Origin of the sequence: Hyphococcus luteus (assembly GCF_002943565.1) — a bacterium.
GTDB classification, from domain to species: Bacteria; Pseudomonadota; Alphaproteobacteria; order Caulobacterales; family Parvularculaceae; genus Hyphococcus; species Hyphococcus luteus.
This window is the reverse complement of sequence record NZ_PJCH01000017.1, coordinates 337,847-451,736: the sequence shown is the minus strand read 5'-3', so window position 1 is coordinate 451,736 and position 113,890 is coordinate 337,847. Positions and strand designations below refer to the sequence as shown.

At 61.5% G+C, this 113,890-nt stretch carries 108 protein-coding genes (2 of these 108 cut by a window edge); 59 read left to right on the top strand and 49 right to left on the bottom strand.

Features of this window, described 5'->3' with window-relative positions:
* A protein-coding gene (locus tag CW354_RS22625; protein WP_133162421.1) for a fatty acid desaturase family protein crosses the window boundary here: on the bottom strand, positions 1-508 show its 5' portion. Its footprint begins 407 nt before the window's first position; only the first 508 of its 915 coding nucleotides appear in the window; its start codon is at positions 506-508; its stop codon lies off the left edge, out of view.
* A gap of 95 nt (positions 509-603) precedes the next feature.
* Between CW354_RS22625 and CW354_RS22620 the strand changes: the two genes are divergently transcribed.
* From CW354_RS22620 to CW354_RS22585, 8 genes are all read left to right on the top strand, one after another.
* Complete coding sequence (locus CW354_RS22620) at positions 604-1,365, top strand: alpha/beta fold hydrolase (RefSeq protein WP_104832362.1); 762 nt, start codon at positions 604-606, stop codon at positions 1,363-1,365.
* Positions 1,362-1,853, top strand: a complete 492-nt coding sequence (locus CW354_RS22615; protein ID WP_104832361.1) for a hypothetical protein — start codon at positions 1,362-1,364, stop codon at positions 1,851-1,853. Before CW354_RS22620 ends, CW354_RS22615 begins: the two co-directional genes overlap by 4 nt.
* Positions 1,854-1,892: 39 nt before the next feature.
* Entirely contained in the window at positions 1,893-3,398 is a 1,506-nt protein-coding gene (gene gatB, locus CW354_RS22610; protein ID WP_104832360.1) for an Asp-tRNA(Asn)/Glu-tRNA(Gln) amidotransferase subunit GatB, read from the top strand.
* 126 nt (positions 3,399-3,524) lie between these two features.
* Positions 3,525-4,940 (top strand): M20/M25/M40 family metallo-hydrolase, encoded by a 1,416-nt coding sequence (locus CW354_RS22605; protein ID WP_104832359.1) that lies wholly within the window; start codon positions 3,525-3,527, stop codon positions 4,938-4,940.
* Between the two features lie 135 nt (positions 4,941-5,075).
* On the top strand, positions 5,076-6,119 hold the full coding sequence (cysK, locus tag CW354_RS22600; RefSeq protein WP_104832358.1) for a cysteine synthase A: 1,044 nt from the start codon (positions 5,076-5,078) through the stop codon (positions 6,117-6,119).
* Positions 6,120-6,285: 166 nt separating this feature from the next.
* Complete coding sequence (locus CW354_RS22595; protein WP_133162420.1) at positions 6,286-6,699, top strand: DUF6491 family protein; 414 nt, start codon at positions 6,286-6,288, stop codon at positions 6,697-6,699.
* Positions 6,700-6,715: 16 nt separating this feature from the next.
* Positions 6,716-7,141 (top strand): hypothetical protein, encoded by a 426-nt coding sequence (locus CW354_RS22590; protein ID WP_133162419.1) that lies wholly within the window; start codon positions 6,716-6,718, stop codon positions 7,139-7,141.
* Between the two features lie 221 nt (positions 7,142-7,362).
* The gene (locus CW354_RS22585) at positions 7,363-7,647 is read left to right on the top strand and encodes a hypothetical protein (protein ID WP_207764959.1); all 285 of its coding nucleotides are present in this window, start codon (positions 7,363-7,365) and stop codon (positions 7,645-7,647) included.
* 14 nt (positions 7,648-7,661) lie between these two features.
* On the opposite strand, the gene CW354_RS23245 is transcribed toward CW354_RS22585, so the two are convergent.
* A complete protein-coding gene (locus CW354_RS23245) occupies positions 7,662-7,964 on the bottom strand; it encodes a hypothetical protein (RefSeq protein ID WP_133162418.1) in 303 nt (100 codons plus the stop codon).
* A 387-nt stretch (positions 7,965-8,351) separates the two neighbouring features.
* On the opposite strand from CW354_RS23245, the gene rpmF reads away from it, so the two are divergent.
* The 6 genes from rpmF to pdhA all read left to right on the top strand — a co-directional run bounded on the left by rpmF (position 8,352) and on the right by pdhA (position 13,013).
* Entirely contained in the window at positions 8,352-8,534 is a 183-nt protein-coding gene (rpmF, locus tag CW354_RS22575) for a 50S ribosomal protein L32 (protein WP_104832421.1), read from the top strand.
* 118 nt (positions 8,535-8,652) lie between these two features.
* Positions 8,653-9,492, top strand: coding sequence for a hypothetical protein (locus CW354_RS22570; RefSeq protein WP_104832354.1), 840 nt, complete (start codon positions 8,653-8,655; stop codon positions 9,490-9,492).
* 90 nt (positions 9,493-9,582) lie between these two features.
* Entirely contained in the window at positions 9,583-10,860 is a 1,278-nt protein-coding gene (eno, locus tag CW354_RS22565; protein WP_104832353.1) for a phosphopyruvate hydratase, read from the top strand.
* Positions 10,861-10,867: 7 nt separating this feature from the next.
* Positions 10,868-11,341, top strand: coding sequence for a GNAT family N-acetyltransferase (locus CW354_RS22560; protein ID WP_104832352.1), 474 nt, complete (start codon positions 10,868-10,870; stop codon positions 11,339-11,341).
* A gap of 250 nt (positions 11,342-11,591) precedes the next feature.
* Positions 11,592-11,924 carry an FtsB family cell division protein gene (locus CW354_RS22555; RefSeq protein WP_133162417.1) on the top strand — a complete coding sequence of 111 codons (333 nt, stop codon included), beginning with the start codon at positions 11,592-11,594 and terminating at the stop codon, positions 11,922-11,924.
* A gap of 96 nt (positions 11,925-12,020) precedes the next feature.
* Positions 12,021-13,013 carry a pyruvate dehydrogenase (acetyl-transferring) E1 component subunit alpha gene (gene pdhA / locus CW354_RS22550; protein ID WP_104832350.1) on the top strand — a complete coding sequence of 331 codons (993 nt, stop codon included), beginning with the start codon at positions 12,021-12,023 and terminating at the stop codon, positions 13,011-13,013.
* Here pdhA and solA read toward each other — a convergent pair.
* Together solA and CW354_RS22540 are read right to left on the bottom strand one after the other, a co-directional pair.
* The gene (solA, locus tag CW354_RS22545) at positions 13,004-14,143 is read right to left on the bottom strand and encodes an N-methyl-L-tryptophan oxidase (RefSeq protein ID WP_104832349.1); all 1,140 of its coding nucleotides are present in this window, start codon (positions 14,141-14,143) and stop codon (positions 13,004-13,006) included. The genes pdhA and solA overlap by 10 nt on opposite strands.
* The gene (locus tag CW354_RS22540; protein WP_165793908.1) at positions 14,140-14,631 is read right to left on the bottom strand and encodes a GNAT family N-acetyltransferase; all 492 of its coding nucleotides are present in this window, start codon (positions 14,629-14,631) and stop codon (positions 14,140-14,142) included. Before CW354_RS22540 ends, solA begins: the two co-directional genes overlap by 4 nt.
* An 89-nt stretch (positions 14,632-14,720) precedes the next feature.
* Between CW354_RS22540 and CW354_RS22535 the strand changes: the two genes are divergently transcribed.
* Positions 14,721-15,839: a glycosyltransferase family 4 protein gene (locus CW354_RS22535; protein ID WP_104832347.1), complete on the top strand. Its 1,119-nt coding sequence runs from the start codon at positions 14,721-14,723 to the stop codon at positions 15,837-15,839.
* A complete protein-coding gene (locus CW354_RS22530) occupies positions 15,832-16,908 on the top strand; it encodes a GNAT family N-acetyltransferase (protein ID WP_165793907.1) in 1,077 nt (358 codons plus the stop codon). Before CW354_RS22535 ends, CW354_RS22530 begins: the two co-directional genes overlap by 8 nt.
* Here the strand turns inward: CW354_RS22530 and asnB are convergent.
* From asnB to acs, 3 genes are all read right to left on the bottom strand, one after another.
* Positions 16,905-18,782: an asparagine synthase (glutamine-hydrolyzing) gene (asnB, locus tag CW354_RS22525; protein ID WP_104832345.1), complete on the bottom strand. Its 1,878-nt coding sequence runs from the start codon at positions 18,780-18,782 to the stop codon at positions 16,905-16,907. The two genes, CW354_RS22530 and asnB, sit on opposite strands and share 4 nt — an antisense overlap.
* 5 nt (positions 18,783-18,787) lie before the next feature.
* Positions 18,788-20,308: an exosortase A gene (xrtA, locus tag CW354_RS22520; RefSeq protein WP_104832344.1), complete on the bottom strand. Its 1,521-nt coding sequence runs from the start codon at positions 20,306-20,308 to the stop codon at positions 18,788-18,790.
* Positions 20,309-20,539: 231 nt separating this feature from the next.
* A complete protein-coding gene (acs, locus tag CW354_RS22515) occupies positions 20,540-22,483 on the bottom strand; it encodes an acetate--CoA ligase (RefSeq protein WP_104832343.1) in 1,944 nt (647 codons plus the stop codon).
* Positions 22,484-22,692: 209 nt separating this feature from the next.
* Between acs and CW354_RS22510 the strand changes: the two genes are divergently transcribed.
* Together CW354_RS22510 and CW354_RS22505 are read left to right on the top strand one after the other, a co-directional pair.
* The gene (locus CW354_RS22510; protein WP_104832342.1) at positions 22,693-25,530 is read left to right on the top strand and encodes a TonB-dependent receptor; all 2,838 of its coding nucleotides are present in this window, start codon (positions 22,693-22,695) and stop codon (positions 25,528-25,530) included.
* Positions 25,531-25,637: 107 nt separating this feature from the next.
* Positions 25,638-26,690 (top strand): phytase, encoded by a 1,053-nt coding sequence (locus CW354_RS22505; protein WP_104832341.1) that lies wholly within the window; start codon positions 25,638-25,640, stop codon positions 26,688-26,690.
* Here the strand turns inward: CW354_RS22505 and CW354_RS22500 are convergent.
* Positions 26,687-28,105, bottom strand: coding sequence for a D-alanyl-D-alanine carboxypeptidase family protein (locus CW354_RS22500; protein ID WP_165793906.1), 1,419 nt, complete (start codon positions 28,103-28,105; stop codon positions 26,687-26,689). The two genes, CW354_RS22505 and CW354_RS22500, sit on opposite strands and share 4 nt — an antisense overlap.
* Positions 28,106-28,494: 389 nt before the next feature.
* Between CW354_RS22500 and CW354_RS22495 the strand changes: the two genes are divergently transcribed.
* From CW354_RS22495 to clpA, 3 genes are all read left to right on the top strand, one after another.
* Positions 28,495-28,938, top strand: coding sequence for a phasin family protein (locus tag CW354_RS22495; protein ID WP_165793905.1), 444 nt, complete (start codon positions 28,495-28,497; stop codon positions 28,936-28,938).
* 208 nt (positions 28,939-29,146) lie between these two features.
* A complete protein-coding gene (clpS, locus tag CW354_RS22490) occupies positions 29,147-29,488 on the top strand; it encodes an ATP-dependent Clp protease adapter ClpS (protein ID WP_104832338.1) in 342 nt (113 codons plus the stop codon).
* 5 nt (positions 29,489-29,493) lie between these two features.
* On the top strand, positions 29,494-31,824 hold the full coding sequence (gene clpA / locus CW354_RS22485; RefSeq protein WP_104832337.1) for an ATP-dependent Clp protease ATP-binding subunit ClpA: 2,331 nt from the start codon (positions 29,494-29,496) through the stop codon (positions 31,822-31,824).
* An 80-nt stretch (positions 31,825-31,904) separates the two neighbouring features.
* Here clpA and CW354_RS22480 read toward each other — a convergent pair whose 3' ends face one another.
* The 9 genes from CW354_RS22480 to CW354_RS23605 form a co-directional block, all read right to left on the bottom strand.
* Positions 31,905-32,534: a Flp family type IVb pilin gene (locus CW354_RS22480; protein ID WP_104832336.1), complete on the bottom strand. Its 630-nt coding sequence runs from the start codon at positions 32,532-32,534 to the stop codon at positions 31,905-31,907.
* A 185-nt stretch (positions 32,535-32,719) separates the two neighbouring features.
* Positions 32,720-33,511: an aldose epimerase family protein gene (locus CW354_RS22475; RefSeq protein WP_104832335.1), complete on the bottom strand. Its 792-nt coding sequence runs from the start codon at positions 33,509-33,511 to the stop codon at positions 32,720-32,722.
* Positions 33,512-33,520: 9 nt separating this feature from the next.
* The gene (locus tag CW354_RS22470) at positions 33,521-34,777 is read right to left on the bottom strand and encodes an SMP-30/gluconolactonase/LRE family protein (protein ID WP_104832334.1); all 1,257 of its coding nucleotides are present in this window, start codon (positions 34,775-34,777) and stop codon (positions 33,521-33,523) included.
* Between the two features lie 335 nt (positions 34,778-35,112).
* Positions 35,113-35,550 (bottom strand): HIT family protein, encoded by a 438-nt coding sequence (locus tag CW354_RS22465; RefSeq protein WP_104832333.1) that lies wholly within the window; start codon positions 35,548-35,550, stop codon positions 35,113-35,115.
* Between the two features lie 14 nt (positions 35,551-35,564).
* A complete protein-coding gene (locus CW354_RS22460; RefSeq protein ID WP_104832332.1) occupies positions 35,565-36,716 on the bottom strand; it encodes a GNAT family N-acetyltransferase in 1,152 nt (383 codons plus the stop codon).
* Positions 36,716-37,177, bottom strand: a complete 462-nt coding sequence (locus CW354_RS22455; RefSeq protein WP_104832331.1) for a RidA family protein — start codon at positions 37,175-37,177, stop codon at positions 36,716-36,718. Before CW354_RS22455 ends, CW354_RS22460 begins: the two co-directional genes overlap by 1 nt.
* Before the next feature lie 66 nt (positions 37,178-37,243).
* On the bottom strand, positions 37,244-38,401 hold the full coding sequence (locus CW354_RS22450; protein WP_104832330.1) for an OmpA family protein: 1,158 nt from the start codon (positions 38,399-38,401) through the stop codon (positions 37,244-37,246).
* 31 nt (positions 38,402-38,432) lie between these two features.
* Positions 38,433-39,467, bottom strand: coding sequence for an L-threonine 3-dehydrogenase (gene tdh, locus CW354_RS22445; RefSeq protein WP_104832329.1), 1,035 nt, complete (start codon positions 39,465-39,467; stop codon positions 38,433-38,435).
* Positions 39,468-39,646: 179 nt separating this feature from the next.
* Positions 39,647-39,805: a hypothetical protein gene (locus tag CW354_RS23605; RefSeq protein WP_165793879.1), complete on the bottom strand. Its 159-nt coding sequence runs from the start codon at positions 39,803-39,805 to the stop codon at positions 39,647-39,649.
* A gap of 477 nt (positions 39,806-40,282) precedes the next feature.
* On the opposite strand from CW354_RS23605, the gene CW354_RS22440 reads away from it, so the two are divergent.
* A complete protein-coding gene (locus CW354_RS22440) occupies positions 40,283-40,591 on the top strand; it encodes a UrcA family protein (protein ID WP_165793904.1) in 309 nt (102 codons plus the stop codon).
* Between the two features lie 83 nt (positions 40,592-40,674).
* Here CW354_RS22440 and CW354_RS22435 read toward each other — a convergent pair whose 3' ends face one another.
* The 3 genes from CW354_RS22435 to ligM form a co-directional block, all read right to left on the bottom strand.
* Positions 40,675-41,040: a DUF4168 domain-containing protein gene (locus CW354_RS22435; RefSeq protein ID WP_104832327.1), complete on the bottom strand. Its 366-nt coding sequence runs from the start codon at positions 41,038-41,040 to the stop codon at positions 40,675-40,677.
* A gap of 239 nt (positions 41,041-41,279) precedes the next feature.
* On the bottom strand, positions 41,280-42,482 hold the full coding sequence (locus CW354_RS22430) for a glycine C-acetyltransferase (RefSeq protein WP_104832326.1): 1,203 nt from the start codon (positions 42,480-42,482) through the stop codon (positions 41,280-41,282).
* A 173-nt stretch (positions 42,483-42,655) separates the two neighbouring features.
* On the bottom strand, positions 42,656-44,050 hold the full coding sequence (ligM, locus tag CW354_RS22425; RefSeq protein WP_104832325.1) for a vanillate/3-O-methylgallate O-demethylase: 1,395 nt from the start codon (positions 44,048-44,050) through the stop codon (positions 42,656-42,658).
* Positions 44,051-44,534: 484 nt separating this feature from the next.
* On the opposite strand from ligM, the gene CW354_RS22420 reads away from it, so the two are divergent.
* Positions 44,535-46,100, top strand: coding sequence for a class I adenylate-forming enzyme family protein (locus CW354_RS22420; protein ID WP_104832324.1), 1,566 nt, complete (start codon positions 44,535-44,537; stop codon positions 46,098-46,100).
* A 158-nt stretch (positions 46,101-46,258) separates the two neighbouring features.
* On the opposite strand, the gene CW354_RS22415 is transcribed toward CW354_RS22420, so the two are convergent.
* Together CW354_RS22415 and CW354_RS22410 are read right to left on the bottom strand one after the other, a co-directional pair.
* A complete protein-coding gene (locus CW354_RS22415) occupies positions 46,259-47,272 on the bottom strand; it encodes a zinc-dependent alcohol dehydrogenase family protein (RefSeq protein WP_104832323.1) in 1,014 nt (337 codons plus the stop codon).
* Between the two features lie 143 nt (positions 47,273-47,415).
* On the bottom strand, positions 47,416-48,357 hold the full coding sequence (locus CW354_RS22410; protein ID WP_104832322.1) for a LysR family transcriptional regulator: 942 nt from the start codon (positions 48,355-48,357) through the stop codon (positions 47,416-47,418).
* A gap of 185 nt (positions 48,358-48,542) precedes the next feature.
* On the opposite strand from CW354_RS22410, the gene CW354_RS22405 reads away from it, so the two are divergent.
* The 12 genes from CW354_RS22405 (at position 48,543) to CW354_RS22350 (ending at position 61,659) form a co-directional block, all read left to right on the top strand.
* Entirely contained in the window at positions 48,543-50,357 is a 1,815-nt protein-coding gene (locus CW354_RS22405; RefSeq protein WP_104832321.1) for a PEP-utilizing enzyme, read from the top strand.
* A gap of 10 nt (positions 50,358-50,367) precedes the next feature.
* Positions 50,368-51,414: a PEP/pyruvate-binding domain-containing protein gene (locus tag CW354_RS22400; protein ID WP_104832320.1), complete on the top strand. Its 1,047-nt coding sequence runs from the start codon at positions 50,368-50,370 to the stop codon at positions 51,412-51,414.
* Positions 51,415-51,423: 9 nt separating this feature from the next.
* Positions 51,424-51,882 (top strand): acetyl-CoA carboxylase biotin carboxyl carrier protein, encoded by a 459-nt coding sequence (locus CW354_RS22395; RefSeq protein WP_104832319.1) that lies wholly within the window; start codon positions 51,424-51,426, stop codon positions 51,880-51,882.
* 143 nt (positions 51,883-52,025) lie between these two features.
* Complete coding sequence (locus CW354_RS22390; RefSeq protein ID WP_104832318.1) at positions 52,026-53,387, top strand: acetyl-CoA carboxylase biotin carboxylase subunit; 1,362 nt, start codon at positions 52,026-52,028, stop codon at positions 53,385-53,387.
* Positions 53,380-54,861: a biotin carboxyl carrier protein gene (locus CW354_RS22385; protein WP_104832317.1), complete on the top strand. Its 1,482-nt coding sequence runs from the start codon at positions 53,380-53,382 to the stop codon at positions 54,859-54,861. Before CW354_RS22390 ends, CW354_RS22385 begins: the two co-directional genes overlap by 8 nt.
* Positions 54,851-55,696, top strand: a complete 846-nt coding sequence (locus CW354_RS22380) for an HAD-IIA family hydrolase (protein ID WP_207764958.1) — start codon at positions 54,851-54,853, stop codon at positions 55,694-55,696. The genes CW354_RS22385 and CW354_RS22380 overlap by 11 nt, the downstream gene beginning before the upstream one ends.
* A 210-nt stretch (positions 55,697-55,906) precedes the next feature.
* Positions 55,907-56,776: an amidohydrolase family protein gene (locus CW354_RS22375; RefSeq protein WP_207764957.1), complete on the top strand. Its 870-nt coding sequence runs from the start codon at positions 55,907-55,909 to the stop codon at positions 56,774-56,776.
* On the top strand, positions 56,773-57,564 hold the full coding sequence (locus CW354_RS22370; RefSeq protein ID WP_104832316.1) for an SDR family NAD(P)-dependent oxidoreductase: 792 nt from the start codon (positions 56,773-56,775) through the stop codon (positions 57,562-57,564). Before CW354_RS22375 ends, CW354_RS22370 begins: the two co-directional genes overlap by 4 nt.
* Positions 57,565-58,186: 622 nt before the next feature.
* A complete protein-coding gene (gene guaA, locus CW354_RS22365) occupies positions 58,187-59,764 on the top strand; it encodes a glutamine-hydrolyzing GMP synthase (protein WP_207764956.1) in 1,578 nt (525 codons plus the stop codon).
* Between the two features lie 5 nt (positions 59,765-59,769).
* On the top strand, positions 59,770-60,372 hold the full coding sequence (locus tag CW354_RS22360; protein ID WP_104832315.1) for an O-methyltransferase: 603 nt from the start codon (positions 59,770-59,772) through the stop codon (positions 60,370-60,372).
* A gap of 80 nt (positions 60,373-60,452) precedes the next feature.
* Positions 60,453-61,055, top strand: coding sequence for a YceI family protein (locus CW354_RS22355; protein ID WP_104832314.1), 603 nt, complete (start codon positions 60,453-60,455; stop codon positions 61,053-61,055).
* A gap of 37 nt (positions 61,056-61,092) precedes the next feature.
* On the top strand, positions 61,093-61,659 hold the full coding sequence (locus CW354_RS22350; protein ID WP_104832313.1) for a 2'-5' RNA ligase family protein: 567 nt from the start codon (positions 61,093-61,095) through the stop codon (positions 61,657-61,659).
* Positions 61,660-61,697: 38 nt separating this feature from the next.
* Here the strand turns inward: CW354_RS22350 and CW354_RS22345 are convergent, their stop codons facing one another.
* The 6 genes from CW354_RS22345 to alr all read right to left on the bottom strand — a co-directional run bounded on the left by CW354_RS22345 (position 61,698) and on the right by alr (position 66,658).
* Entirely contained in the window at positions 61,698-62,267 is a 570-nt protein-coding gene (locus CW354_RS22345) for a nuclear transport factor 2 family protein (protein WP_104832312.1), read from the bottom strand.
* A 150-nt stretch (positions 62,268-62,417) separates the two neighbouring features.
* A complete protein-coding gene (locus tag CW354_RS22340; protein ID WP_104832311.1) occupies positions 62,418-63,029 on the bottom strand; it encodes a hypothetical protein in 612 nt (203 codons plus the stop codon).
* Positions 63,030-63,110: 81 nt separating this feature from the next.
* Positions 63,111-63,944, bottom strand: coding sequence for an FkbM family methyltransferase (locus tag CW354_RS22335; RefSeq protein ID WP_104832310.1), 834 nt, complete (start codon positions 63,942-63,944; stop codon positions 63,111-63,113).
* 9 nt (positions 63,945-63,953) lie between these two features.
* Complete coding sequence (locus tag CW354_RS22330) at positions 63,954-64,733, bottom strand: ABC transporter ATP-binding protein (RefSeq protein WP_104832309.1); 780 nt, start codon at positions 64,731-64,733, stop codon at positions 63,954-63,956.
* Positions 64,734-64,739: 6 nt separating this feature from the next.
* Positions 64,740-65,513, bottom strand: coding sequence for an MlaE family ABC transporter permease (locus CW354_RS22325; RefSeq protein ID WP_104832308.1), 774 nt, complete (start codon positions 65,511-65,513; stop codon positions 64,740-64,742).
* A gap of 26 nt (positions 65,514-65,539) precedes the next feature.
* Entirely contained in the window at positions 65,540-66,658 is a 1,119-nt protein-coding gene (alr, locus tag CW354_RS22320) for an alanine racemase (RefSeq protein ID WP_104832417.1), read from the bottom strand.
* Positions 66,659-66,937: 279 nt separating this feature from the next.
* Here alr and CW354_RS22315 point away from each other — a divergent pair, with 279 nt between their 5' ends.
* The 3 genes from CW354_RS22315 (at position 66,938) to CW354_RS22305 (ending at position 69,293) form a co-directional block, all read left to right on the top strand.
* A complete protein-coding gene (locus CW354_RS22315; protein WP_104832307.1) occupies positions 66,938-67,234 on the top strand; it encodes a hypothetical protein in 297 nt (98 codons plus the stop codon).
* Between the two features lie 24 nt (positions 67,235-67,258).
* Positions 67,259-68,725, top strand: a complete 1,467-nt coding sequence (locus tag CW354_RS22310; protein WP_104832306.1) for a cytochrome c peroxidase — start codon at positions 67,259-67,261, stop codon at positions 68,723-68,725.
* Between the two features lie 142 nt (positions 68,726-68,867).
* Positions 68,868-69,293: a RidA family protein gene (locus CW354_RS22305; protein ID WP_104832305.1), complete on the top strand. Its 426-nt coding sequence runs from the start codon at positions 68,868-68,870 to the stop codon at positions 69,291-69,293.
* Here the strand turns inward: CW354_RS22305 and CW354_RS22300 are convergent.
* From CW354_RS22300 to CW354_RS22280, 5 genes are all read right to left on the bottom strand, one after another.
* Positions 69,290-70,780 (bottom strand): replicative DNA helicase, encoded by a 1,491-nt coding sequence (locus tag CW354_RS22300; protein ID WP_104832304.1) that lies wholly within the window; start codon positions 70,778-70,780, stop codon positions 69,290-69,292. The genes CW354_RS22305 and CW354_RS22300 overlap by 4 nt on opposite strands.
* A gap of 102 nt (positions 70,781-70,882) precedes the next feature.
* The gene (gene rplI / locus CW354_RS22295; RefSeq protein ID WP_104832303.1) at positions 70,883-71,521 is read right to left on the bottom strand and encodes a 50S ribosomal protein L9; all 639 of its coding nucleotides are present in this window, start codon (positions 71,519-71,521) and stop codon (positions 70,883-70,885) included.
* 5 nt (positions 71,522-71,526) lie between these two features.
* Positions 71,527-71,754 (bottom strand): 30S ribosomal protein S18, encoded by a 228-nt coding sequence (gene rpsR / locus CW354_RS22290; protein ID WP_104832302.1) that lies wholly within the window; start codon positions 71,752-71,754, stop codon positions 71,527-71,529.
* Positions 71,755-71,769: 15 nt separating this feature from the next.
* Entirely contained in the window at positions 71,770-72,138 is a 369-nt protein-coding gene (gene rpsF / locus CW354_RS22285; RefSeq protein ID WP_104832301.1) for a 30S ribosomal protein S6, read from the bottom strand.
* A 193-nt stretch (positions 72,139-72,331) separates the two neighbouring features.
* A complete protein-coding gene (locus CW354_RS22280; RefSeq protein ID WP_104832300.1) occupies positions 72,332-73,357 on the bottom strand; it encodes a glycosyltransferase family 4 protein in 1,026 nt (341 codons plus the stop codon).
* Between the two features lie 199 nt (positions 73,358-73,556).
* On the opposite strand from CW354_RS22280, the gene fabD reads away from it, so the two are divergent.
* From fabD to gmk, 7 genes are all read left to right on the top strand, one after another.
* A complete protein-coding gene (gene fabD, locus CW354_RS22275) occupies positions 73,557-74,492 on the top strand; it encodes an ACP S-malonyltransferase (RefSeq protein WP_104832299.1) in 936 nt (311 codons plus the stop codon).
* A gap of 41 nt (positions 74,493-74,533) precedes the next feature.
* On the top strand, positions 74,534-75,271 hold the full coding sequence (fabG, locus tag CW354_RS22270; RefSeq protein WP_104832298.1) for a 3-oxoacyl-[acyl-carrier-protein] reductase: 738 nt from the start codon (positions 74,534-74,536) through the stop codon (positions 75,269-75,271).
* A gap of 202 nt (positions 75,272-75,473) precedes the next feature.
* On the top strand, positions 75,474-75,710 hold the full coding sequence (locus CW354_RS22265) for an acyl carrier protein (protein WP_104832297.1): 237 nt from the start codon (positions 75,474-75,476) through the stop codon (positions 75,708-75,710).
* A 144-nt stretch (positions 75,711-75,854) separates the two neighbouring features.
* Positions 75,855-77,141 carry a beta-ketoacyl-ACP synthase II gene (gene fabF, locus CW354_RS22260; protein ID WP_104832296.1) on the top strand — a complete coding sequence of 429 codons (1,287 nt, stop codon included), beginning with the start codon at positions 75,855-75,857 and terminating at the stop codon, positions 77,139-77,141.
* Positions 77,142-77,250: 109 nt separating this feature from the next.
* Positions 77,251-78,237 (top strand): endolytic transglycosylase MltG, encoded by a 987-nt coding sequence (mltG, locus tag CW354_RS22255; RefSeq protein ID WP_243396510.1) that lies wholly within the window; start codon positions 77,251-77,253, stop codon positions 78,235-78,237.
* Complete coding sequence (locus CW354_RS22250) at positions 78,234-79,121, top strand: YicC/YloC family endoribonuclease (RefSeq protein WP_207764954.1); 888 nt, start codon at positions 78,234-78,236, stop codon at positions 79,119-79,121. Before mltG ends, CW354_RS22250 begins: the two co-directional genes overlap by 4 nt.
* A gap of 8 nt (positions 79,122-79,129) precedes the next feature.
* Entirely contained in the window at positions 79,130-79,774 is a 645-nt protein-coding gene (gene gmk, locus CW354_RS22245) for a guanylate kinase (protein ID WP_104832294.1), read from the top strand.
* A gap of 35 nt (positions 79,775-79,809) precedes the next feature.
* On the opposite strand, the gene CW354_RS22240 is transcribed toward gmk, so the two are convergent.
* The gene (locus tag CW354_RS22240) at positions 79,810-81,198 is read right to left on the bottom strand and encodes a sodium-dependent transporter (protein WP_104832293.1); all 1,389 of its coding nucleotides are present in this window, start codon (positions 81,196-81,198) and stop codon (positions 79,810-79,812) included.
* Positions 81,195-81,734 (bottom strand): GNAT family N-acetyltransferase, encoded by a 540-nt coding sequence (locus CW354_RS22235; RefSeq protein WP_104832292.1) that lies wholly within the window; start codon positions 81,732-81,734, stop codon positions 81,195-81,197. Before CW354_RS22235 ends, CW354_RS22240 begins: the two co-directional genes overlap by 4 nt.
* Positions 81,735-81,842: 108 nt before the next feature.
* Here CW354_RS22235 and CW354_RS22230 point away from each other — a divergent pair, with 108 nt between their 5' ends.
* Complete coding sequence (locus CW354_RS22230; RefSeq protein WP_165793903.1) at positions 81,843-82,697, top strand: LysR family transcriptional regulator; 855 nt, start codon at positions 81,843-81,845, stop codon at positions 82,695-82,697.
* A 29-nt stretch (positions 82,698-82,726) separates the two neighbouring features.
* Here CW354_RS22230 and CW354_RS22225 read toward each other — a convergent pair whose 3' ends face one another.
* Positions 82,727-84,460, bottom strand: a complete 1,734-nt coding sequence (locus CW354_RS22225) for a bifunctional helix-turn-helix transcriptional regulator/alpha/beta hydrolase (protein WP_104832290.1) — start codon at positions 84,458-84,460, stop codon at positions 82,727-82,729.
* A 161-nt stretch (positions 84,461-84,621) separates the two neighbouring features.
* On the opposite strand from CW354_RS22225, the gene CW354_RS22220 reads away from it, so the two are divergent.
* Positions 84,622-85,317: a VPLPA-CTERM sorting domain-containing protein gene (locus CW354_RS22220; protein WP_165793902.1), complete on the top strand. Its 696-nt coding sequence runs from the start codon at positions 84,622-84,624 to the stop codon at positions 85,315-85,317.
* Positions 85,318-85,405: 88 nt separating this feature from the next.
* Here CW354_RS22220 and greA read toward each other — a convergent pair whose 3' ends face one another.
* Together greA and carB are read right to left on the bottom strand one after the other, a co-directional pair.
* Positions 85,406-85,879, bottom strand: a complete 474-nt coding sequence (gene greA / locus CW354_RS22215) for a transcription elongation factor GreA (RefSeq protein ID WP_104832288.1) — start codon at positions 85,877-85,879, stop codon at positions 85,406-85,408.
* 235 nt (positions 85,880-86,114) lie between these two features.
* Positions 86,115-89,441, bottom strand: coding sequence for a carbamoyl-phosphate synthase large subunit (carB, locus tag CW354_RS22210; protein WP_104832287.1), 3,327 nt, complete (start codon positions 89,439-89,441; stop codon positions 86,115-86,117).
* 408 nt (positions 89,442-89,849) lie between these two features.
* Between carB and CW354_RS22205 the strand changes: the two genes are divergently transcribed.
* The 3 genes from CW354_RS22205 (at position 89,850) to CW354_RS22195 (ending at position 91,767) form a co-directional block, all read left to right on the top strand.
* Complete coding sequence (locus CW354_RS22205) at positions 89,850-90,182, top strand: ArsR/SmtB family transcription factor (protein WP_104832286.1); 333 nt, start codon at positions 89,850-89,852, stop codon at positions 90,180-90,182.
* Positions 90,179-90,601 carry an SRPBCC family protein gene (locus tag CW354_RS22200; protein ID WP_104832285.1) on the top strand — a complete coding sequence of 141 codons (423 nt, stop codon included), beginning with the start codon at positions 90,179-90,181 and terminating at the stop codon, positions 90,599-90,601. The genes CW354_RS22205 and CW354_RS22200 overlap by 4 nt, the downstream gene beginning before the upstream one ends.
* A gap of 164 nt (positions 90,602-90,765) precedes the next feature.
* On the top strand, positions 90,766-91,767 hold the full coding sequence (locus CW354_RS22195; RefSeq protein WP_104832284.1) for a Vgb family protein: 1,002 nt from the start codon (positions 90,766-90,768) through the stop codon (positions 91,765-91,767).
* A gap of 9 nt (positions 91,768-91,776) precedes the next feature.
* Here CW354_RS22195 and CW354_RS22190 read toward each other — a convergent pair whose 3' ends face one another.
* The 5 genes from CW354_RS22190 to carA all read right to left on the bottom strand — a co-directional run bounded on the left by CW354_RS22190 (position 91,777) and on the right by carA (position 95,169).
* Complete coding sequence (locus CW354_RS22190) at positions 91,777-92,508, bottom strand: MBL fold metallo-hydrolase (RefSeq protein ID WP_104832283.1); 732 nt, start codon at positions 92,506-92,508, stop codon at positions 91,777-91,779.
* Between the two features lie 199 nt (positions 92,509-92,707).
* Positions 92,708-93,127 carry a PaaI family thioesterase gene (locus CW354_RS22185; RefSeq protein WP_104832282.1) on the bottom strand — a complete coding sequence of 140 codons (420 nt, stop codon included), beginning with the start codon at positions 93,125-93,127 and terminating at the stop codon, positions 92,708-92,710.
* A gap of 74 nt (positions 93,128-93,201) precedes the next feature.
* Complete coding sequence (locus CW354_RS22180; RefSeq protein ID WP_104832281.1) at positions 93,202-93,444, bottom strand: hypothetical protein; 243 nt, start codon at positions 93,442-93,444, stop codon at positions 93,202-93,204.
* Between the two features lie 9 nt (positions 93,445-93,453).
* Complete coding sequence (locus tag CW354_RS22175) at positions 93,454-93,936, bottom strand: hemerythrin domain-containing protein (protein WP_104832280.1); 483 nt, start codon at positions 93,934-93,936, stop codon at positions 93,454-93,456.
* A gap of 57 nt (positions 93,937-93,993) precedes the next feature.
* Positions 93,994-95,169, bottom strand: coding sequence for a glutamine-hydrolyzing carbamoyl-phosphate synthase small subunit (carA, locus tag CW354_RS22170; RefSeq protein WP_104832279.1), 1,176 nt, complete (start codon positions 95,167-95,169; stop codon positions 93,994-93,996).
* Positions 95,170-95,409: 240 nt separating this feature from the next.
* On the opposite strand from carA, the gene CW354_RS22165 reads away from it, so the two are divergent.
* Both CW354_RS22165 and CW354_RS22160 read left to right on the top strand, forming a co-directional pair.
* Positions 95,410-95,868, top strand: coding sequence for a GatB/YqeY domain-containing protein (locus tag CW354_RS22165; protein WP_104832278.1), 459 nt, complete (start codon positions 95,410-95,412; stop codon positions 95,866-95,868).
* A gap of 268 nt (positions 95,869-96,136) precedes the next feature.
* Entirely contained in the window at positions 96,137-97,363 is a 1,227-nt protein-coding gene (locus tag CW354_RS22160; protein WP_207764953.1) for an FAD-dependent oxidoreductase, read from the top strand.
* 25 nt (positions 97,364-97,388) lie between these two features.
* Here CW354_RS22160 and typA read toward each other — a convergent pair whose 3' ends face one another.
* Positions 97,389-99,230: a translational GTPase TypA gene (gene typA / locus CW354_RS22155; RefSeq protein ID WP_104832277.1), complete on the bottom strand. Its 1,842-nt coding sequence runs from the start codon at positions 99,228-99,230 to the stop codon at positions 97,389-97,391.
* Positions 99,231-99,424: 194 nt separating this feature from the next.
* On the opposite strand from typA, the gene dnaG reads away from it, so the two are divergent.
* Together dnaG and rpoD are read left to right on the top strand one after the other, a co-directional pair.
* On the top strand, positions 99,425-101,413 hold the full coding sequence (dnaG, locus tag CW354_RS22150; RefSeq protein ID WP_165793901.1) for a DNA primase: 1,989 nt from the start codon (positions 99,425-99,427) through the stop codon (positions 101,411-101,413).
* Between the two features lie 12 nt (positions 101,414-101,425).
* A complete protein-coding gene (gene rpoD, locus CW354_RS22145; protein WP_104832275.1) occupies positions 101,426-103,417 on the top strand; it encodes an RNA polymerase sigma factor RpoD in 1,992 nt (663 codons plus the stop codon).
* A 98-nt stretch (positions 103,418-103,515) separates the two neighbouring features.
* Here the strand turns inward: rpoD and CW354_RS22140 are convergent, their stop codons facing one another.
* Positions 103,516-104,229: a hypothetical protein gene (locus CW354_RS22140; protein ID WP_133162416.1), complete on the bottom strand. Its 714-nt coding sequence runs from the start codon at positions 104,227-104,229 to the stop codon at positions 103,516-103,518.
* A 516-nt stretch (positions 104,230-104,745) separates the two neighbouring features.
* Here CW354_RS22140 and CW354_RS22135 point away from each other — a divergent pair.
* Together CW354_RS22135 and CW354_RS22125 are read left to right on the top strand one after the other, a co-directional pair.
* Positions 104,746-105,489: a VPLPA-CTERM sorting domain-containing protein gene (locus tag CW354_RS22135; protein ID WP_104832273.1), complete on the top strand. Its 744-nt coding sequence runs from the start codon at positions 104,746-104,748 to the stop codon at positions 105,487-105,489.
* 255 nt (positions 105,490-105,744) lie between these two features.
* A complete protein-coding gene (locus CW354_RS22125; RefSeq protein ID WP_104832272.1) occupies positions 105,745-106,554 on the top strand; it encodes a nuclear transport factor 2 family protein in 810 nt (269 codons plus the stop codon).
* A gap of 271 nt (positions 106,555-106,825) precedes the next feature.
* Here CW354_RS22125 and katG read toward each other — a convergent pair whose 3' ends face one another.
* Positions 106,826-109,018, bottom strand: a complete 2,193-nt coding sequence (gene katG / locus CW354_RS22115) for a catalase/peroxidase HPI (RefSeq protein ID WP_207764970.1) — start codon at positions 109,016-109,018, stop codon at positions 106,826-106,828.
* 352 nt (positions 109,019-109,370) lie between these two features.
* Between katG and CW354_RS22110 the strand changes: the two genes are divergently transcribed.
* Positions 109,371-109,670, top strand: a complete 300-nt coding sequence (locus CW354_RS22110) for an aspartate decarboxylase (RefSeq protein ID WP_104832270.1) — start codon at positions 109,371-109,373, stop codon at positions 109,668-109,670.
* A 16-nt stretch (positions 109,671-109,686) separates the two neighbouring features.
* Here CW354_RS22110 and CW354_RS22105 read toward each other — a convergent pair whose 3' ends face one another.
* From CW354_RS22105 to CW354_RS22095, 3 genes are all read right to left on the bottom strand, one after another.
* A complete protein-coding gene (locus tag CW354_RS22105) occupies positions 109,687-110,148 on the bottom strand; it encodes a Cif family virulence factor (protein WP_104832269.1) in 462 nt (153 codons plus the stop codon).
* A gap of 76 nt (positions 110,149-110,224) precedes the next feature.
* Positions 110,225-111,352: an alpha/beta fold hydrolase gene (locus CW354_RS22100; RefSeq protein WP_104832268.1), complete on the bottom strand. Its 1,128-nt coding sequence runs from the start codon at positions 111,350-111,352 to the stop codon at positions 110,225-110,227.
* A gap of 20 nt (positions 111,353-111,372) precedes the next feature.
* Positions 111,373-112,221, bottom strand: a complete 849-nt coding sequence (locus CW354_RS22095; protein ID WP_165793900.1) for a MerR family transcriptional regulator — start codon at positions 112,219-112,221, stop codon at positions 111,373-111,375.
* A 182-nt stretch (positions 112,222-112,403) separates the two neighbouring features.
* On the opposite strand from CW354_RS22095, the gene CW354_RS22090 reads away from it, so the two are divergent.
* Positions 112,404-112,700 (top strand): hypothetical protein, encoded by a 297-nt coding sequence (locus CW354_RS22090; RefSeq protein ID WP_104832266.1) that lies wholly within the window; start codon positions 112,404-112,406, stop codon positions 112,698-112,700.
* A gap of 6 nt (positions 112,701-112,706) precedes the next feature.
* Positions 112,707-113,890, top strand: partial view of a hypothetical protein gene (locus CW354_RS22085; RefSeq protein WP_104832265.1) — the 5' portion only. It continues 196 nt past the right edge of the window; only the first 1,184 of its 1,380 coding nucleotides appear in the window; the start codon lies at positions 112,707-112,709; the stop codon falls past the right edge of the window.

Here is a 113,890-nt window from a genome sequence, read left to right as displayed (position 1 = left end):
CGCGGATCAGAAATTTCCGCTTGTCCTGAACCAGCGGATAAATCTTGAAGACGAAATAGTTGGTGTAAAAGTAAAAGCCGAGCGCTCTCAGGATCGCCATCGGAAGGTTCGGCGCGTCGGAGACCCACGCGTCGGTGTCGCGCTCGGGATCGTTGGTGTGCGCGTGGTGAAGCCGGTGAACATGGCGATGCACGGTGTAGGAATGCAGCGTGAAGGAAAAGCCGGCGACGCCGAAAACATCGTTCAGCCAGCGCAGTTTGCGGTGACGGCCGTTGATATTGTGGTGGGCGCATTCATGGGCGGCGGTGTAGCCCTGCGCCATCCAGAAGGCGTTCCAGATCATCGCGCCCCAGAGCGGAACGACGCCCATGGCGCCGAGCGCGATGCCGAGAACGGTCATGGAGATGACGAGCAGCGAAAAGACGAGCGTCGGCCACTGGAACCCCTTGGTTTCAGTAGCGGCGAGGATTTTCATATCCCTCAGGGATTGAACCTCTTCAACGGACACGCAATCTCTCCTGTTCCGGCTCTTTCCGGACACTTATCAGTGTAGCATAATTTTAGATCGAAACAATTTGAGCGAGATCAAGGGGCTCACGCGTCATGTTCGGCGATTTTAAAGAGATCAGCTATGTCGCGCCTTTGCCCGAGCCGCTGGAAAACGACGCGTTTCACCGGGCGGGAGAGGGCGAGTGGCGGGTCATCGTCTTTCCGGGCACGCCCTGCAACAAGCTTCTCTTCACCCGGTTTTTGCTGACAGCGCCGCCGGGGCTCGACATGGTCGTTCTGTCGCGGCCCGGCTTCGGACGGCGCCAGCCCCAAGTCTATACCGATTTCGACGACCAGGTGGCGGCGGCGCGGCCCTTCCTGCCGAAATCATGCGGGGGCGGCGATTTCGGCGACAAGAAGATCGTGACGCTCGGCGTCTCCTATGGCGGCGAGCTGGCGCTCAAAACCGCGCTCGATTTCCCTGAGGCGGTGAAGGGCGTCGTCACCGTGGCGGCGCTCATCGAGGAGCCCCATGACTACGCCCTGCAGATCGAAAAGCTCGGCGATGTGGAGGGGATCGAGCAATATGTCCCGAACCGCTGGCTGAAAGTCCGCAAGGAAGTTGCCGGGCGGCGCACGCAGATCGGCCCGCTGCTTGACCGGCTCTCCGGCATTACCGCGCCGGTGGAGGTCGTGCACGGGGATTTCGACGCCGTCGTGCCGAAGTCCAATGCCAGAAAGCTCATGGACGCGCTGCCGGACGGCAAGGGCGAGATGGAGATCGTCCCCGCCGGCACCCATTATCTGGAGCTGCAATATCCCCGCCGCCTCCATAAGGCGATCGAGCGGGTGATCGAGCGGTCGGAGGCGCGGTGAGCGGAGATATCGAGCAGATTGCTGAGATCGTGCGGCTGACGGCGCGTCTTTCGCTGGTGGTTTTCTGCATCGCGTTCGTCGCAGAAACGCAATCGAAAGAACGCGCGCTGAAACGCTTTTTATACGCCGTTTTCTATGCCGCACATGGGGTCCATCTCTGCGTCGTGGCCTTTTATTTTTATGCTCTGGGCGAGCCGCCGGAAATGACGCCCGTTACAGCGCTGTTATGGCTTGGCGTCGCGGCATGGGTCTGCGTCGCTGTGGCCGTCTATATGCCGGGCGAAAAAGGGCCGACCCTCATGCCGCCCTTAATCGTCTGGTATCTGTGGTTTCTCTTCGCCGCAACGGAAGCCTCCCGGCTGCTCGATCCGGCGCGGGCCGAGACTGCCAACTGGTTGCTTCTGGGCCTCGCGCTGGCCGCAGGAACGATCCGGGCGCGCCGGGACTTGGAGCCGGGGGCTTGGCGCCCGGGGAGCGATGTAAGATAGAGACGGGCGAGACGAGTTCGAAATAAGGGAAGTATCAGGATGGGCGCGGAGCCGACAAAACTGCTGCAAGGGACGACGGGCGACTGGGAGGTCGTGGTGGGCCTTGAGGTCCATGCGCAGGTGAGCTCGAAATCGAAACTGTTCTCGGGCGCCTCGGCCGAATATGGCGCGGGGCCGAACGAGAATGTCTCGCTTGTCGACGCCGCCATGCCGGGCATGCTCCCGGTCATCAACAAATACTGCGTCGAACAGGCGATCCGCACCGGGCTCGGCCTCAACGCCAAGATCAACACCTGGTCGCGTTTTGACCGGAAGAACTATTTCTATCCCGACCTGCCGCAGGGCTATCAGATCTCGCAATATAAAGACCCGATTGTCGGGGAGGGCGAGGTCGAGGTCGAGGTCGAGCCCGGCGAGACCATCACGGTCGGCATCGAGCGGCTGCATCTCGAGCAGGACGCCGGCAAGTCGATCCACGATCTTGCGCCGAAGGAATCCTACGTCGATTTGAACCGGTCCGGCGTGGCGCTGATGGAGATCGTCTCGAAGCCCCACATGCGCACGGCGGAGGAGGGCGCTGCCTATTTCACCAAGCTGCGCTCCATCGTGCGCTATCTGGGAACGTGTGACGGGAATATGGAGGAAGGCTCCATGCGCGCCGACGTCAACGTCTCCGTTTGCCGCGCGGGCAGTTACGAGAAGTTCAAAGAGACCGGCGATTTCAGCCATCTCGGCACGCGCACGGAAACCAAGAATGTCAACTCGATCCGCTATGTGAAACAGGTGATCGATTATGAAGCGCGCCGCCAGATCGAAGTGCTCGAAGGCGGCGGCGAGATCGATCAGGAAACGCGCCTCTTCGACGTGAAGTCGGGGACGACCCGCACCATGCGTTCGAAAGAAGACGCGCATGATTATCGCTATTTTCCGGACCCGGATCTTCTGCCGCTGGAATTCGATCAGGCCTGGGTCGACGAGATCAAGGCGGGCCTGCCCGAACTTCCCGACGCCAAAAAGCACCGCTTCATCAACGAATACGGGCTTTCCGCTTACGACGCCTCCGTTCTCGCCGCCGACAAGGCGAGCGCCGCTTACTTCGAGGAAGTAGCGAAATGCGGCGACGGCAAGCTCGCCTCCAACTGGGTGACGGGCGAGCTTTTCGGCGCGCTCAACAAGGCGGACAAAGACATCGAGACGAGCCCTGTCTCCGCCGCACAGCTCGGCGAGCTCATCTCCCTCATCAAGGACGGCACCATCTCCGGCAAGATCGCCAAGGACGTGTTCGCGCTGATGTTCGAGGGCGAGGAAACCGGTTCGCCCGCCGACATCGTCGAAAAGCGCGGCCTCAAACAGGTGACCGACACCGGCGCCATCGAAAAGATCGTCGACGAGATCATCGCCGCCAATCCGGAGCAGGCCGAAAAGGTCAAGGAAAAGCCCAAGACCATGGGCTGGTTCGTCGGCCAGGTGATGAAGGCCTCGCAGGGCAAGGCCAATCCGCAAGCCGTGAACGAGATTTTGAAGAAAAAGCTCGGCGTCGAGTGAGGCTTCAAACCGTTGTGCGGGTGCGAAGAACCCTGCGCCGATCTTGCCTGTCGCGCTTTGGGCGAATTCCGATAAGCTAGCTCCCTAGAGCGGCCCTGGCCGCTGCATTTTCAAGAGGGGCTATCCATGATCTTTCGTACTCTTATTGCGGCGTCCGCCATGTGCGCCGTCGCCGCGCCGGCTTTCGCGCGCGACCTCACCGCCGACGAGCAGCAAGCGCGCGACATCTATGAAAAGGTGATCTCCTTCCGCACCGCCAGGGGGCAGGAACAGGTGCCGGCCATGGTCGAGTATCTTGCAGGCGAGTTGAAAGACGCCGGTTTCGCCGACAGCGACATTGAGGTCACGGATTACGACAGCGACGGCGAACACACCCAAGGGCTCATGGTTTATTACCGCGCCGATGGCGAGCCGGCGAAGAAGCCAATCGTTTTGCTCGGTCACATGGATGTGGTCGATGCGCTGGCTAAGGACTGGGAGCGCCCGCCCTTCACGCTGATCGAGGAAGACGGATACTTTTTCGGCCGCGGCACGATGGACAACAAATACGGCGTTACAAATCTGACCCAGACCTTTATTCGGCTCAAAGAAGAAGGCTGGACGCCGAACCGCGATCTCGTGCTCGTCTTTTCCGGCGACGAAGAGACCGGCATGATCTCGACCCGGGCGCAGGCGGAGTATGTGGCCGAAAATATCGATCCGGCGTTTGTTTTAAACAGCGACGCCGGCGGCGGCGTTCTGGCGCCGGACGGCTCGCCCATCTTTTACGGCGTGCAGGGCGCGGAAAAAACATTCGCGACCTTCGAACTGACGATCACCAATCCAGGCGGGCATTCCTCCCGTCCGCGCGCCGACAACGCCATCTACGAGCTCGCGCACGCGCTTGAAAAAATCGAGGCGTATGAATTTCCGGTGCGCTACTCCGATTTGACCCGCGCCTATTTCAAGGCGGCGGGCGCCGTGACGCCGGGCGAGCTCGGCGACGCGATGATCGCCTTCGCCGACAACCCGAAAAACAAGAAGGCCGTCAAAACATTGCGCGCCGATCCGGAAACCGTCGGGACGACCGGCACGACCTGCATCGCCACCATGCTGCGCGCCGGTCATGCGGAAAATGCGCTGCCGCAATCGGCGACGGCGACCGTCAATTGCCGGATATTCCCCGGCGTCGGCGCCAAGGCGACGGAAGAAACCCTGAAAGACGTCGTCGATAACGACGCGGTTCAGTTCGAACTGATCACCGACGTCACGGAAAGCCCTGAATCGAAATTGCGCCCGGACGTGCTGGCGGCCATTGAAGCCTCGCTCGCGGCGCGCGGCGTCGACGCGCCGGTGATCCCTTACATGGAATCCGGCGGCACTGACGGCATGCATTACAGAACAAAAGGCTATGACACCGTCGCCATCTCCGGCGCCTGGTCGAAGCCCAGCGACATGTACGCCCACGGGCTGAATGAACGGCTCGCCGTCGACGCATTCTATGGCGGGCTCGATCACTGGAGCGTCATTTTGAAAGAGCTGGCTGGCGGGACAGGCGAGTAACTTGGGCTGCGGCCGCGTCGCCTAAGAGAAATAGTCGAAACCGCTTTAGAAATGCTGCTTGCTCCAGACGGTCCCGCGCATTGAAGGCAGGGCTGTGAAGGCGTAAAACCGCGGCCGAACTCTGGAGAGAACGCCATGAAATACGACAGCATACTGGGCACGGTCGGCGATACGCCCGTCATCCGCATCAACCGTCTTGCGCCGGAAGGGGTGAACCTTTTCGTTAAATGCGAATATTTCAATCCCTTGAGCTCGGTGAAAGACCGCCTGGCGCTTGGCGTCATCGAAGCGGCGGAAAAGTCCGGGGATTTGAAACCGGGCCAGACCGTCGTCGAAGCGACGAGCGGCAACACCGGCATCGGCCTCGCCATGGTCTGCGCCGCAAAGGGCTATCCGCTGGTCGTCACCATGGCGGAAAGTTTCTCCGTGGAGCGGCGCAAGCTGATGCGCTTTCTCGGCGCGAAAGTGATCCTGACCCCGGCGGCGCAAAAAGGCACCGGCATGGTGGAAAAGGCGAAAGAGCTCGCCGACAAGAACGGCTGGTTCTTGACGCGCCAGTTCGAGAACGAAGCCAATCCCGACATGCATGAGCGCACGACGGGCCGCGAAATCGTGGATGCGTTCAAGGGCGAAAAGCTCGATTATTGGGTGACCGGCTTCGGCACTGGCGGCACGCTGACGGGCGTCTCCCGGGTTCTCAAAAAAGAAAGCCCCGACACCAAGATCGTCGTGTGCGAACCGCCGGATGCGGCGATGCTGGCGAGCGGCGCCCCGCAGGAGCGCAATGCCGACGGCAGCCCGAAAACCTCGCACCCCGCCTGGACGCCGCATCCGATCCAGGGCTGGTCGCCGGATTTCATTCCGAGAATCACCTCCGAAGCGGTGGAGGCCGGCGTCATTGATCAGATCGTGAAGACGCCGCCGGCCGAAGGCATGAAATGGTCACAGGCGCTCGCCCAGCGCGAAGGGATTTTCACCGGCATTTCCGGCGGGTCGACCTTCTGCGGCGCTATGGAAGTGGCGAAATCGGCGCCCAAGGGAACGACCATTCTCGCCATGCTGCCCGACACCGGCGAGCGTTATCTCTCAACGCCGCTGTTTGCAGATGTCGCTGCGGATATGGACGCCGAAGAGGTCGAAATTTCACGCTCGACGCCGGGCTATCAGCTTTCCGACTAGAGCCCGATCCGGAAGCGCTGGCAAAGCCCGTCGAGGGCGGAAGAGTCGTCCTCGCGCGAAATTGATTTCGATCATTTCGCGTGTTCCGGAAATATGGCTTATATACGCCCTGACGCAAGGCGCGCCCCCGCGTCAGCGTCCCCGGGCTGGGCGCACGGAGGAAGTTATGAAAAAGAATTTGCTGTTGGCGGGCATGATTGCGCTTGCCGGCGCCGGCTGTGCGACAGCCGCGTCAAAACCGGAGCTATCTGAGAAAGCGGCGGAGCGCCTTTCGGCGTTCAAGCAGACCGGCGAGATGCGGTCTTGCCTCAGTCTCACCCAGATCCGCTCGATCGACGCCATCGACGATTATCATTTCCTGATTGAGACCAGGAACGGCGACCATTATCTCAACTCGCTTTCAAACCGCTGTTCGGGCGCAAGTCGGACCGGCAACTACATCCAGTATAAAACGTCGATTAATCAGCTCTGCAGCGGTCAGATCGTCACGGTCGTCGACAACATGACCGACATGACGACGGGCTCCTGCGGCCTCAATGAATTTGAAAAGCTGGAAGACGCCCCAGCGGAAGAAAACTAGCGTGGGCGCCCGGCATATGAAACCGACACGCCCGGTCTCGCGCGCAGCGCGTGGCGGCGCCGTTTGTGCGGCCGCTTTGATCGCCGCGGGCGTTTTTGCAAGTGCGTTCGCGCGGCCGAACAAGGACGAAGACATTCTGTCGAAATATGAAAAGACAGGCGAGACGGTGTCCTGCCTGTCCCTGCGCAGCGTGCGCGACACCGACGTGATCGACGATTACGCCATGCTGGTTGAGGCGGGCGGCGAGGTCTATCTCAATGAGCTCAACGGCAGATGCATCGGCCTTGCACGCGAGGAGCGGTATGTCCATGACGCCGTCATCGGCAGGATGTGCCGCGGCGACATCATCCGGGTCATGGATAGTTTCGGCAATCCTCTGGGTTCTTGCAGCCTCGGAGATTTTGAAAAGCTGAATGAAATTTCCGAGACCGACCAGCCGTAAGGCGCAAAGCTTCATCGCAAGAAACAAAAGCGCCGGGCGAAAGTCCGGCGCTTTTGTTTGTATACAGATTTTCTGAAATCTTAACGCAATCTTTCCAGGACGTAAACAAATCGCTAATTCGTTATTAACGGGATTTTAGCCTCAGCTCTTTCATCCTTCTCATGGTTAATCCGTTCGCACGGGAAGCGGGCGGGCGTGCAAATAATGAAGGGGCGTCAACAATGACAATCGCCATGGGTGTGGAAGCGCTCGAAGCGGCCGAGCCGTTCTTGAGTGACTCAGAAATGTACCGTCTCGGCCTTGCGGCTTCGACGGGCGGAGAGGAAGGCGCGTTCGATCTGATCAATGCGCATAAATGGTTCAATCTCGCGGCCATGCAGGGCAATCTCGAAGCGCGCGCCTATCGCGCCGAGCTCGCCAACGAAATGACGCCGGAAGAGATCGCCGAAGCGCAAAGGCTGGCGCGCGAATATCTCGCGACGCATCGCGCCCGTCCAAACGCTTAAAGACCTGCGGAAGGTTAGATGTCGTCCCGGGACTGCGATGCAGGTCCGGATCCGGCGCCCAGCGTTTCGGCTGCGATCCGCCGGAAAGTCTGTTTTTGCGTTTCGTCGAGATTATCGAAACGCGGGCGTTTGGCCCCTCTGAGCGCTTGCCGCTCGGCCTCGCTCATTTCCCGCCATTGCCGTTTGCGCGCCGCCCGGAACCGGGCGCGCCCGGCCGCATCCAGCGTCAGATAGCGCCGCGCGGTTTGCGCCTCGATGCGCTGCGCCTGGGAAAGCCTGAGGCTCGTTTCGTAAAAATCGGCCGCCATCAAATCCACGAAAAGGCCGCCGCTTTGGGGCGCCGTCGCGCGGACGTCATGGCGGGGCCGGTCCTCAGCCTGCGCGTTACATGCACAGGCGCACGCCAGGGCGAAGGCCGACGAGAACAGGAAAAGAGCGCGCAATGAAAAATCCCCCCAAGGATGACAGAGCCGATATGGGCCCAGCATAAGGCGTTCCGCTTTCCAGCGCCTTGAGGGAAACTCGCAAATCGCAGGATTCTGGTTAATCTGGGGAAAAAAACCGGCCCCGGGCGCAAGATGGCCTTGCCAAGCCGGGCGTCCTGGCTTAGACGACCGGGCTTCCCATTCCAGCGTTTGCGCCGGGCGGGCCCCGAGGCTCCGCCGATCCGGCGCGCGACAGCGATTGACGATTTAGAGGTTTCCATGGCCGTCCCGAAGAGAAAAGTCACCTCCGCCAAGCGGGGCATGCGCCGCAGCCACGACAAGCTCGGCCAGGCGAGCTATATCGAGGATCAGGACTCCGGCGAATTGCGCCGTCCGCACCATATCGATCTGAAAACCGGCAAATATCGCGGCCGTCAGGTGCTCGAGCCTAAAGAAGACTAATTGCCGGCTTTATTCGCCTCCTATTTGCGCGCCGCCCGGTTTGGGCGGCGTTTGCATTTGCGCAGGCCGGCTTTATGCTGACTCCCGGGTGCGGGGCCCAGATAAGGGACTCTCGGGGATGAAGCTTTACAAAGCTGCTTTCGGGCTGGCGTTGTTCGTGCTCGCCGGCTGCACGACTTATCCGTATCAATCCGCCTTCGACGCCTGCGACGAGCAGGCCGGCGCCTGTTACCGCTATTGCGAGGACTTCGCCGCCGACGCGGTGCACTACAGCGCCTGCCATGCGGATTGCGACAGCGAGGCGAACCAGTGTTTCGCGAACGCCTATGACAGCTATTCCTCCTATAGTTCGAGTTATTCCAGCAGCTATTATTACGCCCCGTCCTGGCCATGGTACGGGCGCTACGGCGCCTGGGGGCCTTCCAGCGGCTATTACTTCGACTTCACCTATTGGGGCGGCTATCGCGATTATGACCGCCGCCACAAGCGCCGCCATGATTATGACCGCGACCGCCGCCGGCGCGATTACAATCGCCGTCATCGCGATCGTGACCGCTATGACCGGGACCATGACCGCGACCGCCGTCACGACCGCGACAGGGATCGCCGCGACTATCGCGGCAAAGACCGGAAGCCGCCGCGCGCTGCGCCGAACGATCCGACGCCCCGCCTGACCCCGCGCCAGCGCCGCTACCAGGACACTCGTCCGCAACAGCGAAGCCAATCCCGGCCCCAATCCCGGCCGACGCGTCGCGCGGCGCCCCGGCGGGCGACGCCGCCGGCCTCGAGCCCGCCGCCCAAAAGCGCGCCCAAATCGGCGCCGCCGTCCTCGGCGCAGCCGTCTTCCTCTCCGCCGCCTCGCCGCGCGGCCCCGCGCCAGCGGCAGCGCCAAAGCGGCGCCGAACCGCGTCAGCGCCCGCCCAGCCGGCGGCCGGACCGGCGCTATGACGAGCAATAGCGCCGGATAGGGGCGCTTGAGGGCGCCAGCCCGTTGCACTCATTCCCTGTCGGGCTATAGAGGCTCCGGAAACAAACCGGAGCCTTTTTCATGACCGCCATCGCCGATATTTTCGCCCGCGAGATCCTCGACAGCCGGGGCAATCCCACCGTCGAAGTGGATGTCACGCTCGAAGACGGCTCCTTGGGGCGGGCCGCCGTGCCGTCCGGCGCCTCCACCGGCGCCCATGAAGCCCATGAGCTGCGCGACGGCGGCGAGCGCTATGGCGGCAAGGGCGTGTTGCAGGCTGTGGACGCGGTGAACGGCGAGATCTTCGATGCGCTCTCGGGCTTCGAGGCGGAAGAACAGACCCTGATCGACGAGACCCTGATCGGGCTCGACGGGACGGAGAACAAATCCCGCCTCGGCGCCAACGCAATTCTCGGCGTCTCGCTCGCCGTCGCCAAGGCCGCCGCCGAAGCTTCGGCGCTGCCGCTTTACCGCTATGTGGGCGGCGTCTCTGCGCGCGTCCTGCCGGCGCCGATGATGAACATCATCAATGGCGGTGAACATGCTGACAATCCTATCGACATTCAGGAATTCATGATCATGCCGCTTGGCGCCGAGAATTTCTCCGAGGCGCTGCGCATGGGCGCGGAAGTCTTTCACGCGCTGAAGAAAGGTTTGAAAGACGCCGGGCACAACACCAATGTCGGCGACGAGGGCGGTTTCGCGCCGAATTTGAAATCCACCGACGAGGCGCTCGGCTTCATCATGAGCGCCGTTGAAAAAGCCGGCTACCGTCCGGCCGAGGACGTTTTCATCGCTCTCGATGCGGCGTCCACGGAGTTTTACAAGAACGGCAAATACGAGCTCGAAGGCGAGGGCAAGTCGCTCGACAGCGAGGGCATGGCGAAATATCTCGCCGATCTCGTCTCGCGCTATCCGATTGTCTCCATCGAGGACGGCATGGCCGAAGACGACTGGGACGGCTGGAAGGCGCTCACCGATCTGACGGGCGAGAAATGCCAGCTCGTGGGCGACGATCTTTTCGTGACCAATGAGAAACGCCTGCGCACCGGGATAGCAAAAGGCTGCGCCAATTCGATCCTCGTCAAGGTCAACCAGATCGGCACGCTCACCGAAACGCTGGCGGCCGTCGATACGGCCCATCGCGCGCGCTACACAGCGGTGATGTCGCACCGCTCCGGCGAGACAGAGGACGCGACCATCGCCGATCTCGCCGTCGCGACCAATTGCGGCCAGATCAAGACCGGCTCGCTGGCGCGTTCCGACCGGCTGGCGAAATACAACCAGCTTCTCAGGATCGAGCAGGAGCTTGACGACACCGCGGTTTACGCCGGCGCCGCCATGCTGCGCGCGTCGTGAGGGGCCGATGAACGCGCCTGTCATCCGTCCGGCGACCAATGCGGACTGCGGTAAAGTCCGCGCCCTGATCTTCGCCGTGCTCGACGAATACGGGCTCGAGCCGGCGCCGAAAACGACCGACAGCGACCTCGACGATCTCGAAGGCTTTTACGCCGGCGGGATGTTCGACGTCATCGAGACGCCGGAAGGCGACATCATCGGCACAGTGGGGCTTTGGCCGCTGGATGGCGAGGGGAGCGAGGGCGCGGTCGAGCTGCGCAAGATGTATTTAAAGCCCGGCGCCCGAGGGAAGGGGATGGGCAAGCTCCTCCTCACTCACGCCATTGCGCGCGCCCGCGCGCTCGGCTTCACGCGCATCGAGCTTCAGACCAACAATGTGCTGGAAGAGGCGCTGGGGCTTTACGGGAAATTCGGCTTTGCCCCGTCCGCGCGGAACGAGGTCGAGCGCCGCTGCGATCAGGCCCTGGCGCTCGATCTTTAGGGCGTTTTGAAGCCCAGGCGGATCGCCAAGCCTTCATCCTGAGGAGCGGAAATCCTTCATGTCCTTCGAGACGCGCCGCATGAGCGGCGCTCCTCAGGATGAAGGATTTTTGCGTCTCGAAGGATGAAGTCGTGAATCGACGGCGAATGAAAAAGCTCTATTCAGCGCGGAAGCGGAAAAGCGAATCGGCTTAACGAATCGTTAACCAAGTTTGATTCTTTTAAAACGCAACAAAAAAGAACGAGCTTCCATGTTGCGTATCCGTTTTCTTCTCGACATTGCGTTTCCGGCGCTCGTGATGTGTCTGACGGGCATTCTCGTCTGGGGCGCGACGGCGAGCGACACCGGCTACCGGGCCCTGAGCCAGCTTCAGGACGAAGCGGAGGTGAAAACCGCGGAGCTCGACGCCTTGCGCGCGCGCCGCCTGGAGCTTGAACAGCGGGCCGATCTCCTGAACCCGAAATCCCTCGACCCCGACATCCTCGACGAGCGCATCCGGGCGGTTCTCGGCTATAGCCGGGAGGGCGACGTGGTGATCCCCCGGCGCGAGCTCGACAGGCTCCTAAGCGAGGAAAAACGCTAGGGTTTTCGCCTTTTCAAGGTCTCTATTGCCCGCAGCCTGCTTGTTCGGGCGGGCCGTCCCGCGTATGACATGGGCCGCATTCGGGAGATCAAATCGATGGCTGACGACGCGAGCGCCAAAACCAACCTTTCCGCCACGACGGAAGAGCTGCTCAAATATTATCGCGACATGCTGCTCATTCGCCGCTTCGAGGAGCGCGCGGGCCAGCTTTACGGCATGGGCCATATCGGCGGCTTCTGCCACCTCTATATCGGCCAGGAGGCCGTGGTGGTCGGCATGGAGGCGGTGAAGAAAGACGGCGACCAGACCATCACCGGCTATCGCGATCACGGCCATATGCTCGCCTGCGGCATGGACCCGAAAGGCGTCATGGCCGAGCTCACGGGCCGCGAAGGCGGCTATTCCAAGGGCAAGGGCGGCTCCATGCACATGTTCTCCAAGGAAAAGGAGTTCTATGGCGGGCACGGCATTGTCGGCGCCTCGGTGCCGCTTGGCGTCGGCCTCGGTTTCGCCAATCGCTACCGCGAGAATGACTCGGTCAGCCTGACCTATTTCGGCGACGGCGCCTCGAACCAGGGGCAGATTTTCGAAGCCATGAATATGGCGCAGCTGTGGAAGCTGCCGGTGGTCTTCATCATCGAGAACAACCAGTACGCCATGGGCACCAGCGTCAAGCGCTCTCATTCCGACACCCATCTTTACCGCCGCGGCGCGGCCTTCGGCATTCCGGGCATGGAAGTCGACGGCATGGATGTCGTCGCGGTGCGCGAGGCGGGCCGCCAGGCGGTGGAGCATGCGCGCAAGGGCGAGGGGCCTTACGTCCTTGAAATGAAGACCTATCGCTATCGCGGCCATTCCATGTCGGACCCGGCGAAATACCGGACCCGCGAGGAAGTCGACCACATTCGCGAAACTTCGGACCCGATCAAGCGCTGCGAACAGCGGCTTTCCGAAAACGGCTTCTCCGACGAAGATCAGTTGAAAGGGATCGACAAGGAGATCAAGGCGATCGTCAAAGGCGCGGCGGATTTCGCCCTCGAAAGCCCCGAGCCCGCCGCCGATCAGCTCTTTACGGATATTTACGCCTGATCGAAGCGGGCGAGCTTCAGGAAATCGAATTCGCGCATGGTCTCGCCTTTTAGGGCGAGGTCGGCGAGGGCTTCGCCGATGAGTGGCGCGAATTTAAATCCGTGTCCGGAATGGCCCATGGCGAGAACCACATGCTCGCTTTCCGGATGGCGGTCGATGATGAAATGCCCGTCCGGGCTCATGGCGTAAAGACAGCTTTGTTCTTTAATGATCGTTGAAGACACGCCCGGGATGCGGCGTTTCAGGAACGCCTCCATGTCGCGGCGCGCTTCGGCGGCGGCGTCCGGCGCCTGGTCGAGCGGATCGGCGACTGGCGCGCCGCCAGTATGTTCGCCGATCTTCACCCCGTCCGCATCGACCGCCGGAAAACCGTAGCGAAAACGTCCGTCCGCCTCTTCTATGGCGTAGGGGAGAAAGCCGTTGGCGAGGGTGAAGCGGTCTTCGCCAGGCGACGTCCAGAAGAGGCTTTTGCGCAGCGGCTGAAGAAACTTGCGCCCCAGTTTTACGAACTCGCCAGCGAAAGCCCCCGGGGCGAGCACAAGCCGATCGAAGCAATGCCTTTCGCCTCCGGCCTCGAGTTCAATTTGCCCGCCCTTCGCCGTCCAGCCGGAGACGGGGGAATTTTCGTGCAGTTCAGCGTCATGGGCGCTCGCGGCCTTGAGATAGGCGGCGCGGGCGCGGTCGGCGTAAACGAAACCCGCATCGGGTTCGATCATCGCCTCCATATCGTCGTCGAGCGCGAACCAGAAAAACCGTTTCCTGGCTTCAGCGCGCGACAGGCGATGCAGATGAAGCCCGTGCTGTTCGGCGGCGAGGCTCGTGCCGGCGATGAGCCCGGAGTCGGCCCGGCCCGCCATGAAGACGCCTGTCATCTCGAACAGGGTTTCGTGGGCTTCTTCTTCCAATTCACGCCACAACATGGCGGCGCGTTTTAACAGCGGCACATAGTCGGGATGTTCGAAATAGGCGGTGCGGAAAAGCCGTGTGGCGCCGTGAGAAGAGCCGCGGTCATGGCCGAAGGGAAATTGTTCGAACAGCGTGACGCGCGCGCCGCGCCGCGCCAGCGCATAGGCCGCCGCCGCGCCCATGATCCCGGCGCCGACGACGGCGCAATGCGGGCCCCCGCTCACGGGAGCGGCTTTCGCATGTGAATCAGCTTTTGCGCATGGGGGTTCCAGAGTTCGGTTTCTTCCTCGCTGACCACGTCGAAACCGAGGCGCAAATAGAGGTCCATGGACGCGGGCAGTCCGGTCGTCGTTTCCAGCGTGATCTCGCTCCAGCCCTCGCTGGCGGCGTAGTCGATCGCCGCGTTGACGAGCTTCTTGCCAAGGCCTGTTCCGCGCGCTTCCGGGGACACCAGCACCCAGCGCAGTTGGCCCTTGCCGCCGCGGTCGACCATGGCCGTGCAGCCGACCAGCCGGCCGTCCCGCTCGGCCAGCCAGACGCGGCCCTTCGCGCCGTTGTCGATGACGAAATCCGCCACGGTGCGCGCCACAAAGGCTTCGAAGGCGAGGCCGAAATGGCCTTCCTCACGGCCATAACCCTCGCCGTGAAGCGTAATGATGCGGCCGAGATCGCCGGGTTTCAAATCGGTTCTGATGATGATGTCGCTGGTCATGGCCATGTTCCTCGCAACGCCATTATCAGGGCTGAAGCGCCCGCGACAACCCTTTGCGCGGACACGCGAAACCTGTCACATCAACCGGCATGCAGGACGCAGCCTCAAGCGGCGGGCCGTCAGGGGAAACGGTTCTGCTGCATGTCTTTCCGAGCTTTTCCTTCGGCGGCCAGCAGGCCCGGCTTGCCGCGCTCGCCCGCGGTCTTGGGACGGGCTATCGGCATGTGATTGTCGCCCTTGACGGCGATCATGCCGCGCGGGCGCTGTTCGACGAAAGCGTGAAGGCCAAGTTCAGAACGCTGATCCTGAAAAAATCATCGGGCCTCAGCCTTTCGAATATCTGGCGTTTGCGGGGTCTCCTCCGCGAGGAAGATCCGGATATTCTGTGCACCTATAATTGGGGATCCATGGAGACCGTTGTCGCCAACAAACTCGGCCCGCGTGTTCCCCATGTGCATTTCGAAGACGGCTTCGGCCCCGACGAAACCATCGACCGGCAGCGTCCCCGCCGGGTGCGCGCCCGGCGCCGGCTGTTGAAAAAGACGCCCGTGGTCGTCCCCTCGCGCGCGCTTGAAAAAACGGCGGCGGAACAATGGGGGCTCAAATCCGTGCGGCGCATCGGGAACGGCGTCGATTTCGACAGGCTGCAGGGCGGCAAGCGCGGCCATAATGACGCGCTTGTGGTGGGCTCGCTCGCCGCGCTTCGCCCGGAGAAGAATTACCGCCGGCTGATCGCCGTGTTTCGCGCCGCGGACTATGAAGGGCGCGCGCGGCTCGAGATTTTCGGCGCCGGGCCGGAGCTTGACGCCCTCAGGCAGGCGGCGAAGGACGACCCGCGGATTTCCCTGCCGGGCCCTACGGCGGACGCGGCGGACGCCTATGCCCGATTCGATGTCTTCGCCTTGTCCTCGGATACGGAGCAGGCCCCGTTGAGCCTGATGGAGGCGATGGCGGCGGGGCTTCCCGTTGTCGCGACGGGCGTGGGGGACATCGCTGAGATGGTGGCGGAAGAGAATCTCCCCTACATTACGCCTGTCGGCGACGATGAAGCCTACGCCCACGCTCTCGCGCAGATGCTGCAAAATCCGTCGGCGCGGGCCGCCATCGGCGCCGCCAACAAGCGCAAGGCGAGGGAGGCGTTTTCGCAGGACCGCATGATCGCCGCCTGTCGCGCGCTATTCGAGGATGTGCAAGGCCGCCATGGATGAAGCCCCTGATGTAAAAGCCGTGGTCGCGCCGCTTGAGGACCACGACGCTTTCCTCGCCGAATGGACGCAGCTTTATGCGAGTTGCCCCGACGCCGGTTTTTTCCAGTCGCCGGAATGGATGACCGCCTGGCTTGCCGGCGCGCCGGAGGGCGCGGAGCTTTACCGGGTCGAAGTCTCCGAAAACGGCGCCCCAAAGCTGATGGGCGCTTTCGCTGCGCCGAAGCGCAAGACCATGGGACTGGGGCTTCGTGAAGTCTGGTTCCAGGAATTCGGCGACCCGGCCCGCGATGCGATCTACCCGGAATATCTCGACTTCCTCGCGCCGCGTCCCTCCGGCGGTCTCAGGACCAAAGCCGCGGGCGCGATCATGAATTATTTTACCGATGCCGACGGGTTTGTTTTCCGCAATGCGCGCATGCGCATGACATCGACGGTCCTGTCGGCGGCGGCGGGGCGCGGCTTTTCCGCCCGCGTCCTGCGCGAACAGCCGGTTTACGTCTGCGAGCTCGGGAGCACGGATTTCATCGCCGGGCTCAGCAAATCCCTGCAGACGAAAATCCGCCGGTCCATCGCGCTTTATGAAGAGCGCGGCGGGATCAAGACACGGCTTGCGCAAACGGCGGAGGAAAAGAAGGCCGCCTTTGAAAAGCTGAAAGAGCTGCACCAGCAGCGCTGGCGGGCAAGGGGGCGGGAAGGCGTTTTCGCCAATCCGCATCTGAAAAGTTTTCACGAGCGGCTCCGGGCTCATGCGCCGGAAAACCTGCATCTTTTTGAAGTGAGCGCAGGGGGTGAGACTTTCGCCGTTCTCTATAATTTCGTGCACGGCAAGCGCGTCATGAATTATCAAAGCGGCTTTAACATAGAAGACGACAACCGCGTTTCGCCCGGCTTTGTCGCCCATGCGCTCGCGGCGCAGTTTTATCAGGACAAGGGCTTCGAGGCTTACGACCTCCTCGCCGGCGAAGAGGAATACAAGGCGCGGCTCGGCGATCCGGAAACCATCCTGACCTCTTTCGTGGTCGAGCGCCCGACCTGGCGCAACCGGCTGCGCGCGCGCGTCAAAGGTTAGCGCGCCTTGCGCAAAAACGCGTCGAACATGATGATGCTCCAGATTTCCTGGGCGCAGTCGGCGCCGCCGCTTTTATGCGATGCGATCATCGCCTCGACCGCTTTTTCATCGAACAAGCCGCTTTCGCGCCACGCCCGCGAGGCGTTGAGCCGCATGGCCGGATTGCCCTGCTTGCGGCGCATCCAGTCTTTCAGCGGCGGTGCAAAGCCCTGTTTCTTGCGGGCGACGTAATCGGGCCCAAGCCGCGGCGTGAAGGCCGCTTTCAGGATGCGTTTTCCGTCCATGCCCGTGAGCTTGTAGTCCGCGGGAAGCGCGCCGGCCCATTCCACGAGCCTGTGATCGAGCAGGGGCGGCCGCGTTTCGAGCCCGTGCGCCATCGATGTGCGGTCGGCCTTGACGAGCATCCGTCCCGGCAGCCAGGTCATAAGATCGGCATATTGCGCGCGGGCGAGCGGCTCTTCGGTTCCTGCATCCGCCATGGCGGCGCTCATGACCGATTCCGGTTCATAGCCGGCGAGGGCGCGTTTGAAATCGGGATTGAAAATCACGTCGATGCGCGAGGGCAGGTTGATCGCGGCGGCGGCGGCGTAGCCTTCAGCGCTCGAACGCGCCATCGCCTGAAAGGTGGTCTTGGCGCGCAGATAACGCGGCGCCCAGTCGAGTTTCGGATAGGCCGCGCCGAGCGGTCCGAAAACGCCGGCGCGCAAGGGCGCGGGCGCAAGGTCGCGCATTTTTTCCTCGGCGAGAAAGAACGGATAGCGCCTGTAGCCGGCGAAGACTTCATCGCCGCCGTCCCCGGTGAGCGCGACGGTGACGTGGCGGCGCGCGGCTTGCGCCACGAGATAAGACGGCAATGCCGAAGCGTCGGCGAAGGGCTCGCCCATGGCGGCCGCGACTTTGTCGATTAGCGCCGCCGTCTCGCAATCGGCGAGCTCTTCATAATGGACGGCGCCGAATTTCTCCGCGATTTCGCGCGCGGCTTCGCGTTCGTCATGGCCTGCTTCGTCAAAGCCGATGGTGCAGGCGACGGGCCGGGCGCCGGTTTCGGCCATGGAAGAAACGATGCTGGCGGAATCGACGCCGCCGGACAGAAACGCCCCGAGCGGCGCATCGGACAGCATTTGCAACTTCACCGCGTCGTCGATCTTGGCGCGCAGCATGTCCGCGGCTTCTTCGAAAGGGGCCGCCGCGGCGTCGGCGAAGACGGGGCGCCAATAACGCTCTATGCGGGGCGTCTGGCCGCGCTCGGCGATCAGCTTGTGCGCGGGCGCCAGCTTGTAGATGCTGCGATAGATGGTCTTCGGATCGGGGACATAACCGTAATAAAAATAATCGGCGACGGCGCGCGGATCGAGCGCTGCGTCCACAAGCCCCGATGCGAGAAGGGCGCCGATTTCCGAGGCGAAAAGGAGAAATCCGTCGCGGGTTTCCGCATAATAAAGCGGGCGCTCGCCGAGCCGGTCGCGGGCGAGCGTCAGGCGCTTCTTTTCGGGCTCGTAAAAACCGAAAGCGAACATGCCGTGCAGCTCGTGAAGAAAATCCGCGCCTTTCAGTGCGAGGCCTTCGGCGAGAAGCTCCGTGTCCGACCGGGTTTTGAAAGAGACGCCGGCAAGCGTTTTGGCGAGCGCCTGATAATTATAAATCTCGCCATTGTAAGTGAGGACGGCGCCGCCGGTCTGGGCGTGAAAGGGCTGCGCGCCGCCTTCGCGATCAATAATGGCGAGCCGGCGATGGCCGAAGCCGGCGCCCGGCGCGACGAAACAGCCTTCGCCGTCGGGCCCGCGATGGGTGAGCGCGTCCGTCATGCGCTTTAATGCATCGCGGTCGATGTCGCGTTCGCCGTTCAGATCGAAAATGCCCGCAATGCCGCACATGGTGTCTAGCGCACGCCGCCGTTTTGAAAGCTGCTGTGGCGCGCGCGCCAGGCGGAGAAGCGCTCCACATCGCCGGTGAAGGCGCGGATGCGGTTCAGGGCCTTGGAAGGCTCGCCCGCATAGTCCGAGGCGATGACGATGACGCCGCCCGGCGGATTCGCGCCTTTGAGCTTGTCTTTCATCTGGGCGGCTTTGAAGGCCAGCGGATCGGTGTAAACCTCGTCGCCGCGCCAATAGGCCGTCAGGGTCAAAAGACGGCGGCGCTGGGGGCCTGCGAAAATTTCCAGCGGAACCGCGCGCGACTCCCCGAAGAGATAAACGACGTCTTCTTCGCCCGCGATGCGCCGCCAGTCGCCGCCGGCGGCGCTGTTTTGCGTATTGACGATTTCGCGCGCGCGCCGGTCATGGGTGAAGCCGGCGAGGCCCACATAAACGCGTTCGCCGTTCCTTTCATAGGTGTAGACGCGCATGCGGTCGGCGTCGATGGCGGGCGTCCAGTTTTGCGGGCCGGAAAGAATGCGCCAGCCCGGCGCATTGAAAACCGAGACTTCGGCAGCGCCGGTGGGCGGCGTCACATCGACAACGACTTTTGCATAAAAGGCGGCGAGGAGCACCGGAACGAAGGCGAGGACGGCGAGCGTTCCCCGCCAGGGACGGCGCGCCATGACCGGCGCATGCTCGGGAAAAACGTCCCGTGGTTTTTTCATCTTCGCGCCGATCCAGAACAGGACGAAAAACACCGCGCCGTAAAACACAAGACCGATGACCCAATGGTCCGGCCCAACGGCCAGCGCCATGCCGGAAAGGTCCGCGATGAGGATCACCACAAAGACGCGCAGGAAATTTGCGGCGAGCGCGATCAGCGTCGCAATGAAGAGAAAGACAAGACGCGCGCGCAAGGACGGCAAAACCTGACAGGCATAGATATACGCGATCATCAGCGCCGCGAGGAGGAAATTCAAACCGGCGCAAGCCTCGGCGATTTGGAAAAGCCCCGCCGGGGTTTTGATGAGAACGCCGTCAATTATCGTCGATGAAAGGCCGACGAGATTGAGCAAGGTCACGACCGAGCCGGCCGTCGCCTGTTGCAGAAACGGGATCAGGATTTCCCCGAAAGGAACCATGAAATAAAGAAAGAGAAGCGGCAGCGCCCACAGCCGGAAAGCGGCGGCGCCGAAAAAGACGCCAGCGCCGGCGATCAACAGGCTGACAAAGGCGAATTGCTCCACAAGAGCGACGCCCGCCGCATGACCGGCAAGCCAGACAAGCGCGGCGGCGATGACGCCGAGGAGAAAAGACGGACCGGTCGCCGGATCGATGCGCGGGCGCGACAGGATCATCAATAGCGCCAGCGGCGCGACCGCGACGCCGTGATGATAGGTCGAGGAGGAAAGCCAGGTTTTCGCCATGGAAAGCGCCGCCGGATGCAGCGCCAGGCCGGCTACAATCGCGAACAGGCCGTAGGCCGCGACCGGAAGGCTCCAGTCGCTGCGGCGCGCATGCGAAAAGTCTGCGGCGATAGCCATCGGTCTCCCGGCGCTCAGCTTCGCCCAGAGACTAAAGAGACGGCGTTTCCGGTTTGTTAAGAATAACCGCCTTGCAAGGCTAAGTTTATGACAAAGTCCTCATCCTGAGGAGCCCGATTTCCTCGTTCTTCGCGACATCGGGTCTGTAACGCACGCGATACAGACCCAACCCTTGGAATGAGGGAATCGGGCGTCGCGAAGGATGATTGCATCGCGCGCCGTTAGGTTTGTTTAACGGTTTTTGCGGCCTTCGATCAGCGCATCGACGACCCCCGGATCGGCCAGCGTCGAGGTGTCGCCAAGGGCGCCGAACTCGTTTTCCGCGATCTTTCTTAAGATGCGGCGCATGATCTTGCCGGAGCGGGTTTTCGGCAGGCCCGGCGTGAAATGGATATGGTCCGGTTTCGCAATCGGCCCGATCTCCTGGCGCACGGTTTCGACGATTTCCTTTTCCAGCGCCTCGGAGGGCTCGTCCGTCGCATGCAGCGTCACATAAGCGTAAATGCCCTGGCCCTTGACGTCGTGAGGAAAGCCGACGACGGCGGATTCCACGACGAGGGGATGCTCGTCGATGGCGGCCTCGACTTCCGCCGTGCCCATGCGGTGGCCGGAGACGTTGATGACGTCGTCGACGCGGCCGGTGATCCAGTAATAGCCGTCGGCGTCGCGGCGGACGCCGTCGCCGGTGAAATACATGCCGGGATAGGTTTTGAAATAGGTGTCGATGAAACGCTGATGGTCGCCATAGACCGTGCGCATCTGGCCGGGCCATGAATCGGTTATGACGAGATTGCCTTCGCAGGCGCCCTCGAGGAAATTGCCGTTGGCGTCGACGATGGCCGGGAACACGCCGGGCAGCGGCTGCGTCGCCGAGCCGGGTTTCAAATCCGTCGCGCCGGGCAGGGGCGAGATCAAAATGCCGCCGGTTTCCGTCTGCCACCAGGTGTCGACGATCGGATGTTTGCTGTCGCCGACGACTTCGTAATACCACATCCAGGCTTCCGGATTGATCGGCTCGCCCACCGACCCTAGAAGACGCAAGGAAGACCGGTCCGCCTTTTTCACCCAGTCGTCGCCTTCGCGCATCAGGGCGCGGAGCGCCGTCGGCGCGGTGTAGAAGATGTTCACCTTGTGCTTTTCGATCACCCGCCAGAAGCGCGAGGCGTCCGGATAGGTGGGCACGCCTTCGAAGATCAGCGTCGTCGCGCCGTTCGCCAGCGGTCCATAGACGATATAGGAATGGCCCGTGACCCAGCCCACATCCGCGGTGCACCAGTAAATTTCACCGGGCTTGTAATCGAACACCATCTCATAGGTGTAGGCGGCGTAAGCGAGATAACCGCCGGTGGTGTGCAGGACGCCTTTCGGTTTTCCGGTGGAGCCAGACGTATACAGAATAAAAAGCGTGTCCTCGGCGTTCACCGCTTCGGCGGGGCATTCGGGCGAGACGTCGTCGCGGGCTTCGGCGTACCAGTAGAGGTCGCGCCCCGCCTTCATCGGGATGTCCGCCCTGGTGCGTTCGACCACGAGAACGGCGCGCACGTCGGGCGCCTTTTCAAGCGCCTTGTCCACATTGGCTTTCAGGGGCACGGTCTTGCCGCCGCGCACGCCTTCATCGGCGGTGATGACGGCGCTCGCGCCGCAGTCCTCAATGCGGCTCGCCAGCGCGTCCGGGGAGAAGCCGCCGAAGACGACGGAATGAACCGCGCCGATGCGCGCGCAGGCGAGCATGGCGTAAGCGGCCTCGGGGATCATCGGCATGTAGATGACGACGCGGTCGCCTTTCTTCACGCCGCGCGCCTTCAGGACATTCGCCATGCGGCATGTTTCTTCGAAGGCTTCCGCATAGGTGATTTTCTTGTCGACGCCCGGATCGTCGCTCTCCCAGATGATCGCGACGTCGTTCGCCTTTTCCGGCAGGTGACGGTCGAGACAGTTGACGCAGGCGTTGAGCTCCCCGTCATAGAACCAGCGAATGTGCAGATCGCTCGCATCGAAGGAGACGTCCTTCACCTTGGTGAACGGCTTCGACCAGTCGAGGCGCGCTGCGACGCCGGCCCAGAACGTTTCCGGGTCCTTTTCCGCCTCGGCGCGCATGGCGGCGGCCTTGTCTTTATCGACAAGCGCGTCTTTGGCGATGGCTTCATTCACTTTGATGATGGCGTCGTGCGACATTCGTTTCTTCTCCCGAAAAATTGCGGCGGAGATTAGTTGAAGCGGGCTTTGTGCGCAAATGGTGCGCTTTGTCTCAGCTAATCCGCCCCCATGTGTAAATCTAACATGGGGGCGAACGCCAGTTTTACATTTTCGTTACCAAGCCGTCACGGTCTCGTTACAAAAAACGGGCATGGCCCGGCCTCGTAAGTATTTTGGTGGGGCTATTCATGAACCGTTCTCTTCACTCCGCTTCGGCGGCGTCCGTCATCGCTGTGGCTGCTTTGGCGCCGCTGCCCGCGCTGGCAGGCGTGATCGAAGGCCGCGTCAGCGACCAGACCGAAAGCGTCTCGCTTGAAGGCGCCACTGTACGCCTCGCCGAAACCGGCGCGACGACATCGACAAACCGCGCCGGCGAATATCGCTTCGCGAATGTCCCGGCCGGTCAATACACGCTGATCTTCAGCTATGTCGGCGCGGAAAGCACGACGGTCAGCCTCTCGGTGCCGAGCGAAGACGCAACCGTTCGCCAGAATATCAGCCTTGGCGGCGACGTGGCGGTCATCGACAACGTCCTCGTGATCGGCCAGCGCGGCGCCCTTAATTCCGCGCTCAGCCAGCAAAAGTCCTCCGACAAAGTGATCACCGTCCTGTCGTCCGACGCGGTCGGCCAATTGCCCGACGAAAACGTCGCGGAAGCGGCGCGCCGGGCCGTCGGCGTCAACATCCAGAACGACCAGGGCGAAGGCCGCTATGTCTCGATCCGCGGCGCCAATCCGAACTTCGTGACGACGACCGTCAACGGCGTGCGCCTGCCGTCGCCGGATTCCGACCAGCGCCAAGTGCCGCTCGACGTCATCGACTCGGACATCCTCTCCAGCATCACCATCACCAAATCGCTGACCCCGGATGTGGACGGCGATTCCATTGGCGGCAATGTCGAAATCACGACCCTGTCCGGCCTCGACCAGAAAGACCTGCTCTTCAAGCTGAAAGCCGCCGGCATCTACACCAACCAGGTCGATGAGTTCGGCCAGCGTTATTCCGGCGCTTTCGCCGACAATTTCCTTGACGGCCGTCTCGGCGTCGCCGGCACGCTCGCCTATCAAAAGCGAAAATTCGGCTCCGAAAACAAGGAGAATGACGGCGAATGGATCCTCGATGAGGCCGTCATTTACCCGGAAGAACTCGAGCTTCGCGATTATCAGGTGACGCGCAAGCGGTTTTCCGCGGCGCTCAATCTCGATTTCCAGGCGAACGACAATCTCCTGCTTTATGCGCACGGTCTCTATTCCGACTTTTCCGACCAGGAATATCGCAGCCGCGTCGAAAACAAATTCGGCGACCCCAGCTTCAGCGATACGAGCAGCGGTTCCGTGGCTGTGGTCGACGCCGGCGACGACGATCCTTACGAAGTCGATCGCGACGTGAAAGACCGCTACGAAGATCAGCTGATTTACTCTTTCATAGGCGGTTTCGAATTCGCCAAGGACGCCGTCTCCTTCGATGCTTCGGCCGCCTATTCCTACGCGGAAGAGAGCGAGCCTGACCGTATTGACGCCGACTTCCGCGCAGAGTTCGAAGGAGGCCTATTCGGCGTCGATGTTTCAGACACGATCCTGCCGACGCTGGTTTTCCCCGATGCGGCAGCGGAGGCGGCCTATTACGACCCGGACAATTACGAATTCGACGGGGTAGAGCACACCAATGGCATCGCCAAAGACAAGGAATACGCTTTCCAAACCAATCTTCGCGTCGATGTCGATATGTTCGGCGCGCCCGGCTATGTCAAAACCGGCGCCAAATTCCGCCTGCGCGAAAAATCCTACGATCTCGACCTCGCCATTTATGAAGCCGACGATCTTGTTCTGACCGATTTCGCGACAGAGGTCGATTACGAACTCGACCGCATCAATCCGGTCGCCGATCCGGCCGCGTTCCGCGACTTTTTCTTCTCCAACATGGATAGCTTCGAGCTTGACGCCGTCGATACGGCGCTCGAATCCACGGGCGCCAATTATCTCGCCAACGAGGACGTCTATGCCGGCTATGTCATGGGGCAGCGCCAGTTCGGCGGCGCCAGCGTCGTCGCCGGCGTGCGCATGGAGCATACCGAATACGACGCATCCGGCTTTAACGCGTATGAGCCGGGCGCCGCGGTTCCCGCCGCCGCCGAACTCATCGCCGAAGACGACGGCGATGAAGTCTACAGACAGGCCGTGGACGTCAGCCGGTCCTATACGGACTGGCTGCCGAGCATCAATGTCCGTTACGACGTGACCGACGAAGTCGTCTTCCGTCTCGGTTATTACAAAACGATCGTTCGCCCGAATCTCGAAGCGGCTGCGCCGCGCACGCTGGTAGACGACGACGCTGAAGGCGAGGCGGGCAACCCGCTGCTCGACCGCCAGAAGGCGCACAATTTCGACGCGTCGCTCGAATGGTATCCGGGCAACAAGTCGATCCTGTCGGCCGGCGTCTTCTACAAGGATATTTCGGACCTCATCACGTCGACGATCAACGAAGACGTCACGGTCAGCGGCATTTTCTTTGAAGAAGTCGAAACCTATGTGAACGTGCCCGACGCGTCGCTGTTCGGGGTCGAGCTGAACTATCAGCAGCCGCTGGACTTCCTCCCCGGTTTGCTCGACGGCTTCATCGTCGGCGCCAACTACACCTATATCGACAGTGAGGCGACGCTCATTGACGGGCGCGAGATCACCATTCCCGGCCAGTCCAAGCATGTCGCCACCGGCATTCTCGGCTATGAAAAAGGCCCGATCGATTTGCGTTTCGCGGCGACCTATCGCGACGAATATCTCGACGAACTTTCCTATCAGGAAGACGAAAACGGCGTTGATATCGACCGGATTGTCGACGATCACCTGCAGATCGACGTGTCGGCGAAATACCGCCTGACCGATCAGTTCCGCCTGTTTGCGGAATTCAAGAACGTCAATGACGAGCCGTTTGTCGCTTTCGTTCGCAGCCCCGCCTACGGCAAGCTGAATTCTCAGTATGAGCAATATGGCTGGTCGGCGAAGTTCGGCGTGGCGTTTAAATATTAAAGAGTTCCTCTGCGTTTCGCGAAAGTAGGCGAAAGAGGATGTTTGTTGTGTAGCGGCGGCGGACGCGTAGATTGTCCGCCGCTGTTTTATTTGAAAAGAGGGTTTTCATGAGACTGAAATTTTCCGCCGCCGCGCTTTTGCCGCTCGCCGCCGGCTGCATTTCCGCGGGGCCTTCGGCGCCCTCTGTCCATGCGGCGGGCGAAACCGCGCCGGTGAACTCTGCGGGCGACGCGGCGGACGACCCGGCGGTCTGGGTGAATGTGGGAGACACAGCAGAGAGCCTCATTCTCGGCACCGATAAACGGGCGGGGCTTTACGTTTACGATCTTAAAGGCGCGGTGGTTCAGTTCCTGCCTGCGGGCAAGCTCAACAATGTGGACCTGCGCCAGAATGTGAGCCTTGACGGCTGGACCGGCGACATCGCCGCCGCCTCGAACCGCACCGACAATACGGTTACCCTCTTCACCATCGAAGAAGACGGCGCGGTCGCCGAAAGCGGGGCCTTTCCGTCATTGCTGGATGAACCCTACGGGCTTTGCCTGGGCGCGCAGGGCGGGGATGTCTTCGCCTTTGTCGCTTACAAGACCGGCGATCTCATCGCTTACCGGCTGGCGGGCCCGGGCGGAGGCGCCGAGGCCGCGCGGATGAAACTTGAAAGTCAGCTTGAAGGCTGCGTCTTCGACGATGAAGCGGGCGTCCTCTATATCGGCGAGGAAGAGACAGGCGTCTGGAAAGCGGCTTTCGACGGCGGCGGGTTTTCCGCGCTCTCGTTCATCGACGAAGTCGGCGGGGCAAGCGGCGTCGCTGCGGATGTGGAAGGGCTTGCGCTTTACAAGACGGGGCCGGGGACCGGCTATCTCATTGCCTCTTCGCAGGGCAACAACTCATACGCCGTTTACACGCGCGAAGGCGACAACGCTTTCGTGACGCGCTTCGCCGTCACGCCGGGCGAAACAATTGACGGGTCGGAAGAGACCGACGGCGTCGAGGCGGTGTCCGCTGATCTTGGTCCGGATTTTCCTGAAGGCGTCTTCATCGCCCAGGACGGATTCAACGATCCCAAAGGATCGGCGCAGAATTTCAAGATTGTCGACTGGCGCGAGATCGGCACGCTGATCGAAACGGCGGAATCCGGATTGGAGGCTGGCGCGGCGAATTAGCGCCCATTGGCGTTGGCCGTCGCGGCGCCTTTTTTCGCGGTCTCCGTTGCGCCGTCCCCGTCGGAGATGATGAAACAGGAGACCTTCTTGTCTTTCAGGGTCTCGCAGCCGGCGGCGGCTTCGATTTCCGAAAGCCGGATGATGCGCGCGCGATAAAGGGTTTTGCCTTCGTCCATAGGCGTCGGCATGACCATGCGTTCGCGATCGCTCATGCCCGCCTTGGCGACGGCGTCTTCAAGCTCGTGCTGCGCCATCTCCTTGGTGGAATAGGCGCCGATCTGAATGCTCCAGTTGTAATCGGCGAAGCTGTCCGTATCGCCCTGGCCGATGAGCTCGCCATGGGCGTCGACCGAGGCGAGGCGGGTGCGCTCGAATTCGTTGAAATCGTCCGGATCGGCCTGCGCGATCAGAGCGCCGATGCTGTCGGTCGGATCGCCTGCTTTTTTGTTCTCGCCGAGAGTGGCGGCGGCGGTCATGATCTCGGCGCGCATGGCGTCATTGCCGGCGACCGTCGGCGCGGCGTGTTCTGCGGCGCGCGCGGCGACGAGCGTCGGCTTCAGGCGCGGGCTCGGCTTTTTGCGGTAGAGCGCGGCGACAAGGGTCGGTTTCTTGTCGATCTCGGCGAAGGCCTCATTGAGGATCTTGCGCATATGCGCGTCGCGGGTGCGCGAGGAGCGCCCGCCAAGAACGACGCCGATCAGCCGGTTGCCGTCGCGGTCCGCCGTGGTGACGAGATTAAAGCCGGAGCGGCGCGTATAGCCGGTTTTGAGCCCGTCCGCGCCGTCAAAGGTTTTCACCAGCGCATTATGCGTGCGGTAGGTCCGGTCGTTCCAGGAGAAGCTCTCGACCGCGAAATAATGAAAATATTGTGGGAAATCCTGGATGATGCGCCGTCCGAGAACCGCCATGTCCCGCGCCGTCGTAACCTGCTTCGAATTCGGGAGACCCGAGGCGTTGCGGAACGTCGTGCGCCACATGCTGAGTTCGCGCGCTTTGTCCGTCATCTTCCTGGCGAAGCGCCATTCCGAGCCGGAAATTTCTTCGGCGACCGCCGCGGCCACGTCATTGGCGGATTTGACGACCAGCGCCTTGATCGCGGTGTCCACATCGATGGTCGAGCCGGCGGATATGCCAAGCTTCGACGGCGGCTGGCCGGCGGCGTGGGCCGAGACGTGAATCTTCGAATCCAGCGTCATGCGTCCGGCTTCCAGCTCCTCAAAGAGGAGATAGAGCGTCATCATCTTGGTTAACGAAGCGGGATAACGCCGGCCGGTGGAATAGCGGTCGAAAAACACATCGCCCGTATCGGCGTGCATTACATAAGCGGCGTATTTGGAATTTGCGGACGCCTGTGGCGCAAAAAGGAACGCTGCGAGCACCGCAAGCGTTAGAACTGTTACGCTACGAAACGCCATGACCATTTAACGAGCCTCGCCCATTCCCAAGCCGTTTTCAATATTCGGAAGACGCGCCCCCGCAAAAAATCGGCGTTCAGATCGCCCTCTCGCCCCTTGCAAGGCCAGTCGCCTTCCGCCGCCGGAAGACGCCTGTCCGACAGGAGCAAACGCCGTGCCGCTCGCCGGTTTTCATGTCTCGCGGCGGCACAAAGGATCGGCGATCGCGGTAAACGGACCGTTAACGAAAGTTTTACTGTTATAGCCGAAATAAAAATTGTGCGCTGCAGCAAAATTTCCCTTGACGAAGGGCGCAACCGTCCATATGTTGCACTGCACAAAAGGCGCTCTTGTGTATAGAGCACCATTTATTTCAATAGCTTAGCGATAAGAATCGCAGGGAGATGAAGATGGCCGCAGCCAAGAAAACCGCCACTGGCGCTGAAGCCTTCGACATGACGGCCTTCAGCCCGGACACCTTCAAGGAAGGGTATGAAAAATTCGCCGAAGGCATGACGTCCTTCGCGGATTTCCAGAAAGAATCGCTGAATGCCCTGATGGCCTCGGCCGGCGCGTTCGCCAAAGGCTTTGAGAAGCTGACGAGCGAAAGCACGGCCTTTTCCAAGGCCGCGTTTGAAGACACGGTCTCGAACGCCAAAGCCGCCACCTCGGCGAAAACGCTGCAGGAAGCCCTCGAGCTCAACAGCGATTTCATGAAGACGTCGGTTGAGAAAAATCTCGGCCAAATCAACAAGGTGGCCGATATTTGCGCGTCGACGGCGAAAGATGCGACGGAGCCCCTGACGGCGCGTTACACCGAGCTTGTCGAAAAAATTCAGTCTTACCGTCCGTAAGACCTGAAACACCCGTTTTTAGTGCCTGTTGCGTGAATGGGCCCGGTGCGTATCGCCGGGCCCATTCGATTCGTGCGCTGTGGGAACATTAAGTTTACCGGCCCGCAGAAAATTTGCGTCTTTTCAACCCGGGCCGACTACTTATCTACTAATCGAGGCGGTGTTTTGCGGTTGCAAAGCGCCAGCGCAATGCAGAAACTGAAGGACTATGGCTGAAGACAACGATCAGGATCAGGAAGGCGGAACCGGCCCGGGGCAGGGCGTCGGCGTCGTTTCGAAGACTGCGCCGAAGACCAAACGGCCTTCGCTCTACAAGGTGCTTCTCCTGAATGACGACTACACGCCGCAGGAATTCGTCGTGTGGCTGCTTCAGGCCGTGTTCAAGAAAGACCCGGAAGAGGCGGTGCGGATCATGCTGCACGTCCATCAGTCCGGGGTGGGCGTTTGCGGCGTCTATACATATGAAATTGCGGAGACCAAGGTGGCGCAGGTGATGGAGCTGTCGCGGCGCAACCAGCATCCGCTGCAATGCACGATGGAACGGGAGTAGGCTCCATGGCGTCCTTCAGTAGAACTTTAGACGAAGCCCTGCACAGCGCGATTGCGCTGGCGACGGAGCGCGATCACGAACTGGCGACGCTCGAACACCTTCTTCTGGCGCTTACCGACGACCGCGATGCGGCGGCCGTCTTGCGCGCCTGCAATGTGGATATCGAACTCCTTCGCCGCCAGCTTTACGAATTCATCGAAAACGATCTCGCCAATCTGAAGCTGGAAAACGGCGAACAGGCGAAACCGACGCCGAGCTTCCAGCGGGTGATCCAGCGCGCGGTCATCCATGTTCAGTCTTCGGGCCGCGAGGAAGTGACCGGCGCCAATGTGCTCGTCGCGCTCTTCGCCGAGCGCGAATCCCACGCCGCGCATTTCCTGCAGGCGCAGGACATGAGCCGTTTCGATGCGGTGAATTACATTTCCCACGGCATCGCCAAGCGGCCCGGCGAAAGCCAGCCGCGCTCGCCCCGCGGTGCCAATGAAGAAGCCGAAGCCGCGCAGGGCGGCAAGCAGGAAAGCGCGCTTGAGGCCTATTGCGTCGATTTGAACGCCAAGGCCCGCTCCGGCAAGATCGATCCCCTGATCGGCCGCGAGCCGGAAGTCGAGCGCTCGATCCAGGTCCTGTGCCGCCGGCGCAAGAACAATCCGCTCCTGGTCGGCGATCCCGGCGTCGGCAAGACCGCCATCGCCGAAGGCCTTGCGCGCAAGATCGTCGACGAAGAAGTGCCTGAGGTTCTGGCGAACTCCACCATCTATGCGCTCGACATGGGCGCGCTCCTCGCCGGCACGCGCTATCGCGGCGATTTCGAAGAGCGCATCAAGGCGGTGCTGAAAGAACTCGAAGACCATGAGGACGCGATCCTCTTCATCGACGAGATCCACACGGTTATCGGCGCCGGGGCGACGTCCGGCGGCGCCATGGATGCGTCGAATCTTTTAAAGCCCGCGCTGCAATCCGGCGCGCTGCGCTGCATGGGTTCGACCACCTACAAGGAATACCGTCAGCATTTCGAAAAGGACCGGGCGCTCGCCCGCCGCTTCCAGAAGATCGACGTTGTCGAGCCGTCGAAAGACGACACGGTGAAGATTCTCATGGGGCTGAAGCCTTATTTCGAGGAGCATCACAAGCTGAAATACACCGACGATGCGATCATCGCGGCGGCGGAGCTGTCGTCGAAATACATGACCGACCGCAAGCTGCCCGATAAGGCCATCGACGTCATCGACGAGGCGGGCGCGCGGCAGATGCTGTTCCCCGCCGACAAGCGCGTGGAAACCATCGACGAAGCCCAGATCGAGGAAGTGATCGCCAAGATGGCGCGCATCCCGCCGAAATCCGTTTCCAAGTCGGATACCGAACGGCTCGCCAAGCTGGGCGAAGATCTGCGCCGGGTCGTCTTCGGTCAGGACAAGGCGATCGATCAGCTCGCCGCGGCGATCAAGCTGAGCCGTGCGGGGCTGCGCGAACCCAACAAGCCTATCGGTTCATATCTCTTCGCCGGGCCCACGGGCGTCGGCAAAACCGAAGTCGCCAAGCAGCTCGGCATGGTCATGGGCGTCGAGCTCGTGCGCTTCGACATGTCCGAATATATGGAGCGGCACACGGTCTCGCGCCTCATCGGCGCGCCGCCGGGCTATGTCGGCTTCGATCAGGGCGGTCTTCTGACCGACGCCATCGACCAGCATCCCCATTGCGTCCTCCTGCTCGACGAAATCGAGAAGGCGCATCCGGAGATCTTCAACATTCTCCTCCAGGTGATGGACAACGGCCAGCTTACCGACGCCAACGGCCGCAAGGTCGATTTCCGCAATGTGATCGTCATCATGACCACCAATGCGGGCGCCCAGGATGCGGCGAAAAACGTCATCGGTTTCCAGGGCGGCAAAAAGATCGATGAGACCGAAGAAGCGATCAAGCGGATGTTCACGCCGGAATTCCGCAACCGCCTCGACGCGGTCATCGAGTTCGCCGGCCTGTCGCCGGCGATCATCAACCGCATCGTCGAGAAGTTCGTCCTGCAGCTTGAAGCCCAGCTTGCCGATCGCGGCGTCACCTTCGAGCTGACGGAGGCGGCGACCAAATGGCTCGCCGAACGCGGCTTCGACGACGAGATGGGCGCCCGCCCGCTCGCCCGCGTCATTCAGGAGCATGTGAAGAAGCCCATCGCCGACGAAATTCTCTTCGGCGCGCTGAAAGACGGCGGCGTCGTGCGCGTCATGGTGGATGAGAACGACGAGTCGAAACTCGCGTTCGAATATCTTCCCGACGAGCAGGGCGGAGACAAACCGGGCGACGGCGGCGGCGACGCCAATGTGCCGGCTTTGATGGAATAGCGTTTAAAACAGCAGGCAAAAAAACGCCGGGCTCAGGCCCGGCGTTTTTGCATCAGGAGTTTGCAGCTGCCTGCGCGAGGCTATTGGCAGGCGGGGAAATTGCTGAAGACCGGGATGCTGCAATAATTCGGCTTTGGCTGATTGTTGTTATTGCCGTTGTTTCCATTATTGCCGTTATTCCCGTTGTTTCCGTTATTCCCGTTATTGCCCGGACCGCCGCCATTGCCGCCGCCGTGATTGCCGTTATTGCCGCCGCCATGATTGCCGTTGTTGCCATGGCCGCCGCCATTGTTTCCGTTATTGCCGTTGTTGCCGCCGGGGCCGCCATTGCCCGAGCCGCCGCCGGAACCGCCATTGCCGGAACCGCCGCCGCCCGAACCGCCATTATTGGCCGGCGGGGTTGCGCCGCCGCCGCCCGAAGATCCGCCACCTGAAGATCCGCCGCCAGCCGCGCCGCCCCCCGAGGATCCGCCGCCGCCCGAACCGCCGCCGCCCCCGGTCGCGCCGCCAAGCGGGTCGCCGCCGCCGGCCGGGCCGTTTGGCGGTTCGTCATTGAGCGACGCCTCGACATTATCGAATTTCCGCTTCGTGGTTTCGCCCGTCACTTCAAGCGCGGCGTAAATCGCAACGGCGATCAGGGTGGCGATGAGGCTGTACTCGATAGCCACCGAGCCGGATTTATCTTTATAAAGACGATTAAAAATACGCATGGGTCCTGCTTGGCCGTCAAAGCGGCCTCTTTCACATAGTTCAAATTTTACACATGACTGTATACAGACTGTTAATTTACGCGCACAGTTTGCGCATGGCGGTCTCCATGAAAAGCAGTCTTTCAGATTGTGCGGCGATTAAACAGAAAGTCTTTTCAAACGGAAAAACGGTCAACCGAAATTAACTATGAGTCTTGCTCTTGAGAGGTAATTTCAATTTTCAAAAAAAGTTTCAATTTTTCGTCTGGAGCCAGAACTTTTTCGCCGAAACCGCCGGGCGAATGGGTCACCGGTTCGGCGCAGAAAAAGTCCGCGCTTTCCGGCGAATATAGATGCAGAAAGCGGGCGTTGCTATTTATGGCGAGCCGCATGCCGTTATTGATGATCTCGGCCGCGCCGCCCCAGTTTTCATGCGTGTCGTCCATGCCTGTGCCGGCGAAACGCACGCGCTCGCCGCCGAAGTCAATCTGGGCGTCGCCGCCGCGCGGGAAAAACGGATGCAGCCCAAGCCCGGCGGGCATCGGGCCGGCGCCCGTATTCGTCACGGAGAGGGCGATTTCAAAACGTGCCGGCGCGAGCGTAAATTCCTGAACCGCGCGGAAGGGGAACGGAAAGCCGAGCGGTTTCGGCGCATAATCGAAAGCGCAGACAAGCCGGTCCTGGGTTTGCGCCGTCACCTCCCAGGGGCTCGTCCAGCCATGGCCGTGCAGCGCATGGTCCGGATCGCAGGCGGGCAAGGTCGGCGCCAGGTCGTAATGGCGTCCGGCGAAATCAAGGCCGCCGGCGAGGCGGGAAAACCAGGGAACGCAAGGATAACAGGCGGCGTCGCGCGGGTCGGCGACGGCGCCGGGCGAGGGCGCGCGGCGTAAAAGGTGCCGGCCGTCAAGGCTGAGCGACAAGACCGCGCCGCCCAGCGCCGGCGCCAGCGCTGCTTTCATCTTTCCCGATGCAATTTCAGTCACCGCGCGTTCCGACATCGCCGCCGCCTAGTTTCCGTCAAGCGGCGCCGTCATGATCCGCAAGGGCTGGCGCGCCGGCTTGTCTTTTACGCCGCCGTCTTGATTGTAAGAAGGCCAGTTGGACGTGGCGATGTAATGGAAGTTGTCGCCAACGACCGCGCCATGGGTGGGTTCGTTCCAGTCCGCGAGATTTTGTTGAAGCACCGTGAAGGAGACGGCGGACGCGCCGGCTTCATCGAGTCCGATCCTGACAATGCGCTGGGGCGTCGTTCCGTTTTGAACGCCGATCAGCACTCCTTCATGATAATAAAGCCCGTCGACGCCGCCGAGATGAGCGTCGGCGGCGTTTTCGATCTGCGTTGCTTCTCCTGTTTCGAGATCGACGACGAAAAGCCCCGCAAGATAGTCCGCGACGAAAAGGCGGCCGTGCTCTTCGTCGAGCGCGAGCCCCTGCAGGTTCACGAAGCGCGGGTCCTGCATGAAGATTTCCGGGGCGTTGTCTCCCGGCGCCAGACGGTAAATCCGCGGCGTTTTTGAATCGCTTGCATAGGCGGTTCCGTCTTTGGCGACTTCAAGGTCGCCCAGCATGGCGGCGTCTTCGCCGACGCGCGCTTCGCGGACAATCCTGCCGGTTTTCCCGTCGAAGATCATGATTGCTGCAAAAGGCTTGTCCGGCGCGGCGTGTTCGTAAGGCGGCGGGTTGTTGACGGCGGCCCAGAGGTGACGCGCCCGGACCTCAAGGTCGAAGACGCCTCCCGGCGCCGCGGCGACCGGCGAGAGTCTTTCCGCTTTTTCGCCGGCCTTCACGATTTCGCCGGTGCGCACGCCGCCCACATAGAGCGTCTGCTTGCGGCCATAGGCGATCGCCTCGGGCAGGAGGCCGGTTTCGGCGAAGGTCCGAACGGGCCCGCCGCCGCCTTTCGGTTTTGCGTTTTCCTCCATGCGCGCGGTGATCGCCTCGAAACCGGAAAGCGCCGCCAGCTTGTCAAACGCCGGATGGCCGGAAAGATCGAGCGCGAGCCCGCGATCCGCCGCTTTTTCGGCGAGGCCCAGGGCCTCTTCCTCGCGGCCCGCCAGCAGGCGCGCCAGAATGCGGTTGCGATAGACATAAAGCGACCAGGGCCGCATCGCCTGGGCCGCATTGAGCGCTTCATTGAGCGCCGGCCAGTTCTCGTCTTCATAGGCCTTCCCGGCGGCTGCCATGTTGTCGCGATATGACTGCGGCGCCGCATGGGCGGCGCTCACGGCGCAGAGGGCGAGAATGGCGAGGATCGTCTTTTTCATGAAGCGCTCCCTTTCCTCGAGCTAAGCGGCGCCGGCGAGACGAGGCAAGAGCGGTGCGGGAAGATAAACCGAGGCTTCCCGCAAAAAGACCGCTGCGAGGGAAGGGGATCGCAACGGCCTTTCTGAATGGCGCGCCCTGGCGGCAAGGGATGGTCAGGCGCGCCCGTGCGGGTCGCTCAAAAGCTGGAGCTGGCGGAGGGGGGGCCGCCATAACGCTCCAGTGCAACAAGGGAGTTACGTTGCAGGATCGTTGATAGCGGGCTGCGTCCCGGCCCGCAAAACACGACTGCGAGAGCGCGTGATGAGATAAAGTTACAGCGACAAAACGCGCATCTTCACCCAAGCGCCTTGCGGATTTTATCCGCAATCGGCTCGAGCTCTTCCGCATTCGCCGGCTTGCCGCTGGCGTGGGCGGCCACGACCACGCCCTCATAAACGGGCAGCACATGAAAATGCAGATGGAAAATGGTCTGACCGGCGCGCGCGCCGCTGAACTGCATGACGCGTATCCCGTCGGGCTCCAGCGCTTTTTCAACCGCGCGCGCGAGGGTTTGCGTTGCGCCGATCAGCTCGTTAAGCGCCTCCGGCTCGACATCGAGGATGTTCACGGCTTTGCTTTTCTTGTGAATGACGAGGCAGTGGCCCTTGCTCTGCGGAAAGACATCCATGAAAGCGAGAACATTGTCCGTCTCCATGAGTTTCACGCAGGGCATTTCACCGCGGATGATTTTCGCGAAGATGTTGTCCGGGTCGTAGGGTTGTTGAAGCGACATGAGCTGGTTCCGTTTTAGGTTTTCCTGAAAGGCGTGACGTCTTTTAAGGCCTCGATTTCCATGCCGGTCTGTTCGCGCTCCGCTTCGAGATAGCGGGCGATGGCCTCTCGAAAACTTTCATTGGATATCCAGTGCGCCGACCATGTCGCCACCGGCTCGTAGCCGCGCGCGATCTTGTGCTGGCCCTGCGCGCCGGCTTCGACGCGGGAGAGGCCGCGCTCGATGGCGAACTCGACCGCCTGATGATAGCACAGCTCGAAATGCAGGAACGGCACGTCTTCAAGACAGCCCCAATAGCGTCCGTAAAGCGCGTCGCCGCCGATGAAATTGAGCGCCCCGGCGATCGGCTCGCCGTCGCGTTCGGCGACGATGAGCAGCAGGCTGTCGGCCATGGTTTCGGCGATGATCCGAAAGAAGGTCCGCGTGAGATAGGGATAGCCCCATTTGCGCGCGCCGGTGTCCTGATAAAAGAGCCAGAAGGCGTCCCAATAACGCTCCGTGATGTCCGCGCCCACAAGCCGCCTGATGACAAGGCCGTCGCCGGCTTCGCGCCGCTCTTTCTTCACTGCCTTGCGCTTGCGCGAGGCGAGGGCGGCCAGAAAATCGTCGAAAGTCTCATAGCCGCGATTGAACCAGTGATATTGCTCGCCCATGCGCGCCATGAATCCGGCTTTGACGAGCGCGGCTTTGTCGTCTTCGGTGATGAAATTCACATGCGCCGACGATGCGCCGAGCTGTTCCGTCACCTGGCGCAAGGCGACAGCGAGGGTCTGTTTCGCATTGTCGTTTGGCGCTAAAAGGCGCGGGCCCGGCACGGGCGTGAAGGGGGCGGCGCTGAGGAGTTTGGGATAGTAGCGTCCGCCGGCGCGTTCCAGCGCATCCGCCCAGTGATGGTCGAATACATATTCGCCCTGGCTGTGGCCTTTCACATAAAGCGGCGCGGCGCCGGTGACGGCCCCCGCCTCTTCAACGATGAGATGCAGGGGCGCCCAGCCGGTTTCCGGCGCAACGGATTTCGACTGTTCGAGCGCCGACAGAAATTCGTGGCTGACAAAGGGGTTGTAACGGGACGGGTCGGGATTGGCGAGACGGTTCCATTGTGCAGGATCGATCTCCTTGATGGAGCCGATTGTTCGCGCCAGCGCAGCATCCGATCCGTCGGGCATCAGTCGATCTCGAAAACCCCGTCCACCTCGACCGCGGCGTTCAGGGGCAGGGCGGGCGCGCCGACCGCCGCGCGGGCGTGACGGCCCTTGTCGGCGAAGACCGCCACCATGAGGTCGGAACACCCGTTCACGACTTTCGGCTGGTCGGTGAAATCGGGCGTTGAATTGACGAATCCGCCGAGCTTCACGACCCGCGTCACCCGGTCGAGATCGCCGCCGCAGGCCGCGCGCAATTGCGCGATCAGATTGACGCCGCAGGCATGGGCCGCCTCGACGCCTTTTTCGAGGTCGAGATCCGCGCCGAGTTTGCCGGTGATGAGGCCGCCGGGGCCGATCGACACCTGCCCCGATATGAAAACGAGATTTCCCGAGATCACGTAGGGCACGTAGTTCGCCACCGGGGCGACGGGCTCGGGAAGAACAAGGCCGAGTTCGGCAAGGCGGTCGTCAATGCGAGACATGAAGGCTCCTGATGTTCGCTGCAGTTTGATTCGTTTTTGCAGCTTTGCCAACCGCGTGGCCAGTGTTTATTGGGCGGAAATTATTTCAAATTCAATGCGCCGGTTGCGTTCGCGTCCGGCCTCGGTTGCGTTGTTTGCAATCGGTTCCGATTCGCCGGCGCCGTCGGCGGTGACGGTCTCGGCCGGCGCCCCGGCGGAAATCAGGAAGTCGCGCACGACGCGGGCGCGCTCAAGGCTGAGCCGAAGATTGTCCCGGGCCTGGCCGAGGGAATCCGTATGGCCGGTGATTTCAAGGCGCGTATTCGGACAATCGGCGAGGAGGGCGGCCAGGGCGCGCAGGCTGTCTTCGGCGCCGGCGTCAAGGTCTGAATCGGCCGAAGGGAAACGGATGCGCAATGCCGATGCGGCGTTCTGCAACTCTTCCAGGCAGGTTTCACGCGCCGGCGTCATTTGTTCCGTGTCGGCGGCGCCCGCGGCGTTTTCGTCCGGCGCCGGAAGGTTTGGCGCCGGCGGCGGCGCGGCCTCATCAACGGCGATGTCGCTTTCGCCGGCAAGTCCGTCCGGCATGGCGGTCATCAGCATGCGCGCGGCGCCGGCGCGCACCTCGTCTTCGGCCTTGCCCATGACCGCAAAGCGCGCGCCTTCCGCCGAGACGGCCCCGCGCTGGAGGTAATAAAGCGCGCGCAGCGATGTTTCCGCGGCGATGCGCCAGCTTTCGGGCGCGACGGGCGCGCCGCCGGCGATGTCAATCACGCCGGAAATATCCGTGTCCGGAAAAAGATCGCCTGCGAGCCGATAAACGGCGTCCCGCGTTTCCTGATCCGGCGCATAACCGGAAAAGGCGAGGACGCCGTTTTCATATTCCGCGATGAAGATGAACGGATCGGCGACCGGCGGCGCCGCAATCACTTTCAAGGCGCCGGCGTCGACCGTGGTGACGCCGCCCGCGACAAGGCCTCCGCCGCCTTCTGCGGCGGCGACGCGCGCGATCAGCGCATCCCGGGCCGCTTCGCTTGGCGCGGTTCCCGAAAGGATCGCTTTTTGTCCGTCCATGGTGACCGACGCCCATGCGCCCGCGTCGGCGCCGAGCGCCTTCACGGCGCTTTCCTCAAGTTTGCGCTGCGCCGAGGCCGCCGAGCCTGGCGCGCCGTCGATGAAAAACGCGGCAAGGCCGATCAGCGCAAGCACAGCGAGCCCGGCGAGGAGTTTCAGGAAAGCGTTCATGCGGCGGTCTTGGGGCTATCCTTATGGCCTGTCACCATTCCAGAATCACTTTGCCTGACTGGCCGGAGCGCATGATGTCAAAGCCCGCCTGATAATCTTCGATGGGAAAGCGATGGGTGATGACCGGCGTCAGATCGAGCCCCGCCTGCAGCATCGCGCCCATCTTGTACCAGGTCTCGAACATGCGCCGGCCGTAAATGCCCTTGATGTCGAGCCCTTTGAAGATGACTTTCTCCCAGTCGATCCCGGCGCCGTTGGGCATGATGCCGAGCATGGCGACCTTGCCGCCGTGATTCATCGTGTCGAGCATGGATTCGAAGGCCGAGGGAACGCCCGACATCTCAAGGCCGATGTCGAAGCCTTCCGTCATCCCCAGATCCTTCATGACGTCTTTCAGGGATTCGTTCGTTACGTTCACCGCCCGCGTCGCGCCCATCTTTTTCGCGAGGTCGAGGCGGTAATCGTTGACGTCGGTGATGACGACGTGACGGGCGCCGGAAAATTTGGCGATGGCGACCGCCATCACGCCGATGGGCCCGGCGCCGGTGATCAACACGTCTTCGCCGACGAGGTCGAAGGCGAGGGCGGTGTGGGTCGCATTGCCGTAAGGATCGAAGATCGCGCCCATATCATCGGAGACGGCGTCGGGCAGGCGATAGACGTTGAACGCCGGCACGGCGACATATTCCGCGAAAGAGCCCGGACGGTTGACGCCGACGCCGACGGTGTTGCGGCACAGATGCCGCTTGCCCGCGCGGCAATTGCGGCAATAGCCGCAGGTGACATGGCCTTCCGCCGAGACGCGGTCGCCGATTTTGAAGGTTGCATGTTCGGGATGAACTTCCGAGCCGATCTCCACGACTTCGCCGGAAAATTCGTGGCCCACCGTCATCGGCACCGGAATGGTGCGCTGCGCCCAGGCGTCCCAGTTGTAGATGTGCACGTCCGTGCCGCAGATCGCCGAGCGCTTCACCCTGATGAGCACGTCGTTAGGGCCGATCTCGGGGCGCGAGGCGTCGACCATCCAAATGCCCTCTTCGGGCTTGGCTTTCATCAGGGCTTTCATAGCGTTTCCTGCAAGGCGGTTCTCATGGCTTGGAACGGGGCTTGAAGCGCCCTTTTCAGGCGCCCGAGATAGCCTTCTACCAAGCCGGACGAGCGCCGTCACCATAGGCGGGCGCTTCATAAAGGTTCAGATGTCATTATCCGAACCGCCTGAAAGACTGCAGGAAAAAAGTCCGCGGCTCAGTCCGTTTTGTTCCCGTTCTCTTTATCGTCATGGCCGGGATCGCGGACCGGAGAGGGCGGATCGCTCGCGGGGAAGGATTCGTCCAGCGCCTCGTCGAGCTCTTCCTGCTCTTCTTTTGTCGGCTTCTGGTTTTCAGTCTTTGGGGAGGCGGGCATCATCGGACTCCTTGGGGTTAAAGCACAGGACTAACGCCTCGCCGGGCTGGATTGTTCCGGCGGAGGATTCGCGAAAAACTGCAGGTTTTAGGGAGATAGCGCGTCGCAAAAGTCCGGCGAAGCATCCGAAAGGCGATTTGGCCCGCTTGTCGCAAAAATTTTTCAAGGGCGCTCTTGCAGGCGCAAGATCGGCGCGGATTTTGTGCGCCGCCGTTGCTATGAAATTTTTCACTAAGACGGCGCTTAATAAGGGCTAAAGCTTCCAAATCATGAGCGCGTGCGGAGTTGAACTTCGCAAGCTTTTACGCGCCGCAACAAACCGGGTGTTGAAGCGGCTGTTTCTTAACGCGCGTAACGAAAACTTGATGCGAAAATTGGTGTTGCGGTTTTCCGTTTTAGACGACATGCACAGCAACAGGCGCACGTAAAAAGATGCGCCGTTTAGGGTGGGCGTCCAGGAACAAGGAAGTCTTATTCATGATCAAAAAACTTATCATTACGGCCGCCGGCGCTGCGGCGCTCAGCATTGGTTTCAGCACGGCGAGCTTCGCCGGCGACGCGCAGCTGCGTTATGCGTCAGTGGAATTGACGACGCAAAGCGGGGCGATGGATGTTTATCATCGCATTCAAAAAGTCGCTGCTGAGACATGCGACGCCCGGCTCAATCACGACAGCGTCATAAAATACAGCGCCGTGCGCGAAAGCTGCGTTGCGAATGCCGTTGACGAACTCGTCGCCAGAGTGAATGACGAGCGGATCGACAGCATTCATGCGGGCAATGTCTAAGGCGTTACGCCGCAATCAAGCTTCGTTACGTAAAACGCCCCGGATTTAAATCCGGGGCGTTTGTTTTTTAGTTTTTGTACGGCTTACGCCGCTTCTTGCAGGCGTTCGGCAAGCTGCTTGTCAACCTGCGCCCGCTGAGCGATCTGGTTATAGCGCTGAACGCTTAAGCCTTCTTTTTCGATGGCGGCGATCATTTGCGTCTGCGCTTTCTTTTGCATCTGTTGAGCCTCTTGCTGAGACTCGGCGGACTGCACTTTCGGGCTCCATTCCTCGACAATGGCGCCGATCTTCTTTTCGGCTTTCACGAATTTTTTGACTTCCTTGTCGCTGACCGGCGCTATTTGCTGTTGTTGAGCGGCGGCGTCCTGCGCCATCGCAGCCGGTCCTGCGCTTGCGGCGGCGGCCGCGGCGGCGGCGGCGAGGAGCTTGGTCATCTTGAAACAGTTCATCGTAGCTTTTCCTTTAGTCGCTTACAGGTGCGCGCCTAACATAAGGCGCCGCCGCCTTCATAGTTTCTAAAAGTCGGACAGATTTCGAAATTGTCATCTCTATAGCGCGCGCAGGATTACAATTTAAAAATTTTACCGCTTGAGAAACGCGCGTCTGTGGACATGGAAAGCAAAAGAAGCGAGGGTCCCAATGCGTGGTCCGTCCGGTTAAATAATATCTTAACCCGACGTTTTCGTCTCTATATGACGCCTACGGACTTTCCGACCTTGATGAACGCTTCGACCGCCTCGTCCACCTGTTCGTCCGTATGCCCTGCGCACATTTGCGTTCGAATGCGCGCCTTTTCGCGCGGCACGACCGGGAAAGAAAAGGCGGTGACGTAAACCCCTTCCTCCATCAGCGCGTCGGCCATCTGGCCCGCCTTCTTGGCGTCATAGATCATGATCGGAATGATCGGGTGTTCGCCCGGCAGGAGGTCGAAGCCGGCTTTCGTCATCTGCTCGCGGAAGCGGCGCGCATTGCGGAAGAGCTGTTCGCGCAAATGCCCGCCATGGCGCACCAGCTCCAGCGTTTTCAGGGTGGCGCCGAGGAGCGCCGGCGTCAGCGCATTGGAGAAAAGATAGGGCCGCGCGCGGTTGCGCAACAGATGCACGACGTCTTTCGACGCGCAGATATAACCGCCCATGCCCCCGCCCAGCGCCTTGCCGAGCGTGCCGGTGAGGATGTCGACCCGCGCCGCGACGCCGCAATGGGCGGGCGCGCCTTCGCCATGAGGCCCCATGAAGCCGGTGGCGTGGCAGTCGTCGACCATGACGAGCGCGCCATATTCATCGGCGATGGCGCAGATCTCGTCCAGCTTGGCGATATAGCCGTCCATGGAGAAAACGCCGTCGGTGACGATCAGCTTGGTGCGCGCGCCGTCGAGATCGGCCTGTTCGAGCTGTTTTCTGAGATCGTCCATGTCGGAATTGGCGAAGCGGTAACGCTTGGCCTTGCACAGTCGCACCCCGTCGATAATCGAGGCGTGGTTCAGCGCGTCGGAGATGATCGCATCGTCGGCTTCCAGCAGCGGCTCGAAGACCCCGCCATTGGCGTCGAAACAGGCGGCGAAGAGGATCGAGTCCTCATAGCCGAGATAATCGGCGATCTCCTTTTCCACCCGGCGATGCAGGTCCGTCGTCCCGCAGATGAAGCGGACCGAGGCCATGCCGAAGCCGTATTCGTCCATGGTCGCCTTGGCGGCGGCGACGATCTCCGGATTATCGGCGAGGCCGAGATAGTTGTTGGCGCAGAAATTGAGGACCTTTTTGCGCTGGCCCTTGTGGTCGACGTCGATCACCGGCCCTTGCGGCGAGGTGATCTGGCGCTCGATCTTTTCGAGCCCGGCTTCGCGGATATCGCCGAGGGTCGCGGCGACGCGGTCGTAAAAATCCTGGCGCATGGGCAGGCCTCTTTTTCAGCGAGGGCCATGGTTTGGCGCCGCGGCCCGATTGGGTCAATGGCGGGGTCAATGCCGCGCGCCGCCGCGCGCCGCCGCGGGACGGCGGGCGGCGGACATGTAAAGAAAAAGGGCCGGCGAAGCGCCGGCCCTTCTCAGATTAGGATGGGAAAGCCTTATTTCCCGGTGCGCCAGCCGGACGCATATTCCTTCCGGGCGACTTCCGAATAGGGAACCGGGCTCACAATGGCGCGGACTTCCATCTGCTGGTGCTTTTCGACCGTGGTCTTTTCGGTGCCGCCGTCGGGCTCGCCCCAGACCACCGTGACCTCGTTGCCGACCTCGACATCATTGTCGACCGTGGCGAGCGAGAGCGCCTTGCGCTCATTGTAGGAGATGCCGGTGAACATGGAGAAGCCGGCGTTCTTGCCGTTCGCGAGCACCGAGTCGTAGTTCGACGAGGCGTAGTTGGCGAGCGGCTGCTCGAAATATTTGTAAGGCGTGCCTTCGCCGACGACCGAGCCCATGATCTTACGCACGTCGTCGTCGTTCCAGGCGAGCGTCACCTTGCGGCGGGTCTGTTCGCCTTCCATTTTCTTCAGGGCGTCGGCGCCGATGAAGTCATGGTCGAATTTGACGAAGGGCCCATAGCCGATGTCGTAAGGCGAGACATAATAGTCTTCGATATTGTCGGAGACGTAAGAACCGCCGATGGAGCCCATGGCCTCATAAGAGTTGGCCGGGAGCCATTCGCGGTATTTTTTCATCTCTTCGCCGGTGTAGACAGCGGGAAGCGGCGAGGGGATCCAGCCCGACTCAAGTGTGTTGGTCGCATAGGCGCGGCAGCCCACCGGCACGATGCCGAATTCGGCGCCCTCTTCGAGGATTTTCGCGCGAATGTCGAGATATTCCTCGTAAGGGCCCCAGATTTCGAGACCCGGCGCGCCGGCCATGCCGTGGCGCAGGGCGCGGACTTTTTTGCCGCCGATATTAATGTAGCCCATATGGAAGAACTTGATGTCTTCGAACGGGCCGCCATTGAGCTTTTCAATGATCTTCTGGGCGTTTGGGCCCTGGATCTGGAAGCGGTAGAATTTGCGGGTGACGGCGCGGCCCATGGGCATGGAGGGCGAGCGGTCGTCATAGGTGACTTCGACATCGTAGCCGCCGGTTTCCGCCTGGAACTGCAGCCAGTTGGCGGAAGGCGCGCGGCCGACGAATACCAGGTGGTTTTCTTCGAGGTTGAAGAGAATGCCGTCGCCGATCACATAGCCGTCATGGCTGACCGGCACATATTGTTTGGCGCGGTTGACGGGGAAGTTCTTGAAAGTGTTGATCGCGGTGTCGGAGCAGACCTTGATCGCGTCCGGGCCTTTCAGGAACAGATCGACCATGTGGTGGGTCTGGTCGAACAGGACGGCGGTCTCGCGCCAGGCGCGCTGTTCGTCCCGCCAGTTGTGAAATTCGGTCGGCACGACCGGATAGACATAAGCGCCGATTTTCGAATTGCGGAGCATGTCCACCGTATTGCCGGCGGCTTTGAGCTTTTCTTCCAGGTTCTTGGCTGTCATTGCGGCGGAATCCTCCTCGATCTCGGGTTTTCAAGAATTAAAGGGACGTCCGCGAGTTGAGGGCGCCCAATATTGTTTATGTTGCTTACAATTTTTGAAGGCGCGGGTCTACTATCGGCGCTTGCAAACACTGACCGAAAATAGCTCGAAAACCCTGCCCCAGCGCAGAAAAAATGGCGGAAAAAGGAAGTTGCGGCGCCGCCTTCCAAAACGGCTTTACGGCGATGAAGGCGCCGGCGATTTTGCTGCACCTGCGTAAAGGCGAGTGAAAGCCGGCGACGCGCGATGAGCGAAGCCTTGCAAATCAGGCCTTTGCGACGGGCGCGCGCCGGAAAGTGTGATTTCGCTTTTAAAGGATTTCGATGCCGCGAACGGCGCCAACATCATCGCCCGCTTCCAAGCAGCGCATTGTCAAGCAGACCGGCGTTCTGCTTAAAGCGGAAAGCTTTAGCGTAAGGCCCGACGGGCGAGGCAGGACGAACTCATGCGAACGATCGATTATTTCGACAAGATGGCGAAGACTTATCCGGACCGGGACGTCCTGGTCGCCGGCGAGACGCGTTATACCTATCGCGAGATGGAGGCGCTGACCCACAAGGTTGCCGGCGCCTTGCGCGCGGCCGGCATGGAAAACCAGGAGCCGATCGCCGTCATGTCGCCCAATGACGGATCGGTGCTGACCGCGATGCTGGGCTGCTGGCGGGCCGGAGCGGTCTGGATCCCGGTCAATACGCGCAACGCCCTCGACGCCAATATCGCTTATCTCAACTATGTCCGCGTCGCGATGATCTTCTATCATTCGAGCTACGCCAAGGAGGCGGCCGAGATTAAAAGCCAGGTCCCGACGGTGCGCCATATGGTCTGTCTCGACAAGCCGGAGGGCGGCCATGCCTCCCTCGACGACTTCATGGCGACGGCGCCCTCGGATCACTTTCCCGATCTCGGCGATCCTATCGGCAATCCGGAAGAACTGACGGCGCTGATCGCCACCGGCGGCACGACGGGCCCGGCCAAGGGCGTGCGGGTCATGAACCGCAGCTGGGGCGCGATGCTGGAGACCATCTGCAACATCATGCCGGTCGAAGGGAAGCCGGTTTCCCTTGCGACCGCGCCGCTGACTCATGCGGCGGGGCCGGTGACCATGGCGGCGCTCGCCATGGGCGCGACGGTGGTGGTGCTGCCGACTTTCGACGCCGAAGCGGTGATGAAGGCGATCGAGGAACACAAAGTCACCCACATGTTCCTGCCGCCGACGGCGCTCTATTCCATGCTCGGCCATCCGAAAGTGAAGGACTACGATTATTCGAGCCTCAAATATTTTCTTCTCGCCGGCTCGCCCGTGGCCGGAGAGAAGCTGAAACAGGCGGTGGAGGTCTTCGGTCCTTGCATGTGCCAGAGCTACGGCCAGACGGAGTTTCACCTGGTGGCCACCTGGCTCTCGCCTGAGGTCGTCGCGGCGGCGGCGAAGGGCGATCATCCGGAACGCCTCACGAGCTGCGGACAGGCGACTTATTCCGTGCGCGTCGAATTGATGGACGATGACGGCAATCTTCTGCCCGTGGGCGAGGTCGGCGAGATCGTCGGGCGCGGCGGCATTGTCGGCGGCGGCTATTTCGAACTGCCCGAGGCGAGCGCCGAGGCGACGGCCCATGGCTGGCATCACACCGGCGATGTGGGCAAGCGCGACGAGCACGGCTTTTTCTACATTGTCGACCGCAAGAAGGACATGATCGTCTCCGGCGGCTTCAACGTCTTCTCCGCGGAAGTCGAGGATGCGGTGATGGAGCTCGCGGAAGTCGCCGAATGCGCGGTCATCGGCGTGCCCCACGAGAAATGGGGCGAGCAGGTGACGGCCATGGTGGTGAAGCGCGCCGGCGCCGAGATCGACGCCGATGCGATCATCGCGCACGCCAAGGCCCGTATCGGTTCCGTGAAGGCGCCAAAGGACGTGCATTTCATCGACGCCATTCCGCGCACCCCTGTGGGCAAGATGGACAAGAAAAAACTGCGCGAACCGTTCTGGGGCGGCGCGGGAAGAAGCGTGAATTAGATGTTCAAGGCCTGCAACTTGCGACTCGCCGCGGCCCGAGGCTAAACTTGACCGTGGCGTCCCTCTTTGTGGGAAAGTCGGCGAGAAACATGCTGAAAGATGGACCCCACGCTTAAAGCGTGGGGAGTCGGCGAAACTATCAGAGCGCAAAGCGCGCCTTAAATCTTGATCACCACTTTCCCGAAGGCGCCCGTCTGCTGATGGCGGAAGGCTTCGGCGGCGTCTTCATAGGGGAAAACCTTGTCGATGGCGGGCTTCATGCCGTTGACGTCGATGGCGGCGGCGAGATCTTCAGCCATCGCCTTGTTGCCGACGAAGATGCCGCGAATGCTCGCGCCTTTCAGCATCAGCGGATGCGGCGTCGTATCGCCTTCGCGGGTCAGGACGCCGATGAGCGCGATCTCGCCATTGAAATTCACCGCCTGCATGGATTGAGCGAGCGTGCCGGCGCCGCCGACTTCGACCACCACATCGGCGCCGCCGCGATTGCTCGCCGCCGCAACCGCCGGGCCCCATTCCGGCGTCGATTTGTAATTGACGCCCGCCGCCGCGCCGAGCTTTTTGGCGCGCTCGAGTTTTTCGTCCGACGACGAGGTGACGACCACATGCGCGCCCGCGGCGTGGGCGATGCCGAGCCCGATCATGGAGACGCCGCCGGTGCCGAGGACGCAGACGCAATCGCCCGCCTTGATGGGGCGGCGCCCGCACATCAGCGCGTTCCAGGCGGTGACGCCCGCGCAAGGCAGGGTCGCGGCTTCTTCGTAAGAGAGGGTTTCGGGAATTTTGGTGACGCCCGCTTCGGGAAGGCAGACATATTCGGCGAGCATGCCGTCGCAGCCGGCGGCGCCGAGCGCCGGTCCCGCTGTCGGGTTCGGCGGACCGTCATGCCAGTTCTGGAAGAAAAGCCCCGCAACGCGGTCGCCGACTTTAAACTCCGTCACCTCGTCGCCGACCGCTGCGACTTCGCCCGCGCCGTCGGAGAGGGGAACCGTGTCTTCGGTGAGGACGCCGCCGAAATAATTGCCGGTGACCACCGCCTGGTCGCGGAAGTTCAGGGAACAGGCGTGAACGCGGATCAGCACCTCATGGGGTTTTACCTGCGGCGTGTCGCATTCGATGCTGACGAGGCTGTCGAGCGAGGTCGAGCCCGCTTTCAAAACATATTTTTTCATGGGAGGCCGTCCGTTCTGTGTTGCCCTAACAATTCGCTGTTGCGCCCATCATAACGTCATGGCGCGGTGAAATCGATCAAAGCGCTGTGATTTCGCCCAGAGCCGGTTCCTAATTCCCTGCGGCTCAATTCGGCGGAAGAGGCTCAGGCGGTTTTGCGTGCGGTTTTCTTGTGGGTTCGTTTGCCCGCGTTTTGGCCGAGCCCTTTCGCCTCCTCGCGCAGCCAGTCGATGAGGAGGTCGCGGGAGGCGGAGGGCCGGCTTTCGTCCCAGCATAAAAACACCGGCGCCACGGCGTCTTTCAGATCGAGCGGGACCGTGACGACGTCGGGCCAGTCCGGCGCGCCCTCCATGTCGAGCGCGATAGTGACGCCGAAGCCGGCGCGCACGAAACCCAGCACCGTGTACCATTCGTCCGCCTCCTGCACGATATTCGGCGTAAAACCGGCGCGAATGCAAAGCGCGTTGATCTGGTGATGCAGGCCAGGCGCGATGGCGTGATCGAACAGGACGAAAGGCTCGTTCGCCAGGTGCGCCAGCGAAAGTTTTTTGCGCGCCGCCAGCGGGTGATCCTTTGAGAGAAAGGCGACAAAACGCTGATGCCCAATGATTTCGCTGCGGATCGGGCGGCTGGAATCGATTTCCCGCGTAATCGAAATATCGATCTGTCCCGACCGCAGCGCTTCGGATTGCTCGGTAGAGTGCATGTCGCGCAGGGTGATGCCGATTTCCGGATAGCGGTTGCGGAATTTCCTGATCGAGCCCGGAATATCGGAAAGAATGATGCTCGAACTGATCGCGGTGACGACGGCGCCGACCTCGCCGCGTTCGACGCGCCTGGCCTGTTCCGCCGCCGCCTCGAAATCGTTGAAGGCGCGCCTTGCGGCGTCCATGACGATCTTGCCCGCCGGCGTCACGGCGACGCGCGGGCGGCGCACAAAGAGATCGACGCCCACGGAGCGCTCGATCTGGGCAAGCCGCGTCGAGAGTTGCGGCTGGCGCATGCCGAGCGCGTCGGCGGCGCGGCCGAAATGCAGTTCATTCGCCAGAACGGTGAGAAGTTGGAAATCCCGGGTGCTGAGGCTCATATGAAAAACCGAATGACGTGATCCGAATATTCCGCTTTTCGAGAAGATAAGGAAGGGTTAAAGTGCTGTCCATTGCGCGCCTCCCCGCCATTTTCCGGCGGCGCGAGCGCCGGACAAGGCGATATCAGCCAAGGCGATAAAAAAAGCCCGCAAAAGAGGCGTCGCCCGGAGGAAACGAGGATATTATGCTAGACAAGCCCGCCGGCTTTCCTAAACCGAGCTCCCTGAAGGTCGCCGAAGGCACCGAAGGCGCCCAGGCCGCTTATCCCTATTACATGCAGTTTTCACCGGAAGACGACGAGCGCTTCTGGTTTTACAACTCCATGCACTTCCCCGAGCCCATGCACACCTTCGACATGGTGACGGCGGAGGCGGCTTATTGCGCGCTCGGCTCGTCCAATACGCGCGTCCATTGCCTGCCGACGACGCTCGGCATCGATTACCGCGTCATCAACGGCCGGGTTTATATCGGCGGCAACGCGGTGACCGACCCCGATGAAATCGAACGGCGCACCAAGGAATTCGAACAGCGCGCGTTTTACTATTACGAACACTGGGAGCGTCTTTACGACCAGTGGAAAGACAAGATGAAAAAGCTCATTGCCGACGCGCAAGAGCTTCCCAAGCCAACGCTTCCCGAATTCGAGCCCCTTGAAAACGTTCACGCCGGCAAGGGCGTCGCCTCCAACCACGAGCTTTTGAAAACCTATCAAAAGACGCTCGAGGGCTATTTCCGCATGTGGCACCACCATTTCGAGTTTCTCCTGCTCGGATACGGCGCCTATATGGTGTTCTTCGATTTCTGCAAGAAAGCCTTTCCGGAAATCACCGACCAGACCATCGCGCGCATGGTGGCGGGCTTCGAGGCCGAAATCTTCAAGCCCGACGAGGAAGTTAAACGCCTTGCGCGAAAAGCCGTGGAGCTTGGGGTCGAAGGCAAATTCGCCGACGGCGTTTCCGCCGACGACCTGATCGCCTCGCTCGAGCAGATGGGCGCGCCGGGCAAGGAGTGGCTCGATCAGCTCGAAAAGTCCCGTAACCCGTGGTTCAACGTCAATGTGGGCGACGGCTTCTATCACTATCACCGTTCCTGGAACGACGATCTCTCGCTGCCGTTCTCGGCGCTTCCCGGTTACATCGCGAAGATCAAGGCGGGCGAGAATATCGAACGCCCCATGGATCAGCTGAAAGAAGAGCGCCAGGAGTTGATCGACGGCTATCGCGATCTTCTTGGGACGGATGAAGAGCGCGCGGCCTACGATCAGATGATCGAGCTCGCCTGCCGCGTCTTCCCTTATGTGGAAGGCCATAAATTCTATTGCGAGCACTGGTACACCAATCTCTTCTTCAACAAGATCCGCGAATATGGCGCGCTTTTCGTCGAAAACGGGTTGATGGACGACGCCGAAGACGTTTTTCATCTTTCGCGCTATGAGGTGGAGCAGGCGATCATCGACGTGATGACGAGCTGGTCCAACGGTTCGCCGACGCGCGGCGGCGCGCGTTTCAAGGCGATGATCGCAGAACGCAAAGCGGCCATCGAGAAGTGGGCGGAGCTCGATACGCCGCCGGCGCTCGGTCCCGTGCCCGACATTATCGACGATCCGGCGATCGTCATGCTCTGGGGCATCACGCGCGAAAATCTCGACATCTGGATGAAGGGCCCCGCCGACGCCGACTCGAACGAGATCCGCGGCTTCGCGGCGTCGTCAGGCGTTGTCGAGGGCACGGCCCGGGTCATCAAGTCGGTCAAGGAAATCGACCGGCTGAAGGAAGGCGACATCCTCGTCTGTCAGGTGACGAACCCGACCTGGGCGCCGGTCTTCCAGAAAATCGCCGCCGCTGTTTCCGACATCGGCGGCTCCATGAGCCACGCGGCCATCGTCGCGCGCGAATATGGGCTTCCCGCCGTGGTCGGCACGGGACAGGCCACGTCCCGCATCGAAGACGGCCAGCGCGTGCGCGTCGACGGCGCGCGCGGCGTCGTGACGCTGCTGTAGGGTTTAAGTCATGACCAATGAAAACATCTCCTGGTTCTCCGATATCGGACTCGAAGACCGTCCGACCGTCGGCGGCAAGGGCGGCAGCCTCGGCGAGTTGACCAAGGCGGGCATTGCCGTGCCGCCGGGCTTCGTCGTCCGGACGGAAGGCTTCGAACGTTTCATTCAAAAGCTCGACAAGGAAGAACCCCTGCGCGCGCCGGTGGAAGCGCTCGATCCGGACGATTACGACACTGTCGGCAAGGTGACGGCGGCGATCCGCGAGCGCATCGAGAAAGAACCGCTTCCCGCCGAAGTCGAGACCGAGATCAAGGCCGCCTACGCCGAACTCTGCGAAGGCGACGCGAAAGCGCCGGTGGCGGTGCGCTCTTCGGCGACCACGGAAGACGCCGAAGACGCGTCTTTCGCGGGGCTTCAGGACACTTATCTCTGGGTGCTCGGCGCGGAGGAAACCTTGCAGATGGTGCGCCGCTGCTGGGCGAGCCTCTATTCAGTCGAGTCGGTCTGCTATCGCCGCCGCCAGGACTTTCCCGAAAGCGGCGTCGCCATGGGCGTCGTTGTTCAGCGCATGGTCGATGCACGGACGGCGGGCGTCATGTTTACGCGCAGCCCTTTGACCGGCGACCGCTCGGTGATCACCATCGAAGGCGCCTGGGGGCTCGGCTCCGCTGTCGTCTCCGGCGAAGTGACGCCGGATCGCTGGGTTGTCGGCAAGCTGACCGGCGAGATCACGACGCGCGAGATTTCCAAAAAACATATCCGCCAGTCGCCGAAAGCCGACGGCGGCATCGAGGATGTGGCGCTTCCCGAAGAAGAACAGACGGCGGCGTCCTTAAGCGATGACGAGCTGCAAAAGCTGCGCGACATCGCGCGCAAGACCGAAAAACATTACGGGCGCCCGCAGGACATCGAATGGGCCGTCGACAGGGACGGGAGCATTTTCCTGCTCCAGAGCCGGCCGGAAACGGTCTGGTCCGCGAAAGATGACGCCCCCGTTGCAAAGCCCGAAACCGATCCGAAAAAGCACGTCATGAGCATTTTCGGCGGCCGGCGTTGAGTTTGAAAAATGGTTGATGATCTTCCCCTAACCCCCGAAGATGTCGAGGAAATCACCTCGATTCTTTCGAAGTCGTCTTATGACGTCCTCGACATTGAAACCGCGCGCTTCCGGCTTCGCGTCAAACGCGCAGGAGAAGGCTTCACCCAGGAATGGACGCCGATCGGCGGCGAGACCAAGGAAGTCGCCTCGGCGGTGGAGCCGGAAGTCGCGGCGGAGCAAGACGGGCTCCTCGTCATCAAGCCGCCTTTGCCGGGCACCTTCTACCGCGCGCCGCAGCCGGGGGCGCCGCCCTTTGTCGAGGTGGGCGACAAGGTGACCGCCGACACGGTGGTGGCGATCATCGAAACCATGAAGCTGATGAATCCGGTTCATGCGGGCGTCGAAGGCGAGATCGTGGAAATCATTCCCGAAAACGCCGAGCCTATCGAAGCGACGACAGTGCTCATGAAAGTGAAGCCGGCGTGAAGCTGCGAGGATTAAATTCAGACCGCTTCGTCCTTCGAGACGAAAATGTCCTTCATCCTGAGGAGCAAGCCGAAGGCTTGCGTCTCGAAGGACGAAGGACATTTTCTCCTCAGGATGAAGCGGCGGGAGTGCGCTGAAAAGCTATGCGCAACAACATCAACACGCTGTTCATCGCCAATCGCGGCGAAATTGCGCTCAGGATTATTCGCACGGCGAAGAAGCTCGGCCTTAAAACCGCGCTTGGCGTCTCCGATGCGGATGCGGGCTCGCGCGCGGCCGCTGAAGCCGATCATGTGGCGCGGCTCGGGCCCGCGCCGTCCTCGCAATCCTATCTCAATATCGAGAAAGTCGTCGCCGCCGCCAAAGAGGCGGGCGCCGATGCGGTGCATCCGGGTTACGGCTTCCTGTCGGAGAACATCAAGTTTGCGCGCGCCGTGGCCGAGGCCGGCATGGTGTTTGTCGGCCCCGATCCGGAAGCCCTGGAAGCCATGGGCGACAAGCTGAAGGCGCGGGCCGTCGCGATTGAAGCGGGGCTTCCCGTGGTGCCAGGCGGCGAGGCGGAGACGGTTGAAGAAGCCGCCAGTATCGCCGGAGAAACCGGTTATCCGCTCTTGATCAAGGCGGTTTCCGGCGGCGGCGGGCGCGGCATGAAGCGCGTCGATGATGAAAAGGACCTTAAAAGCCAGATCGGCTACGCCATGTCGGAAGCCGAAGCCGCCTTCGGCGACCCCCGCATCTATGTGGAACGGTTCATTGCCAGCGGGCGCCATGTGGAGGTGCAGGTGATCGGCGACGGAACGCGCGCCATCCATTTGGGCACCCGCGACTGTTCGATCCAGCGGCGCTTCCAGAAGCTGGTGGAAGAAGCGCCGGCGCCGAACATCCCCGACGCCAAACATCGCGCCATCGAAGACGCGGCGGTGAAGCTCGCGGAGCATCTTCATTACAAGGGCGCCGGGACGGTGGAATTCTTGGTCGACGCCGAAACCTTCGATTTCTTCTTCCTTGAAATGAATGCGCGCATTCAGGTGGAGCATCCGGTGACGGAGGAAGTCACCGGAGTCGACATCGTCGAACAGCAATTGCTGATCGCCGACGGCGCGCCGCTGGGTTACGAGCAGCGCGACATCGAAATCCAGGGCGCGGCCATCGAAGTCCGCATCAACGCCGAAGACCCGAACGCCGATTTCCGGCCGTCGCCGGGGCTTGTCGCAAAGGCCGAATGGCCGGCGGGGGCGGGCGTGCGCGTCGATTCACATATCCGTTCCGGCGACAACATTCCGCCGACCTACGACTCGCTGATCGGCAAGCTCATCGTTTATGGCGCGACCCGCGAGGAGGCGGTGGCGCGCGCCGCGGCGGCGCTCGCAACGCTCAATGTGGAAGGGGTGAAAACCACCGCGCCCCTGCATGCGCGGATCATGGACGACGCGCGGTTCAAAAAAGGGGGCGTCGACACGCGCTTTTTCGAAGGCCTTTCTGCAAAAGGAGGGGCAAATGGCTGAGATCAAACTTGTCGATGTCTCGATCCGCGACGGCAATCAGTCGCTCTGGGGCGCCACGGGGCTTAACACCGCGCAGATCCTCGGGATCGCCGGGGCCATGGACCGCGTCGGCTTTCACGCCTGCGACTTCACCTCCTCGACGACCATGGCGGTGGCGATCCGCTATTTCCAGAACAATCCCTGGGAGCGGATCAAGCGCATGCGCGCGGCGATGCCGCGAACGCCGCTGCAGTTCATCACGACGGGGCTTCGTTTCGTGGCGTGGCAGCAGGCGGACCCGGAATTCATGCGGCTCGCCTATCGCCGCTTGCAGATGGCGGGCATCCGCCGCTTCATCGTCCTCGACCCCATGCACGATCCGGACGCGGTGATCGAAGCCGCGCGCATCATCAAGGAGGAGGGCGACGCCGATGTGATGGGCGCGCTCACTTTCACGCTGTCGGATATTCACACCGATGAATTTTACGCCGACTTCGCGGGTAAGCTCGCGAAGAGCAATCACGTCGATCTTTTCTATCTGAAAGACCCGAGCGGGCTGATGTCGCCGGATCGGGTGAAGACGCTGGCCCCGGCGGTGAAAGCCGCCATCGGGGCGAAACCGCTCGAAGTGCACGCGCACTGCACCATTGGCTACGGGCCCCTAACCTCGCTCACGGCCGCCGATCTTGGCATCATCGATGCGGTGCATGTGGGCGTCGGCCCGCTCGGCGACGGCTCCTCGCTGCCGGAGGCGACGCGCATGGTCGCCAATCTGCGTGAAGCGGGTCACACGGTGAACATCAACGACGCCGCGCTCGCGGAAGTCAAAGACTACTGGACCAAGCTCGCCAAGGCCGAAGGCCTGCCGCCGGGCAAGCCGCAAAGCTTCGATGCGAGCTTCCTCAGGCACCAGATCGCCGGCGGCGTCATGACCACGACACGCCGTCAGCTTCAGGAGCTCAATCTCGAGCACAAATTCGACGAGGTCGTCGAAGAGACCGAGCGCGTGCGCGCCGAGCTCGGCTATCCCATCATGGTGACGCCGTTCCCGCAGATGGTGATGAGCCAGGCGCTCTTTAACGTCATCGGAACGAAGCGCTATGGGCAGGTTTCCGACCAGGTGATCCGCTATGTCATGGGCAAGTTCGGACGGCCCACAAGCCCTATCGATGAAGAGATCAGGCAAATCATTCTTGACCGGCCGCGCGTGAAAGAACTCGAAAAAGAGCCCATGTTCCCGGCTTACAAAGACTTGCGCAAGCAGTTCGGCGAGGATATGGACGACGAGGAGTTCCTGTTCCGCGCGGTGATGCCTGAGGAGCAGGTGGACGCCATGCTGGCGGCCGGCAGAAGCCGCGACAGCTACACGCCCGAAGCGGCGCCGATCATGAAATTACTGAAAGACCTCGCGGCGCGCCCCGACGCGCCCGACATCGCCGTGGAGCGCAAAGGCTTCCGCATGGCGCTCTACAAGGGAGCAGGCATTGCCTCATAAGTTAAACGAAGCCGAAGGCTTCATCTTTGACATGGACGGGACGCTCGTCCTCGGCGACAAGGCGAGCGCGGGCCAGAAGGCGTTGCCCGGCGCCGTTGAGACGCTGGCGCTTTTGCGCGAACGCGGCGTTCCCTATCAGCTCTTCACCAACGGCACGGCCAGGACGCCCGACTGGTATGCGAACGCCATGCGCGAGGCCGGGCTCGACGTGCGCGATGAGGAGTTCATGACGCCCTCGACCGCCGCGGCGCATTACCTGAAAGAGCAAGGCGCCAAGCGGATTCTGGTTCTGGGCAAAGAACCGGTATGGAAGCCGCTTGCCGATCTCGGGCTCGAGGTCGTGGAATCCCCCGGCGACGGCGGGCCTTACGATGCAATCTATGTGGGCTGGTTCCGCGAGTTCACCTTTCCCGATCTCGAAGCGGCGACCCACGCCATCTGGGCGGGCGCGCCCCTGACCACCGCCTCGGACGTGCCGTTCTTCGCCGCGGCGGGCGCCGATAAGCGCGGCATCGGGACGAGCTTTGCGATCAACGCCATGCTGAAGGCGCTGACCGGCGCGGAGCCCCATGTCCTCGGCAAGCCGTCCACAGACGCGCTCGCCGTCGCGAAATCGCGCATGGGGCTCGCCCCCGACGCGAAAATCGTCGTCGTCGGCGACGACCCCCAGCTCGAGCCGAAAATGGCCAATATGGGCGGCGCCTATTCGGTGGCGGTGACCACCGGGATTTACGGCGCGGACGACTTTAAAGGCCGCGAGGATCCGCAGGAAGAGCCGGAATTACTGCTGTCCGGCGTCGACAAGCTCTACGAGCTCCTTCGCGAAGGGGCGTGAAACCTTTCGCGTCTTGGGGTGTCCCCGCATCGCGAATTTGGCGTAAAATACGGCAAGCGCTTTTGGGGCGCTTCGTCCTTCGAGACGAAAATTTCCTTCATCCTGAGGAGCAAGCCGAAGGCTTGCGTCTCGAAGGGCGAAGGAAATTTTCTCCTCAGGATGAAGCGATGTTAGTTTTGCGCCAAACAGGTTTATCGGTAAGGCAGGAACATGATCGACGTAGACAAAATTAAGGCCATCGACATTCACACCCATGCGGAGGTGTCGTGCAACGACCCCGAAGATCCGATCATGGGCAAGTTCCTCGATGCGGCGAGCGTTTATTTCAAGGCCGACCGCAAGCGCCCCACGATCCCCGAGACCATCGAGTATTACCGCAAGCAGAATATCGCCTTCGTGATGTTCACGGTCGACATGGAGTCCGGCACCGGCATCAAGCGCATCCGCAACGAAGAAGTCGCGCAGTTCGCCAAGGACAATGACGACATCATGATGGCCTTCGCGTCCATCGACCCGCACAAATCGAAATTCGGCGCCATCGAGGCGCGGCGCATGATCGAGGAATACGGCGTCAAGGGCTTCAAGTTCCACCCGCCGATCCAGAACTTCCATCCTTACGACCGCATGGCCTGGCCGATCTATGAAGTGATCGCCGAATACGGCCTGCCCGCCATCTTCCATACGGGCCATTCGGGCATGGGCACCGGCATGAAGGGCGGCGGCGGCATTCGCCTCAAATACGGCCAGCCCATGATGGTGGACGACGTGGCGGTGGACTTCCCCGACATGAAGATCATTCTCGCCCACCCGTCATGGCCGTGGACGGACGAGTCGCTCTCCATGGCGCTCCACAAGGAGAATGTTTACATCGACCTTTCCGGCTGGTCGCCGAAATATTTCCCGAAACAGGTGATCGCCGACGCCAATTCGCGGCTGAAACACAAGATGCTGTTCGGCTCCGACTTCCCGCTGATCAAGCCGGACAAATGGATGGCCGCGGCTGAGAGCGCCGGTTTCCGCGAGGAAGTGATGCCGCTGATCATGAAGGAGAATGCGGCGAAGCTTCTGGGCCTTAAATGATCAAAAGCGTTTCGCTCGAAGGAAAACGCATCATCGTCACCGGCGCCTCCACCGGCATCGGCGCCGCGGCGGCGGAGATCATGGGCTCCCTCGGGGCGAAAGTCCTCGTCGCCGCGCGCTCCGAAGACAAGCTAAAAGCCGTCGCCGACAAAGTGACCAAAGCCGGCGGGGAGGGCCGGTATCTCGCCGCCGACATGGGCAGCGAAGCCGACATCGCCGCGCTTGCCGAAAAGGCGAAAGCGCTCTGGGGCGGCGTCGACGGCGTTTTCGCGAATGCTGGCGTGTCCGGTCCCGCCGCGCCCATGACGGAATACTCTCTCGACGCGTATGACGACGTCATGAACGTTAATCTGAAGTCGATGTTCATCCTGATTAAGGCGGTCCTGCCCGGCATGATCGAGCAGGGCTCGGGCTCCATCGTCTGCACCGGCTCCCTGACCTCGAAACTCGGCGCGCCCATGACGCCGGCTTACGTCATGTCGAAACACGCCGTCTTAGGCCTCGTGCGCGCGACGGCGGCGGAAGTCGCCAAACACAATATCCGCGTCAACTGCCTCATCCCCGGCCTTATCAACACGCCGCTCCTCGAACCGCTGGCCGAGCACGTCGCCGACGGCGACATGAAGGCGACGCTGAATATTCTCAAAGCAATGGTCCCGCAGGGGCGCGTCGGCGAACCGGAAGAGGCGGGCTGGCTCGCCGCCTTCCTGCTCTCCGATGCGGCGGGCTATATCAATGCGCAGTCGATCTCCGCCGACGGCGGCATGCTCGGCATCATGCGCAGCTGAATAAGCATTTCGTTGAACCCGGTAAGATTGGCGTCTGCACGGTATTGCAGCATGGCTCCCTCTTCCCCCGCTTGCGGGGGAAGTCCCGGCGAAGCCGGGGGGGGGGGCGGCGACGGCGTTTAAGCCCCTTCCGTATCAGCTTTCGGCCTCGACACCTCCCTCATAATTATGGGGGAGGAGCGGCGGCGGGCGCCATCATAAAGCCAAACCGGCGCCCGGGGATAAAATTTCATATATGAAATTTTATCCCCGCCTCGCGCCGGCGGGCCTATGATGCGGCATGACCGGTGTGGCGTCCTATCAGCCTGCGATTCTCCACGCTTCATGCGTGGGGTCCATGTCGTTTTTTCATGGCTGGACGCCGCGATTAAATCGTGGCGAGTCGCAAACGGAGAGGCCGGAGAAGTGACGAAGCACGCCTCGCCCCCCGTGAAACATTTTTACGCAAATGGCGCCAAATTGGCCCGAAACCCAGGGAATACGCCGATGAAACGAGCCGCGCGATTGAAAGACGACAAATTGTTCCACGGGGGCCGCCGCGCCGGGCCGGGCGTCGCAGAGGCCTGCTGCATGTGCGAAATCGGGGCGTGACGCGCGGCCCCGAGTCGGCTAAAGGCTGAACATGCAGCTCGATTCTCACCACGCCCAAGTGCACGACCGCGTCCTGATTGTCGATTTCGGCAGCCAGGTGACGCAGCTCATCGCCCGCCGCCTTCGCGAGAACGGGGTTTATTGCGAAATCCACCCCTTCAACCGCGTCGACAAGGGCTTCCTTGACGACTTCGCGCCGCGCGCGATCATCCTGTCCGGCGGGCCGGCCAGCGTCAAAATCGACACCAGCCCCAAGGCGGACCCGGCGATTTACGAGCAGGCGGTTCCGGTTCTCGGCATCTGTTACGGCGAACAGATGATCTGCGCCCAGCTCGGCGGCGATGTGGAAAGCTCCGACCATCGCGAATTCGGCCGCGCCATGGTCGACGTCGTCAAGGCGAGCCGCCTCTTCGAAGGGGTGTGGGAGCCGGGGACGCGCCACCAGGTTTGGATGAGCCATGGCGACCGCGTGAACGCGATCCCCGACGGGTTCGAGATCATCGCCAAATCCGACGGCGCGCCCTTCGCCGCCATCGCCGACGAACGCCGGAACATCTACGCCGTGCAGTTTCACCCGGAAGTGATGCACACGCCCGACGGGGCGAAGCTTCTGAAGAACTTCACCCACAAGATCGCCGGGCTTTCCGGCGACTGGACCATGGCCGCCTTCCGCGACGAGGCCATCGCCAAGATCCGCGAGCAGGTGGGCGACGCGCGCGTCATCTGCGGGCTGTCGGGCGGCGTCGATTCCTCCGTCGCGGCGGTGCTTATTCATGAAGCCATCGGCGAGCAATTGACCTGCGTCTTCGTCGACACCGGGCTGATGCGCGCGGGCGAGGGCGAGGAGGTCGTGCGCCTCTTCCGCGACAGCTACAACATCCCGCTGATCCATGTGGAGGCGGAGGATCTGTTCCTCGGCAAGCTCGCCGGCGTCGACGACCCGGAGAAAAAGCGCAAAATCATCGGCTCGCTCTTCATCGACGTCTTCGACAAGGAAGCCTCTCAGATCGAGAACGCGTCCTTCCTGGCGCAGGGAACGCTCTACCCGGACGTCATCGAAAGCGTTTCCTTCGACGGCGGGCCCTCGGTGACGATCAAGTCGCACCACAATGTCGGCGGGCTTCCCGAACGCATGAATTTAAAACTGGTCGAGCCCCTGCGCGAGCTTTTCAAGGACGAGGTGCGCGCGCTCGGCCGCGAGCTCGGCCTGCCCGAACATTTCGTCGGGCGCCATCCCTTCCCGGGGCCGGGGCTTGCGATCCGCATTCCGGGCGAAGTGACGAAAGAGAAAGCCGACATCTTGCGCAAGGCGGATACGATCTATCTCGACGAGATCCGCAAGGCCGGGCTTTACGACGCCATTTGGCAGGCTTTTTCCGTCTTGCTGCCAGTGCGCACAGTCGGAGTCATGGGCGACGAGCGCACATACGATCATGTGCTGGCGCTGCGCGCCGTCACCTCCACCGACGGCATGACCGCGGATTATTATCCGTTCCCTCATGATTTCCTCGGGCAATGCGCCACGCGCATCATCAACGAGGTCCGCGGCGTCAACCGCGTCGTCTACGACGTGACCTCGAAACCGCCCGGCACGATTGAGTGGGAGTAAAACCTATGGACCATAAGGTCACTGCCGTTCTCGACGCCTATCACACGCGCATGCAGCGCGAGCGTAAGGAGCGCGAAGGCAAGAGCAGTTCCGATTTTCTGGACAAGCACATGCTGTCGGTGGGGCCGGACACCGGGCCCTTCATCAACCTGATTGCGCGCAGCATGGACGCGCCGCATATTCTCGAGATCGGCACGTCTTTCGGTTATTCCGGCATATGGCTGGCGGAAGCCGCGCGCGCCGCCGGCGGGCGCGTGACGACCCTGGAGCTCGACGCAGCGAAATCCGCGCACGCCAAGAAGATGGCCGAAAAGGCGGGGCTTGCGAATTATATCGAGTTTCAGGTGGGCGATGCGGTGGAGCTTATCGGCGCGCTTTCAACGGGCGTCGATTTCGTGCTGCTCGATCTCTGGAAAGACATGTATGTGCCTTGCCTCGAGGCGTTCTTTCCGAAGCTCAATCCCGGCGCCATCATCGTCGCGGACAACATGATCTATCCCGGCGGCGAGAGCGTCGAGCGCTACGGGAAAGCCGTGCGCGCAAAGCCGGGCGTAAACAGCGTTCTCTTGCCCGTGGGCACCGGCCTCGAAATCAGTCGGCTTGCCTGACATCCATTGACGTTTTTGTGCCTCGCAAGCGTTTGTGTTAATAGACGCTCATCGCCTGTAACTCGCCGGGAGGCCGTTTGATGAAACTTTTAACGCGCTCGATTATCGCATCGGCCTGTCTTGGCCTTGCGGCCTGTTCGCAGCCGGCGGAGACGCCTTTAAACGGCGCCTGGACCGTAGACGGGGCTGAGTCTCATTTTTCATTCGTCACGGTCAAAGCCGGCGCCATCGCCGAAGCGCATAGTTTCGGCTCGGTCACGGGGTCGGTTTCCGCGGACGGCGCCGCGCAAATCGACATCGACCTCGATACGGTCGAGACGAATATAGACATCCGCAATGAACGCATGCGCGAATTTCTGTTCGAGACGGACTCGTTCCCAACGGCGACTGTCACGGCGCAACTTGACCCGTCGGTTTTCGCCCAGCTTGGCGTCGGCGAAAGCGTCACGCAGCCTGTAACCGCCACCTTGAACCTTCACGGCGTTGAAAACGACGTTGACGCTGAACTGTCGGTCACCCGCATCGGCCCTGACAAAGTGCTCGTCGCAACGACCGAACCGATCATCATCAACGCCGATAGTTTCGATCTGGGCGACGGGGTTGAAAAACTGCGCGAACTGGCCGGGCTGCCCGGCATCACGCCGCAGGTTCCCGTCGCCTTCTCCCTTGTGTTCACCCGCTGAGACGCATGGGCGAAACACCGCCCGAAACACAATCGCGATGAGCGCCGAAGGCTTCAATCTGTTCTTCGCGATTTTTCCGGATGAGGAAACAGCAGCGCAAATCAAGGACGTTGCGGTCCGGTTGCGAATGCGTCATGGCCTGAAAGGCGAAACCTTCGCGCAGCATCGTTTTCATGTTTCGCTTCACGGGCTGGGTTCTCCCTATGAGCGCCGGCCTGCGGAGATTATCAACGCCGCGCAGCGGGCTGCAGAACGCGTGACGGCGGCGCCGTTCGATGTTGTCTTCGATCGCGCGGACAGTTTCGACCGAAACAAGCCGGACCGCTTTCCACTCGTTTTGCTCGGGCATGACGAACTTGCAACGCTGATTGCCTTTCACAAGCAACTCGGCCTGGCGCTCAGGAAATCCGGGCTTGGCCGTTTTGCCGCGCCCCGTTTCGAACCGCATGTGACCTTGCTTTATGGCGACAAGCGCCTCGAAGGAGAGCACCCAATCGCGCCGCCTGTCAGCTGGACTGTAAAGTCGTTCGCGCTTGTCTGGAGTCATGCCGGCAAGACGCGCTACGAAACGCTCGGCGCATGGCCGTTGCTCGGCGAGACGTAGGGCGTTGACCGGACGGGCGCCCGGCCAACGCTTAGGGCTTAATGGTCCGGCCGGTCTTTCATATAGGTGTCGTCATACTGGTCGGCCATGGCGCTGTCGCTGACGATGTTGCGCTTGCTGAAATACCAGACGCCGTCGATCTTCTCGAGCGTGTCATATTCGCGGCCCTGCTCGAAAACCCGCGGCGGGGCTTTGAGATTGTCGTTCTTGACGCCGGTCCAGATCACCCGGGCTGTGGCCGTGTCTTCGTCTTCGAACTGAACGCTCAAATTGGTCATCAGCATATGGCTTTTGCCGAAGCGCATCTCGCTCGCTTGCGATCCGAGCTCCGCATAGATGTCGTCGATGGCCTTGCTGCCTTTGTATCTTTTGCCGTTGACGATGAAGAGCGCGTCCTCGGTGAAATACTCGCTGAGCTTGGAGTGCGCGCCGGAGCCGAGTTCGGCGTAATAGTCGATGATCATCTGCTCGATCTGCATGCGGTCGAGCATGTGCTCTTCGCTGAGGCTGGGCGGGCGCGCAAAAGCGGGACTGGTGGCCGCCGTCATGGAAACCGCCGACGCCCCCGCCAGCAGCGCGACGAACGCCCCTTTAAATCTTTTTGTCATGTCCTGGTCCTCCCTGTGGACTGTTCCGGTGCGGATTTTTTGATCGGTCAATCCTATCGGCAAGCGCCGGACAGTCGAGTTGCAAACCGTAATGACGCTTATTGCATCCCGTGAACGCCAAAGGGTCAGACAGGAATCAGAAAAGAATAATCAGCCTTTGTAGACCCAGTAATTGGGTCCAAAGCGGTCCTCGAGGGCGGCGAGACAATCTTTATGAATTTCGCGCACGCGCGCCGGCGTAATCGCCTGGGCGGGATCGACTTCTTCGATCTTGAGGCTGGTCACGTCCTCGTAAAGATGCTCGCCGGCGAGCCGCGCCTTGTCGTCATAAGGCCAGATGAACGCCTGGCGGCTTGAGACGTGATAAATCTTGTCCGGCTCTTTCGCGTCATAGCCCATGGCCTGAAGGCCGGCGCCCGGCGCCATGAGGTGAAAGGTGAGCTCGTCGAAGATGCCGTCATTGCTGACCGCCAGCTTGTCGTCGGAGTTCCACAAGACGATTTCGCCGACGGAGTTGTAGAAGTCGAGCACGCCTTGTTTGCCGTCGATGACGGCCGGATTGCTGCCCCAGGTCACGCGATAGACCGGATGATCGGCCATCATGTCGTCGGCGACGATCTTGTCGTATTGCGCGGAGCCTTCCAGATGCACATGCCGCCAGAAATTCAGGAGCATCGCTTTGTGCAGCGGGTTTTCCGTGCGTTGATAGAGCGCGTCGGTCGCGTCCATGCAGCTGTAAACGGCTTTTTCGAACTTGTTCATTATTTCCACCCGGTTTTGCTTTGCCGCCAGTCAATCCGGCTTGTCTTCGCGCCGCGCCTCCGGAAATTAACTCAGAAGCGGCTATTCGGGAAAAGATGCGCCATTGTCCGGGAAGGCTTCGTTTTTGTCCAAGTCCTGCCTGTTCACGCCATAGGTCATCAGCCTTTTGCCGACGGTTTCATCGAAGACTTTGAATTCGTTGGCTTCGAGGATGGCGCGGCAGGCCTCATGGGTTCGCTCGCCTTTGCGCTCGGCGCCGGTGTCGAGCGCAATGACGCGGATATGCGCGAACATCGCGCCAACGCCTTCTAAGACTTCCGGTTCCGCGCCTTCCGCGTCGCATTTTAAAAGGTCGATATGCGTGATGGCGTTGTCGGCGCAAAAGCGTTCGAGCGTCACAGCCCGCCTTAGGCTTTCCGGCCCCTGGCCCTCATCGAACACCGAACTGTCGGCGCGTTCGGGCGCGGAGAAAAAACTGATCTCGCCGTTTTCTTTCCAGATCAGCGCGTCATGGGCGCAAGCGTCCGGCAAGCCTTCAATATTGGCCTTGAGACAGACAAGGGCGCGGGGATCGGGCTCGATGCAATGAATCGTCGCGCCGTAGCGCGCGGCCACATGCGCGAATTCGCCGGCGTTCGCGCCGATGTCGACAATGACGTCGCCGGGCTTCAGGGAAACATGCTGGCCGACGCCATATTCCCGCTCGAGCTGGTCGAGCCGCGCGCGCCAGCCTTTTTTGTAAAGCTTCCAGCGCAAGGGCGAGGGGACATAGACCCTCATGCCCGACACGCCGATAACGGCGCCGAGGGGATGGTCCCTGATTTTCACCGGGACATGGCCGCGAAAACCAAAGGCCGCATAAAGCGACTGGCGAACCAGTTTCAGCCGCTGCTTTGGGGGCAGGTCAAGGCCCATTCTCGCCGCCTAACTCTTGCGCACCGCCATCTTGATCGGGCCTTCGGCGCGGCCGTGAACGAACTGGTCGACCATGGGGTTGCCGGAATTTTCGATCTCGTCGGGCGAGCCGCGCCAGATGATGCGCCCCTGATAGAGCATGGCGATCTCATCGGCGATCTTGCGCGCCGAGGCCATGTCGTGGGTGATCGACACGGCCGTGGCGCCGAGCGCTTTCACCCGGTCGACGATGAGATTGTTGATGACGTCCGCCATGATCGGATCGAGGCCGGTGGTCGGTTCGTCGAAAAACAGGATATGCGGGTCCGACGCGATGGCGCGGGCGAGGCTGACGCGCTTTTGCATGCCGCCCGAGAGCGCGGCCGGCTGCAAGTCGCCCACTTCCGGCGCGAGCCCCACCTGGGCGAGACATTCGATGGCTTTTTCGCGTGCTTCCTTGCGCGGTTTTCGTTCGGCGTTGAGAAGGCGGAAGGCGACATTCTCCCAAACTTTCAGGCTGTCGAACAGGGCCGAGCCCTGAAACAGCATGCCGGTCAGCTGCGTCATGTAACGCCGGTCGCTGTCGCTGTGCCGTGAGATGTTGCGCCCGTCGACTTCAATGCTGCCGCGGTCAGGCTTCATAAGGCCGATGATGCATTTCAAGAGCACCGATTTGCCGGTGCCGGAGCCGCCGATCACAACCAGCGAGCGGCCCTTGTTCACGTCAAGATCGACGCCGCGCAGCACCTGATTGCTGTCGAAGCCTTTGTGCAGATCGCGCACGGTGATCGCCGGGGTCGTCTCGCTCATGACCGTTTAAAACTCCACCATGAAGGAGGTCATGACATAGTTCGAGGCGAGGATGGCGACCGCCGCCGCGACAACCGCAGTGCGGGTCGCGGCGCCAACGCCTTGTGCGCCGCCGCGGCTTCTGTAGCCGTAATAACAGCCCATCACCGCGATCAGAAAGCCGAACGCCGCCGCCTTTATAAGACCGCTGACGGTGTCGCGGTTTTCAATGAACTCCGCGATATTGCGGATGAAGACGGGCCCCGAAAAATCGAGCCCGTAAACCGCCACGAGATAGCCGCCGTATATGCCGATGATGTCGGCGATCAGCACGAGAATAGGGAGCGCAATCGTGGTCGCAGCGATGCGCGGCGCGATAAGGTATTTGAACGGATCGACGGAGAGCGTCGACATAGCGTCGATCTGTTCGGTGACGCGCATGGTGCCGATCTCCGCCGCCATGGCCGAGGCGCAGCGCCCGGCGACCATCAGCGCGGCGAGCACGGGACCGAGCTCGCGCACGATGGAGACGCTCAAAATCTGCGGCAGGAACGTCTCGGCGTTAAAGCGTAAGGAGCCGTCATAGATGTTGAGCGCCAGCGCGGCGCCGGTGAAGACGGCGGTGAGCCCGACCACCGGCAGGGACGTAAAGCCGATGCGCATCAGCGAAGAGAAAAAGGCGCGCCAGTAAAACGGCCCGAGAACGCCGGCGACGGCGCCGCGCCCGGCGAACTGCGCCATGCGGCCGGTCTCGCGCAGGCCCTCGATAGTGAGGCTGCCGGTGAGGGCGAATATGTTCATGCGCGCTGAATCCCCTTGGTGAACGACTAGAGGTAACGGCGATGGGCCCGCCCGCCAAGCCCCGTCAGGAAGTCATAGGCCGTGCGGCCGGCGGCTGCGGCGGCCTCGAAGAGCCGCAAAGAGGGGCCAAAAAATTCAGCAATATCACCGGGTTCTGCCGGTTTTTTCAGGTCCGTCACATCGAGCGTGACAAAATCCATGGAGACCTTGCCGACGATCCTCGCGCGCTCGTTATGGATTATGGCCTCGCCGCGGCCGGCCCCTGCGCGCGGATAGCCGTCGCCATAGCCGATAGCGACGGTCGCGATTCGGGTCGGGCGTTCGGCGGTGAAGGCCGCGTCATAGCCGACGGTTTCGCCGGGCGCGAGATGGCGGATCTGGAGGATGGGCGCGCGCAAGGCGGCGACGGGTTTGATGCGCGCATCGTCTTGCGCGAAGGGGCTGCCGCCGTAAAGCGCGATCCCCGGACGGATGAGATCGAAATGATATTCCTTGCCCATGAGCGCGCCGCCCGACGCGGCGAGAGAAAGCCTGGCGCCGGAAAAGTTTTGCGCGGCTTCCATGAAACGCGCGCGCTGTTCGCGGTTTTTCGGATGGTCGGGCTCGGAAGCGCAGGCGAGGTGGCTCATGACGAGCGTGATGTTGAGGCCGTTCACGGCGGCGATGTCGGCGAGCGAACTGACGGGCGCGCCGAGGCGGTTCATGCCGGTGTCCAAATGCAGCGCCGCTTCGGCGCCCGGCTTGCGCGCCGCCCATAATGCCGCCTGGTCGAGGGAGTTTAGAACCGGCGTCAGCTTGGCGGTGTCGAAAATCGGCAGGGTTTCCTCCGCCGGGCCGCCGAAACAATAGATGACGCTGTCGGCGTCGTTCAGCGCCGCGCGCAGGGCCGCGCCTTCCTCCGGATAGACGACGAAAAATTCGCGGGCGCCGGCGCGATTGCAAAGCGTGCGCGCGACGGGCCCGGCGCCGAGGCCATAGGCCTCGCATTTCACCGCCGGGGCGAGCGGGACGCCCGGCGCCGCTCCGGCGAGCATGGCGTAATTGTCGCAGAGCGCGCCGAGGTCGATGTCGATCCATGGACCCTTTGCGACGGGGCCTTGAGAAATGGCGCCCTGCTGCGGCGTCGATGTCTGTCCGGCGTTCATGAAACTCAGCCTTAAGCGGGTTTTACGGGCGGGGAAAGGGTGAAAAGGCGGCGCTTTTCCGGCGAACCATCTTCCGGCCATGCCTGCTCTGCCCTTGCGTGGAACAATTTGCGTCAATCTCCTTTCTCTTTTTTTCTCCGCGGCGTCTTTCGTGGCTTTCAGGCGAGTTTGGCGCCATTTGCGTAAAAATGTTTCACGGGGGCGGCGCGCGTTTTTTCTCCGGCTTCTCGGTCAGCGGCCCGCTGCAATACAATCGTGGCGTCCGGCCATGACAAAGACATGGAACCGGACCACACGCTTGAAGCGTGGGGACGCGCCAAGGATGCGCCTCTCACCGCCATCATAAGCCTGCAGGCAGGGACGGGGACGAAATTTCATATATTAAATTTTATCCCCCGGTTTCAGTCTGGCTTTATCATGCCGCCCGCCGCCGGCGCTCCCATTCTCAAACGCGGACTTGCTGCTGACGCGTTTGTAATCTTCATGGCGCTCCGCGCGCGCATGTTGAACGACGAAAAGAACAGTAAATTAATCAGTTTTCGGCACGATCCCGACCGTGGCGCGCCTTTCTTTTAGGGCGTGTTTGTACGGGTTTGGGTTGTGACGCATTTAAATAAGATTGTTCCGCTTTTCGGATTTGTTTTTCTCGTCGCCTGCACCGCCGCCGGCGGAGACGAGGCCGACGCCGGCCCGAACAGTCCGCCCGCCGTCGCGTCCGCCAACGCGAACCAGTCCGCCTTTGTCGGATACGAGTTCGAATATGACGCGACGCAAGGCGGCGCGACGTTTTCCGATGCTGACGGCGACGCGCTGAGCTATTCCTTTTCCTTTGCGCCTGACAGCCGCGGCCTTGCCGCGGCGGGCGGCGTCATTTCCGGCGTCCCCGACGGGCCGGGCTCCCTGACCGTCACCATGACGGCGACCGACGGCGCAGGGGCCTCGGCGAGCGATGAATTCGTCATCGACATTACGATCGACCAGGACGCCGTCCTTCTGGCTTTCGAGGGCGCGGTCAATCTTTCCGAACTTGAGAACTACGCCGAGCCGGACATTCCCGATTACATCACGAAATTCCAGGACGGCAACAGGGTGACGGACGCCGCGGCCACGCTCGGGCGCGTGCTTTTTTACGACAAGAGCCTTTCTAATAATGACGAGATTTCCTGCGGCTTCTGTCACAAGCAGTCGCTCGCCTTCGGCGACAATGTCGATTACACCTTTGGACAGGCTGGCGAGCAGCAGCGTCACACGCCGCGGCTGGTGAACGCGCAGTATGCGGAGGAAACGAATTTCTTCTGGAACGAGCGCGTCGACTCCCTGGAGGCGCAGGTTACGGAGCCCATCCATCACCCGAACGAACTTGGTTTCAGCGGCCGTCTCGGGCAGCCCGATTTCGCCGATCTGGTCGAAAAACTCGAAGCCATAGACTATTACGAAGAGCTTTTCCGCTTCGTCTTTCTTGATCCGGAGATCACCGAAGAGCGGCTTCAGATCGCGCTCGGCCAGTTCGTGCGCTCCATCGTTTCCTATGACTCGCGCTGGGACGAAGGGCGCGCCCAGGTCGCGTCCGTGGACGATCCGTTCCCGAATTTCACGCCGGACGAAAACAGCGGCAAGACCCTGTTCACGCGCACGCCGGCCGAGGGCGGCGCGGGCTGCGCCGCCTGTCACCGGCCGCCGGAATTCGACATCGATCCGAACGCCGGCCATAACGGCGTCGTCACCGTTCTCGATGACGAATTCTCCTTCGATTACGAAAACACCCGCGCGCCGTCCTTAAGGGATCTCGCCCATGGCGACGGCGCCCTGAACGGGCCTTTCATGCATGACGGCGCGTTCGACACCTTGCGCGCCGTGATCGACCATTACGACAATCTCGAAGTGACGGACCACGCCGACCCGGCGGAGTTCATGGCGTCGCTCGACGAACGCCTGCAGACCGGCGGCAGCCCGCAGACGCTCAATCTGACCGAGACGGAGAAAAACCAGCTCGAGGCCTATCTCCTGACCCTTGGCGGATCGGCGCTTTACACCGATCCGAAATGGTCGTCGCCGTTTCCTGAATAGGCGATGTTTTCGCGGCCGCGCGCGTTGCGGCGCGATAGACAAAAGATGCGGACAATTATCCCGCCCTCTATTTCCATGATAGCGTAAGCGGCGCCCGCTTTTTCATTTTGCCGGGCCAACAAGAGCTTGAGGGAGTGATTTCATGTCCGCTGATAAAGCCCGGCCCGCCGCTGCGGCATTTTCCAATCCGCCGGGACTGATCGATCCGACGCGGTTTCATTTCTCGCAAATGGCGGTGGTCGAGCCCGGCGCGCGCATGATTTTCCTGGCCGGGCAGGGCGGGTTCGAGGCGGAAGGGGCTTTATCTTCCGACTTCGACGAACAGGCGCGGCAGGCGTTCCGGAACATTGATCTTGCGCTCAACAGCGCCGGCGCGGAGATCGAAGACATAGTCAGGCTGACGGTGTTTATCGTCGATTACGATGAAGCGCGCATGCGCGCCTATCACGCCGTGCAGTATGAAGCTTTCGGCGAGCACCGCCCCGCCGCGACCCTGATTCCCGTGACGAAGCTCGCCATGCCGGAGATGATGATCGAGATCGAGGCGACGGCGGCGGTGCAGGCTTAAAAGCCTCCGCCGCCCCCGCCATAGCGGTCGTCCGCGAGGTCGGAGAACTTCGTGAACTTCTCTTCGAAGTGGAGATCGACCTTGCCGATGGGGCCGTGGCGCTGCTTGCCGATGATGACTTCCGCCGTGTCGCCGACTTCCGTGAGCCGGTCGAGCCATTTCGCATGCTCCTCGGTGCCTTCGCGGGGCTCCTGACGGCTCAGATAATATTTTTCGCGATAAACGAAGAGGACGACGTCGGCGTCCTGTTCGATGGAGCCGGATTCGCGAAGGTCGGAGAGCTGCGGGCGTTTGTCGTCGCGGGCTTCAACCTGGCGCGAAAGCTGGGAGAGCGCGATGACCGGCACGTCGAGTTCTTTCGCCAGGGTTTTCAGTCCCTGCGAAATCTCGGTGATCTCCTGCACGCGTCCGTCATTGCGGCGTCCCGACCCCGTCAGGAGCTGGAGATAGTCCACGACAAGGAGGTCGAGCCCGTGCTGGCGCTTGAGGCGGCGCGCCCGGGCGGCGAGCTGCGCGATGGACAGGCCGCCGGTGTCGTCGATAAAGAGCGGCAGCTTTTCGAGTTCGCGGGCGGCGTGGTAGACCTTGTCGAACTGGTCCTGATCGACTTCGCCGCGGCGGATTTCCGACGACGAGACTTCCGCGACTTCGGATATGATGCGGGTCGCAAGCTGTTCGGCGGACATTTCCAGCGAGAAGAAGCCGACCACCGCGCCTTCGACGGTTTTTATCGTGCCGTCGGGTTGGCGCTCGGTCTTGTGCGCCTTCGCCGCGTTCATGGCGATGTTGGTGGCGAGCGAGGTTTTGCCCATGGAGGGGCGCCCGGCGAGAATGATGAGGTCCGACGGGTGAAGCCCGCCGAGCATGCGGTCGAAATCGCGCAGTCCGGAGGAGACGCCCGCCAGACCGCCGTCGCGTTTGACCGCGGCGTTAGCAAGCTCGATGGCTTCGGTGATGGCCGAGCGGAAGCTTTTAAAGCCGCCGCCGTATTTTCCGGTTTCGGCGAGATTGTAGAGCGCCTGTTCGGCGTCCTGCAATTGCTGCGCGGGCGAGTCTTCGAGCGTGGCGATTTTCGCACGCTCGGACATCTCCGAGCCGATATTGATGAGGCCGCGGCAGACGGAGAGATCGAATACGATCTTGGCGTAATCGCTGGCGCCCGCGGTCGTCGGCACGTTCGCGGCGAGCTGTTCGAGATACCGCTTGCCGCCGGCGTCCGTGTAGCCCTGCTTGTTCGCAAGATAAGTGTCGATGGTGACGGGCGAGCCGAGGCGGCCGGAATTGATGAGATCGCCCGCCGCCTCATAGATGAGCTGGTGGACGGGATCGAAAAAATGTTCCGGTTTTAAAAAGACCGAGACGCGGTAATAGATCTCGTTGTCGAACAGGATCGCGCCGAGGATCGCCTGTTCGGCGTCGAGGCTGACGGGGAGTTTTTCCTCCGTTCCCTGATTATCCGGGCGTGCATTGGTTGCGCCGTCTGCCATGACGTTCTTAGACCAAAAAAAACGCCGGCTGAGAAGTCAGCCGGCGCGTTAATTTTTCCCCTTTAAGGGAAAGCGGGTTTTGCATCTGCAAAAACGCTTTTGTTATTCGGTCTTGCCTTCGCCTTCTTCGCCGGCCGCTTCCTCTTCCGATGCGACAGCGGCGCCGGCGCCTTCGTCGAAGAATTCCGGCGTTTCGGCTGCGGCCTCTTCTTCGGCTGCGGCCTCTTCTTCGGCTGCGGCCTGTTCTTCAGGGCTGGCGAGAACGTTTTCGCCGCGGGCCTGGCGTTCGGCTTCGTCTTCGGACCGCGCGATGTTGATGTCGATCTTGGTGTCCACTTCCGGGTGAAGCATCAAGCGAATGGTGAAAACGCCAAGCGACTTCAACGGCTTGTCGAGGCGAACCTGACTGCGTTCGATCTTCACGCCGCCCTCGGACGCCGCTTCGGCGATGTCGCGCGTGGAGACGGAGCCGTAAAGCACGCCCATTTCGGAAGACTGGCGGATCAAGACGAAAGACGCGCCGTTGATCTTCTTGGCGGCCTCTTCGGCTTCCTTCTTGCGTTCGAGGTTGCGCGCTTCGAGTTCGACGCGGCGTTCCTCAAACACTTTCTTGTTGTCTTCATTGGCGCGCAGCGCCTTTTGACGGGGCAGCAGATAGTTGCGCGCATAGCCGGATTTGACTTTGACGACATCGCCCATCTGGCCGAGATTTTCGACCCGTTCGAGAAGGATGACTTCCATCGTGCTTACTCCGATACGTAAGGAAGAAGCGCCAGGGTGCGGGCGCGCTTGATGGCGCGCGCAAGTTCGCGCTGCTTCTTGTGAGAGACGGCGGAAATCCGCGACGGAACGATCTTGCCGCGCTCGGAAATGAAGCGCTGCAGGAGTTTCGGATCCTTGTAATCGATCTTCGGCGCGTTGTCGCCGGAGAAGGGGCAGGTTTTGCGGCGTCTGAAAAACGGTTTGGCCATGATTGATCCCTTTCCTCGTTAACGCCGGTCGCGGCGGTCGCCCCGGTCGCCTTTGTCGTTGCGGTCGCGGCGCGACAGAACGGGCGAGGGGTCGGCGTCTAGCTCGTCGACGCGCACGGTCAGCGACCGCAGGACGTCGTCATTGATCCGCTCCTGGCGTTCGAGCTCCTGCACGGCGTCGGCGGGGGCGCTGATATTGAAAAGGCTGTAATGGCCTTTGCGGTTTTTCTTGATCTTGTACTGGAGATTGCGAAGGCCCCAATATTCGGACTTCTCAATCTTGCCGCCATGATCGGTGACGACCTTGGCGAGCGTTTCGGTCAGACCCTCGACCTGCGCGGGCGAGATGTCCTGACGCGCGATAAAAATGTGTTCGTATAGCGGCATTGACGCCAGCTCCTCGTCTGGGCGACGGAGACGTTTGGACCCTGTCTGCTGGCGACCGGGAAACGCCTTCGGCTCATGACGCTAAGGGACCATCCCTTAAACCGCCCCGTAAAAGGGCCGGCGCGCCTGACCGTCGCTCGTGAAGACGGCGGACATAGCCTACGGGCAAAGGTCTGGCAAGCGCTGGAAAGCCTTAATTTCCGCCGAACCAGCGGGTGAGAAGCCGCTCGAAAAAGGCGACGGTGGCCGCTTCGCTGTAATGGGCGCTGGCTTCGGCCTTCGCAGCTTCGCCAAGACGGGCGGCGAGCGCCGGATCGGCCTCAAGCCGGCGGACGGCGGCGGCGAGCGCTCCGGCGTCGCCGGCCGGGACCAGGAGCCCGGTTTCCCCGTCTTTCAGGTAATCGGCGGCCCCGGCGGCGTCGGTGACGATCTGGGCCTTGCCGAGATGCATGCCGCCCACAAGGGTGACGAGGCCGCACGGGGTCTCCCGGCTGCGCAAGGGGATGAGGGCGGCCGTGGCGTGCTGGACGATCCCCCAGGCCTCCTCGAAGGGCAGGTTGAAACGGACTTCAAGGTTTGCCGGCGGATCCAGCCCCTCGAAATTATGGGGCCGGGCGACGGCGACAAAGCGCGTCTCAGGCATGGCCCGGGCCGCTTCGCACAGGACGGCGTAATCGCGCGCCTCGCCGCCGAGCGCAGCGAAATACTCGCCCTCGATGGCGCGGGGCTGAACCGCCGAAAGCGGCGGCGCGACGCCCCAGGGCGCGCGCAACAGCTTCTCAGGGGGAAGCCTGAAATAATCTGCGTAAAGCCTTTGTTCCGCATCGGTAAAAACAGCCAGGGCGTCGACCCGCCTGAAGGCGCGCTGCATCAGCGCCTTGCGCAAACCGGTCGGCAAATCGGTAAAATTAAAAGTGAAGGCGAAATGGCGCGCCCCGGTTTTTTGGGGATTTGCGACCCATTGAGTCCAGGCCGTCGCCCAGGGTCCGTGGCTGATTACGAGGTCGAAGGGCTGTTTCGCGGCGTCTGCGGCGAGCGTCCTGGCGGCGCGCCATCGGTCAAGGGCGGCGGGGCGGGATTGGCCCGCCATGGAATAGCCCCGCCAGTCGAGGCGGCGGCCGGCGACCTCGAAATCCGGGTCCATCAGATCGCGGATCCACGCCCAGCCGGGCTGTGCAATGGTGGAGATGTTGGCGATGCGAATGGGCGGCGGGCTCATTGTCTGATCAATCCGGGTCTCGTCACGCTGACGCTTTGCACCTCTCTTCCCCCGTTTGCGGGGGAAGTGTCCAGACGCATTTCTTTGATGCGGCTGGACAAAAGGGGGATTTGGACGAAAAGCTCTCCAACCTTGCCCTTCCGCGCCAGCGTCGCTATGTCCGCGGGCCTGATTAATTATGAAGGAGCGGCGCCGGGCGATGACGCGGGCTTATATATTTCCGGGACAGGGCAGCCAGGCGGTGGGCATGGGATCGGCGCTGGCCGACGCCTTTCCCGCCGCGCGCGAAGTCTTCGAGGAAGTGGACGAGGCGCTCGGCGAGAAGCTTTCAAAGCTGATGCGCGAAGGCCCCATGGAGGCGCTGACGCTGACGGCCAACGCCCAGCCGGCGCTGATGGCCCACTCCATTGCGGCGATGCGCGTTCTTGAAACGGAAGCCGGCGCCGATGTCTCGAACGCCATGTTCGTGGCCGGCCATTCCCTCGGCGAATATTCAGCGCTTTGCGCGGCGCGCTCGATCAGCCTTTCGGACACGGCGAAGCTTTTGCGCATTCGCGGCGAAGCGATGCAGGCGGCGGTTCCCGTGGGCGAAGGCGCCATGGCGGCGCTGATCGGCGTCGATCTTGAGGGCGCGCAAAAGGCCATCGATGCGGCGGAAGGCGAGGGCGTTTGCGAAATCGCCAATGACAACGCGCCGGGCCAGGTGGTGATTTCCGGCGAGAAGGCCCGCGTTGAAGCGGTTTGCGCAGGGGCTAAAGAATTCGGCGCCAAGATCGCGAAATTGTTGCCGGTTTCGGCGCCGTTTCACTCTTCGCTGATGGCGCCCGCCGCCGAGCGCATGAAACAAGCGCTCGGCGAAACAAAGATCGTTGCGCCGGCGACGACGCTGGTCGCCAATGTCACCGCGAAAGACGTCGCCAATCCGGCCTCGATCCGCGATCTGCTCGTGAAACAGGTGACGGGCCGGGTGCGCTGGACCGAAAGCGTCCAGCACATGACCAAGGAAGGCTGCGAATTGTTTGTGGAAGTCGGCGCCGGCAAGGTTCTCTCCGGCCTCGTCAAACGCATCAACCGCGATGTGCGGACCGTCAATGTGGGCGAGCCGGCCGACATCGACGCTTTTGCGAAAGCGTAAGACCCAAGACGTCATCCGCCGTTGAAAGAAAGGGATGCTCCATGTTTGATCTGACAGGCAAGCGGGCGCTTGTCACCGGCGCCACGGGCGGCATCGGCGAAGCGGTCGCAAGGGCGCTGCACGCGCAAGGCGCCAGCGTCGCCATTTCCGGCACGCGTGCGGAAAAACTCGAAGCGCTTGCGGGCGATCTCAAAGAACGCGTCCATCTTGCCCCTTGCAATCTGTCCGATCTCGACGCGGTGGACGCGTTGCCGAAGACGGCGTCCGAGGCCATGGGCGGGCTCGACATCGTCATCTCCAATGCGGGCGTCACTCGCGACAATTTGATGATGATGATGAAGCCCGACATGTGGGACGAGGTCTTGAAGATCAATCTCACCGCCTATTTCCGGCTCGCCAAAGCGAGTTTGCGCGGCATGACCAAGCAGCGCTATGGGCGCATTATCGGCGTCACTTCCATTGTCGGCGTCACCGGCAATCCGGGCCAGGCGAACTACGCCGCCTCCAAGGCGGGGATGATCGGCATGTCGAAATCCCTCGCGGCGGAAGTGGCGGGGCGCAACGTCACCGTGAACTGTATCGCGCCGGGCTTTATTGCGACGGCGATGACGGACGCCTTGAACGATCAGCAGAAAGAAGCGATTCTCGGCAAGATTCCCGCAGGCGCCATGGGCGCGCCGGAGGATATCGCCGCCGCGGCGGTCTATCTCGCCTCTGAGGAGGCGCGTTATGTCACGGGCCAGACCCTCCATGTGAATGGCGGGATGGCGATGGTATAGGCTGATAAAATGCTGTCCTTAGGAAAAATCGGGCGTCAGTTTTGACATTGCAACAATCTGCAATATGCCGTAATTCGCCCCCGAACCCGCTCACAGCCAGCTCAAGCCGGTTTCGAGCGGCCCCGTTTAACCCCCGCCGGGAACCCGTCTTTCTGGCGCCGGCAGAAAATCGTAAAGATCCGTTTTTACCAAGGAGCGTTGAATGTCTGATCTTGCAGAACGCGTGAAAAAAATTGTTGTCGAGCATCTCGACGTGGATGCGGCCAAGGTTGAGCCCAAGGCGAGCTTCATCGACGATCTCGGCGCGGACAGCCTTGATATCGTCGAACTCGTGATGGCGTTCGAAGAAGAATTCGACGTTGAGATTCCCGATGACGCCGCCGAGACCATTCAGACCGTCGGCGACGCCATCAAATTTATCGAAGAACAAAAGTCTTAAGACCGGCTGTTCTTCCCGATAACGAGCCGCATGGGTCCTTTTCGCCTCGGCGGCGCCGTTTGACGGGTTTTTCATAAAACCGCATCGGCGCCGGCCGGTTTCCGGGCGAGAGCCCCGGCTCCTTAAAGGTTTGGAGTGGGTTTGATGCGCCGCGTTGTCGTTACAGGAATGGGACTGGTCACGCCTTTGGGGGCGGGGCTCGATCCCGTATGGCGCCGGCTTATCGATGGCGAGTCGGGCGCCGGGCCCATCGAACAGTTCGACGCATCGGACCTGCCTTGCCGCATCGCTGCCTCGGTGCCGCGGTCGGACGGCTCGCGCGGCGGCGATAAGGCGGGCGACGCGGCGTTCAATGCGGACGATTTCGTCGAACCGCGCGAACAGCGCCGGATCAACGAGTTCATCACCTTCGGCATCGCCGCAGCGCAGATGGCGTTCGACGATTCGGGGCTTGAGCTAAAAACCGAAGAAGAGCGCGACCGCGCCGGCGTCATGACCGGCTCCGGCATTGGCGGGCTTTCCGGGATTGAGCACGAAGTGCTGGTCTTGAACAATAAAGGCCCGCGCCGGGTGTCGCCCTTCTTCATCACCGGCAATCTCATCAATCTCGTCTCCGGCCAGGTGTCGATTCGGCTCGGCATGAAGGGCCCCAACCACGCGGTGGTGACCGCGTGCTCGTCGGGCGCGCATGCGATCGGCGATGCGGCGCGGCTCATCGCGCTCGACGATGCGGATGTGATGCTGGCGGGCGGCGCGGAGGCTGCGATCTGCCCCATCGGCATTGCGGGCTTCTCGTCTTGCAAGGCGCTCACCACCCATTTCAACGATACGCCGGAAAAGGCCTCGCGCCCTTACGACAAGGACCGCGACGGCTTCCTCATGGGCGAGGGCTCGGGCTTCGTCATGCTCGAGGAATATGAGCGCGCCAAGGCGCGCGGCGCGAAGATCTACGGCGAAATCGTCGGATACGGATTGTCGGGCGACGCCTATCACATCACGTCGCCGGCCGAAGACGGCAATGGCGGTTATCGCTCCATGGAAATGGCGCTGAAGCGCGCCGGGCTCCAGCCGAAAGACATCGACTATGTGAACGCTCACGGCACCTCGACTCCGGTGGGCGACGAGATCGAGCTGAAAGCCGTGGAGCGGCTTTTCGGCGACGCGGCGGACGGCCTCGTCATGTCCTCGACCAAATCCTCCGTCGGCCATCTCCTCGGCGCCGCGGGTGCGGTGGAGGCGATTTTCTGCCTCCTCGCCATGCGCGACGGCGTCGCCCCGCCGACCCTCAATCTCGACAATCCGTCGGTCGAAACGCCGATCAACCTTGCCCCTAAAGAAGCCGTTAAAAAGCCGATTAATATCGCGCTCTCCAATTCCTTCGGTTTCGGCGGCACAAACGCCTCTCTGGTGATGCGGCGCATTGACGGCTAAACTGCCCTGGAATCGGAGGGCAGGGCGAGCGACAGGCATGACGGGCGGCGGTAAAAGCGCATTGGCATCATGGCGCCGAAAGAGGCGCTCCGGTCAGCGGGGCGGCGCGGTGAAGTCCGTCCTCCTGTTTCTGGCGGGGCTTGCGGCGCTGGCTGCGGCGGCCCTCGGCGTCGGCGGCTGGCTCGGCTATCGCGCCGCGACGGAGCCGGGCCCCGCGAGTGACGCCGTGATCGTTCTCCTGCCCCATGGCAGCGCCGTTTCGACCATCGCCCAGCAGCTGGAAGACGAAGGCGTCATCAAGCATCCGGAAATTTTCATCGCCGCCGTGCGCATTCGCGGCGTGCAAGGCGAAATCAAGGCCGGCGAATATGAAATCCCGGCGCGTTCGAGCGTCATGGAGATCATCGACCAGCTCATGGAGGGCAAAAGCATCCTCCATTACTTCACCGCGCCGGAAGGCCTGACGACGGCGCAGATCATCCGCCTCCTGAACGCCGATGAGGTGCTCGAAGGCGAGGTGACATTAGAGCCGGGCGAGGGCGAGCTCTTGCCCGAAACTTTCGCCTACACGCGCGGGGAGACCCGCGACGGGCTGTTGCGGCGGATGATGAAGGATCAGGATGCGCTGCTCGATGAAATCTGGGACGAGCGCGCCATGGAGCTTCCCTTCTCGACGCAAGGCGAGGCGATCATCCTCGCCTCCATCGTCGAAAAAGAAACCGGCGTGCCTGAAGAGCGCGCGCGCATCGCCGCGGTCTTCGTCAACCGGTTGAAGCGCGGCATGCGCCTTGAGTCCGATCCGACCATTATTTACGGCCTCACGGAAGGCGAGCCCCTTGGCCGGGGCCTCCGGGTCAGCGAATTGCGCAAGGAAACGCCGTACAACACCTATATCATCCGCGGCCTGCCGCCGACGCCCATCGCCAATCCCGGCGCGGCGTCCATCAAAGCGGTTTTAAACCCGGCGGATACGGACGACATCTTCTTCGTCGCCGACGGCACGGGCGGCCATGTTTTTTCCTCGACCTTGCGCGAACATAACGCCAATGTCGCCAAATGGCGGACCATCGAGCGCCAGCGCAAAGGACGCCAGTGACAAAAACATTTTCATCCATGACCGGCTTCGCCCGCGCCGAAGGTGCGCATGAAGGCTGGCGCTTTGTCTGGGAAGTCCGCTCGGTCAACGGCCGCGGGCTGGAATGGCGCGCGCGCCTGCCGCCCGGTTACGATGCGCTCGATCCCGAGATGCGCAAGCTTGCGAAGCAGAAACTCTCGCGCGGCTCGCTCAATATCGGTCTCACGCTCGCCTCGGATCGCTCGGACTCCGGCTATCGCATCAACGAAGCGATGCTCGCCGACGCCGTTTCCATGATCAACAAGCTGCGCCTCAATGTGGAATGCGCGCCGCCGAGCGCCGACGGGCTCCTGGGGCTTCGCGGCGTCATCGAGCAGGCGGAAGAGGAATTGAGCGCGGAGGCGCGCGAGGCTTTGTTCGCCGCGCTTCTCAATTCTTTTGGCGAGGCGCTCGACGCGCTTGTCGCCGCGCGGCGCAAGGAAGGCGCGTCCATGGGCGCGGTTATCGCCGGCCATTTCGAAACCATCGAAAAACTGACCGCCGACGCTGCGGCGAACGCCGCCGCCATGCCCGCCGCAATCCGCGACCGCATCGCCGCCCAGCTGAAAGAACTGCTCGACGGCGCCGTGCCGGAAGACCGTCTCGCCCAGGAAGCCTCGCTGCTGGCCATCAAGGCCGATGTCAGGGAAGAGCTCGACCGGCTCTCCTCCCATGTGAGCGCGGGCCGGGCGTTGCTCGCGCGCGAAGGCCCCGTGGGCCGCGATCTCGACTTCCTGACCCAGGAATTCAACCGCGAAGCCAACACCTTATGCTCGAAAGCCCAGGATATGGAGTTGAAGCGCATCGGCCTCGAGCTTAAACGGGTCATCGACCAGCTGCGCGAACAGGTGCAGAATATCGAGTAGGAAGAAAGATGATCGGCGGCGATCTCAAAGTGGCCCGCAGGGGCCTGATGTTCATCCTGTCGAGCCCCTCGGGGGCCGGCAAAACAACGCTCGCCGAGCGGCTTCTCGAAAAAGACGACGAAATGGTTCTCTCGGTCTCCGCGACGACGCGCCAGCGCCGCCCGGGCGAGGCGCACGGCAAGGACTATTATTTCGTCTCCGAAGAAGAATTCACGCGCATGCGCGATGAGGGCGAGTTCCTCGAATGGGCGAATGTCTTCGGCCATTATTACGGTACGCCCCGTTCATTGGTCGAAGACGTGCTTCGTCAGGGCAAGGACGTTCTGTTCGACATCGACTGGCAGGGCGCGCAGCAGCTCGATGAGGTGGCGGGCGAGGACGTGGTCAAGGTCTTCATCCTGCCGCCCTCGCGCGAGGAGCTCGAACGGCGCCTGCGCCAGCGCGCGCAGGACCCTGAAGACGTGGTGCAGCGGCGCATGGCCAAAGCCGACGCCGAAATGTCCCACTGGGCCGAGTACGACTATGTCATCGTCAATTACGACCTCGACGAATCCGAAGAACTCCTGCGCTCGATCCTCTTCGCCGAGCGGTTGAAGCGCCGTCGCCAGATCGGCCTCGCCGCCATCGTTAAGGAGATGATCGGCGAGGGGTGAGTTGGTGAAAGAGGTAAGCTGCTTAAGGCTTGCTTCTAAATCACCAGGTGGATGAACACCGCCGCCACGGCGAGCGGCGCCACATAGCGGATCAGAAAGCGCCAGACCCGGTAGGCTTTGCCGGAGGCGAATTCGCCGCGCAGGAGCGTCTTCGGCGCCGCCCAGCCGGCGAAGATGGCGACGCCCATGCCGCCCAGCGGCAGGGAGATTTCCGTCGTCAGGTGGTTGAGCCAGTCGAAGAGGGTTTTTTCCGCGTCCCACAGCCGCACCTCCGACCAGATGTTGAAAGAGAAAACGGAAACCAGCCCCAATGCGCCGGCGATGGCGGTCAGGCGGAGCGTCCAGACGCGCCGCGAGGCGCCGTCATTCGCCAGCGACGCGGCCATGGGCTCGATGAGGGAGAGCGTTGACGTCAGGGCGGCGATGACAAGCAGCGTGAAGAAGAGGCCGCCTGCAATGGCCCCGCCCGGCATGGCGCCGAAAGCGACCGGCAGGGTTACGAAAATAAGCCCCGGGCCTGCGGCCGGATCGAGACCGAACGCGAAAACGATCGGAAAGATCACCATCCCTGCGGCGAGGGCGCAAAGCGTGTCGAACAGCGCCACCCATGCGGCGGCGCGGGGAACGGAGACATGCTCCGGGATATAGCCGCCATAAGCGATCATCGCGCCGACGCCGAGCGAGAGCGTGAAAAAAGCATGGCCCGCGGCGGATAGCGCCGCTTCCGGCGTCAGCGCGGAGAAATCCGGCGTAAACAGAAAGCGCAGCGCAGCGCCGGCGTCGCCTAGCGCCGCTGCGTAAACGCCGAGCGCGACAAGCAGAAGCGCCAGCAGCGGCATCAGCCATCTGACCGCCCGGTCGAGCCCGCCGCGCACGCCGCCCGCCGCGATCGACGCTGTCGCGCCGAGAATGACGGCCTGCCAGAAGATCATCTCGCCCGGGTTGGCCAGGAGCGTATCGAAATGCGCCGCATAGTCTTCCGGCGCGAGCCCCTGCATCGATCCGGAGACGGACTTTACGGCGTAGGCGAGCGCCCAGCCGGCGACGATGCTGTAGAAACTGAGAATGACGATCGCCGTTCCGGCGCTGAGCCAGCCAAGCGCGTTCCATAACCGCCCTTTGCCGCCTGTTATTCGTCCGAAGCATCTGGAGACGGCGGCACCGCCGCGGCGGCCAAGCGTCAATTCCGCAATGAGGATCGGCACGCCAATGACGGCGACCATGCCCAGATAGAGAATGACAAAGGCGCCGCCGCCATTCGCGCCGGCCATGTAAGGGAATTTCCAGATATTGCCGAGCCCCACGGCGGAGCCCACGGCCGCGGCGAGAAACGCAAAGCGGGATGACCATACGGGCGCCGGCGCCGTGGTGGGCTCTGAAAGAGAAATGCTGCTTGCGGCGATATTGGCTGTGTGCTCGCTCATGCCGCGCTCCGTGACTTTTCAAGCTGCTTGGTCATGGCGACGCCGGTCATGAAGAGCCCGTCGACTTTCAGTTTTTTTTCGCCGGTCGCGGAAAAACCGAGGGCCTCATAAAAAGCCCGTCCGTTAAGGGTCGACAAAAGCGAAAGACGCAGAACGCTGGCTTCGGCTGCGTCCTTTTCGATGCGGTCGAGCAACCGTCTGGCGACGCCGCGCCGGGTCCAGCCCGGGCGCACATGCACGGAGCGTATTTCCGCTTCCGGCAGGGTCGGCCGTTTTGGCAGGGCGCTTAAACTGATCGCGCCGGGCCGGCACCAGGCGGCGCAACCGATGACCAGAGGTCCGGCCACAGCCACCCAGCAATTGGCCTTCTCGATAATTTCGCTGAGGATCGCCTCGCCATGTTCCAGAAAAGCGGCGATTTGCGCCGTCTCATAGGACATCGAGGCGAGCTCCCGCATGGAGCGTTGCTGTATTTCCGCCAGAGCAGGGAGGTCCGCGGCGATGGCGCGGCGTATTTCGAAATCTGTCATTCTCATCAACTTTTCTTATGCAAATCAAAGCGAGACTAAAAAATCTCATAAAATATGCGGCTTATAGAAAGCCAGCCAATTGATTTGAGAACATTCTTCAATATTATTGATGTTATGTTTGATCAGGATCTTCTGCGCACTTTTGTCCGAATTGTCGACAGCGGCAGCTTCGCCGCCACGGCTGAGCAGCTTGGGCGAACGCCTTCAGCCGTCAGTATGCAGATGAAGCGCCTTGAAGAAGCGGCTGGTCGCCGTCTTCTTGTGCGCAGCGCGCATGGCGTTGCGCCAACGGCGGAAGGCGAAACTCTGCTCATTCATGCTCGTCAGATTCTTGAGGCGCACGAGGCGGCGTTTGATGCAATGATGGCTGCACGCGGCGGGAAAAGCCTGATCATCGGCACGCCGGACATGTATGTGAAAGCGCTCCTGCAGCCGCACCTCGCCGAGTTCGTCCGCGCCTTTCCTGAAACTAGCCTGCATGTCGTGGTCGACGGCTCGAGCGAACTGCTGCGCCGTTTTGACGAGGGCGCGCTTCATCTTGCGCTGCTTACGGAATATCAAATCAACGATGACCGTGGCGATCTCGTCTATAGCGAGCGCGGCTTGTGGGCGTGTAAGCGAAACACCGACATTCACAAAAAGACGCCTTTGCCGCTGGCGCTCGCTTTTGAGGGGAGTCACTACCGGCGCCTCGCGCAAGACTTCCTGCGCCGCCATAAGCGTATTTATCGCATCGCTGTCGCCAGCAACCGGCAGCATGCAATTCAGGCGGCCATCGACGCAGGCGCCGCTGTCGGTCTCTTGCCGGAATCCTGGCTGCTGGCGTCCATGCGCGAGCTAAAGCAAGCCGACGGGTTTTTCGAGGCGCCGCCGCTGACTGTGCGTATGCGCGCCAAAAAACGGCTTTCCGCCGCCGGCGAATGGTTCGTCGACCGCCTCAGGGCCTCACAGGCGGAACATGCGCGATGAGACGGCTATGACGCGCACGTAAGCGTACGTCACCCCAGGGTCTCGATCTTGCGCAACACATGCTGCCAGTGGGTGAAGAGCAGATACTGGCCGGCGTTTTCGACCCAGGTGACGGTGCTTTCGGGAACCCGCTCGCAAAACAGTTCGATGCGCGAAGGCGGGACCATGACGTCGCCGAGGCCGTGAATGATGTGCATGGGCGTTGTCAGTTTCTGCGCCTCGTCCACATAATCTTTCGAACGGATGACGCATTCCCGGCAATAGGTTTCGCATCCCTGCTGGATGGTGTGATGGAGCGCGCGCACCATCACCTCATAGGTTTCCTTTTGCTTCATCGCCTTTTCGTCGGCGGGAATGTCCCAGGTGAGGGCGTCGAGAAAGCGGTCGTGATTGCCGCTCCGTATCAACGCGGCGCCGGCGCGCGTGATGAAGGGCAGGAGCTGCGGCGCATAGCGCGCGACGGTGTAAACCTGGCGCTGGCGCACGGGCAGGTCCTTCAGCCATTTGTCTTTCCAGATCGGCGCGTGGCTGACTGCGATCAGCGCCTTCACGCGATGGGGATAACGCCGCGCAAAACGCATGGCGTAGATTGAGGCGATGCCGTGGCCGAGCACGACGGCCCGCTCGATATGGAGGTGGTCGAGAAGTTCGCAGAAATCCGCGGCGACGGCGTCGATAAAGGCGTCGTTTTTCTGATTGGGCAGCTGGTCGGAATAGCCGAAGCCGGGGCGCGAGGGCGCCAGGATGCGGATGTCCCGTTTCTCCGCGGCGAAGAGCGCGCTTGGCGTCCATTCCGCGCCGTAAAGCATGTTGTGCGCGAAGAGGACCGGGGTTCCCGCTTCTGCGCCCTGTTCGCTGTAGGAGAGGCGGCGCCCGTCGCGCAGGGTGAGGGCGCTGCGGCGCAAAGGCACGTTCGGCGCGCTCTTGCCCGTGGCGAGGTCGGAATGTTGCAGCATGGTCGTCAGATTGGCGAGCAGGGCGCCGAAAAGCCTGATGATGTCTGCGATGGAGTTCGTGCCGGTTTTTTTCTGAATGGATTTAATCTGTGTCCTGATGGTGTTGATGGATTTGTCTCTTTGTTCGGCGATGTCCTGGACCTGCAGACCCTGAATCAGTCCGAAGGCGATGTCGACCTCCACATCGGAAAGGGCATAGGCCTGACGCAGCACCTTTCTTTGTTCGGGGTTCAGCGAAAAACTTGAAAAGGTGAGCAGGAAGCGGACGCCGCTTTCCAGATATTCGGTGTCGATATTGACCTTTGACAACAGCGCGCAGCCATTTTGCTCGCGCCAGGCGCCGGTGAGCGGTACGACGCGGAGATTGTCGTCTTTGGTGAGTTCGTCGATGGCGTTTTGAACGGCGCTTTCTGTTTTGGGATCGACGCCGAAATCGGCAAGGCGCGGCATGTTTGTGGCGATCGCGCCGCGCGCGGCTTCATTGAGAGCCGTAATGGAAAGATCGCTGTCAAGAATAATGGCCGGTCCCGGCGCCGATTCGGCGATGGCGGAGGCGCGGTTTCCGGACATTCTCTTGCGTCCCAGCGTTTCCAGCAGCGTCAGGGCCGTTTTGAAGTGCCGCTCGGCGGGGGCCTGCCCCCGGGCGTCTTTCCTGGAGCGAAGGCTGGTGAGATAAGTCTCCACCGTCTCCATGAACTGGTCGTAGTGTTCCGGCGACAATGTCGTCGCATAGATGTCGGAAATGAGCTGATCGCTGATCTGCGTCCATGTATCGTCGGACAGGCCTTCCCCCTCAGGCGCTTTCATTATCGTCTCCCCCGATATCAAAAAGTTCCGGCTTATCACCAATAGAGGTGAAAGCGTTTTGCAAATTTTATGCTTTTTGTGAACTGTCGCCGCCGCGTTTCGGCGGGATTTTATTGTAGTTTATGCAAGGGGGAGCGGCCGCGCGCCGCCACAGGACAAGCATGAGTCAAATCAGGAAAAGGTTCGCCGCCAGCCTTCAATTGGCGGTTTTCGGTGCTGCATCGTTGGTCATTGCAGGACAGGCGCAGGCGGCGACGCTTGTGCTCGATCCGACCGCCGATGGCGACGTCACGACGTTTGGCGGGGACGCCGTTGATACGACGGATGGCGCGCTGAGCATTTTGCAGTCGGGAGGAAACATCACAAACGCCATCCTGGAGTTCGATCTCGGCGTTATTCCCGACGCTGCAACCATCGATTCCGTAAGCCTGTCGGTCGTGCTTGATCGCTTTGTCAGCAATACGGGCGGCAATCCGGCGGAATTCGACGTCTTTGCATATGCGGGCGACGGCGTCGTCGATATTGCCGATTATGATGCGCCCGGGTCTCAGGTGATCGACGCGCAACTGCCCATTGGCGGCTCGTCAGGGGATGTGCTGGCGACGGTCTTCAGCGACGTTTCGCCGGTTCAGGCGCTGCTGATCGGCGACTTGCTGACGCTGCGCCTTGAAACAGACAGTTTCGCATCAGTTCAGATCGCTTCGCTTGAAACGCTGAAGGACCTGAGCGCGTCGTTTCTGACGATCAATTACACCGTGCCGGAAGTCTCCGAAGTGCCGGTTCCGGCGGCGCTTCCGCTTTTGCTTTCGGGGATCGCCGGTCTTGGCTTCGCGTCGCGCCGGCGTAAATCGGCCTGACGCGTTTTTCGCTCTATAGCGAAAGAAAAAGCCGGCCCCCGGGGAGAGGGGCCGGCTTTTTTGCATTCAAAACTCTGCGGGGCGGCGTTTATTTGTAAACAACCTTTTCGATCTCGTAGGCGCGCGCGCCGCCGGGGGCCTGAACCTCGACCGAGTCACCGACGGACTTGCCGATAAGGGCGCGGGCGATGGGTGAAGAGATCGAAATCCGGCGCTGTTTTACGTCGGCTTCAAGGTCGCCGACGATCTGCCAGACTTTTTCTTCTTCGGTGTCTTCGTCGATCAGGGTGACGGTCGCGCCGAACTTCACGCTGTCGCCGTCGAGTTTGGCGACGTCGATGACCTCGGCGCGGTTATATTTGTCTTCGAGCTCGAGAATCTGCGATTCGATCCAGCCCTGACGCTCCTTGGCGGCGTGGTATTCTGCGTTTTCCGAGAGGTCGCCATGGGCGCGCGCTTCGGCGATCGCCTGAATCACCGCCGGGCGCTCCTCATTTTTCAGCTTTTTCAAATCCTCTTCCAGCTTCTGATAGCCGGCGAGGGTCATCGGAAATTTTTCCATTGCTCCGCCCTTTCTCCTGGCGACGAGGAGAGGCCCGGATTGGCCGCTCCTTCCTGCACGCTTTCGGGTCTCGTTTTGGACTCTCAAGCTAAAAAAATAGCGCGGCCCGAGGCGTTTGCGCCGGGCCGTCGCTGATTTGCCGAGCCGGGTATTTAATCAGTCCGGAACGGGATTTCAAGGCCGGGGCGCCCGGAACTATCCCCATAGTCCTTTGGAAACTAATGAGTTTTTCTAATTATTCTTGAAGCGCCGCCGCCGCGTCCGTCGCGAAATAGGCCTGCAGCGGCGCGACCTCAAGATCCCCGGCCCGCATGGCCTCGATGGCCCGGACCGCCGCCCGGGCGCCCGCCGCCGTCGTGATGCAGGGGATTTTCTGGGCCAGCGCCGTGGTGCGGATAGAGCGCGAGTCCTTGATCGACTGGGCGCCTTCCGTGGTGTTGAAGACCATCTGGACTTCGCCGTTTTTAAGCGCGTCGACGATATGCGGCCGGCCTTCCAGCACCTTGTTGACCTTGGCGACGTCGAGGCCCTGGTTTTTCAGATATTCCGCCGTGCCGCCGGTGGCGATGATCGTAAAGCCCATGTCGAGGAGCTTCGACGCCGCGCCGACCATATGCGCTTTGTCGCTGTCTTTCAGCGAGATGAAGACGCAGCCCTTCATGGGGATGCGCGCGCCGGCGGCGATAAGGCTCTTCGCCCGCGCCTTGTCGAAATTGACGTCGATGCCCATGACCTCGCCGGTGGAGCGCATTTCCGGTCCCAGCACCGTGTCGACGCCGGGGAAGCGCGCGAAAGGAAAGACGACTTCTTTCACCGCCACATGATTAAGCGCCGGCCAATGAAGGTCGAGATCCTTGATCTTTTCGCCGGCCATGACTTTCGCGGCGATGCGCGCCACGGGAAGCCCCACGGCTTTCGCGACGAAGGGCACGGTGCGCGATGCGCGCGGGTTCACCTCGATAATATAGATGTCGCCGTCCTTGATGGCGTATTGCACATTCATGAGGCCGACGACGCCGAGCTCCAGCGCCATGCGGCGTGTTTCTTCTTTCAACTCGTCGATGATTTGTTCGGACAGCGTGTAGGGCGGCAGGGAGCAGGCGCTGTCGCCGGAATGAACGCCCGCTTCCTCGATATGCTCCATGACGCCGGCGATGAATACGTCTTCGCCGTCTGCAATGGCGTCCACATCCACCTCGACGGCGTTTTGAAGATAATGATCGAGGAGAAGCGGTTCGTCTTCGTCGATCTCGATCTGGGCGGTGGCGAGATATTGGTTGAGCGAAGCCTTGTCGCGCACGATCTCCATGGCGCGCCCGCCGAGAACGTAAGAGGGCCGCGTCACCAGCGGATAGCCCACCTCTTCGGCAATGGCGGGGGCGGCTTCGCGGCTCGGCGCGGTGGCGTTTTTCGGCTGTTTGAGCCCGAGCTTCTGCACGAGTTTCTGGAAGCGCTCGCGGTCTTCGGCGAGGTCGATCGCATCATAGGGCGTGCCGAGCAGGGGAATGCCTTCTTCTTCCAGGGTGCGCGCCAGCTTCAAAGGCGTCTGTCCGCCATATTGCACGATGACGCCGAGAAGTTCGCCCTTCTCGCGTTCCTTGGCGACGATTTCGAGAACGTCTTCGGCGGTCAGCGGTTCGAAATAAAGCCGGTCCGAGGTGTCGTAATCGGTGGAGACCGTTTCGGGGTTGCAGTTCACCATGATCGACTCGACGCCGATATCGGCGAGGGCGAAAGCGGCGTGACAACAGCAATAATCGAACTCGATGCCCTGACCGATGCGGTTCGGTCCGCCGCCGAGGATGATGACTTTCTTGCGGTCGGACGGTTTAGATTCGCAGGCTGGCGTTCCGCCAAAAGACGGTTCATAGGCGGAATACATGTAAGGGGTCTTGGCCTCGAATTCCGCCGCGCAGGTGTCGATGCGTTTGAAGACGGGGCGGACGTCGCGCGCGCGCCGGTGCTCGCGCACTTCCTTTTCCGTTCCTTCGCATAATTGCGCGAGGCGCTTGTCTGAAAAGCCCATGGCTTTCAGCGCCCGCAAGGCGTCCGCGTCATCGGGCAGGCCTTCGCGCGCGATCTGCTTTTCGGTTTCGACGATTTCCGAAAGCTGTTCCAGGAACCATGGGTCGTATTGAGTGATGGAGCGGATCTGTTCCAGCGGCAGTTCATGACGGAACGCTTCGGCCGTGACGCGCAGCCGGTCCGGCGTCGGCGCGGCGAGCGCGGCGCGGAAGGCGTTGACGTCGTCGTCTTCGCCGAGCCCCGGTATCTCGATGGGATCGAGGCCGGAGAGCCCGGTCTCGAGGGAGCGCATGGCTTTTTGCATGGACTCCTTGAAAGACCGGCCGATGGCCATGGCTTCGCCCACCGATTTCATGGCGGTCGACAGCGTCGCTTCCGCGCCCGGAAATTTCTCGAAGGCGAAGCGCGGGATTTTCGTCACCACGTAATCGATGGTCGGTTCGAAGGAGGCGGGCGTCGCGCCGGTGATGTCGTTGTCGAGCTCGTCGAGCGTATAGCCGACGGCGAGCTTCGCCGCGATGCGTGCAATCGGGAAACCGGTCGCTTTTGAGGCGAGGGCGGAGGAGCGCGAGACGCGCGGGTTCATCTCGATGACGACGAGGCGTCCCGTTTCCGGATTGACCGCGAATTGCACATTGGAGCCGCCGGTCTCGACGCCGATCTCGCGCATCACCGCGATCGAGGCGTTGCGCATCATCTGGAATTCCTTGTCGGTGAGGGTCAGCGCCGGGGCGACGGTGATCGAATCGCCGGTGTGCACGCCCATCGGGTCGACGTTTTCGATGGAGCAGACGATGATGCAGTTGTCCGCCTTGTCGCGGACGACCTCCATTTCATATTCTTTCCAGCCGAGGAGGCTCTCGTCGATCAGGACTTGGCCGACGGGGCTCGCTTCGATGCCGGAGCGGACATAATGCTCGAACTCCTCGCGGTTATAAGCGACGCCGCCGCCCGTGCCGCCGAGGGTGAAGGCCGGGCGGATGATGGCGGGCAGGCCGATGTCTTCGAGATAGGCCATGGCGTTTGAAACGCCCGCCGCCCGGTCATAGCCGACCGTCCTGCCTTGCTCGTTCTTGATGGCGGGTGAAGCCGCAATCGCCGAGCGCGGGTTTTCAAGCCCGATCTTCTCCATGGCGACGCGGAATTTCTCGCGGTCTTCGGCTTTTTCGATGACGTCGGCCCGGGCGCCGATCATCTCCACATTGTATTTTTCGAGAACGCCCGCCTGTTCGAGGTCGAGGGCGCAGTTCAAGGCCGTCTGGCCGCCCATGGTTGGCAACAGCGCGTCCGGGCGCTCGCGCGCGATGACCTTTTCCACGAATTCCGGGCTGATCGGCTCGATATAGGTGGCGTCGGCGAGCTCCGGATCGGTCATGATCGTCGCCGGGTTCGAATTGACGAGGATGACGCGGTAGCCTTCCTCCTTCAGCGCTTTGACCGCCTGCACCCCGGAATAGTCGAATTCGCAGGCCTGCCCGATAATGATGGGACCGGCGCCGATGATGAGAATGGAGGAAATATCTGTGCGTTTCGGCATACCTTACTCGCGCGCAGCCTCGCCGGACGGGCGGGCCTGCAGAGGCGGCCGCACGCGCGCGGGGAGGCGAGAATCAATTGTCGATTAAAGCGCTGTCTTAGGGCAAGCTACGGACGAGCGAAAGGCCCCGAGGGAAAGAGTTTTCAAGTTCTTCCGAATTTTTCGGCAGCGCCTCAGTTTGCCTTCGCCCTTCGAGACAGCCCCGCCCCTTCATCCTGAGGAGCAAGCCCGCGCGCGCGCCAATTCTAGATTGACCGCATTCGCGGTCGGGCTTGCGTCTCGAAGGACGAAGGGGCGGGGCCCCTCAGGATGAAGGCAAACTGAGGCGCCGCCAATTTTCTGCGGGCTTGACATAATACCAAAAGGTTTCATATAAAGAGAAACCATAAGGTTTTATGTTGAGATCCCATGCCTGCACGCCCGCCATCCGCTGACGCCCAGCCCGTTTTCCGCGCGCTCGCCGACCCGACCCGGCGGGCGATCATTTCCATGCTGGCCGAGGGGCCGCGCCCCATCGCCGAGATCGCCGCGGCCTTCGATATGACGCGCCCCGCCGTCGCCAAGCATCTGGCGATCTTGAAGGACGGCGGGATTATCGCCGTCGAAGCAAAGGGACGTGAACGGATCAACCGCCTCAACCCGGAAGCGCTCAAGACCGCCGCCGACTGGCTGGGCCATTTCGACCGCTTCTGGGATGAGCGTCTCGCCAAACTCAAAGACGTCGTGGAGAGAACATCATGAGCAAGATGAAGATCGTCAAAACCCTTTTCTTAAAAGCGCCGCCTGAACATGTCTGGAAATTCCTGACCGAGCCCGACCAGCTTGCGCTCTGGTTTCACCGCGGCGCGGGCGACCTCAAAGAGGGCGGCGAGTACGGCCTTCTGACCAACAGCTACGGCAAGGACGGCGAAAAGCTCTGCTGGGGCAAAGTCCTCGAGATGAAAAAGCCGGAGCGGCTGGTTCACACCTTCACCCATAATCATCTGGGCGGCGTCGAGACCATTTGCGCCTGGACTCTCGAAGCGGTGAAGGGCGGCACGATTTTGACTCTCGTCCATGACGGCTGGGAGAAATACGAAGAAGATCCCTTCGGCATGGCGTCCAATCACGATTCCGGCTGGGACGAGCATTTCGCGCGGCTTCGGCGCGTGGCGAATTAGGGGCGCTCAGCAGCCCGCGAGACAGGCGGAATGCGGGTTTTGCAGCCATGCTGCGCCGCCGTCATGTCCGATCTTTAATCTTCCCTCCGGCGCCATGGCGCGCGCGGCTATAGTAGGTAAAGGCTCTGACGCGGGCGGCGCGGTAAGCGCCGGAGGAGGGTGCGATGAGGATTTTCGGGGCTGCAATTCTTTCGGGCGTAATGATGATGACGCCGGTCTTCGCCGAAGAAACGGTCGACATCAGGGAATGGAAAGTTCCGTTCGAGAACACCCGTCCGCGCGATCCGTTTGCCGAGAGCGCCAATTCCGTCTGGTTCGTGGGCCAGGCGGGCGGCTATATCGGCCATCTCGACGCCTCGAGCGGCGTCATCGTCAAATACGACCTGCCGGAAGGCGAGGGGCCGCATAATCTCATCGTCGGCGAAGACGGGATCGTCTGGTACGCCGGCAACCGCACCGGCGTCATCGGTCGCTTCGATCCGAAGACGAAAGAGACCGAAGAAATCCCGATGCCTGACGAAGCCGCGCGCGATCCTCATACGTTGGTCTTCGATGAAGGCGAAGAGAACATCTGGTTCACGGTGCAGGGCGGCAATTTTATCGGCCGGCTGAATATCGAAAGCCGCAAAGTTGATCTCATTGCCTCAAAGACCGAGCGCTCGCGGCCTTATGGAATCAAGATGGCGCCCGACGGGTCGGTCTGGGTCGCGCTGTTCGGGACCTACAAGCTCGCCCATATAAATCCTGAGACACTCGAATTGACGGAAATCGACCTGCCCCGCGAAGGCGCGCTGCCGCGCCGTCTTGAAATCACCAGCGACGGGCGCGTCTGGTATGGCGATTACATCAAGGGTGTGCTCGGCGTTTATGATCCGGAAAAGAAAACCTTCAAGGAATGGGAGATGCCCCAGGGCGAGCGGGCGCGTCCCTATGGCATGGCCGTTGACGGACAGGACCGTATCTGGATGGTCGCCACCGGCGTCGACCCGAATATCTTCATGGGATTCGATCCGAAGACGGAGGAATTTTTCTCCAAGACCGACATTCCGTCCGGTGGCGGGACCATCCGCCATATGCATTACTATGCGCCGGCGGGCGCGGTCTGGTTCGGCGCGGACACCAATTATGTGGGCCGCGCCGTCGTCGAGCCGCCGGTGACGGATTAGGCGCGAAGCCTACTGCCAGCGTTTTGAGAGCTTCTGGTCGATTTCGTTGGGCGCTTCTTTTTCGGCGCCCTGATAGCCGGTGACCTTGTCGGCGACGAAGGGGTTCGATTGGCGCTCGCGCCCGAAGCTCGAGGTCGGCCCGTGGCCCGGCACGAACTGCACGTCGCCAAGCGGCCAGAGCTTTTGCGTGATGGAATTGACGAGCGTCTGCTGATCGCCGCGGGGAAAGTCCGTGCGCCCGACAGAGCCCGCGAACAGAACGTCGCCGACAAAGGCGATATTGGCGTCCTTGTTGTAGATCACCACATGGCCTGGCGTGTGGCCGGGCGTGTAGACGACCTGAAACTTGATCCCGTCGAGATCGAGTTCGTCGCCGTCATGCAGCCATTTGTCCGGCTTGCAGTCCTCGCCCATGCCGGGATGGCCGTATTGCGCCCAGTGGCCGGCGATCTCGTCGAGCCAAAACGTATCTTCTTCATGCGGCCCGATGATCGGCGCGCCGGTTTCGCGTTTCACCGCCTCGGCGCCGCCCGCATGGTCGAGATGGCCATGAGTGAGCCATATCTGTTCGATCTCGGCGTTGAAGTCTTTCGCCGCCTGCAAAATCTTTTCCGGCTCGCCGCCGGGATCGACCACAGCCGCCTTGCCGGAAGGCGCACGGATAATCGAGCAATTCTGCTGGAACGGCGTCACCGGAACGACGCGGACGGTGAAGGGCGGTTTGGCTTGGGTCTGGCTCATGAGCCTTACCTAAGCGTCCCGGGGGCGGCTTGCCAAGGCCGGAACGTTTTTTTGCTGCTGCCGATCCTTCGCGACGCCCAATCGTCCTCATCCTGAGGGTTGAGCAAGCATAAAATGCTTGCTCAATGTCGCGAAGGGCGAGGACGATTGGGCTCCTCAGGATGAGGGTGAGCTTGTGGCGAAGTGAATAATGAATCTGCTAGAGGCTAATTGATTTCAGCGTCACGAGCGCCGTCGCGACCATCGCGCGCGCGCCGTCCTTTTCCGCCCAGACGTCGGAGCGCACGACGCCGATGGAGCGCCCGCGCGACAGCGCCGTCGCTTCGGCGACCAGCATGTCGCCCTCGGCCGGCTTCATGAAGTTGATCTTGAGCTCCACGGTGAGGCACGCCTTGCCTTCGGGCAGAACGGACGCGTAGCAGGCGCCGGCGGCGTGGTCGGCGAGGCCGGTGACGACGCCCGCATGAACATAGCCCATGAACTGAACGAGCGATTCCTTCGGCGCGACTTCTAGAGCGACATAGCCTTCCTCGAAATCGCGCACGTGAAAGCCCGACTCCTTTGTAAAGCCGCGGGCGGTCGTGATCTGCTCGAAAGTATCGCGAATGTCCTGGCGCATGAGGAAAATGCTAGCGGGGGCTTAAACCCTGCGCCAGCATCATGCGCAGCGGGAACTGCTATTTGTTCGCCGCGTCAGGCCGGCTTGCTGCGGATCAGATAGCGGTAAATGCCGAGCAGATTGATGCCGGTGAGGACGACGTTCTGGACGACGAGCCCGTGATCGTTCTCCGCCGCGCCGAAATAAACCCACATCAGCGACGAGGCGGTGAAGATGATGAAGGCGATTCCCGTCACCTTCTGGCTGATATGGGCGGCGATGAGGCTCGCGGCGACAATCGCCGACAGGCTCGCCGTCCATTGAATGACATCGGTCATGGGAGGGGGTTACGCCGCGGCTTCGATTTCGCTTTCTTTCAGCGGCTTCAAGGCGGCGAGCACGACTTTCTTGCGCGCGTCGAAGCGTTCGCCCATCAGCGCCGCCTGGTCTTTCGACAGGAGCTTTCTGGCTTTCGGGAAGAACTCGTCCTCCTCTTCGTCCATATGATGTTCGATAAGCTCGGAGAGCGCGCCGAATTTGACGCCCCATTCCTCGCTCGCCACGGGGAAGGTGTCGAGTTCTTCGAGGAGGCCGTTCCCCACATGGTGCTCGTTCAGCGCTTCGTAGGAATCTATGCTCATCTTAGTGTCGTCGCGGAGATAGGAATAGAACACCGCTTCCTCGACCTTGTGATGGGCCCACATGTCGAGCTTGAAGTCGTCGAACAGTTTGCGCCGGGTTTTTTCCGCGCGCGCGGTCGTATCCTTGAGCTCTTTCATGAGCGCGCGCGCGTCGTCGTGATCTTTCTTAATCCGTTCGAAAATATCCATGTTTCTCGCCTCCTTGGATTTGGAGGGAGAACACGGGGGGAGGGTCGGAGTTCCGCCTCAGGCGGCGGCCGGCCGGACGCTGTCGATGAAGCGCCGGAAGATATAAAAACTGTCTTCCGGGCCCGGCGAGGCTTCCGGGTGATACTGCACGGAAAAGGCCGGGGCGTCTTTCAGTGCGATGCCGGTGTTGGACCCGTCGAAGAGCGAGACATGGGTCTCCGTCACATTGGCGGGCAGGTTTTCCGAATCCACTGTGAAGCCGTGATTCATGGAGACGATTTCCACCTTGCCCGTGGCGAGGTCTTTGACGGGGTGGTTCGCGCCGTGATGGCCTTGCGGCATTTTCTTGGTTTTCGCGCCGGCGGCGAGCGCCAGCATCTGGTGGCCGAGACAGATGCCGAGCACTGGCACCTTGTTTTCGATCAGCTTGCGGATCACCGGCGCGGCGTATTCGCCCGTCGCCGCCGGGTCGCCCGGCCCGTTGGAAAGCACGACGCCGTCTGGGTTCTTTTCCATGATGTCTTCATAGCTCGACGTCGCCGAGACGACGGTGACGCGGCACTGTTCGCTCGCCAGCCGGCGCAGGATGTTGCGTTTGACGCCATAGTCGATGACGACGATATGCGGGCCGGAGCCGTCATGTTGCGTATAGCCTTTGTCCCATTCCCAGCCCTTTTCCGTATGCGGATAGCTTTGCAGGGTGGTGACGTCTTTCGCGAGGTCGCGGCCTTCGAGCCCCGCCCATTCGGCGGCGCGCTTTTGCAGCGCCTCGATGTCGAAGCGGCCCGAGGGGTTATGGGCGATGACGCCGTGGGGCATGCCTTTTTCGCGGATAAGGGATGTCAGCGCGCGCGTATCGACCCCGGCGATGGCGATAATCCCGCGCCGGCGCATCCAGGCGGAAAGATCGAGCTGGGCGCGATAGTTCGACGGGCTTGTGACGTCGGCCCGGAGGATCGCCCCGCGCGCCGCCGTCGAGGCCGCCGGGGAGGCGTTTTCAATGTCTTCGGAATTGACGCCCACATTGCCGATATGGGGGAAGGTGAAGGTGACGAGCTGTCCCGCATAAGAGGGGTCGGTGAGGATTTCCTGATAGCCCGACATCGCCGTGTTGAAGCAGACCTCGCCCACGGCTTCGCCGGCGGCCCCCAGCCCGTGCCCGTAAATGCTTGTTCCATCTGCTAAAACCAGAACCGCGGTGGGGCGTTCGGCGGGCGCTTGACTAATCTTCATGGATAACTATCTCTTCGCGGCCTTGTTGCATTGCAAGATTGCGCGGCGGCGCTGGCGATTGCGGTTCCGCTGTGCAGCAAAAGCGGCCGCGCGCAAATTGGCCGGAAGCTATGCGAAGGGACCTGTAGGGTCAATAACGGATAAGCCAGGAATTATCCAGACAAATCAGTTATTTATGGTGGGGCTAAAAAGGACGGCGCGGATTTTGAATCCCTGCGGTCGTCCGCAACGGAGAATCAGATGCTCAAAGAGCAGATCAACACAGCGCTGAAAGCGGCCATGAAAGCCGGCGACGCCAAGCTGCGCGTGGCGACCTTGCGGCTCATCAACGCCGCTATCAAGGATCGTGATATTGCAGCCCGCGCCGAAGACCGCTGCGAGGGCGCCACGGATGAAGAAATCCTCGCGATCCTCACCAAGATGGTGAAGCAGCGCGAAGAGAGCGCCAAAGCCTTCGAGGACGGCGGCCGGCCCGAACTCGCCGAACAGGAGCGCGCCGAGATCGAGGTCATCAGCGAATTCCTGCCGCGCCAGCTTTCGGAGGAAGAAATCAAATCCGCCGTCGCCGAGGTGATCGAAGAATATGACGCGGAGGGCCTGAAAGACATGGGGCGCTGCATGGGCGCGTTAAAAGAGCGGTTCAACGGCGCCATGGATTTCGGCAAGGCCGGCAAGCTGATGAAAGAGCAGCTGATCTAAAACACTTTCCAGTTTCACCGGTGCGGTTTTCTGCGGTTATATCTGCATCAGACGGTCATCATTCTTGCTGGTTATTATCTAGCGCAATGACGTCTCGGCGTATGCCGGAGTTTGTCGCGTTGACGACATTGACCGTCTGCGGATGTTTCGGCGGTTATGAAGTGTTGAAACGCGTTCCTTATTTAAGACCGTGCTTTGGGATTGCGCGACGTCAAAAATAAGTTCCGCTCTATCGCGGTAGACGGCGGCGGCGAATTAGACTTTTGTATTGTCTCGACTTCGCGGGACGACAGACATCACTCATCATCTCAATATCGCAATCGCCGGCGCAGGGATTGCCGGACTTGCAACGGCTTCGTTTTTAAGCCGCATCGGCCATTCCGTTGCGGTTTACGACAAAGCGGCGGAGCCGGCGCCGGTCGGTTCCGGGCTTATCGTTCAGCCCACGGGGCAAGCCGCGCTTCGCGCGCTTGGTTGCGCCGACAGGCTGATGCAATGCGGCGCGCGTCTGAAGCGTCTTGACGGGCGCCTCGAAGGCGGCGGGCGCAAAGTGCTGGACGTGCGCTATGACGCGCTGGGACCGGATGTTTTCGGTCTCGCCGTTCATCGCGCGGCGCTGTTTGACGTGCTGCACGATGCGGCGCAGGACGCGGGCGCCAAACTTTTTTATGACCGCGAAGTTGCGGGCGCGGAACAGGCCGGCGAGGCCGTGCGCCTGAAACTTGACGGCGCCGCCGCGGCCGGACCTTTCGATCTTGTTATCGATGCGCTTGGCGTGCGCTCGCCGTTTATCGAACGAAACGATGTGTTCCTGAAATACGGCGCCTTGTGGGCCAATGCGCCTTTTCCGTCCGGGGGCGGCTTCACGCAGGACGTTCTCGCCCAGCGTTATCGCGGCGCCGGCGTGTCCGCCGGAGTGATGCCCATCGGGACTTCAGGAGACGGCGCGGCGCCGCTTGCCGCCTTTTTCTGGACGTTGCAGGCGGAGCATTACGACGCCTGGCATATGACGCCGCTTCACCGGTGGAAAGATCGGGTGTTAAAGCTCTGGCCGGAGGCGGCGCCGGTGCTCAAGCATTTCACCGATCACGACCAGTTCGTGTTCGCCCATTACGCCCATCATACGGCGGCGCAGCCCGTCGAGGGGCGTCTCGTCCATATCGGCGATGCGTGGCATGCGGCGAGCCCGCAGCTGGGGCAGGGGGCGAATATGGCGCTGCTCGACGCCTGGGCGTTGTCGAATGCGCTGGAACGCCATGAGGATATCGGCGCCGCGCTCGCCGCCTTTCTCAAGCTGCGCGTCCGGCATGTGAAGCTTTATCAGGCGATGAGCCGTCTTTTCACGCCGGCCTATCAGTCGGATTCGAAAATGCTGCCGGCTATGCGCGACAAGTTCGCTGAACCTCTCTCATCATTTTGGTTCATGCCGAAACTGTTGGCGTCCATGGTGGCGGGGACGCTCGGCGGGCCGCTCAAGAAACTAACGCCGGATTAGCTCATAGCTTGCGGGAAAGTGAAAACTAGGCCGTTTCTTTCGCGCGCCTCTTGCGCAGATGCGGTTTCAGCGCGATCTTCCGCAGGCGGATCGATTTCGGCGTCACCTCGACGAGCTCGTCGTCGCCGATATAGGAAATGGCGGTTTCGAGCGTCAGCCTGCGCGGCGGCGTCAGTTTCACCGCTTCGTCCTTGCCGGAAGCGCGCATGTTGGTGAGCTGTTTGGCTTTTAAGGGATTGACGTCGAGATCGTCCGGCTTGGCGTTCTCGCCGATGATCATGCCTTCATAGACGGCTTCGCCCGGCTCGATGAACATGATCCCGCGCTCTTCGAGGTTCCACAGCGCGTAGGGCACCGCCGTTCCGTCGCCATTGGAAATGAGGACGCCGTTGCGCCGGCCCTCAATGGCGCCTTTGTAGGGTTGGTGCTCGAGATAAGAGCGGTTCATGACGCCGGTGCCGCGCGTGTCGGTGAGGAATTCGCCGTGATAGCCGATGAGCGCGCGCGAGGGGGCATGCATGACGATGCGCGTTTTGCCTGCGCCCGCCGGCTTCATCTCTGCAAGTTCAGCCTTTTTCTGGGAAAGCTTTTCGATGACGACGCCGGAATACTCGTCATCGACATCGATCACCACTTCCTCGATCGGTTCGAGCACCTGGCCGTTCTCGTCCGTGCGGGTGACGACGCGCGGGCGCGACACCGCGAGTTCGAAGCCTTCCCGGCGCATGTTTTCGATCAGGACGCCGAGCTGCAACTCGCCGCGGCCGGCGACGTCGAAGGCGTCTTTGTTTTCCGTTTCCGTCACGGAAATCGCCACATCGCCTTCGGCCTGGCGCAGCAGGCGTTCGCGGATGACGCGCGACTGCACCTTGTCGCCTTCGCGGCCCGCCAGCGGCGAATCGTTCGCGGCGATGGTGACCGAAAGCGTCGGCGGGTCGATCGGCTGGGCTGGGAGAGGGGCGTCTAGCGAAAGGTCGCAAAGCGTGTCGGAAACGGAGGCTTTCGAAAAACCGGCGATGGAGACAATGTCGCCGGGGAAAGCTTCATCCACCGGCTGGCGTTTAAGGCCCCGGAAGGCGAGCACCTTGGAGACGCGCGCCTGCTCGATGGTTTTGCCGTCGCGCGACAACGCTTTCAGGGTGACGCCGGGCTTGGCGACGCCGGAGATGACCCGCCCCGTGAGCAGGCGCCCGAGATAAGGATCGGCCTCAAGGGTTGTCGCCAGCATGGCGAAGGGCGCATCCGCCGCCTCGGCGGCGATGTCCGGCTCGGGAACATGCGTGAGGATCGTTTCGAAGAGGGCGTCGAGATTTTCCCGCTTGCCTTCGAGGCTCGTATCGGCCCAGCCGTCGCGCCCCGCCGCATAGAGGATGGGAAAATCGAGCTGTTCGTCCGAAGCGCCGAGCGCGGCGAAAAGATCGAAGGCCGCGTCAAGGGCGGCGTCCGGGTCGGCGCTCGGCCGGTCCACCTTGTTGAGAACGACGATGGGCTTCAGGCCCAGCGCCAGCGCCTTCGACAAAACGAATTTGGTCTGGGGCATCGGCCCTTCGGCGGCGTCGATGAGCAGGAGGCAGCCGTCCACCATGGAGAGAATGCGCTCCACTTCGCCGCCGAAATCGGCGTGGCCCGGCGTGTCGACGATATTGAGACGCACCGGCGGATCGGATTTTTCCCAGACGACGCTGGTGCATTTGGCGAGGATGGTGATCCCGCGCTCGCGCTCGATGTCGTTGGAATCCATGGCGCGCTCGGCCATTTCCGCGTTGTCGCGGACCGCGCCGGACTGGCGCAGCATCTCATCGACGAGCGTGGTTTTGCCATGGTCGACGTGAGCGATGATGGCGATGTTTCTGAGAGCCGGGGTCATAAATCTAAAAGGGTCCTGTCGGCGCGGAAGCTCCGGCCGCCTGAATCGATATTGCGTTGCGTCATTGGGGCGGCAAGTGCGCGCTTTCCCGGTGTTTGGCAAGGGGGCAGGTGGGGAAAAGCGGTTAATGGCGATGCTAGGCGCTCGAGGGGGATAAGCTTATATCTCGGGGCCGCCCTTCATATATGAGCCCTATGCCCCGTTTCACCCCGGAATTTCTCGATGAGCTGAAGTCGCGCCTGAGGCCGTCCGACGTTATCGGGCGTTTTGTGAAGCTGAAAAAGCGGGGCAACGCCTGGTGGGGCCTGTCGCCCTTCAAGCCGGAGAAGACCCCGTCCTTTTCCGTGGACGACCGGCGCGGCACCTATCACTGCTTTTCGACCCAGAACCATGGCGACATCATCACGTTTCTCATCGAAACGCAGGGGATGACCTTCCCCGAGGCGGTGGAACGGCTCGCCGCCGATGCGGGGCTGGAGCTGCCGGCGGAAAACCCGGAAGCGGCGGCGCGTGCGGAAAAAGCCAAGGGGCTTGCCGAGGCCTGCGCGGCGGCGGCGAAATTTTATCAGGCGATGCTGCACCGGGCGGACGGGCGCGAGGCCATGGATTACTTGCGCGGGCGCGAGATCACCGACGCCCAGATCGAAGCCTTCGCCATTGGCTTCGCCCCGGCTGGCCGGAACGCCTTGAAAGACTATCTCCTCAATAAAGACTTCCCCGAAGACGTGCTCGTCGAAGCGGGGCTCCTGATCAAACCGGAGGACGGCGGCGCCAGTTACGACCGCTTCCGCAACCGCATCATGTTCCCGATCCTCGGGAGCCGCGACCGGGTCATCGCTTTCGGGGGCCGGGCGCTCGATCCGAACGCCCGGGCGAAATATCTCAATTCCCCGGAAACGCCGCTCTTTCACAAGGGCTCGGTGCTTTACAATTTCAACGCCGCGCGGGCCGCCGCCGCCGACGATAAAAAGCCGCTGATCGTCTGCGAAGGCTATATGGACGTGATCGCGCTGTGGGGAGCGGGGATCAAACGCGGCGTTGCGCCGCTCGGCACGGCGCTCACCGAAGACCAGTTGGCGCTGCTGTGGCGCTCCTCGGACGAGCCGGTCCTGTGTTTCGACGGCGACAGCGCCGGGGTCAACGCCGCCCATCGCTCCGTCGACCGGGCGCTGCCCATGCTGAAGCCCGGCAAGTCCTTGAACTTCGCCTTCCTGCCCGAAGGCCAGGACCCGGACGATCTGATCCGGTCCGAAGGCGTCGCCGCCATGAATGAGGTGCTCGCAAAGGCGCGCCCGCTGGTGGACGTCCTCTGGTCGCGCGAGACCACGATCCGCCCGCTCGACACGCCGGAGCGCCGGGCCGCCCTGCGCTCCCATCTGCGCGACCTCGTCAAACAGGTCGCCGACAAGGACGTGCGCGGCGCTTATGGCGAGGAGCTGTCGCGGCGGCTCGACGCCGAGTTCCGTCCGCCGGAGCGCCGGCAATCCTATGGCGGGGGCGCCCGCCAGGGCGGCAATCCGTTCCGCGGGTCCAGCCGGGATTTCGGCAAGGGCCGGGGCCCAAATCAGAAGGGGCCAAATAACAGGGGAATGGGGTTCCGCTACGCCGCCCCGGCGCGGCCGACCCCGGGGCTCAAAGGCCCCTCCCAATGGGTCCGGGAGGCCAGCCTCGTCCTCGCGGCGATCAACCATCCGGCCCTGATCGAACGCCATGAGGACGCCTTTTTCGGGCTCGAGCTCGCCGACCCCGGCCTCAAGACCCTTCTGGGCGAGGTCCTGGCGGCGATTTCCACAACCCCAACCCTTGACAGTGCGGGGCTGAAAAGCCATCTCAGCCAGACCGGCGCGGCAGGCATATTGGAGCGGGTGACGCAGGATCCCCAGCTCAGAAACAACTGGCGCCTGCGCCCCGACGCTGAGATTGGCGAGGTCGAGCTGGGGTTCCAGAACGCCTTGGCGCATCATCTGTTTGAATCGACCCACAAGCAGGAGGTGGCGCGATCCGCATCTCAGATATTCACGGAAGGCGATGGCGCGTGGAAAGCCGCGGCGGCGGCGCGCGAGGAGTTGATCAATTCGAGCAAGCCCGAGGAAGCCGAAGGGGACGAGGGCGATTCCCCCAAGCGGTTCGCCGACGCGCTCGAAAGAATGAAACAGACCGTAGATAAAAAATTCGGTCGGTAGAGGTATTGCGACATGGCGAAAAAAGCGGCGGCGACGAAAGAGACGGAAACGGCCGAGGCGAGCGACGGCCCGATCCTCGATCTTACCGATGCGGATGTAAAGAAACTCATCAAGACGGCGAAGTCGCGCGGCTACGTCACCTATGACGAGCTCAACAAGGTTCTTCCTTCCGAAGAAGTCTCTTCCGAACAGATCGAAGACATCATGGCCCAGCTTTCCGAGATGGGCATCAATGTCATCGAACACGAAGAAGACGAGGACGACGACAACGCCGCCAATGACGATGGCGGCGATGACGGCGCCGCGCCGAAATCGCGCGCCGTCGCCGTCAAGGACGAGAAAAAGGGCGGCCAGGTCGTCACCACCAACACCGGCTCTTCCGGCGATCGCACCGACGATCCCGTGCGCATGTATTTGCGCGAAATGGGCACCGTCGAGCTGTTGTCGCGCGAAGGCGAGATCGCCATCGCCAAGCGCATCGAGGCCGGCCGCGAAACCATGATCAAGGCGCTGTGCGAAAGCTCGCTCACCTTCGAGGCGATCACCGTCTGGCGCGACGAACTTCAGGAAGGCCGGGTCCTGTTGCGCGACATTATCGACCTCGACGCCACTTACGGCGGCGGGCCGGAATCGCGCCCCGACATGACCCAGCCGGAAGTCGCCGAGCGCGTCCAGCGCGAGGAGGCCGAAAAGGCCGAGAACGCCGAGGACGACGAAGACGACTTCGACGAGGGCGCCCTGTCGCTCTCCGCCATGGAGGCGGAGCTGCGCGACGGCGTGATGATGACCTTCGACGAGATTTCCTCGGACTATAAAAAGCTGCGCCGCCTTCAGGACATCATGATCGAAGAGCAGCTGAAAGGCGAAGATCTGTCGAGCTCGCAGACGCGCCGGTTCAAAAAGCTCCAGAAAGACATTGTCGAGCGCGTGCGCTCGGTCCGTCTCAACAATCAGCGCATCGAGGCGCTGGTCGAACAGCTTTACGACATCAACCGCCGGCTTATGGCGCTCGAAGGAAAGCTCGTGCGGCTTGCGGACTCATACGGCGTCAACCGCCAGGAGTTCCTCGCCGACTATATCGGCGCCGAGCTCGACCCGGAATGGTTCGACCGCGTCAGCGAGAAAACCGGCAAGGGCTGGCAGAATTTCGTCAAGAAAGGCGAAAGCCAGGTGATGGCGATCCGCGAGGAGATCGGCGAGCTCGCCACTGAAACCGGCCTCACGGTTCAGGATTTCCGCCGCATCGTCTCCATGGTGCAAAAGGGCGAGCGCGAAGCGCGCATCGCCAAGAAAGAAATGGTCGAAGCGAACCTGCGCCTCGTTATTTCCATCGCCAAGAAATACACCAATCGCGGGCTGCAATTCCTCGACCTCATCCAGGAAGGCAATATCGGCCTCATGAAAGCGGTGGATAAGTTCGAATATCGCCGCGGCTACAAATTCTCGACCTATGCGACCTGGTGGATCCGGCAGGCGATCACCCGGTCGATCGCCGACCAGGCGCGCACCATCCGCATTCCGGTGCACATGATCGAGACGATCAACAAGATCGTCAGGACCTCGCGCCAGATGCTGCACGAGATCGGCCGCGAGCCGACGCCGGAAGAGCTCGCCGAAAAACTCTCCATGCCGCTCGAGAAAGTCCGCAAGGTGATGAAAATCGCCAAGGAGCCGATCTCCCTCGAAACGCCCATCGGCGACGAGGAAGATTCCCATCTCGGCGACTTCATCGAGGACAAGAACACGATCCTGCCCATCGACGCGGCGATCCAGTCGAACCTGCGCGAAACGACGACGCGCGTCCTCGCCTCGCTGACGCCGCGCGAGGAGCGCGTTCTTCGCATGCGCTTCGGCATCGGCATGAATACTGACCACACCCTCGAAGAGGTCGGCCAGCAATTCTCCGTCACCCGCGAACGCATCCGCCAGATCGAGGCGAAGGCGCTCAGGAAGCTGAAGCATCCCTCAAGGTCGCGGAAGCTGCGGTCGTTCCTCGACAACTGATCAAAAAAGCCCCGGCAGTAGCCGGGGCTTTTTTATCTGATGAAGATGCGTTGATTGCGCCCTGACGGGGCAGGGGACAAACGCAACGCCGGTTCACCCTATTTGAACGTCACGACAATATCCGCGCTCTGTACGACGCCTACGCAAATTCGATCATGCTTGCGTTTTTTTGTGGTCCACGGAGTGAATGCGATGCCGTGATTGTTGAGGCTGCCGTCAGCCCAGCCTTTCACCCATTCGGTGACGTCCAGTTTCCAGGATCCGCCGCGCAGGTCCGGCCGCACGGTTCCGCTTATATTACGAAGGACGCCTTCACGGCCCGATGTCAGCCGTTTAACGGTGAAATTTCCGTCTCCCGCGTTGCGGTCCGCCAGAGCGATCATGCCGACTCGGCCGTCTGGTGCGTAGCAATATTCCGGATCGTCCACGAAGGCCGCCACGTCGGCGAAGCTGCTGTCTTGAAAGTGCAGCACCGCGGATTTGATTTCCCGGCCGCGCACAGGCTCCATGTCGTATTCAAGAATAGGCTGCAGAAAATAACTCACGCCGTGTTCACAACGCTTGCGCGGCTTGTCGTTCCAGAAATGGGCGTAGCCCGTATAGATCAGCCCCTCGCGCCACCACTCTCCCGGCGCCAGACCGGATCTTTGCACGCCGCACGCCGCAACGCGGGCGGCCGAGGAACTCCGGCGGCGCAGTTCGTTGCGCACGCGCTGCGGCTCAAGGACGATCTTATCGATACTGAGATCCAGATCCTTGGCGACGTCGGTTTTCGGCAGCGCAAGGCCGGGATCAATCGGCGGCTTCGCCACGGCCGCACTGTTTAAACCGGCAATGCAAAGCACGGCGGCGAGCGTCGCTGCGGCGAATTTTTGCCGGTGCGGGATTTGATTTATAAAGGGACTCTTTGTCATGGTCTCCCCCTAAGGTTTGCTGCATGACCCGCCCGCCCTCTGCTCTTTTTTGAATGCGCCTAGTGAATCATATCATCGCTGCGCTCTCAACCGTCTTCTAACGGCGGTCCGTATGATGAAATATATGAAAAGAACAAGGCAGCTCACAGGGTTATGCCCCATGTCGCGCGTGTCGGATCGAAATCGAACCTATTATAATTCGGCTGTTAAAAAAACCTCGTCAGCATGATCCGTTATTCGTCATCCAAACGCGCCTTCACGCGCCGTTTCAAACACAGGTTGAAAAAGCCTCCCAGCGCGCCTTGAGTTCGGCTGAAATCGCGGTCAAGACCTCGCAGAATCGAGATTTTCAGTATTCCATTAGAATCCTACTGGTGCTAGCAGCTTTCCGGGGGGATCGTTCGGGAGGGGCTCATGTTTTTCCGTATCGCTGCATTCGCAATCGCCGCCTTTTGCGGGCCGGTTTCCGCCGCGTCGATCACCCTTGAAAAGATCTACGACACCACCAAGGCCGAAGGCGAGGGCGATTTTACGGTGTTCGACTTCAACCCGTTCATCGAGGCGCAGCGCGCCAACGGCTATGACGTCGCCTTCACCGGCGGCTGGTTCAACTTCACGGGCAAGTCCAACCCGCACGATTACGGCTTGGACCTTGCCGACAGCTTTGTCACTGACGGCCAGAGCTGTTACCCGACCCTGTTTGGCGAATTCTGTACGGACTACAGGATCAAGGTGAAAATATACCGGGAGGGCGACTATCAGTGGGACCGCGTGAAGGGGACGGTGCACGACATGAGCTTCGAGATCGCGCCCGCTGCCGGGCCTGCGAACGTTCGCTGGCAAAACCGGCCGGGAGACGATGAGTATGACGGCTATCGAGACTGGCTGATTACTTATTACCTTTATGGAATCGCGTCGTTTAACGCCGAGGTGTCGGACGGGCTGTTGGATAAAGTCAATCGCTCTGGCGAGGTCTTCATGATCTGGCAGGTGATGGAAGGGTTTTTCGATCACACCGTCGCCAATTTGACGCTCGATTATGAGCTGTCGCGGATCGACGGCTGGGAGCCTCCTCTGGAAACGCCGCTCCCGGCGGCGGGCTGGCTGTTGCTGAGCGGTCTCGCTGGTATGGGATTTTTGCGCCGGCGGCGCAGGTGAAATTAAAGGGCGGTCGTCGCGAAGCGAATCGCCTGAAAAGAACACCGTTGTTTACGGAGCTGCGCCCCATGACCGCGCCGAATGTCGGATCGAAAGCGAACCCGTCGCAATTCGACTGTTATGACGACCTCGCCGAGGACGCGCCTTGTTTCGTCATCCGCGCCGCTCGCTGTGCAGTTCATCACAGGCGGTGTCAAAGGGCTTCACAGTTCGGGCGGTGCGGCGCTGCAGATAAGTTAAGTAAAGCAAGATGCCATGAATTACGGCGACTACATCGCCTGTTTCAGCGCAGGAGACGATGAGCGCCTCGTAGAGGACTTCTTCTGCGATGATGTCGTCTTCCGGAGTTCAGGTCGCGATTTTCAGGGCAAGGCGGCGCTGAAGGATTTCCTCGACTGGGCCCATGACGGCGTGCGCGAGGTGCCGCGCCCGCAGCTTGTCCTTCAGAACAGGGATCACCTGTTCGCTGAAATCGACATGGACTTTCATGCGGTGAAGGAACGGCCGGATTTTCCGTTCGGCCACCTTCACGCCGGCGATATGATGACGGTGAAGTTCTTTGTGACTTATGAACTTCGCGGCGGACGCGTCGCATCGCTCACCTCTATGGTCTGGCCGCCGGAAAAGGGCGTCAGCCGGGTTCCGCGCCTTGGCGCCATGCCCACCCAAATCGCGGCCTTTCACAGCTATGCGGCGGCGTTCAGCGCCGGTGATACGGAACGGTTCACGAAGTTCTACACTGATGACATTGTGCTGGAGTTGCCGGCAGCGCCGCCTATTAAAGGGCCGGACGCCATTGCGGAGTATTACAGCGCCATGTTTAAGCGCGTGCGCGAGACCATCACCATTCACAGTCTTGATGCGACGGCGGAGAAGGTCACGCTCAACGCGACAGCGCGATTTACGGCTGTCAAAGATGCGCCTGATTTTGTGGTCGCCGCGCTTTCAAAAGGCGAGTTTCTCGAAAGCAATGTCATTGTCGAATATCGCCTCAAGGACGGCCTGATCGACCATATCGACGTGCGGCGAAATGGTGAAAAGCTCACCCACGGCAAGATCGGATGAAGCGCGCTAATCAGGCGAAAAGAGCGATGCGCTGCAAAGGAACTCCCCCAGCATGACCGCTCCCACCGGCTCAAAAGCCAATCCGTCAAAATTCGACCGCCATGACGATCTCGCCGGGGACGACCTTATTTGTCATCCGCGCGGATGATCCGTTGTCGAGCGCGCTGATTGAACTGCACGCCGATACCGACGCGGGGCAGCCGGAAAGGCGGTAATAAAAAGCCCGGAGCTTTGCAGCCCCGGGCGTGTTATTTTTTCGTGTCGTTGCCGCCTACGACTTTTTCAGATCGAAGCGATCCGCCGTCATGACCTTGGTCCAGGCGTCGACGAAGTCGTTGACGAATTTTTCTTCCGCCCCCTCGAAGGCGTAGACCTCGACCACTGCGCGCAGTTCCGCATTGGAGCCGAAGACGAGGTCGTTTTCCGTCGCCGTCCATTTAAGATCGCCGGTCTGGCGGTCCCGGCCTTCGAAGACATATTCCTCGTCCGACGGCGCCCATTTCGTCGACATGTCGAGGAGGTTCACGAAGAAGTCGTTGTTGAGCGTTCCCGGGCTGTCGGTGAAGACGCCGTGATCGGATCCGCCGGCGTTCGCGTCGAGCGCGCGCATGCCGCCGACCAGCACCGTCATTTCAGGCACGGTAAGGTCGAGGAGGCTCGCCCGGTCGACCAGCAATTCCGCTGGCGACTGGTCGTGGCCGCTTCCGAGATAGTTGCGGAAGCCGTCAGCCGTCGGTTCGAGCACGGCGAATGCGGCTGCGTCGGTCTGGTCTTGCGAAGCGTCCATGCGTCCCGGCGTGAAGGGGACGGTCACGTCATGGCCTGCATCCTCCGCCGCTTTCTCGATCGCGGCGGCGCCGCCGAGAACGATGACGTCGGCGAGCGAGACTTTCTTGCCGCCCGTTTGCGCCTCGTTAAAGTCCGTCTGGATTGTCTCCAGGGTTCCGAGGACTTTTGCGAGTTCATCGGGGTCGTTGACCGCCCAGTCCTTTTGCGGCGCAAGACGGATGCGCGCGCCGTTCGCGCCGCCGCGCATGTCGGTGCCGCGGAAGGTCGAGGCGGAGGCCCAGGCGGTGCGGACGAGTTCAGGCACGGTGAGGCCCGAGGCGAGGATGTCGGCTTTCAGCGCCGCAATATCCTGTGCATTGACCAGCGGATGATCGACGGCGGGGATGGGGTCCTGCCAGATCAGTTCTTCATCGGGGATCTCGGAGCCGAGATAGCGCGCGCGGGGGCCCATGTCGCGATGGGTCAGCTTGAACCACGCCTTGGCGAAGGCGAGTTCGAACTCTTCCGGATTTTCGTAGAAGCGTTCCGAGACTTTCCGGAATTCCGGATCCATTTTCAGCGCAAGGTCCGTCGTGAACATGATCGGCGCATGGCGTTTCTCCGGATCATGGGCGTCCGGCGCCAATTGCGCCGCAGCCTCATCCGTCGGAATCCACTGGACGGCGCCCGCCGGGCTGCGGGTCTGCTTCCATTCGAAGTTAAAGAGATTGCCGAAATACTGATGCGTCCATTCGGTGGGGTTCATCGTCCAGGAGCCTTCCAGGCCGCTGGTGATTGTGTCTTCCGCATTGCCTTTGCCGCAATTGTTCTTCCACCCAAGGCCCTGCTCTTCGATTCCCGCAGCGGCGGGTTCGGCTTCAAGGCATTCGGCCGGTTTGTGCGCGCCGTGGGCCTTGCCGAAAGTGTGGCCGCCCGCGATCAGCGCGATCGTTTCCTCATCGGTCATCGCCATACCGCGGAAAGCCTGGCGAATGTCATGGGCCGCGGCGAGCGGATCGGGATTGCCGTTCGGTCCTTCCGGGTTGACGTAGATGAGGCCCATCTGGGTCGCGGCCAGGGGCTGCGCAAGTTCTCGCTCGCTATGGAAGCGTTTGTCGCCGCCAAGCATCTCGGCCTCCGGGCCCCAATTGACCAGTTCCGCTTCCCAGTCGTCCTCGCGGCCGCCGGCGAAGCCGAAGGTTTTAAAGCCCATCGATTCCATCGCGACGTTTCCGGTGAGGACCATGAGGTCGCCCCAGGAAAGGGCGCGGCCATATTTCTGCTTCACCGGCCAGAGCAGCCGGCGCGCCTTGTCGAGGCTGACATTGTCAGGCCAGCTGTTCAGCGGCTCGAAACGCTGCTGGGCGCCGCCTGCGCCGCCGCGGCCGTCATACATGCGATAGGTGCCGGCGGCGTGCCACGCCATGCGGATAAAGAAGGGACCGTAATGGCCGTAATCCGCCGGCCACCAGTCCTGCGACTCCGTCATCACCGCTTCAATGTCTTTTTTCACCTCGGCGAGATCGAGTTTTTCGAACTCAGCCGCGTAATCGAAGTCCGCGCCAATAGGATTGGAGCTGGCGTCGTTCCGCCGAAGCGGGCCGAGGTCGAGAGATTCCGGCCACCAGAACTGGTTCGGCTTGGCTTCGCTTGCCGCCATGCCGGACGCAGATTCAACGGACGCCTCTTGCTGCATTGCGGCATCCTGCGTTTCCGGGGCGGGCTTTTCTGCGGCGTCGCTGGAGGCGTTCTGATTCGAACAAGCAGATGCGAATGCGAGCGTCATCACAGCCGCGGTCGCAAGCAATACTGATTTGGAACTATAATTCATTATAATCTCCCTTTTTCAATCCTGAGCGCGAGGCTTATGCGTGCCACTCGGTCTATGCTCCCTCAAAGATACCGGTGTCCGCGCTCCGTGTACAATTGATTGTGTTGATGCTTCGCATCGGGAGAGTCTATGAATGAGAGGGCAAAACAAACTCTGGGGCGGTTAATGTCGAATCACCTGAAAAGAGGGCCAGTAAACCAGTAAAAAAGGGATTCCCATGACCGCGCCGAATGTCGGATCGAAATCGAACCCGTCGCAATTCGACTGTTATGACGACCTCGCCGAGGACGAGCCTTATTTCGTCATCCGCGCGGACGATCCGCTCTCCGATGCGCTGATCGAGCTTCACGCCTATATCGGCGCGGGCCAGTCCGGTGCGGCGCACAACAAGCTCGCCGAGATCATGGAGCTGACCCGGGACCGGCCGCCGCGCCCGTCGGACTCGCCGAAATATCGCGAGACCTTCGCCATCAGCCAGGCCATGGAGGGCTGGCGGCGCGAGCACAAAAAGCGCTGAGCGCCGCGCTTCGTCTTCACGCAGCTTTGAAAAGATCCGACGGCAGGGCGAGCCCTTCGCGCTCGTCGTCCCAGATCATGTGCATGATCCACCAGCGTTCGCCGTCGTCATAAAGATGGATCATGTTCATGCCGCGCTTTAAAAGGTCCGGCGCTTTCGGGGCCGCCTTCGCTTCGTAAGCGGAGAAGACCGTGGCGATATTGCCGAAGCGCTCGGTCCTGCGCGCGATCTCATATTCATAGAAAGGCGCGTCTTTCAGCATCTCGCTGGCGTTCTTTTTGTACTCGTCAAGGGAAAAGGAGAACGCGACCGGCTTGCCGTCTTCGCCGAGGCGGGTGCGCACCATGCGGGCGTCCGGCGCAAACAGCGCCATGATCGTCTCCCAGTCCCGCTCATACGGCTCGCCGGAGATCGCTGCATACAGTCCCGTGACGACATCGTCGATCGAATGCAGGTCGAGCTTTTGCGGTTCCGTCATTGCGCGCCTCTTTCTCCAAAAGGAAACGTCTAGCACGGCCTTTGGCGTTCTGTCTCTGATGGTTCGTCAGGGCCGGTTATTTCTGGACGTCTTCGAGCCAGTTAAGAATGACATCCGCCGTTTGCGCCCAGACCGGTTCGCCGCCTTCGCGCGGATAAGCCGAGACGATGTCGTCATAACGGTAATTGCTGTGCCCGACGCCTTTTTGCTCAACCAAGGTTCCTGTGCCGGGACGCAGGCGATTAACCATGTCGGTGATGAGCTGATGGCCGTAACGCGCTTCGAACTGGTCATATTCGTTGAAGATTACGAGCACGGGCGCGTCGAGCGCCGCCCAGGCGGCGAGAAAATTGCGTTTGGCCGCCTGCTGGTGCCAGGCGAAAGGCCGGCCGTAATGGTCCGTTTCGCCAAGGCCGAGAATATCAGCGCGCACCGCCGCCATCCGGGCGCTGTCTTTGGCGATCATATCCGGATGCCGGTCCTTGATGAGATATTCATAATGAAAGCGCGCGCGGGCGATCATCTCGTCGTGAATGTCTTCAGGCGCGACGTCGGCCGGCCGGCGCTCGAGATAGTGGCGGTCAAAGGTCAGCATGCGTTCGTAATATGTTTCCGCGCCGCCGCCCTGAACCGCCACGCCAGCGATATTGTAACCTTGGTCCTGTAAGGCCTTTGCAACAAGCGGCGCTGTCGTTGAACCAAGGCTTGAGCCGTATAGATACACCTTGCTCGGATCAAAACGGTCGTCTTCCAGCACCTGTGAAAACGCTTCAATGTAATGGGCGACTTCGGTGTCGTAATCGAGGTCGTCGCAGGCGGGACCGACGCTGTCGCCGTCCGAAGCGCGTTCGACGCGCGCCAAAGCCAGACCGGAATTTTTAGCGAGCGACGCGAGAATATTGTCGCCATTGCGAAACTCGAGAGAGCCGCAAGAGACCCATTGCGTGAAAAGGAGGGGATGCAGCCGTCCCCCGGCGCCGTCAGGCCGCGTAATGATCGTGCGAAGCCTTGCGCCGTCGCTGGTTTCAGCAACGCCATAGTCGGAAGAAAAGCCGTCCATGTTTTCGAGGGGCCGGTCGGTTTTGCGTGCAAGACCGCCAACCATGTCGCCTTCGGCCGCTGAAGCGGGAGCGATTGGCGAGAGGGCCAGCGCGGCGGCGGCGAATTTCAGAAGAAGAGAATGTTTATGGTCGCCAGATGTCATTCGGATCGGTCTCCCTTTCGTCAGTTTTTTATCGTAATCGGAATTTGAAGTTCGGTGAGATATGCTTCCCGCGGGCTGGCCGTCATGCGCGCAGGCAATGAATACCCGTCCTGGTCTGCGCCGAAGCGGTGAAAGATTTCGCGAAATGGTCCTGCGGGTGTCAGGTCAGATTGTTCGATCCATGCAGTCATTTCGTCGTAAAGAGGTTCAGTCTGGTCATACCCGCCTTCATAAACGAGCGAACAGGCGAGGGCGGCCCCCGGGAGGGTTTTGACGCCTTCCAGGGTTCTCGCTTCATCGGTGACCGGGATGCAGACTTCGACGTTTAAATTTCGCTTTTGCGTCGGGGCCGAGCGAAAGATCAGAAGCGGCGAGACTGGCGCGCGAAAAGGCGCGACCATTATTTCCGCATTTTCAAACATCTCCGTGACCGGCGCGCCGAGATGGGCGACTTGCTTTTCATAGGCGTAAACGAGCAGGTCTTCTGTCGGGGCGAGTTTGAAGGACGGCGCCGGCGTATTTTCAGCGCGCTGCGCCGCCTGCATGAGAATGTCGATAAGACGTGTTTTGCGTTCGAGCGCCGCCGCCGCCTCGTGAAGCGCCTGTTTTTTCGTTTCAAGCGAGCATGCAAGATCGTCGGGCGCTTCCTGCGCCAGGATCTGCGTGATTTCTGCAATGGAAAAATCAACGAGGCGTAGATTCGTGATTCGCGCCAGCTGCGCCGCCTGATTCACCGAATAGTAACGATAGCCCGTCTGTGGATCGACATAGGCCGGGCGCAAGAGCCCCTGTTCGTCGTAAAAGCGCAGGGCCTTGACGGTGACGCCGCCGAGCCGTGCGAAATCGCCGATCTGGATCAGAGTGTTCATGGGCGAGAGACTAGGGTCTCCCCCAAGAGGAGAGTCAAACTCGCTCCGCCGCTTGATCCCTTCGTTTCGGCGCGTTGAATCGTCTCTCCGCCCCTGCATTCCGGTCTTGCACGGGCGAGTGCAATCGCTAAGGTCGGCGCGAAGCCAAAACCCCATATTCCGGGGTGTTAGAGGAGAAGATCATGGCGATTGACGGCAAGTGGAACATCACGATCAAGACCCCCATGGGCGACCAGAACGCCACCCTCACCCTGAAACAGGAAGGCGACGCGCTCACCGGCGAGATGGTCGGCGCCGCCGGCGCGACGCCCATTGAAAACGGCAAGGTCGAAGGCGACACCGCCACTTGGGACGCCAAGGTGACGAGCCCGATGCCGATTACGCTCTCCTTCAAGGGCAAGGCCGAAGGCGATACGATTTCCGGCGACGTGCAGCTCGGCTCTTTCGGCAACTCCACTTTCTCCGGCACGGCCGCTTAAAACCCGATGATGCGGCGCGCCGCCATCCTGGCCGCCATCTTTGCGGCGGGGGCCGCGCTTGCGGCTTGCGGCGGCGAGGGCCCCGAGCGGCAAGCGCCTGACGGCGCCGCGTCGCTTGCCGCGGAGCCAAGATACGAAGCCGCGCAGGAAGCGGCGGCGAGCCTCAACGCCATCGGCGAGGAATTCGTCAAGCTCGCCCTCGCGGTTGGCCAGCACGATCCGGCTTTCGTGGACGCCTATCATGGACCCGAAGACTGGGCCGAGGCCGCGAAAGCCGAGCCGCGCTCCCTCGATCAACTGGAGCAGGACGCCAAGGGGCTCTTGATCTCCGTCAGGCGCGCCAATGGCGACGACGCCTCCGTGCGCGGCGCCATGCTGGAAAAGAATATTCGCGCGGCGCTGACCCGCATCCAAATGGCCGGGGGCGAGACCTTCGCCTTCGATGAAGAAACGCGGCTTCTTTACGACGCGGTCGCGCCGCAATACGATCTCGCCGACTTCGATGCGGCGCTCGAAGAGATCGACGCGCTGCTGCCGGGCGAGGGGCCGACGAGCGAGCGCGTCGACGCCTTTCGCCAGTCTCTCGCCATTCCCGAAGGCAAGTTGCGGCCCGTCTTCGAGGCCGCCATCGCCGAGTGCCGCAAGCGCACGCTTGCCCATTACGACCTGCCCGAGGGCGAACGCTTCCGCATGGAGTTCGTCACCGACAAGCCGTGGAGCGGCTACAACTGGTATCAAGGCGATTATGAAAGCCTCATCCAGGTCAATACGGATTTTCCGATCATCATCGACCGCGCCGTCGATCTTGGCTGCCATGAAGGCTATCCGGGCCATCACACTTGGAATGTCTTTCTGGAGCGCGACTTTCTCAAAGGAAAGGGCTGGATTGAATATTCCGTCTACCCCCTGTTTTCGCCCATGTCCGTGACGGCGGAAGGCTCCGGCAATTACGGCATCGAGCTCGCCTTTCCGGGCGCTGAGAAAATCGCCTTTGAGCGCGACGTCCTGTTCCCCATCGCCGGGCTCGATCCTGAAAAGGCCGCGACGCTTGAAAAGCTCAACGATCTGCGCCGGAAATTGAAGCATGCGGACAATTACGTGGCGCGCGAATATCTAGACGGGCGCATCTCCCGCGGCGAGGCGGTCGATCTCATCCGGAAATACAAGCTGGATTCTCGCGAGCGCGCCGA

Coding starts and splice junctions, on each gene's coding strand:
- CW354_RS22620 (WP_104832362.1), top strand. CDS start 604: ATGTTCGGCGATTTTAAAGAGATCAGCTATGTCGCGCCTTTGCCCGAG.
- gatB (WP_104832360.1), top strand. CDS start 1,893: ATGGGCGCGGAGCCGACAAAACTGCTGCAAGGGACGACGGGCGACTGG.
- CW354_RS22605 (WP_104832359.1), top strand. CDS start 3,525: ATGATCTTTCGTACTCTTATTGCGGCGTCCGCCATGTGCGCCGTCGCC.
- cysK (WP_104832358.1), top strand. CDS start 5,076: ATGAAATACGACAGCATACTGGGCACGGTCGGCGATACGCCCGTCATC.
- CW354_RS22595 (WP_133162420.1), top strand. CDS start 6,286: ATGAAAAAGAATTTGCTGTTGGCGGGCATGATTGCGCTTGCCGGCGCC.
- CW354_RS22590 (WP_133162419.1), top strand. CDS start 6,716: ATGAAACCGACACGCCCGGTCTCGCGCGCAGCGCGTGGCGGCGCCGTT.
- CW354_RS22585 (WP_207764959.1), top strand. CDS start 7,363: ATGACAATCGCCATGGGTGTGGAAGCGCTCGAAGCGGCCGAGCCGTTC.
- rpmF (WP_104832421.1), top strand. CDS start 8,352: ATGGCCGTCCCGAAGAGAAAAGTCACCTCCGCCAAGCGGGGCATGCGC.
- CW354_RS22570 (WP_104832354.1), top strand. CDS start 8,653: ATGAAGCTTTACAAAGCTGCTTTCGGGCTGGCGTTGTTCGTGCTCGCC.
- eno (WP_104832353.1), top strand. CDS start 9,583: ATGACCGCCATCGCCGATATTTTCGCCCGCGAGATCCTCGACAGCCGG.
- CW354_RS22560 (WP_104832352.1), top strand. CDS start 10,868: ATGAACGCGCCTGTCATCCGTCCGGCGACCAATGCGGACTGCGGTAAA.
- CW354_RS22555 (WP_133162417.1), top strand. CDS start 11,592: ATGTTGCGTATCCGTTTTCTTCTCGACATTGCGTTTCCGGCGCTCGTG.
- pdhA (WP_104832350.1), top strand. CDS start 12,021: ATGGCTGACGACGCGAGCGCCAAAACCAACCTTTCCGCCACGACGGAA.
- CW354_RS22540 (WP_165793908.1), bottom strand. CDS start 14,631: ATGACCAGCGACATCATCATCAGAACCGATTTGAAACCCGGCGATCTC.
- CW354_RS22535 (WP_104832347.1), top strand. CDS start 14,721: ATGCAGGACGCAGCCTCAAGCGGCGGGCCGTCAGGGGAAACGGTTCTG.
- CW354_RS22530 (WP_165793907.1), top strand. CDS start 15,832: ATGGATGAAGCCCCTGATGTAAAAGCCGTGGTCGCGCCGCTTGAGGAC.
- asnB (WP_104832345.1), bottom strand. CDS start 18,782: ATGTGCGGCATTGCGGGCATTTTCGATCTGAACGGCGAACGCGACATC.
- xrtA (WP_104832344.1), bottom strand. CDS start 20,308: ATGGCTATCGCCGCAGACTTTTCGCATGCGCGCCGCAGCGACTGGAGC.
- acs (WP_104832343.1), bottom strand. CDS start 22,483: ATGTCGCACGACGCCATCATCAAAGTGAATGAAGCCATCGCCAAAGAC.
- CW354_RS22510 (WP_104832342.1), top strand. CDS start 22,693: ATGAACCGTTCTCTTCACTCCGCTTCGGCGGCGTCCGTCATCGCTGTG.
- CW354_RS22505 (WP_104832341.1), top strand. CDS start 25,638: ATGAGACTGAAATTTTCCGCCGCCGCGCTTTTGCCGCTCGCCGCCGGC.
- CW354_RS22500 (WP_165793906.1), bottom strand. CDS start 28,105: ATGGCGTTTCGTAGCGTAACAGTTCTAACGCTTGCGGTGCTCGCAGCG.
- CW354_RS22495 (WP_165793905.1), top strand. CDS start 28,495: ATGGCCGCAGCCAAGAAAACCGCCACTGGCGCTGAAGCCTTCGACATG.
- clpS (WP_104832338.1), top strand. CDS start 29,147: ATGGCTGAAGACAACGATCAGGATCAGGAAGGCGGAACCGGCCCGGGG.
- clpA (WP_104832337.1), top strand. CDS start 29,494: ATGGCGTCCTTCAGTAGAACTTTAGACGAAGCCCTGCACAGCGCGATT.
- CW354_RS22480 (WP_104832336.1), bottom strand. CDS start 32,534: ATGCGTATTTTTAATCGTCTTTATAAAGATAAATCCGGCTCGGTGGCT.
- CW354_RS22475 (WP_104832335.1), bottom strand. CDS start 33,511: ATGTCGGAACGCGCGGTGACTGAAATTGCATCGGGAAAGATGAAAGCA.
- CW354_RS22470 (WP_104832334.1), bottom strand. CDS start 34,777: ATGAAAAAGACGATCCTCGCCATTCTCGCCCTCTGCGCCGTGAGCGCC.
- CW354_RS22465 (WP_104832333.1), bottom strand. CDS start 35,550: ATGTCGCTTCAACAACCCTACGACCCGGACAACATCTTCGCGAAAATC.
- CW354_RS22460 (WP_104832332.1), bottom strand. CDS start 36,716: ATGCCCGACGGATCGGATGCTGCGCTGGCGCGAACAATCGGCTCCATC.
- CW354_RS22455 (WP_104832331.1), bottom strand. CDS start 37,177: ATGTCTCGCATTGACGACCGCCTTGCCGAACTCGGCCTTGTTCTTCCC.
- CW354_RS22450 (WP_104832330.1), bottom strand. CDS start 38,401: ATGAACGCTTTCCTGAAACTCCTCGCCGGGCTCGCTGTGCTTGCGCTG.
- tdh (WP_104832329.1), bottom strand. CDS start 39,467: ATGAAAGCCCTGATGAAAGCCAAGCCCGAAGAGGGCATTTGGATGGTC.
- CW354_RS23605 (WP_165793879.1), bottom strand. CDS start 39,805: ATGCCCGCCTCCCCAAAGACTGAAAACCAGAAGCCGACAAAAGAAGAG.
- CW354_RS22440 (WP_165793904.1), top strand. CDS start 40,283: ATGATCAAAAAACTTATCATTACGGCCGCCGGCGCTGCGGCGCTCAGC.
- CW354_RS22435 (WP_104832327.1), bottom strand. CDS start 41,040: ATGAACTGTTTCAAGATGACCAAGCTCCTCGCCGCCGCCGCCGCGGCC.
- CW354_RS22430 (WP_104832326.1), bottom strand. CDS start 42,482: ATGCGCCAGGATTTTTACGACCGCGTCGCCGCGACCCTCGGCGATATC.
- ligM (WP_104832325.1), bottom strand. CDS start 44,050: ATGACAGCCAAGAACCTGGAAGAAAAGCTCAAAGCCGCCGGCAATACG.
- CW354_RS22420 (WP_104832324.1), top strand. CDS start 44,535: ATGCGAACGATCGATTATTTCGACAAGATGGCGAAGACTTATCCGGAC.
- CW354_RS22415 (WP_104832323.1), bottom strand. CDS start 47,272: ATGAAAAAATATGTTTTGAAAGCGGGCTCGACCTCGCTCGACAGCCTC.
- CW354_RS22410 (WP_104832322.1), bottom strand. CDS start 48,357: ATGAGCCTCAGCACCCGGGATTTCCAACTTCTCACCGTTCTGGCGAAT.
- CW354_RS22405 (WP_104832321.1), top strand. CDS start 48,543: ATGCTAGACAAGCCCGCCGGCTTTCCTAAACCGAGCTCCCTGAAGGTC.
- CW354_RS22400 (WP_104832320.1), top strand. CDS start 50,368: ATGACCAATGAAAACATCTCCTGGTTCTCCGATATCGGACTCGAAGAC.
- CW354_RS22395 (WP_104832319.1), top strand. CDS start 51,424: ATGGTTGATGATCTTCCCCTAACCCCCGAAGATGTCGAGGAAATCACC.
- CW354_RS22390 (WP_104832318.1), top strand. CDS start 52,026: ATGCGCAACAACATCAACACGCTGTTCATCGCCAATCGCGGCGAAATT.
- CW354_RS22385 (WP_104832317.1), top strand. CDS start 53,380: ATGGCTGAGATCAAACTTGTCGATGTCTCGATCCGCGACGGCAATCAG.
- CW354_RS22375 (WP_207764957.1), top strand. CDS start 55,907: ATGATCGACGTAGACAAAATTAAGGCCATCGACATTCACACCCATGCG.
- CW354_RS22370 (WP_104832316.1), top strand. CDS start 56,773: ATGATCAAAAGCGTTTCGCTCGAAGGAAAACGCATCATCGTCACCGGC.
- guaA (WP_207764956.1), top strand. CDS start 58,187: ATGCAGCTCGATTCTCACCACGCCCAAGTGCACGACCGCGTCCTGATT.
- CW354_RS22360 (WP_104832315.1), top strand. CDS start 59,770: ATGGACCATAAGGTCACTGCCGTTCTCGACGCCTATCACACGCGCATG.
- CW354_RS22355 (WP_104832314.1), top strand. CDS start 60,453: ATGAAACTTTTAACGCGCTCGATTATCGCATCGGCCTGTCTTGGCCTT.
- CW354_RS22350 (WP_104832313.1), top strand. CDS start 61,093: ATGAGCGCCGAAGGCTTCAATCTGTTCTTCGCGATTTTTCCGGATGAG.
- CW354_RS22345 (WP_104832312.1), bottom strand. CDS start 62,267: ATGACAAAAAGATTTAAAGGGGCGTTCGTCGCGCTGCTGGCGGGGGCG.
- CW354_RS22340 (WP_104832311.1), bottom strand. CDS start 63,029: ATGAACAAGTTCGAAAAAGCCGTTTACAGCTGCATGGACGCGACCGAC.
- CW354_RS22335 (WP_104832310.1), bottom strand. CDS start 63,944: ATGGGCCTTGACCTGCCCCCAAAGCAGCGGCTGAAACTGGTTCGCCAG.
- CW354_RS22330 (WP_104832309.1), bottom strand. CDS start 64,733: ATGAGCGAGACGACCCCGGCGATCACCGTGCGCGATCTGCACAAAGGC.
- CW354_RS22325 (WP_104832308.1), bottom strand. CDS start 65,513: ATGAACATATTCGCCCTCACCGGCAGCCTCACTATCGAGGGCCTGCGC.
- alr (WP_104832417.1), bottom strand. CDS start 66,658: ATGAACGCCGGACAGACATCGACGCCGCAGCAGGGCGCCATTTCTCAA.
- CW354_RS22315 (WP_104832307.1), top strand. CDS start 66,938: ATGGAACCGGACCACACGCTTGAAGCGTGGGGACGCGCCAAGGATGCG.
- CW354_RS22305 (WP_104832305.1), top strand. CDS start 68,868: ATGTCCGCTGATAAAGCCCGGCCCGCCGCTGCGGCATTTTCCAATCCG.
- CW354_RS22300 (WP_104832304.1), bottom strand. CDS start 70,780: ATGGCAGACGGCGCAACCAATGCACGCCCGGATAATCAGGGAACGGAG.
- rplI (WP_104832303.1), bottom strand. CDS start 71,521: ATGGAAGTCATCCTTCTCGAACGGGTCGAAAATCTCGGCCAGATGGGC.
- rpsF (WP_104832301.1), bottom strand. CDS start 72,138: ATGCCGCTATACGAACACATTTTTATCGCGCGTCAGGACATCTCGCCC.
- CW354_RS22280 (WP_104832300.1), bottom strand. CDS start 73,357: ATGAGCCCGCCGCCCATTCGCATCGCCAACATCTCCACCATTGCACAG.
- fabD (WP_104832299.1), top strand. CDS start 73,557: ATGACGCGGGCTTATATATTTCCGGGACAGGGCAGCCAGGCGGTGGGC.
- fabG (WP_104832298.1), top strand. CDS start 74,534: ATGTTTGATCTGACAGGCAAGCGGGCGCTTGTCACCGGCGCCACGGGC.
- CW354_RS22265 (WP_104832297.1), top strand. CDS start 75,474: ATGTCTGATCTTGCAGAACGCGTGAAAAAAATTGTTGTCGAGCATCTC.
- fabF (WP_104832296.1), top strand. CDS start 75,855: ATGCGCCGCGTTGTCGTTACAGGAATGGGACTGGTCACGCCTTTGGGG.
- gmk (WP_104832294.1), top strand. CDS start 79,130: ATGATCGGCGGCGATCTCAAAGTGGCCCGCAGGGGCCTGATGTTCATC.
- CW354_RS22240 (WP_104832293.1), bottom strand. CDS start 81,198: ATGAGCGAGCACACAGCCAATATCGCCGCAAGCAGCATTTCTCTTTCA.
- CW354_RS22235 (WP_104832292.1), bottom strand. CDS start 81,734: ATGAGAATGACAGATTTCGAAATACGCCGCGCCATCGCCGCGGACCTC.
- CW354_RS22230 (WP_165793903.1), top strand. CDS start 81,843: ATGTTTGATCAGGATCTTCTGCGCACTTTTGTCCGAATTGTCGACAGC.
- CW354_RS22225 (WP_104832290.1), bottom strand. CDS start 84,460: ATGAAAGCGCCTGAGGGGGAAGGCCTGTCCGACGATACATGGACGCAG.
- CW354_RS22220 (WP_165793902.1), top strand. CDS start 84,622: ATGAGTCAAATCAGGAAAAGGTTCGCCGCCAGCCTTCAATTGGCGGTT.
- greA (WP_104832288.1), bottom strand. CDS start 85,879: ATGGAAAAATTTCCGATGACCCTCGCCGGCTATCAGAAGCTGGAAGAG.
- carB (WP_104832287.1), bottom strand. CDS start 89,441: ATGCCGAAACGCACAGATATTTCCTCCATTCTCATCATCGGCGCCGGT.
- CW354_RS22205 (WP_104832286.1), top strand. CDS start 89,850: ATGCCTGCACGCCCGCCATCCGCTGACGCCCAGCCCGTTTTCCGCGCG.
- CW354_RS22200 (WP_104832285.1), top strand. CDS start 90,179: ATGAGCAAGATGAAGATCGTCAAAACCCTTTTCTTAAAAGCGCCGCCT.
- CW354_RS22195 (WP_104832284.1), top strand. CDS start 90,766: ATGAGGATTTTCGGGGCTGCAATTCTTTCGGGCGTAATGATGATGACG.
- CW354_RS22190 (WP_104832283.1), bottom strand. CDS start 92,508: ATGAGCCAGACCCAAGCCAAACCGCCCTTCACCGTCCGCGTCGTTCCG.
- CW354_RS22185 (WP_104832282.1), bottom strand. CDS start 93,127: ATGCGCCAGGACATTCGCGATACTTTCGAGCAGATCACGACCGCCCGC.
- CW354_RS22180 (WP_104832281.1), bottom strand. CDS start 93,444: ATGACCGATGTCATTCAATGGACGGCGAGCCTGTCGGCGATTGTCGCC.
- CW354_RS22175 (WP_104832280.1), bottom strand. CDS start 93,936: ATGGATATTTTCGAACGGATTAAGAAAGATCACGACGACGCGCGCGCG.
- carA (WP_104832279.1), bottom strand. CDS start 95,169: ATGAAGATTAGTCAAGCGCCCGCCGAACGCCCCACCGCGGTTCTGGTT.
- CW354_RS22165 (WP_104832278.1), top strand. CDS start 95,410: ATGCTCAAAGAGCAGATCAACACAGCGCTGAAAGCGGCCATGAAAGCC.
- typA (WP_104832277.1), bottom strand. CDS start 99,230: ATGACCCCGGCTCTCAGAAACATCGCCATCATCGCTCACGTCGACCAT.
- dnaG (WP_165793901.1), top strand. CDS start 99,425: ATGCCCCGTTTCACCCCGGAATTTCTCGATGAGCTGAAGTCGCGCCTG.
- rpoD (WP_104832275.1), top strand. CDS start 101,426: ATGGCGAAAAAAGCGGCGGCGACGAAAGAGACGGAAACGGCCGAGGCG.
- CW354_RS22135 (WP_104832273.1), top strand. CDS start 104,746: ATGTTTTTCCGTATCGCTGCATTCGCAATCGCCGCCTTTTGCGGGCCG.
- CW354_RS22125 (WP_104832272.1), top strand. CDS start 105,745: ATGAATTACGGCGACTACATCGCCTGTTTCAGCGCAGGAGACGATGAG.
- katG (WP_207764970.1), bottom strand. CDS start 109,018: ATGCAGCAAGAGGCGTCCGTTGAATCTGCGTCCGGCATGGCGGCAAGC.
- CW354_RS22110 (WP_104832270.1), top strand. CDS start 109,371: ATGACCGCGCCGAATGTCGGATCGAAATCGAACCCGTCGCAATTCGAC.
- CW354_RS22105 (WP_104832269.1), bottom strand. CDS start 110,148: ATGACGGAACCGCAAAAGCTCGACCTGCATTCGATCGACGATGTCGTC.
- CW354_RS22100 (WP_104832268.1), bottom strand. CDS start 111,352: ATGACATCTGGCGACCATAAACATTCTCTTCTTCTGAAATTCGCCGCC.
- CW354_RS22095 (WP_165793900.1), bottom strand. CDS start 112,221: ATGAACACTCTGATCCAGATCGGCGATTTCGCACGGCTCGGCGGCGTC.
- CW354_RS22090 (WP_104832266.1), top strand. CDS start 112,404: ATGGCGATTGACGGCAAGTGGAACATCACGATCAAGACCCCCATGGGC.